This is a genomic window from Chitinophaga sp. CF418, assembly GCF_900142925.1.
Classification (GTDB): Bacteria; Bacteroidota; Bacteroidia; order Chitinophagales; family Chitinophagaceae; genus Chitinophaga.
Genome location: NZ_FRCN01000006.1, coordinates 288,358 through 403,700, shown reverse-complemented (window position 1 = coordinate 403,700; position 115,343 = coordinate 288,358). Strand labels below are relative to the sequence as shown.

General features: G+C 46.6%; 89 protein-coding genes and 2 riboswitches (2 of these 91 only partly in view). Of the genes, 45 read left to right on the top strand and 44 right to left on the bottom strand.

Annotated features, from left to right (window positions below; genetic code table 11):
• The 3 genes from F3I09_RS15715 to F3I09_RS15705 all read left to right on the top strand — a co-directional run.
• Positions 1-1,181 carry the final stretch of a contractile injection system tape measure protein gene (locus F3I09_RS15715; protein ID WP_149695986.1) on the top strand. The gene continues 1,354 nt to the left of window position 1, outside the view, so only the last 1,181 of its 2,535 coding nucleotides appear in the window; its start codon lies off the left edge, out of view; it ends in the stop codon at positions 1,179-1,181.
• Positions 1,166-2,518, top strand: a complete 1,353-nt coding sequence (locus F3I09_RS15710; RefSeq protein ID WP_149695985.1) for an ATP-binding protein — start codon at positions 1,166-1,168, stop codon at positions 2,516-2,518. Before F3I09_RS15715 ends, F3I09_RS15710 begins: the two co-directional genes overlap by 16 nt.
• 529 nt (positions 2,519-3,047) lie before the next feature.
• A complete protein-coding gene (locus F3I09_RS15705) occupies positions 3,048-4,664 on the top strand; it encodes a murein L,D-transpeptidase (RefSeq protein WP_149695984.1) in 1,617 nt (538 codons plus the stop codon).
• A gap of 213 nt (positions 4,665-4,877) precedes the next feature.
• On the opposite strand, the gene F3I09_RS15700 is transcribed toward F3I09_RS15705, so the two are convergent.
• The 4 genes from F3I09_RS15700 to F3I09_RS15685 all read right to left on the bottom strand — a co-directional run bounded on the left by F3I09_RS15700 (position 4,878) and on the right by F3I09_RS15685 (position 10,355).
• The gene (locus F3I09_RS15700; RefSeq protein ID WP_149695983.1) at positions 4,878-5,624 is read right to left on the bottom strand and encodes a murein L,D-transpeptidase catalytic domain family protein; all 747 of its coding nucleotides are present in this window, start codon (positions 5,622-5,624) and stop codon (positions 4,878-4,880) included.
• An 854-nt stretch (positions 5,625-6,478) separates the two neighbouring features.
• Complete coding sequence (locus F3I09_RS15695; RefSeq protein WP_149695982.1) at positions 6,479-7,528, bottom strand: agmatine/peptidylarginine deiminase; 1,050 nt, start codon at positions 7,526-7,528, stop codon at positions 6,479-6,481.
• Positions 7,528-8,403, bottom strand: a complete 876-nt coding sequence (locus F3I09_RS15690) for a carbon-nitrogen hydrolase (protein ID WP_149695981.1) — start codon at positions 8,401-8,403, stop codon at positions 7,528-7,530. Before F3I09_RS15690 ends, F3I09_RS15695 begins: the two co-directional genes overlap by 1 nt.
• Before the next feature lie 56 nt (positions 8,404-8,459).
• Positions 8,460-10,355: an STN and carboxypeptidase regulatory-like domain-containing protein gene (locus tag F3I09_RS15685; RefSeq protein WP_149695980.1), complete on the bottom strand. Its 1,896-nt coding sequence runs from the start codon at positions 10,353-10,355 to the stop codon at positions 8,460-8,462.
• A gap of 70 nt (positions 10,356-10,425) precedes the next feature.
• A riboswitch (cobalamin riboswitch) is annotated at positions 10,426-10,641 on the top strand.
• Positions 10,642-10,814: 173 nt separating this feature from the next.
• Between F3I09_RS15685 and F3I09_RS15680 the strand changes: the two genes are divergently transcribed.
• From F3I09_RS15680 to F3I09_RS15660, 5 genes are all read left to right on the top strand, one after another.
• Entirely contained in the window at positions 10,815-11,873 is a 1,059-nt protein-coding gene (locus F3I09_RS15680) for a DUF5074 domain-containing protein (protein ID WP_149695979.1), read from the top strand.
• 63 nt (positions 11,874-11,936) lie between these two features.
• Positions 11,937-13,907, top strand: coding sequence for a TonB-dependent receptor (locus tag F3I09_RS15675; RefSeq protein ID WP_149695978.1), 1,971 nt, complete (start codon positions 11,937-11,939; stop codon positions 13,905-13,907).
• A 3-nt stretch (positions 13,908-13,910) separates the two neighbouring features.
• Positions 13,911-15,038 (top strand): DUF5074 domain-containing protein, encoded by a 1,128-nt coding sequence (locus F3I09_RS15670; protein WP_149695977.1) that lies wholly within the window; start codon positions 13,911-13,913, stop codon positions 15,036-15,038.
• 19 nt (positions 15,039-15,057) lie between these two features.
• On the top strand, positions 15,058-15,969 hold the full coding sequence (locus F3I09_RS15665) for a PKD domain-containing protein (protein ID WP_149695976.1): 912 nt from the start codon (positions 15,058-15,060) through the stop codon (positions 15,967-15,969).
• A gap of 110 nt (positions 15,970-16,079) precedes the next feature.
• Positions 16,080-17,225, top strand: a complete 1,146-nt coding sequence (locus F3I09_RS15660; RefSeq protein ID WP_149695975.1) for a family 20 glycosylhydrolase — start codon at positions 16,080-16,082, stop codon at positions 17,223-17,225.
• Between the two features lie 98 nt (positions 17,226-17,323).
• Here F3I09_RS15660 and F3I09_RS15655 read toward each other — a convergent pair whose 3' ends face one another.
• Positions 17,324-18,412, bottom strand: coding sequence for an acyl-CoA desaturase (locus tag F3I09_RS15655; RefSeq protein WP_149695974.1), 1,089 nt, complete (start codon positions 18,410-18,412; stop codon positions 17,324-17,326).
• Positions 18,413-18,704: 292 nt separating this feature from the next.
• Here F3I09_RS15655 and F3I09_RS15650 point away from each other — a divergent pair, with 292 nt between their 5' ends.
• The 3 genes from F3I09_RS15650 (at position 18,705) to F3I09_RS15640 (ending at position 21,753) form a co-directional block, all read left to right on the top strand.
• Entirely contained in the window at positions 18,705-18,908 is a 204-nt protein-coding gene (locus F3I09_RS15650) for a cold-shock protein (protein WP_145716217.1), read from the top strand.
• A 797-nt stretch (positions 18,909-19,705) separates the two neighbouring features.
• Positions 19,706-20,782, top strand: a complete 1,077-nt coding sequence (locus tag F3I09_RS15645; RefSeq protein WP_149695973.1) for an NADH:flavin oxidoreductase/NADH oxidase — start codon at positions 19,706-19,708, stop codon at positions 20,780-20,782.
• 164 nt (positions 20,783-20,946) lie between these two features.
• Positions 20,947-21,753 carry a hypothetical protein gene (locus F3I09_RS15640; RefSeq protein WP_149695972.1) on the top strand — a complete coding sequence of 269 codons (807 nt, stop codon included), beginning with the start codon at positions 20,947-20,949 and terminating at the stop codon, positions 21,751-21,753.
• Positions 21,754-22,132: 379 nt separating this feature from the next.
• Here F3I09_RS15640 and F3I09_RS15635 read toward each other — a convergent pair whose 3' ends face one another.
• From F3I09_RS15635 to F3I09_RS15615, 5 genes are all read right to left on the bottom strand, one after another.
• Positions 22,133-22,618, bottom strand: coding sequence for a polymer-forming cytoskeletal protein (locus F3I09_RS15635; protein WP_188133826.1), 486 nt, complete (start codon positions 22,616-22,618; stop codon positions 22,133-22,135).
• Positions 22,581-23,636: a ParM/StbA family protein gene (locus F3I09_RS15630; protein ID WP_149695970.1), complete on the bottom strand. Its 1,056-nt coding sequence runs from the start codon at positions 23,634-23,636 to the stop codon at positions 22,581-22,583. The genes F3I09_RS15635 and F3I09_RS15630 overlap by 38 nt, the downstream gene beginning before the upstream one ends.
• 330 nt (positions 23,637-23,966) lie before the next feature.
• Positions 23,967-24,941, bottom strand: coding sequence for a hypothetical protein (locus F3I09_RS15625; RefSeq protein WP_149695969.1), 975 nt, complete (start codon positions 24,939-24,941; stop codon positions 23,967-23,969).
• A 155-nt stretch (positions 24,942-25,096) separates the two neighbouring features.
• Positions 25,097-26,869: an ATP-binding protein gene (locus F3I09_RS15620; protein ID WP_149695968.1), complete on the bottom strand. Its 1,773-nt coding sequence runs from the start codon at positions 26,867-26,869 to the stop codon at positions 25,097-25,099.
• 216 nt (positions 26,870-27,085) lie between these two features.
• Positions 27,086-29,683 (bottom strand): M1 family metallopeptidase, encoded by a 2,598-nt coding sequence (locus F3I09_RS15615; RefSeq protein ID WP_188133825.1) that lies wholly within the window; start codon positions 29,681-29,683, stop codon positions 27,086-27,088.
• Between the two features lie 152 nt (positions 29,684-29,835).
• Here F3I09_RS15615 and F3I09_RS15610 point away from each other — a divergent pair, with 152 nt between their 5' ends.
• From F3I09_RS15610 to F3I09_RS15600, 3 genes are all read left to right on the top strand, one after another.
• Entirely contained in the window at positions 29,836-31,485 is a 1,650-nt protein-coding gene (locus F3I09_RS15610; RefSeq protein ID WP_149695967.1) for a hypothetical protein, read from the top strand.
• Positions 31,486-31,603: 118 nt separating this feature from the next.
• Entirely contained in the window at positions 31,604-32,224 is a 621-nt protein-coding gene (locus tag F3I09_RS15605; protein WP_149695966.1) for a bifunctional 2-polyprenyl-6-hydroxyphenol methylase/3-demethylubiquinol 3-O-methyltransferase UbiG, read from the top strand.
• A gap of 294 nt (positions 32,225-32,518) precedes the next feature.
• A complete protein-coding gene (locus tag F3I09_RS15600) occupies positions 32,519-33,499 on the top strand; it encodes a hypothetical protein (protein WP_149695965.1) in 981 nt (326 codons plus the stop codon).
• A 35-nt stretch (positions 33,500-33,534) separates the two neighbouring features.
• Here F3I09_RS15600 and F3I09_RS15595 read toward each other — a convergent pair whose 3' ends face one another.
• Together F3I09_RS15595 and F3I09_RS15590 are read right to left on the bottom strand one after the other, a co-directional pair.
• On the bottom strand, positions 33,535-35,328 hold the full coding sequence (locus tag F3I09_RS15595; protein WP_149695964.1) for an ATP-binding protein: 1,794 nt from the start codon (positions 35,326-35,328) through the stop codon (positions 33,535-33,537).
• 245 nt (positions 35,329-35,573) lie between these two features.
• Entirely contained in the window at positions 35,574-36,737 is a 1,164-nt protein-coding gene (locus F3I09_RS15590) for a cytochrome P450 (RefSeq protein WP_149695963.1), read from the bottom strand.
• A 227-nt stretch (positions 36,738-36,964) separates the two neighbouring features.
• Between F3I09_RS15590 and F3I09_RS15585 the strand changes: the two genes are divergently transcribed.
• Positions 36,965-37,327 carry a hypothetical protein gene (locus F3I09_RS15585; protein WP_149695962.1) on the top strand — a complete coding sequence of 121 codons (363 nt, stop codon included), beginning with the start codon at positions 36,965-36,967 and terminating at the stop codon, positions 37,325-37,327.
• Positions 37,328-37,425: 98 nt separating this feature from the next.
• Here F3I09_RS15585 and F3I09_RS15580 read toward each other — a convergent pair whose 3' ends face one another.
• The 3 genes from F3I09_RS15580 to F3I09_RS15570 form a co-directional block, all read right to left on the bottom strand.
• Entirely contained in the window at positions 37,426-38,931 is a 1,506-nt protein-coding gene (locus F3I09_RS15580; protein WP_149695961.1) for a reverse transcriptase family protein, read from the bottom strand.
• Positions 38,932-39,365: 434 nt separating this feature from the next.
• The gene (locus F3I09_RS15575; RefSeq protein WP_149695960.1) at positions 39,366-41,024 is read right to left on the bottom strand and encodes an SWIM zinc finger family protein; all 1,659 of its coding nucleotides are present in this window, start codon (positions 41,022-41,024) and stop codon (positions 39,366-39,368) included.
• 10 nt (positions 41,025-41,034) lie between these two features.
• Positions 41,035-44,241 (bottom strand): HEAT repeat domain-containing protein, encoded by a 3,207-nt coding sequence (locus F3I09_RS15570; RefSeq protein WP_149695959.1) that lies wholly within the window; start codon positions 44,239-44,241, stop codon positions 41,035-41,037.
• A 169-nt stretch (positions 44,242-44,410) separates the two neighbouring features.
• Between F3I09_RS15570 and F3I09_RS15565 the strand changes: the two genes are divergently transcribed.
• Positions 44,411-44,809, top strand: a complete 399-nt coding sequence (locus tag F3I09_RS15565) for a DoxX family membrane protein (RefSeq protein ID WP_149695958.1) — start codon at positions 44,411-44,413, stop codon at positions 44,807-44,809.
• Positions 44,810-44,812: 3 nt separating this feature from the next.
• Positions 44,813-45,751 (top strand): polysaccharide deacetylase family protein, encoded by a 939-nt coding sequence (locus tag F3I09_RS15560; protein WP_149695957.1) that lies wholly within the window; start codon positions 44,813-44,815, stop codon positions 45,749-45,751.
• A gap of 247 nt (positions 45,752-45,998) precedes the next feature.
• Here F3I09_RS15560 and F3I09_RS15555 read toward each other — a convergent pair whose 3' ends face one another.
• Entirely contained in the window at positions 45,999-46,454 is a 456-nt protein-coding gene (locus F3I09_RS15555; protein ID WP_149695956.1) for a YhcH/YjgK/YiaL family protein, read from the bottom strand.
• Positions 46,455-46,559: 105 nt separating this feature from the next.
• Between F3I09_RS15555 and F3I09_RS15550 the strand changes: the two genes are divergently transcribed.
• The 4 genes from F3I09_RS15550 (at position 46,560) to F3I09_RS15535 (ending at position 52,040) form a co-directional block, all read left to right on the top strand.
• Entirely contained in the window at positions 46,560-48,002 is a 1,443-nt protein-coding gene (locus F3I09_RS15550) for a cell wall metabolism sensor histidine kinase WalK (RefSeq protein WP_149695955.1), read from the top strand.
• Positions 47,974-48,675, top strand: coding sequence for a response regulator transcription factor (locus tag F3I09_RS15545; RefSeq protein ID WP_149695954.1), 702 nt, complete (start codon positions 47,974-47,976; stop codon positions 48,673-48,675). Before F3I09_RS15550 ends, F3I09_RS15545 begins: the two co-directional genes overlap by 29 nt.
• Before the next feature lie 102 nt (positions 48,676-48,777).
• A complete protein-coding gene (locus F3I09_RS15540; protein WP_149695953.1) occupies positions 48,778-51,333 on the top strand; it encodes an outer membrane beta-barrel protein in 2,556 nt (851 codons plus the stop codon).
• Between the two features lie 17 nt (positions 51,334-51,350).
• Positions 51,351-52,040 carry a hypothetical protein gene (locus tag F3I09_RS15535; RefSeq protein WP_149695952.1) on the top strand — a complete coding sequence of 230 codons (690 nt, stop codon included), beginning with the start codon at positions 51,351-51,353 and terminating at the stop codon, positions 52,038-52,040.
• A gap of 27 nt (positions 52,041-52,067) precedes the next feature.
• On the opposite strand, the gene F3I09_RS15530 is transcribed toward F3I09_RS15535, so the two are convergent.
• The gene (locus F3I09_RS15530; RefSeq protein ID WP_149695951.1) at positions 52,068-54,530 is read right to left on the bottom strand and encodes a TonB-dependent receptor domain-containing protein; all 2,463 of its coding nucleotides are present in this window, start codon (positions 54,528-54,530) and stop codon (positions 52,068-52,070) included.
• Positions 54,531-54,853: 323 nt separating this feature from the next.
• Between F3I09_RS15530 and F3I09_RS15525 the strand changes: the two genes are divergently transcribed.
• Together F3I09_RS15525 and F3I09_RS15520 are read left to right on the top strand one after the other, a co-directional pair.
• Positions 54,854-55,981 (top strand): sensor histidine kinase, encoded by a 1,128-nt coding sequence (locus tag F3I09_RS15525; RefSeq protein ID WP_149695950.1) that lies wholly within the window; start codon positions 54,854-54,856, stop codon positions 55,979-55,981.
• Positions 55,982-55,998: 17 nt separating this feature from the next.
• Positions 55,999-56,742, top strand: coding sequence for a LytTR family DNA-binding domain-containing protein (locus F3I09_RS15520; protein WP_223233252.1), 744 nt, complete (start codon positions 55,999-56,001; stop codon positions 56,740-56,742).
• A 56-nt stretch (positions 56,743-56,798) separates the two neighbouring features.
• Here the strand turns inward: F3I09_RS15520 and F3I09_RS15515 are convergent, their stop codons facing one another.
• Positions 56,799-59,024, bottom strand: coding sequence for a xanthine dehydrogenase family protein molybdopterin-binding subunit (locus F3I09_RS15515; RefSeq protein WP_149695949.1), 2,226 nt, complete (start codon positions 59,022-59,024; stop codon positions 56,799-56,801).
• 672 nt (positions 59,025-59,696) lie between these two features.
• Here F3I09_RS15515 and F3I09_RS15510 point away from each other — a divergent pair.
• Positions 59,697-60,065, top strand: coding sequence for an NADPH-dependent FMN reductase (locus F3I09_RS15510; RefSeq protein ID WP_370512658.1), 369 nt, complete (start codon positions 59,697-59,699; stop codon positions 60,063-60,065).
• Here the strand turns inward: F3I09_RS15510 and F3I09_RS15505 are convergent.
• From F3I09_RS15505 to F3I09_RS15495, 3 genes are all read right to left on the bottom strand, one after another.
• Positions 60,037-61,038, bottom strand: coding sequence for an outer membrane beta-barrel protein (locus F3I09_RS15505; protein WP_149695947.1), 1,002 nt, complete (start codon positions 61,036-61,038; stop codon positions 60,037-60,039). The two genes, F3I09_RS15510 and F3I09_RS15505, sit on opposite strands and share 29 nt — an antisense overlap.
• Positions 61,039-61,114: 76 nt before the next feature.
• Positions 61,115-62,278 carry a polymerase gene (locus tag F3I09_RS15500; RefSeq protein WP_149695946.1) on the bottom strand — a complete coding sequence of 388 codons (1,164 nt, stop codon included), beginning with the start codon at positions 62,276-62,278 and terminating at the stop codon, positions 61,115-61,117.
• Between the two features lie 33 nt (positions 62,279-62,311).
• Entirely contained in the window at positions 62,312-62,590 is a 279-nt protein-coding gene (locus F3I09_RS15495; RefSeq protein ID WP_149695945.1) for a SelT/SelW/SelH family protein, read from the bottom strand.
• Positions 62,591-62,817: 227 nt separating this feature from the next.
• Between F3I09_RS15495 and F3I09_RS15490 the strand changes: the two genes are divergently transcribed.
• Positions 62,818-64,809, top strand: a complete 1,992-nt coding sequence (locus F3I09_RS15490) for a tetratricopeptide repeat protein (protein ID WP_149695944.1) — start codon at positions 62,818-62,820, stop codon at positions 64,807-64,809.
• A gap of 269 nt (positions 64,810-65,078) precedes the next feature.
• Here F3I09_RS15490 and F3I09_RS15485 read toward each other — a convergent pair whose 3' ends face one another.
• Complete coding sequence (locus F3I09_RS15485) at positions 65,079-65,939, bottom strand: neutral zinc metallopeptidase (protein ID WP_149695943.1); 861 nt, start codon at positions 65,937-65,939, stop codon at positions 65,079-65,081.
• A gap of 171 nt (positions 65,940-66,110) precedes the next feature.
• On the opposite strand from F3I09_RS15485, the gene F3I09_RS15480 reads away from it, so the two are divergent.
• Genes F3I09_RS15480 through F3I09_RS15470 form a run of 3 tightly spaced genes read left to right on the top strand, consistent with a single transcriptional unit; the run spans position 66,111 to position 71,177 of the window.
• On the top strand, positions 66,111-67,967 hold the full coding sequence (locus tag F3I09_RS15480) for a DUF4132 domain-containing protein (protein WP_149695942.1): 1,857 nt from the start codon (positions 66,111-66,113) through the stop codon (positions 67,965-67,967).
• A gap of 41 nt (positions 67,968-68,008) precedes the next feature.
• Entirely contained in the window at positions 68,009-68,854 is an 846-nt protein-coding gene (gene fdhD, locus F3I09_RS15475) for a formate dehydrogenase accessory sulfurtransferase FdhD (RefSeq protein ID WP_149695941.1), read from the top strand.
• 10 nt (positions 68,855-68,864) lie between these two features.
• Positions 68,865-71,177, top strand: coding sequence for an FdhF/YdeP family oxidoreductase (locus tag F3I09_RS15470; RefSeq protein ID WP_149695940.1), 2,313 nt, complete (start codon positions 68,865-68,867; stop codon positions 71,175-71,177).
• On the opposite strand, the gene F3I09_RS15465 is transcribed toward F3I09_RS15470, so the two are convergent.
• Together F3I09_RS15465 and F3I09_RS15460 are read right to left on the bottom strand one after the other, a co-directional pair.
• Positions 71,163-73,235, bottom strand: coding sequence for a hypothetical protein (locus F3I09_RS15465; protein ID WP_149695939.1), 2,073 nt, complete (start codon positions 73,233-73,235; stop codon positions 71,163-71,165). The two genes, F3I09_RS15470 and F3I09_RS15465, sit on opposite strands and share 15 nt — an antisense overlap.
• 80 nt (positions 73,236-73,315) lie before the next feature.
• Entirely contained in the window at positions 73,316-74,077 is a 762-nt protein-coding gene (locus tag F3I09_RS15460) for a DUF695 domain-containing protein (protein WP_188133824.1), read from the bottom strand.
• Positions 74,078-74,249: 172 nt separating this feature from the next.
• On the opposite strand from F3I09_RS15460, the gene F3I09_RS15455 reads away from it, so the two are divergent.
• The gene (locus tag F3I09_RS15455) at positions 74,250-76,697 is read left to right on the top strand and encodes an outer membrane beta-barrel family protein (RefSeq protein ID WP_188133823.1); all 2,448 of its coding nucleotides are present in this window, start codon (positions 74,250-74,252) and stop codon (positions 76,695-76,697) included.
• 25 nt (positions 76,698-76,722) lie between these two features.
• On the top strand, positions 76,723-77,199 hold the full coding sequence (locus F3I09_RS15450; RefSeq protein WP_149695936.1) for an acyl-CoA thioesterase: 477 nt from the start codon (positions 76,723-76,725) through the stop codon (positions 77,197-77,199).
• Between the two features lie 136 nt (positions 77,200-77,335).
• Here the strand turns inward: F3I09_RS15450 and F3I09_RS15445 are convergent, their stop codons facing one another.
• The 3 genes from F3I09_RS15445 to F3I09_RS15435 form a co-directional block, all read right to left on the bottom strand.
• Positions 77,336-79,120: an ABC transporter ATP-binding protein gene (locus tag F3I09_RS15445; protein WP_149695935.1), complete on the bottom strand. Its 1,785-nt coding sequence runs from the start codon at positions 79,118-79,120 to the stop codon at positions 77,336-77,338.
• A gap of 234 nt (positions 79,121-79,354) precedes the next feature.
• Positions 79,355-79,600, bottom strand: coding sequence for a hypothetical protein (locus F3I09_RS15440; protein ID WP_149695934.1), 246 nt, complete (start codon positions 79,598-79,600; stop codon positions 79,355-79,357).
• 110 nt (positions 79,601-79,710) lie between these two features.
• Positions 79,711-79,965, bottom strand: coding sequence for a hypothetical protein (locus F3I09_RS15435; protein WP_149695933.1), 255 nt, complete (start codon positions 79,963-79,965; stop codon positions 79,711-79,713).
• 100 nt (positions 79,966-80,065) lie between these two features.
• Between F3I09_RS15435 and F3I09_RS15430 the strand changes: the two genes are divergently transcribed.
• The 3 genes from F3I09_RS15430 (at position 80,066) to nfi (ending at position 82,916) form a co-directional block, all read left to right on the top strand.
• A complete protein-coding gene (locus tag F3I09_RS15430) occupies positions 80,066-80,737 on the top strand; it encodes an MgtC/SapB family protein (RefSeq protein WP_149695932.1) in 672 nt (223 codons plus the stop codon).
• A gap of 15 nt (positions 80,738-80,752) precedes the next feature.
• Positions 80,753-81,964, top strand: coding sequence for a DUF763 domain-containing protein (locus tag F3I09_RS15425; RefSeq protein WP_149695931.1), 1,212 nt, complete (start codon positions 80,753-80,755; stop codon positions 81,962-81,964).
• 63 nt (positions 81,965-82,027) lie between these two features.
• Positions 82,028-82,125, bottom strand: a riboswitch (TPP riboswitch).
• A 98-nt stretch (positions 82,126-82,223) separates the two neighbouring features.
• Complete coding sequence (gene nfi, locus F3I09_RS15420) at positions 82,224-82,916, top strand: deoxyribonuclease V (RefSeq protein WP_149695930.1); 693 nt, start codon at positions 82,224-82,226, stop codon at positions 82,914-82,916.
• A 179-nt stretch (positions 82,917-83,095) separates the two neighbouring features.
• On the opposite strand, the gene F3I09_RS34760 is transcribed toward nfi, so the two are convergent.
• The 3 genes from F3I09_RS34760 to F3I09_RS15405 all read right to left on the bottom strand — a co-directional run bounded on the left by F3I09_RS34760 (position 83,096) and on the right by F3I09_RS15405 (position 86,472).
• Positions 83,096-83,206, bottom strand: coding sequence for a DUF4130 domain-containing protein (locus F3I09_RS34760; protein ID WP_149696054.1), 111 nt, complete (start codon positions 83,204-83,206; stop codon positions 83,096-83,098).
• A 596-nt stretch (positions 83,207-83,802) separates the two neighbouring features.
• A complete protein-coding gene (locus F3I09_RS15410; RefSeq protein ID WP_149695929.1) occupies positions 83,803-84,717 on the bottom strand; it encodes an EamA family transporter in 915 nt (304 codons plus the stop codon).
• A 57-nt stretch (positions 84,718-84,774) separates the two neighbouring features.
• Positions 84,775-86,472 carry a hypothetical protein gene (locus tag F3I09_RS15405; RefSeq protein ID WP_149695928.1) on the bottom strand — a complete coding sequence of 566 codons (1,698 nt, stop codon included), beginning with the start codon at positions 86,470-86,472 and terminating at the stop codon, positions 84,775-84,777.
• A gap of 145 nt (positions 86,473-86,617) precedes the next feature.
• On the opposite strand from F3I09_RS15405, the gene F3I09_RS15400 reads away from it, so the two are divergent.
• The 4 genes from F3I09_RS15400 to F3I09_RS15385 are packed head-to-tail and all read left to right on the top strand — an operon-like array spanning position 86,618 to position 90,190.
• Positions 86,618-87,505 carry a decaprenyl-phosphate phosphoribosyltransferase gene (locus F3I09_RS15400; protein ID WP_149695927.1) on the top strand — a complete coding sequence of 296 codons (888 nt, stop codon included), beginning with the start codon at positions 86,618-86,620 and terminating at the stop codon, positions 87,503-87,505.
• Complete coding sequence (locus tag F3I09_RS15395) at positions 87,505-88,836, top strand: FAD-binding oxidoreductase (RefSeq protein WP_149695926.1); 1,332 nt, start codon at positions 87,505-87,507, stop codon at positions 88,834-88,836. The genes F3I09_RS15400 and F3I09_RS15395 overlap by 1 nt, the downstream gene beginning before the upstream one ends.
• Before the next feature lie 35 nt (positions 88,837-88,871).
• The gene (locus tag F3I09_RS15390) at positions 88,872-89,603 is read left to right on the top strand and encodes an SDR family oxidoreductase (protein WP_149695925.1); all 732 of its coding nucleotides are present in this window, start codon (positions 88,872-88,874) and stop codon (positions 89,601-89,603) included.
• A complete protein-coding gene (locus F3I09_RS15385; protein ID WP_149695924.1) occupies positions 89,600-90,190 on the top strand; it encodes an HAD family hydrolase in 591 nt (196 codons plus the stop codon). The genes F3I09_RS15390 and F3I09_RS15385 overlap by 4 nt, the downstream gene beginning before the upstream one ends.
• An 88-nt stretch (positions 90,191-90,278) precedes the next feature.
• On the opposite strand, the gene F3I09_RS15380 is transcribed toward F3I09_RS15385, so the two are convergent.
• The 5 genes from F3I09_RS15380 to F3I09_RS15355 all read right to left on the bottom strand — a co-directional run bounded on the left by F3I09_RS15380 (position 90,279) and on the right by F3I09_RS15355 (position 96,616).
• On the bottom strand, positions 90,279-91,049 hold the full coding sequence (locus F3I09_RS15380) for an acyl-CoA desaturase (RefSeq protein ID WP_149695923.1): 771 nt from the start codon (positions 91,047-91,049) through the stop codon (positions 90,279-90,281).
• A gap of 479 nt (positions 91,050-91,528) precedes the next feature.
• On the bottom strand, positions 91,529-92,542 hold the full coding sequence (locus F3I09_RS15370; RefSeq protein ID WP_149695922.1) for a hypothetical protein: 1,014 nt from the start codon (positions 92,540-92,542) through the stop codon (positions 91,529-91,531).
• A 381-nt stretch (positions 92,543-92,923) separates the two neighbouring features.
• A complete protein-coding gene (locus F3I09_RS15365; RefSeq protein ID WP_149695921.1) occupies positions 92,924-93,940 on the bottom strand; it encodes an oxidoreductase in 1,017 nt (338 codons plus the stop codon).
• Between the two features lie 77 nt (positions 93,941-94,017).
• Complete coding sequence (locus F3I09_RS15360) at positions 94,018-94,908, bottom strand: AraC family transcriptional regulator (protein ID WP_149695920.1); 891 nt, start codon at positions 94,906-94,908, stop codon at positions 94,018-94,020.
• Positions 94,909-94,996: 88 nt separating this feature from the next.
• The gene (locus tag F3I09_RS15355) at positions 94,997-96,616 is read right to left on the bottom strand and encodes an ABC transporter substrate-binding protein (protein WP_149695919.1); all 1,620 of its coding nucleotides are present in this window, start codon (positions 96,614-96,616) and stop codon (positions 94,997-94,999) included.
• A 137-nt stretch (positions 96,617-96,753) separates the two neighbouring features.
• Between F3I09_RS15355 and F3I09_RS15350 the strand changes: the two genes are divergently transcribed.
• The gene (locus tag F3I09_RS15350) at positions 96,754-98,394 is read left to right on the top strand and encodes a M1 family metallopeptidase (RefSeq protein ID WP_149695918.1); all 1,641 of its coding nucleotides are present in this window, start codon (positions 96,754-96,756) and stop codon (positions 98,392-98,394) included.
• Between the two features lie 207 nt (positions 98,395-98,601).
• On the opposite strand, the gene F3I09_RS15345 is transcribed toward F3I09_RS15350, so the two are convergent.
• Both F3I09_RS15345 and F3I09_RS15340 read right to left on the bottom strand, forming a co-directional pair.
• A complete protein-coding gene (locus tag F3I09_RS15345) occupies positions 98,602-99,267 on the bottom strand; it encodes an NADPH-dependent F420 reductase (protein ID WP_149695917.1) in 666 nt (221 codons plus the stop codon).
• 184 nt (positions 99,268-99,451) lie between these two features.
• Positions 99,452-100,189, bottom strand: coding sequence for a menaquinone biosynthetic enzyme MqnA/MqnD family protein (locus F3I09_RS15340; RefSeq protein WP_149695916.1), 738 nt, complete (start codon positions 100,187-100,189; stop codon positions 99,452-99,454).
• A gap of 65 nt (positions 100,190-100,254) precedes the next feature.
• Between F3I09_RS15340 and purB the strand changes: the two genes are divergently transcribed.
• Entirely contained in the window at positions 100,255-101,595 is a 1,341-nt protein-coding gene (purB, locus tag F3I09_RS15335) for an adenylosuccinate lyase (protein ID WP_149695915.1), read from the top strand.
• 238 nt (positions 101,596-101,833) lie between these two features.
• Here the strand turns inward: purB and F3I09_RS15330 are convergent, their stop codons facing one another.
• Positions 101,834-102,190, bottom strand: a complete 357-nt coding sequence (locus tag F3I09_RS15330; RefSeq protein WP_149695914.1) for a YraN family protein — start codon at positions 102,188-102,190, stop codon at positions 101,834-101,836.
• A gap of 82 nt (positions 102,191-102,272) precedes the next feature.
• Between F3I09_RS15330 and manA the strand changes: the two genes are divergently transcribed.
• A complete protein-coding gene (manA, locus tag F3I09_RS15325) occupies positions 102,273-103,499 on the top strand; it encodes a mannose-6-phosphate isomerase, class I (protein WP_149695913.1) in 1,227 nt (408 codons plus the stop codon).
• Between the two features lie 32 nt (positions 103,500-103,531).
• Complete coding sequence (locus F3I09_RS15320; RefSeq protein ID WP_149695912.1) at positions 103,532-104,128, top strand: DUF6580 family putative transport protein; 597 nt, start codon at positions 103,532-103,534, stop codon at positions 104,126-104,128.
• 195 nt (positions 104,129-104,323) lie between these two features.
• On the opposite strand, the gene lepA is transcribed toward F3I09_RS15320, so the two are convergent.
• Positions 104,324-106,114 carry a translation elongation factor 4 gene (gene lepA / locus F3I09_RS15315; RefSeq protein WP_149695911.1) on the bottom strand — a complete coding sequence of 597 codons (1,791 nt, stop codon included), beginning with the start codon at positions 106,112-106,114 and terminating at the stop codon, positions 104,324-104,326.
• A 131-nt stretch (positions 106,115-106,245) separates the two neighbouring features.
• Between lepA and F3I09_RS15310 the strand changes: the two genes are divergently transcribed.
• The 3 genes from F3I09_RS15310 (at position 106,246) to F3I09_RS15300 (ending at position 108,594) form a co-directional block, all read left to right on the top strand.
• Positions 106,246-106,503, top strand: a complete 258-nt coding sequence (locus F3I09_RS15310) for an acyl-CoA-binding protein (RefSeq protein ID WP_149695910.1) — start codon at positions 106,246-106,248, stop codon at positions 106,501-106,503.
• Positions 106,504-106,696: 193 nt separating this feature from the next.
• Positions 106,697-107,929 (top strand): ornithine--oxo-acid transaminase, encoded by a 1,233-nt coding sequence (gene rocD / locus F3I09_RS15305; protein ID WP_149695909.1) that lies wholly within the window; start codon positions 106,697-106,699, stop codon positions 107,927-107,929.
• A gap of 20 nt (positions 107,930-107,949) precedes the next feature.
• Complete coding sequence (locus F3I09_RS15300) at positions 107,950-108,594, top strand: VIT1/CCC1 transporter family protein (RefSeq protein WP_149695908.1); 645 nt, start codon at positions 107,950-107,952, stop codon at positions 108,592-108,594.
• Positions 108,595-108,668: 74 nt separating this feature from the next.
• On the opposite strand, the gene F3I09_RS15295 is transcribed toward F3I09_RS15300, so the two are convergent.
• Positions 108,669-109,070 carry a hypothetical protein gene (locus F3I09_RS15295; RefSeq protein ID WP_149695907.1) on the bottom strand — a complete coding sequence of 134 codons (402 nt, stop codon included), beginning with the start codon at positions 109,068-109,070 and terminating at the stop codon, positions 108,669-108,671.
• Between the two features lie 7 nt (positions 109,071-109,077).
• Positions 109,078-111,273: a S9 family peptidase gene (locus F3I09_RS15290; RefSeq protein ID WP_149695906.1), complete on the bottom strand. Its 2,196-nt coding sequence runs from the start codon at positions 111,271-111,273 to the stop codon at positions 109,078-109,080.
• Between the two features lie 251 nt (positions 111,274-111,524).
• Here F3I09_RS15290 and F3I09_RS15285 point away from each other — a divergent pair, with 251 nt between their 5' ends.
• The gene (locus F3I09_RS15285) at positions 111,525-111,767 is read left to right on the top strand and encodes a hypothetical protein (protein WP_149695905.1); all 243 of its coding nucleotides are present in this window, start codon (positions 111,525-111,527) and stop codon (positions 111,765-111,767) included.
• Between the two features lies 1 nt (position 111,768).
• On the opposite strand, the gene F3I09_RS15280 is transcribed toward F3I09_RS15285, so the two are convergent.
• From F3I09_RS15280 to F3I09_RS15270, 3 genes are all read right to left on the bottom strand, one after another.
• A complete protein-coding gene (locus tag F3I09_RS15280) occupies positions 111,769-112,677 on the bottom strand; it encodes a YihY/virulence factor BrkB family protein (protein WP_149695904.1) in 909 nt (302 codons plus the stop codon).
• A 68-nt stretch (positions 112,678-112,745) separates the two neighbouring features.
• Complete coding sequence (locus tag F3I09_RS15275) at positions 112,746-113,171, bottom strand: hypothetical protein (RefSeq protein ID WP_149695903.1); 426 nt, start codon at positions 113,169-113,171, stop codon at positions 112,746-112,748.
• Positions 113,172-113,228: 57 nt separating this feature from the next.
• A protein-coding gene (locus F3I09_RS15270) for an AsmA-like C-terminal region-containing protein (RefSeq protein ID WP_188133822.1) crosses the window boundary here: on the bottom strand, positions 113,229-115,343 show its 3' portion. 345 nt of this gene lie beyond the right edge of the window; only the last 2,115 of its 2,460 coding nucleotides appear in the window; the start codon falls outside the window, past its right edge; its stop codon occupies positions 113,229-113,231.

Below are 115,343 nucleotides of genomic sequence, written 5' to 3'. Positions count from 1 at the left end.
TGCAACAGGCATTGCCGCATACTTTCACACAACACCGGAACAGCTTCAGGGAGATATGGCTGCAATACCAGCAGCGTTCACATACAGAAAGGCTGGCGTTTTACCGGAACGTACTGGCGCCTGTCGCCGTGTTACAACAGGTAGCATTACATACTACAGAGGATGATTTCTGGCATATGATGCGTGATGCACTACCACTGTTGTGGGGCAACCATACCATCACTGCATTGAAGGAGTGGCAGGGACTAATGGAAAGCCTGCTGACGGATAACCTGGAGCGGGAACGTATCCGGTTGTTGTTCCGCAGGTTCAACCTGTTATGGCTATCAGGAAAGATACAGGTGAATAACAGCGACGACTATATCAATAACCTGGCAAGGTTCATCGGCAGTTATGATGAAACAACCATGCATAAACTGCTGAAGGCCATTGTTAGCTTTGATATGGGCGCTGTATCTTCTTTCACACAGATACGTGCGGCAGTACCTGTATTACAGCAGGCCACGGCGGCCATATTGAAAACAAGTACAACGCAGGCAGGCACAGCACCTGAAGAACAACAGACACTGGTACCCGCCAGGCAAAAACAAGAAACATCAGCACCTGTTATGCAGGAAGAAAGACCTTATGAAAGCCTCTTCGGCAGAAAGCAGCCGATAGCAGGAACAGCGGAGCAGGCTGTGACTATACAGAATGCGGGACTGGTGTTACTGCATCCGTTTTTCCATACTTATTTCTCCCGCCTGGAGCTGTTGTCCGGAGGAAAATTTGTTGATGAAATGGCCCGGCAAAGAGCTGTCAGGCTCTTACAGTTGCTGGTGGACGATGGCGAAGAGCAGCAGGAGCATGCATTGGTATTGAATAAGGTACTGTGTAATATGCCCTGGGAGGAGCCGCTGAACCCTGACATCGTAATAACAGACACTGACAAAGCGCTGGCCCGTTCACTGATAGGCGCTGCCATCCAGCAATGGCCGAAGATGCATAACAGCTCCGTAGAGGGGTTCAGGGCATCTTTCCTGAAGCGGGAAGGCCTGCTCTGGCAGACAGAGGAAGCGTGGTTCCTGCAGGTGCATAAACGCAGTTACGATATTATCTTACAGACACTACCCTGGAGTTATGGCATGATGAGATTTGCCTGGCTCCCTAAAATGTTATATACCGAATGGACAATCACCTGATTGCAGCCAATGCAACAGCTTTATACAACGATCTGCAATGGTTCAGCGAGATACTGCAACTAAGAATGAAGCTGTATTTTGAGCAGGCGCATACCTTCGTGGCCGAAGAACCGCCTCCGCCGCCGGGCATAAAGGGAGCGGTGTATTCCCAGATCGTGAGTCATTATAACATGAGCGTACAGGAAAGGCTGGTGCTCTTGCTGGCTTTATGTCCGCATATACAGCCGCAGCTGCTGGATGTTTTTTTTGTCAAGAACAGTACATATGACAGGGGCTTCACTGAATTCGGGGGAATGAAGGGGAACCAGCATGGTGGCTTTCTTCCTACAGGCGAAACAGCTGCATTCCTGCTGGCCGCCAATGATCTGCAACAGCGATTTCAGTTGCTGCAGTTATTCAGTCCGGGGCATTTCTTTGCGAAGCATAACATGCTGAAACTGGTGTCTGCGCATGTAGATGAGCCTTCATTGAGTGGCGCCTTACAGATCTCTTCGGAGTACCTGAGCTTCTTTACACATGGTACGCCCTATCAGCCGCATTATAGTACGCAGTTCCCCGCAAAACAGATCCGGACAGACCTGGACTGGAAAGATCTTGTGCTGGACCAGCACATTATGGCGGAAGTGGAAGAGATCCGCACCTGGATAGAACATGGTCCTACACTGATGAAGGAGTGGCAGATGGAAAACAGGATCAAACCCGGTTACAGGGCTTTGTTCTATGGCCCTCCGGGAACGGGTAAATCATTTACCGCCTGCCTGCTGGGAAAGACATTCCAGCTGGATGTATACCGCATTGACCTCTCGATGGTAGTATCCAAGTATATCGGTGAAACGGAGAAGAACCTGGCAGGTGTATTTGATCAGGCAGCGAATAAGAACTGGATACTCTTTTTTGATGAAGCAGATGCCTTGTTTGGCAAACGTAGCGCTACCAACTCTTCGCATGATCGTTACGCTAACCAGGAAGTGGCGTACCTGCTGCAAAGGATAGAAGATTTCCCGGGGCTGGTCGTGCTTGCTACCAACCTGAAGGCGAATATAGATGAGGCATTCGGAAGAAGGTTCCAGTCGATGATCTATTTCCCTGTACCCGGACCCGCGCAGCGGCAACGCCTCTGGCAGCAGTCATTCCCTGCACAGGTACAGCTGGATGCGGACGTGAGCCTGGAAGACATCGCGAAGAAATATGAACTGGCAGGTGGCGCTATTATCAATGTGGTGCAATACAGTTGCCTGGCAGCACTGAGGAAAAATAGTAAGACTATTTTACTAAAAGATATACTGACAGGCATACGTAAGGAGTTCAATAAAGAAGGGAAGACGCTCAATTTCTAAATTCTTACACTGCCTGGGAAGTTTTTTCTACAGAAGGTATAGGCTCCCCGGGGGGAAACGCCGCGTTACAACACACACGGTACCTACGGAGCCGATTGTAGCGAATGAACCTGTTATGCGGGGCCGGGGTTGAAACCCATACCGGGGGGCGTCCATACGCGGGTTATCGCCCGTACCCGGGGGGTATCACCCGTACGCGGGGTTATCACCCATACGCGGGTTATCGCCCGTACCCGGGGGTTATCACCCGTACCCGGGGTTATCACCCCGGGCTACAAACACGCGGCACCTACGGAGCCGATTGTAGCGAATGAACCCGTTATGCGGGTCCGGGGTTGAAACCTCGCGCTACAAAATATTGGGGCTTCGTTAGAAGTCCTACCTCGATCAGCCTGCCATAGGAATAAGTACAAACCGTTATAGGTCTATAGATGCATTGGGTATAAGATGCATCGGGTATAAGATGCATTGGTATAAGATGCATCGGATATATAAAGGCAGAGGCACGCCTTTTGCATCCTGGTTAAGTATGAGAACAAATAAATCACTGCTGCTGATAGCTTTCGGGCTATGCGTGTCTTCTTATAGTTGTAAGAATAAAAGTACGGACAAGCAACAGGAAGAAACCATTGCTATTACCATTACCCCCAGAAATACGCTGGTTACACCTGCGAATGCCTACAATGATCTTTTTCTTGACACCAGTGATGTAACTAAATTCATCGCAAAGCAAAAGCTGAATGATACGCTTGCCAACCGTTTACGTAGCTTTTACAATGCGCGCAATTATGAGTTTGCCTGGTTTGATAGTCATGGGTTGAATGAACAGGCTTATGGCTTCCGCAGTCTTTATGATTATAGTGTAGATACGAGTGAGAATAATAAGTCGCTGGAATACCGGCTGGACGCTATGATGACGGGAGACAGCGATTCTGCTGCTTCTCGGCGGGATGCCGATATTGTGAAGACAGAGTTACAACTGACGCAGCGCTTTATTGATTATTACCTGAACATTAGTGCTGATAAAACAATAGACGGACTTGAACATGCGGTGCCTGCAATGAAAGAAGAGATCATGAAAAAGGCGGCAGCTGTTCTCGATAATAAGAAAAAAGATGCAGTAAACAATACTTATAACGCGCTGCTGAAGCCCCTGCAGAAGTATATGGACATTGCAAAGAAAGGAGGATGGGATACGATTACAGTAGAGAAGAAAACGCGGTATAAGAAGGGCGATAGTACAGCCCTTATTGCCTGGGTGAAAAAGCGTTTGCTTATCACCGGGGAATTGCCTGAAAAGGATACGTCGATTGTATTTAATGATGGATTAGAAAACGCAGTGCGCTTGTTTGAAGGCACCCATGGTCATACGCCCAAAGGCGTTATCACAGACACCCTGCTACGTGAGATGAATATGTCTGCTATCCAGCTGGTACAGCGTATGCTCATTAACCTGGAAAGGATGCGTTGGGCGCCGCAGATGCCGGAGGGCCGCATTATACTGGTGAATATACCGGAGTTTGCCTTATATGTGTGGAACGGTAAGAACAAGGAGTTTGATATGCCTGTGGTGGTGGGGAAGGAGGGTAAGAGCACGACCATGTTCTCAGGCAACCTGAACCAGATCGTCTTCAGTCCTTACTGGAACCTGCCTAATAGTATTGTGCGGGAGGAGATATTGCCGGCAATGGCGCGTAACCGTAACTATCTCAGTAGAAAGCATATGGAGGTTACGGGAGAACGGAACGGGCTGCCTGTTATCAGGCAATTGCCCGGGAAGGATAACCCGCTCGGAAGGGTGAAGTTCCTGTTCCCTAACAGCTTCAACATTTACTTTCATGATACCAATCAGAAATATTTATTCGAAAAAGATCAACGGGCTTACAGTCACGGCTGTATCCGCTTAGGCGATCCTGTAAGGCTTGCCAATTACCTGTTAGTGGATAATAGTACCTGGACGCCAGAAAAAATTGATAGTGCAATGAACAGTGGGAAGGAAAAATACGTTAAGATAAAGGACCCGGTGCCAGTGCTGATCACTTATTACACTGCCTGGGTCGATGAAGGAGGGTATCTGCAGTTAAGAGAGGATATTTATGACCATGACGCCTATACAGCTTCCAAGCTCTTTACGGATTCAAAATAACCGTCACCTGATCACTACAACACGATATAAAATTCATCCCATCCCCCTGGCCCTTTTCGGTACACGCGTTATCACCACGCAGAGGCCGGTAATGTTATTGCAGCGTGCAAGCAATAGACGCTGTCATGTGAGTATCTGAAGAGGGGCCAGGGTGGATGAAAGGATGAAGTGGATCTGATCTGATTATTGGAAAAAGGATATCAGATGCGCATCTTAAGCAACGGTAGTATCTTTCTCCGCCGCCAACATCTTTGAATTAGCCATATATGATTTGTCAGGACTGTACAGGAACAGGCAGCTGCCATCTTTGATGACTTCGATGATCTGTTTATGTATTTTTTCAGGAATAGCCGGGCAACCCAGGCTGCGTCCTATATACCCCTGCAGTTTAGCGATCTTTTCGCTGACATATGCCGCACTGTGCATCACGATACCTCTGCTCATAGCATTATCGTTAATACCTTCTTCCTCGCCTTCTAAACGTAAGGAATAGCCGTGCTGCCCTTTGTAGGTATCGCCAGTCACATAGAACCCAAGGCTGCTTTTAAAGCTTTCAGGCGCATTGGAAAAAGTGGTGGCAACAGCGGCACCGGAATTACGTCCGTGGGATACGAAGGTGTTAAACAGTACTGCTCCCTTTCTCAGGTCAATCACGAATAAACGCTTTTTGTTGGAAGGCTGACTGAAGTCGGCGATAGTCAGCAGGTCGGGATTTTTCAGTTTACCCTCTTTCTCCAGTTTTTCCAGGCCGGACAGTGCATAGTCGAATGCCTCTCTGGAGAGTCCCAGAGAGTCCAGCTTCAATGCAGCGAACAATGCCTGTTTACTACTGAACCTGCTTTCGGCAAGGGGGATAGTGCTCGTTTTATTCCCAACGGAGGGAGCAATGGTAAAGAGGATCCCGGCAAACAAGCCGACGGTAAGGGAGTGTTTAATAAGTTTCTTAACAGGTCTCTTCATCAACGGAAAATGGATTGAAATTCTAAAAATAAGCCGGGCTTATTTGGAGTCCGGCTGTGTTATGTAAAATGACTAATGCAAATTTAACGCGTGAAATGCTAAAGAATTGTGAAAGAGGTTAATTTAAGCTCTGCAGTAAACTGATGTTTAACAATGTTATGACATTGGGGGTGGGAATGGCCATAGGTTGAGGTGCGGGATATGGTTGGATGGAGGCCTTTCAAATAGTATTCAGTCAGGTACAAGATTCGCTCAAACTTCGTTTCTCCTATGTCTATCTTACGTTCATCTTAGGTCTTTGAACCTAGGATGAACGTAAGATAGACATAGGAGAAACGAAGCTTGTACCTGTTTTAAACGGATGCTGAACGAACATGAACCACTAGAATGTAATATTGGCAGTCCAGTATGTGGGCCAATTTTGGGCCACGATACCATACATTATCCATGCCTTTAACATGCCTTTAACATGCCTTTGCAGATGAGGGGAATTGGGAGGCGATATGTCAGGATGGCAGCTTGTGTTTAAATGAGGCGCTAATCCGGTAGGAGTAAGGTGGAAACGGTGTGGAGATATAGCTATATAGGAGCTCTACTATAGCTTTACAGGCACTGTTCTATAGCGAAGGCTATACAACGGCTGGGGTAAAGACGGTGAAATGAGCCTGTATACCGGGTTTCGGAGCATAGCCGGCTATAGGACGAAAGCTATTTCAACGGGGGAGGTAGGTGTGAAATGCAGACTCGTCCGTAAATAAGGCGCTATAAGCTCATAATTTGGAAAATGAAGGCAAGGGAAAAGCCTGCCAGGAGATTAATCCCCTAACAGGCTTTAAATAGCATTTATAACCATTTTAAACAGCAGGTTCCTGCTGGCTCAGGCAGTGGAAGCTACCCAGGCCCCAGATGATCTCGGTTGAGTCAATTCCCACCACTTCACGGTCTTTAAAACATTCTGCAATAATTTGTAATGCCTTATCGTCGTTTTTACAGTTGTAAACGGGAACGATCACATGCTTATTGCTGATATAAAAATTAGCATATGAGGCCGGGAGGCGCTGGTCGTCATATACTACAGCATCCGGCATAGGCAGTTCCACCACGTTCAGCTGTTTACCGTTCAACAGGCGCATTTGCTGTAACTGGCGTAGGTTACCCTGCAGCAGTTCGTAGTTTTCGTCCTGCTTGTTGCTTTCCACAACTGTGAGGACGGTGTCTTCATTCACGAAACGGATAGTATCGTCAATATGGCCGTCAGTATCGTCTCCTACGATGCCCTCATCTACCCATAATACCTGGTCAACACCATAGAAGTCCTGCAGGTAACCTTCTATCTGCTCCCTGTTCAGGTGCGGATTACGGTTTTCGTTCAGCAGGCAGCAGCCGGAGGTCAGCAAAGTACCTTTCCCGTTAAATTCTACAGAGCCACCTTCCATGATGATACCGGGATTGTATACCGGCAGCTTGAAATGTTCGGCGATACGGGTAGGGACTACATCGTCCTTATCGAAGGGAGGGTATTTACCGCCCCAGGCGTTATAATTCCAGTCTACAATGACCTTTTTCTGTTCAGCAGCCGGGTTGATGAGGAAGGCAGGGCCATGGTCGCGGCACCAGGCATCGTTGGTGGGGTGGAGGAAGAATTCCACCTTATCCATGTTGACACCGGCATTGCGCAGGTGACCGATAGCGAAAGCCTTCATGGCTTCATCATTCACATTGATACGGACCAGTTCACTTTCTGCCAGGTATTTTACAAACTGGCTGTAGTAAGGATAGATCGTTTGGATCTTTCCGGGCCAGCTGGCTTCTTTATGAGGCCAGCTCAACCAGGTAGCGACATGCGGATGGAATTCGGCAGGGAAAAAGTATCCCTGCTGTTTCAAGGTTGGTAGTCCGTTCATTATGCTTCGTCGATAAATCTTTTGGTGATAGGAGCGTAGGAATCAATTCTTCTGTCGCGCAGAAACGGCCAGTGAGTGCGGTACCTGTCGGTCGTATTCAGGTCCAGTTCCTGCACGTACACTTCTTCCTGGTCGTGAGACGCCTGGTAGATAATAGTACCGAAAGGATTGGAAATGAAGGAACCACCCCAGAATTTCATGCGGCCATCCTGTTCGAAGCCTACACGATTCACACTTACCACGTGTATGCCATTGGCAACGGCATGACTGCGCTGGATGGTCTGCCATGCGTTGTACTGTTCTGTGTTGGTAGCTTCGTCCTGGGAGGTAGCCCAGCCGATAGCGGTTGGATAGAACAGTATTTCAGCGCCCATAAGGGCAGTGATCCTGGCAGCTTCCGGATACCACTGGTCCCAGCAGATGAGTACACCCAGGGTGCCGAATTTTGTCTTGAAGACTTTATATCCCAGGTCGCCCGGGGTGAAGTAGAATTTCTCGTAATAAGCCGGATCGTCCGGGATATGCATTTTACGGTATTTACCCAGGTAGGTCCCGTCTGCGTCCAGTACGGCAGTGGTGTTGTGGTAGATACCCTGCGTACGTTTTTCGAAGAGGGAGGCGATGATCACCACGCCCAGTTCTGCCGCTACTTTCTGGAGGGAGTCGGTAGACGGACCGGGAATAGGTTCTGCCAGGGAGAAATTATCATAATCCTCCACATCACAGAAATAAAGGGAAGTAAACAATTCCTGCAAACAAACGATCTGCGCACCTTTAGCGGCGGCGTCGCGGATACCTTTGGTAGCCTTGGCAAGGTTTTCAGCCTTGTCTTTGCTGCAGGACATTTGCACAAAACCTACTTTAACTTTTGACATTACCTGAGTTTAAATTTTACCGTTTAGAAAATGAAGGCGCAAATTTACCAAATAATCTAGAAAAACCCGATGCCGATATGCCAGCCGAACCAACCCAGGAGACCGTCGCCAAAATCGAAGGGGCTATAGTGTCTGGGAACCTTTATTTCATGTTCCGGTTCAGACACATCCAGTTTGTCGCTATGATAAACGGTAAACGTCGGACCGGCAAAGAAGGTGATCTTTTTTGCCAGCCGCCTGTTCCAGGCAGCCTGCAGCCTGATCATCGTATTGGTAGAGTTCCAGTTGCCAACGTAGAGGAATTGAGAGGTAGTTTCCGCAGTAATAAAAGTCACAGGAGATAATTTGAAATCATGCCCGATACCGTAACCGAAGGAGTAGGCCCTCTTGTTGCCCAGGCTCATACCTGCCAGCAGGAGGCTATATAGCTTCCTGTTGCCGGATTTGTAGGCTATGTTCAGGTCAAGGACCTCGTTGGTATAGATCTGTACCTGGTGATAACCTCTCCGCACGATGCTGATCAGGCCTATGCTGTAACCGTCGGAGGAGTCGGCGTAGTTCAATAGTCCGATCTGTACGCCTTTGAGGATGCCCGCATAATTCACCAGACCGGATATCTGGGTACCGCTGGTCGTATCTATGCTGACATTCACCGCGCCGGCAATCTGTGCGCCTTTCAGTCGTTTGGTATAATTAATGGCGCCGGATATCTGTGCGCCGTTGGTGGTATCGATGTTGACATTTACAGCGCCGGCAATCTGTGCACCTCCAATTCCCTGGGCGTAGTTGACGAATCCTGCCAGCTGTGCACCGCTAATGACTCCTCTTGCCACACTAATGGCGCCGGCTGCCTGCACGCCCCTGGTATTACCACCGGCATGGCTGATAGCGCCTGAAAGTTGTGCACCTTTTGAATCGCTGCCCGTCTGGTTATATATGCCGCTCGCCTGTACCCCGTGGAAACCATATTTCAGCACATTGCTTATCCCGGCTGCCTGTACACCTTTCAGTGAATCCATGGTGTGGTTATGTATTCCGGCCAGCTGCACGCCGGTCATACGTCCGCCGACGATATTAAACACACCTGCCATCTGCACCCACTTCACATCCTTCTGATCGATGTTGAACACACTGGCCAGTTCAACCCCACGAAGACCGGCAGTATAACCACCAATCAGGTTCAGGGAAAATTTATTGATCACCTGCGAGCCTATTTTACCATGTGTACCAATAGCGGGTACCAGAGAGTACTGGTAAGGCTGTTTGGTAAAGAACTCACTCAGGTTGAGGCTCTGCATCCGTTGGCGGGAGGACAGGAAGAAGCGGCCGAACATGGTCTGCTCCACATGGGAATACTTATTTATGTCTACTACACTCAGCTGTATAGGTGGGGCTGGCTTAATGCTGGCATCCAGTTCCTGGTCATGCCCGGTGAGTATCAGCATAATGGTATCGCGGTACAGTTCCTTACTGACAGTCAGCATGGCCGCGGTCCTTTCCTTTTCACGCAAACGTATCTTATAATAGCCCAGTTCATTTGTCATGGTGGAGATGAGCTGCATCCTTTCATAGACGCTGGCATTGCTGATGGGAGACCCTGTAACGGCGTCTTTTACATGGCCGCTTACCACGAACCATTTCTCTTTGGAAGAGGTACCGGGTTGTATGATAACCTGGTTACCTATTTCACGGAACTGGAAATTGCCCTGGAACAACATATCCAGGACCTGTTTAACAGACTTGTTATTCACATGTACTGTTACGAGGCTGTCATCATGAATAAATTCCTTTACATAAGAAAAGTGAAATCCGCCCTGCATGCTAATGTTATCTAGTACTACAGCAAGGGGTTGGCGGTCGGCATCAACGGTAACCGTTTTATTGAGCGGGCTTTGGGCATAACTGGCATAGCTTCCGAAGAAGATTGCTACCAGCAGGAATAGATGTTTCAACAGAACAGTTTTGATATTCTGCGGCAAGATACTATCTATTTTTCTTTTTGGATATTAACTACTCATACTGTAGGTTTGTGCCGCATTTGGTTTCACCGGATGGTGAATTAATAGGGAATCCGGTGTAAATCCGGAGCTATCCCCGTAGCTGTAATCCTGCATCGCACACAACGATCGGTTTTTCCGGACACTCAATCTCCCAATTGCCACTGTTCGCCTCCGGCGAACGGGAAGGCCCGGAAAAAGCAGGAGAGCCAGAAGACCTGCCAATAGCAACCGACATTCCGTGCCTTCGGGTGAAAGACACTTGATGCAGTTACAGCCTGTAGAGGCGCTGTTTCTTATTCTATCAATTTATTGGTGCCGGTAAGAAAGTCACTGTAGACAAGATTACCTGAATTTGTCTATTCAGCTGAATGAAGGTCATGGTATTCATCAACCGAGATAAACGTTCGAATTATGCATAAAAATTTACGCAATTGGTTAGTGGCCGGTCTGCTGTTTACAGTGGCCTCTTGTTCAAATGATGATGCGGTAGCGCCTCCCGCGGGTAAGTATGACAATGGGTTTTATATGATCAGTGAAGGGAATTTCGGTTTTGCTGCCGGTGATGTGAACTACTATGATTACGACAAGGATTCTATTTACAAGTATGCTTATTCTGCAGAGAATCCCGGTAAAAAGCTGGGTACTTCTTCCACTACTATGCAGTTTGGTACTGTTTACAATGGTAAGTTATACCTGGTAGGTAAATATGATGGTCCGTTTGTAGCAACTGATGCCGCAACATTGCAAGAGACCGGACGGGTGGACAGTTTGCCGGGACATGACGGACGCGCATTCCTGGGAGTGGATGACAGCAGGGGGGTGCTCAGTACCGGCGTGGGACTGTATCCTGTTACCCTGTCTCCGCTGACATTGGGTACAAAGATCAGCAGTGTGGATGGTGAAGTAAGAGATATGATCAAAAGCGGTAATTATATATTTGTAATGTCGGTGAAAGATGGTATCGTAGCCCTGAATGCCAATGATTACAGTGTGGCGAAGAAGCTGGGAACAGCGGTGTCAGGCTTTGTACAGAGCAAAGATGGTAATGTCTGGGCAGCATCCGCTACACAGCTGAAGAAGATCAATGCTTCTACACTGGCTGTGGATAGTATCACTACCGGGTTCCCCGTTTATTTTAACGAATGGACATATATCAATAGCTCTATAGTGGCATCGACTACAGATAATGCTATTTTTATCATTTCAGGCGCTAACAAGGTATACCGTTATACTGGTGATGCAGCATCTCTTGGCACGCCGTTCATTACCCTGCCTGCAGGACAATACTTCTACGGAAAAGGTATCGGGTATGATAAAAAGAGGAATTACCTGATATTGAACAGTAATACAAATCTCTATGGGTCTGATCCCAACAATACGATCTATATACACAATGCGACTACAGGAGCCTTGCAGCACAGCAAGACTTACGAGGGATTCTATTTCCCTGGTATGGCTGTTTTCCGTTAATTCATTGAGACACGCTTGAACAATCGCCACTACATACGATCTGTATCTCTTTTTATTCTGTGCATGACAGCCGTTGGCAGGCTTCATGCACAGGATAAAGTGGCGCTGCCTGCTAAAGACACAGCAGCTGCCAGGATGTTACAGGGAGTGACGATCTTCTCAGACAGAAGTAATCCCGTATCGCCGGTACAGACACTAAGTGGTATTGCACTGGAAAAGATGAACAGTCTTTCCGTTGCGGATGCCGTACGGTTCTTTTCAGGTGTACAGCTGAAGGATTACGGTGGATTGGGAGGATTGAAGACACTGAATGTACGCAGTATGGGCACCAATCATACCGGTGTATTCTATGACGGCATACAGCTGGGCAATGCCCAGAATGGAACGGTGGACCTGGGACGGTTTTCACTGGATAATATAGAACAGATAGATCTCTACAATGCACAGAAGGGTGTGCTGCTTCAACCGGCGAAGGGATTTGCAGCCGCTTCGGCTATTTATCTGCAGTCCCGTAAGCCAGTGTTCCGGGAGGGAGAAAGGACACATGGAAAGGTGGCTTTTAAAACAGGGTCTTTTGGACTGGTGAACCCATCGGTGAGATTGGAGCAACGCCTGTCTGAGCGTTTATCTGCTGTAGTGAGCAGTGAATGGCTGCACGGTAATGGCAGGTATAAGTTCAGGTATACCAACGGCACCTACGATACTACTGCTGTCAGAGAAAATGCGGCGATAGAAGCTGCCCGTGTAGAAGCAGGGTTGTACGGACAATTCAGGGACAGCAGCAGCTGGCAGGCGAAGGTATATTATTATAATTCCACACGCGGACTGCCGGGTGCTATTGTCAGTAATAAATTCCTCAACGGACAACATCAGTGGGACCGTAACCTGTTCATACAATCATCTTATAAAAAGCAATTCGGAAAGCGGTATACCATGCTGCTGAATGCGAAGTTCATGTATGACTATGTCCGCTACCTGGATACGGCTATTGTTACGGTGGATGGCCCTTTGATGAACCGTTATCAGCAGAAAGAATATTATATCTCTTCTGCCAATCAGTATAAGATCACTTCTTTCTGGGATGTAGCCTTGTCGGCCGACTTCCAGGTGAATGAAATGACGGCTGTCAATCTTGATCATTTCGCGATTCCCACCCGTTACAGCACACTGGGGGCGGCAGCTACACAGCTGCACCTGGGACCAGTAGCGCTGCAGGGAAATCTGCTGGCTACTATCGTGAATGAAACGACTAAAGCCTATACAGCAGGCCGGGATTTTCGTGCGTTAACCCCTACCGTATTAGCCTCCTGGCAACCTTTTCGCGGAGAGGACCTGAAACTAAGGGCATTCTACAAGAATAGTTTTCGTATGCCGACCTTTAATGACATGTACTATAGTACTGTGGGCAATCCTGCATTACGGCCGGAATATGCTAAACAGTATAATGTCGGAACAGGATATACGAGGACTTCAGCCGGCTTTCTGCAATTCTTCTCCCTGCAGGCAGACGTATATTACACGCATGTGAAGGATAAGATTGTAGCTTCTCCGGGACGTAATTTCCAATGGATGATGCAGAACATAGGCTCGGTAGACATTTATGGCATTGACGCCGGTGTGCAGTTATCGCCTGTATTGCTGCAGGCTGTGAAGACGGACTTTGCTGTGAAGTATACTTATCAGAAGGCGATGGACATGAGCAATCCGGCAGAGGTCAACTATAAGGACCAGATTGCCTACATTCCTGTACATAGCGGATCGTTCATGGCGCATGCCTCCTGGAACAAATGGGATGTGAACTACAGTTTTATTTATGTCGGAGAAAGATATTTCCTGAATACCAATATTCCGCTATATTACATGGAGCCCTGGTATACCAGCGATGTGTCTGTCACTACAAGTTTATTGTTCGGTAGCAAGCTGGTAAAACTGACTGGGGAATTAAACAATATATTTAACCAGTATTATGACGTTGTAATTAACTACCCGATGCCGGGGCGTTATTACCGTCTTACTGCCAGTATAAATTTTTAGCCTATGCGTTTTTATAGATCACTGCTGGTTGTGTGCGGATTGCTTACGGGGTTTGTCGCCTGTCGTAAGGGAGCGTCTGTCGTGCCGGGTGATGATACACATGTGGGTGCAGACAGTCTGCGCAATGGGTTTTATCTGCTGAATGAAGGCAATATGGGTATGAACCTGGCTACGCTGGATTATTATAATAGCGGCACAGGTATTTACAGCAGCAATATTTATAGCGCGATTAACCCCGGAACAACGAAAGAGTTGGGAGATGTAGGGAATGACCTGCAAATGTATGGTGGTAAACTGTATGCTGTAATAGCGATGTCTGATAAAGTAGAAGTGATGGATGTGCATACGGCAAAACGTATCGGGCAGATCAATGTGCCATCGTGCCGGTATATTACTTTTTACAAAGGGAAGGCTTATGTCAGCTCCTATGCTACTACGGCTGGTGGAACATCCGGAGTGAACGGATATGTGGCGGAAGTTGATACCGCTACCTTACAGGTGATCCGTACTACAGGCGTAGGGCGGCAGCCGGAGGAAATGGCCTTATCAGGAGATAAGATGTATGTGGCTAATTCCGGGGGATATAGTCCGGGGAACTTTGAGCGGACCCTGTCGGTGATTGATATGAATACATTCAAAGAGACAAAACGTATTAATGTAGCGGTTAACCTGCACCGTGTGAAGGCAGATAAATACGGCGATATTTATGTGACTTCCCGGGGAGATTATTATAATCTGCATTCAAAGCTGTTTGTGATAGATACACAGCTGGATATTGTAAAAGACTCTTTGCCGCTTGCGGTCAGTGATCTCTGGATATCGGGCGACAGCGCCTATGTTTATGGCGTGGAATGGAGTTATGTGACGAATAAGAATACTGTCAGCTATGGTATTGTTGATATTAAAACCGAGCGTATTCTGACAAATAAGTTTATTACTGACGGAACAGATGCGCAGATAACAACACCATCCGGCGTAGCCGTAGACCCTACTACTAAAGAGATCTATGTAACGGATGCGAAGGATAACCTGCTGCCGGGTACATTGTATTGTTTCAGTCCGGCGGGCAAAAAGAAATGGAGTGTGACCACGGGAGATATTCCCGGGCATTTTGCTTTTGTGCGGAATTGACCAGTAAAACTGATTACTTATGAGTGTTAATAGAATCATCATTTTAACGGGGCTGCTTGCAGCGGTATTTGTTTCATGTTCAAAAGATGAAACAAAAGAATCGGGGGATCCCGGTATCCGGCCTGTTACCGATAGTAGCAGTCCGTATATCAGTGTGGTGTTTGACTATCAGCCGGCGCCGGGGCAGTTTGTCAATGAGAGTATCGGTACTCCGGCGGGGGCGCAGAAGATTATCGGAGGTACAACAGAATTGTTGCACCTGGGGGCATTTGGCGGGTATGTAGTATTCGGGTTTGATCATTCCATCCTCAATAAAAATGGTGCCGATCTGGCTATTTATGGTAACCCGGTGAAACCGCCTGTGGAGCTGTCGGAACCCGGTATTGTGATGGTGAGCAAGGATGAGAACAGGAACGGCCGGCCTGATGATACGTGGTATGAGCTGGCGGGTAGTGAATATCGGGCCGCTACGACTATTAAGCATTATAAGGTGACTTATTATAATCCGGGAGGTGTGAAGGATGTACCCTGGAAAGATAACCAGGGCCGTTCCGGTGCGGTGCTGATCAATACTTTCCATGATCATTCGTATTATCCCTTATTTGCGGCTAACCAGGATTCCATCTCGTTTGAAGGTACATTGCTGAAGAGTACTTCCGGCGTGCTGCCAGGGACAACTACCTATGTGAATACAGGGTTTGCCTGGGGCTATGCGGACAACTGGGGCACGGATGCTGCGAAAGATCCTTATGCGACCAATCTGTATAATTCCTTTGATCTATCCTGGGCGGTGAATAGTAATGGGGAGGCCGTTAACCTGTCGGCCATTGATTTTGTGAAGGTTTATACTGGTCAGCAGGATAAGGGCGATGCTGCAGTAGGGGAGACCTCTACAGAGATAAGAGGAGCCGTTGATCTGAATATGAAATAATTTGCTGCTAATTTTTGTTATTTTACAAGGGCTGTTCGCTTAAGGCGGACGGCCCTTTCCATTATTCATGTTCACGTTCTAAATTCAACTCCATGCTTAATGCCACATTTATGAGAAATGTGCTCCTGCTTTGTGTGCTGGCGGCTGTTCTGACTGCATTCAGGTCTGCCGGCAGAACAACCGCGACTCAGGCGCCTGTACCTGACAGTATTATGCCCGTAAGAGGCTTTTGTATCGGAGCGCCGAGGAAACCCGCGCTCGATGATTTTATCAAATTTATCAAGGAAGAACTGGTGACCCGAAAGGTCAACACGTTGATCCTTCGGGTGGACTACAATTACGAGTACGAGAGTTATCCCGAACTGAGAGATCCCGGGGCATTAACGAAGGCTGATGTCAAGAAGCTGGTGCAGGTATGCCGTCAGAACAAGATCAACCTCATTCCGCAACTGAACCTGCTGGGACATCAGTCCTGGGCCGGGCAAACGAATAATCTGCTGACTAAGTTCCCGCAGTTTGACGAGACGCCCTGGGTGAAGATGCCGGAGAAATATGAATGGCCTAATGCTGATGGGCTGTATTGTAAGAGTTATTGTCCGTTGCATCCGGAGGTGCATGACGTGGTATTCAAGCTGATGGATGAGCTGTGCGATGTATTTGAGAGTACAGCTTTCCATGCTGGTATGGACGAAGTATTTTACATAGGCGAAGCTAAATGTCCGCGTTGTGGTGGCCGTGACAAGGCAGAGTTATTCGCAGGGGAAGTAGCTTTGTTGCGTAATCACCTGGCAGAAAAGGGCAGGGGTTTATGGATATGGGGTGATCGTCTTATAGATGGCAAAACGACAGGTATTGGTATGTGGGAAGCCAGTCTAAACAATACCTACCGTGCTATTGACCTGATCCCTAAGGATGTGACGATCTGCGACTGGCATTACGACCGTCCTGATAAGACGCCTGTGTATTTTGCTATGAAGGGCCTAAAAGTGATCACCTGTCCCTGGAGGAAACCCGAATTTGCCACACAGCAGGTGAAGGATATGCTGGAATACCGGGCATCTTCTACGCCGATCATGAAAGACAGGTATCAGGGCATGATGCAGACGGTATGGTCGGGTGCGGAAGACTTCATGGATGAATATTATGGAAGGAAACAGCCGAGGCCACGTGAAGACGGCAAACCTGTAGATACAGTGCATACACAGACGAAGTGTTTCCGTCAGTTGTTTACTGAGATTAATAAGGCAACGATGTAGTTCTGAACGTTTTAATAATAAAGCCCGGCAGTCTTTTGAAGGCTGCCGGGCTTTATTGTCTCTATTGCTTGATATTGTCAAGTAGTTGTTTGACTTTGTCAATTAGCCATTGCCGGAACCGGTTTTCTTCCCAGGTCGCGCATAAAGCGGAAATGGGAGCGTACTGCTGACATCATGGTTGGCAGGCTGTTATACTCTATATTGAACTCAGCGCATTTGGCCTCCACAATCTTACTGATCTGAGGGTAATGTACGTGGCTGATACGTGGGAAGAGGTGATGTTCCACCTGGTAGTTCAATCCGCCTACAAACCAGGAGATGATCTTATTGCCCGGAGCGAAATTGGAGGTGGTATTGATCTGGTGGATCGCCCATTCGTTCTCGATTACTTTCGCTTCATCGCCTACTACTTCAAAACTGGTTTCTTCTACGACGTGGGCCAGCTGGAAAACGATGGCCAGTGTAAAGCCCATAACAATATGCATGGCGGTGAAACCAATTGCCCAGGCCTGCCAGCCTACTGCGGCAACAGGAATAGCGACGTAGAACAGCAGATACAGTACCTTACTGGTCCAGAAGGTGATATGATCTTTCATCTTCATTGGCTGAAGCGGTGTTCTGTATACTTTACGGCTGAGGTATTTGACAAAGTCCATGATAAATACCCATGCAAAGGAAGAGATAGCATAGATCAGTACGACATAAACATGCTGCACACGGTGAGCTGGTGTCCAGGTCTGCGTGCTGCACTGGCGCATTAAGGGGCTCTTCGCGATATCATCGTCCATTCCGTCTACATTTGTATAGGTATGATGGATGACGTTATGTTTCTGTTTCCAGATAAAAGCATTTCCCCCCAGGGCGTTCAATGTCAGTCCCAGGATATCGTTCACCCGTGAATTTTCCGAGTAACTGCCATGGCAGGCATCATGCATGACGTTAAAACCTATACAGGCGAGTACAAAACCCAATATTGCCGAGAACGCAATACCCGCCAGTGCAGGCATTGGAAATATCAGCAGGGAAAGGTAGAGCAGGGTTGCCAGTGGTATCAGCACGATCGTCTTTATATAGAGATGTCTGTTACCTGTCTTTTTGATATTATTCGTCACAAAGTACTCTTCGACGGAAGCCTTCAATGATTGGAAAAAAAGTGCTTTTTTGTTATTGAATGTAACTTTAGCCATAAAAAAATTTAAACAAGATTATTCGCAAATAGTCGTAGGTAGATAAAAATATTGTGCGGCAATTGACGACAGAACAGAAGAAGAAAGAGCAGCATCAAGTTCAAAAAAAGTCACATCCCCGTATTGCGTAGGCACAAATTACATATAAGGTTTGATATATAAAAATGTTATAAATATGTTAATCTTCTAATAGTGAGCAATATGAGAAAATATTGAAATAGAATGAGTTTTATTTGGTGTAGTAGGTTTAAAGAGTTACCTTCACCCTTTACAAATTTTTTAATTAGCACAAATGAACACAAAATTCCAGGGAACTGTAAAGTTCTTTAACGAGACAAAAGGCTTTGGCTTCATTAAACATGATGAATCCAATAAAGAGACTTTTGTACACGTAAACGGTCTTATTCACGAAATCCAGGCAGATGACAGAGTAGAGTTCGAGCTGCAGGAAGGTAGGAAAGGTATGAATGCCGTTAACGTTAGACGTATCGACTAAGCTTGCTTTTTCATACATTTAGCAATGAACCCTCAGGCGTAGCCTGAGGGTTTTTGTTTTAGGATCATTCCGGGGGGATGGGGCCGTACAATCGTGTTTAATATTATTTCCCGGGGTTTGCATAGGGGTGTACAATTGTGTTTATTATCATTTGGGGGTGCATAGGGCATACAATCGTGTTTATTATTATTTCCTGGGGTTTGCATAGGGGTGTACAATCGTGTTTATTATTATTTCCCCGGGTTTGCATAGGGGAATACAATCGTCTTTATTATCATTTGGGGGGTGCATAGGGGAATACAATTGTGTTTATTATCATTTGGGGGTGCATAGGGCATACAATCGTGTTTTTTATTATTTTCTGGGGGGTGCATAGGGGTATACAATCGTGTTTATTATTATTTCTCCAGGTTTTGCATAGGGCATACAATTGTGTTTATTATCATTTGGGGGGTGCATAGGGGAATACAATTGTGTTTATTATTATTTCTCCAGGTTTTGTATAGGGCATACAATCGTGTTTATTATCATTCCTCGGGTTTGCATAGGGCATATAATCGTATTTATTATCATTTCCCCGGGTTTGCATAGGGCATATAATCGTATTTATTATCATTTCCCCGGGTTTGCAACCCGGGGCTACAAACACAGGACTCCTATGGAGTCCATGCGAACAGGGCGGCATTGTTAATGCAAAGCCACTGCTTCAATAGCGTTGAATTCATACCATTTCTGTTGATCCAGTTGTAGTTATTTCTTACCTTTTAGCCCGAAAACGTAAACAAAACGACAGATCGATGGCAGCACTCTTCACTCCTTTACAGATCAGGAATATTACTTTCAGGAACAGGATCACGGTTTCTCCCATGTGTGAATACAGTTCAGAAAATGGCTTTGCGAATGACTGGCACCTGGTGCATCTGGGGAGCCGGGCAGTAGGCGGGGCGGGGCTTGTTATTACAGAGGCAGCCGCTGTTAGTCCGGAGGGAAGGATATCTCCTTCAGATCTTGGCATCTGGGACGACGCGCATATTTCCTTCCTGCAAAGGATCACCAGTTTCCTTTCAGCACATGGCGCTGTGCCTGGCATACAACTGGCGCATGCCGGGAGAAAAGCGAGTACAGACGTTCCCTGGAAGGGCATCAAACTGATACCACCCGCTAATGGGGGCTGGGAAGAGATCTATGCTCCAAGTGCTATTCCTTTTTCAGAAAAATATGGGAATCCGATTGCCTTGACAACACAGGGTATTCATAAAGTGATCGCCGATTTCAAAGCCGCAGCAGAACGCGCATTGAAGGCGGGTTTTAAGGTGATCGAACTGCATGGTGCACACGGTTATCTGCTTCACGAATTCCTTTCTCCGCTTAGTAACCAAAGGACCGATGAATATGGTGGCAGTTTTGAGAACAGGATACGGTTCGTGCTGGAAGTGGTAGCAGCTGTCAGGGAAGTGTGGCCGGAAGATTATCCTTTGTTTGTAAGGCTCTCTGCTACAGATTGGGCCGATGGCGGCTGGGACCTGGAAAGTACAACAGCGCTGGCGCGGATACTGAAAAGCAAGGGTGTAGACCTTATTGATACATCCTCCGGTGGGTTAGTGCATCATCAGAAAATAACTGTCGGTCCGTTATACCAGACGCCGTTTGCGGAGCATATCCGTAAGGAAACAGGTATATTGACTGGTGCAGTTGGGTTGATCACTACAGCGGCAGAAGCGGAGTCTATTGTTGCGGAAGGGAAAGCCGATCTGGTGGTGATGGCGAGGGAGTTTTTGAGAGATCCGTATTTTCCGATGCATGCGGCGCATGAGTTGAAGGATGAGTCGTTTGTATGGCCGGTGCAGTATGAGCGGGCGAAGTTGAGGAGTTAGAGAAATGGAAATTGCTCTGTTAGAGTGATTAACTAATAAAATTATTTTGATGTTGCAATGAATGCGGTCTTATAAACAAGTGAGACCGCTTTCATTGACCCGCCGCGGCGGGCACCAGTTTGTGCCCCGGATTGTTTTAACCCAGGCATCGCGATGGATAAGAATTGGGTGATATACTATTTCGCCAGGTCTTTTCGACTTATATAGAAAGTGGCCTGCCCCTGATTGTGGCGATGGATAATGGTCATCAAATGGGTAACGTTGGTCACGCATTGATAGCCATTGGTCGTACACGAACAACTGACGAGTTAATAGATAATCTCGCGGTTTCTGAGGAGTTGGATACTGATTTAAAGTCTATTATTGGTCAAAAGGATATTCAATTTTTTGATAACGATGACATCCCCGGAAGATTCGTCTTTATAGACGACAATATGCCGCCATATCAGTTGCAGCACTTTGAAACTCCTGCATTACATTATAATAATCCGAATTGGAAGACTTGCAGGATTAGCGAGTTTGTTGCACCGCTACATCCAAGAATGTACCTGGAGGCGGTAGCAGCAAAAGTTTATATAAAAAAACTATTGCTCGGAGGGATGTTTCCTATAGCCAATGGAACTGAGATTTTTGTTCGGTTATTTCTAACTTCCAATCGTTCTTATAAAGATTACCTCGCACGCAATGTAAGTTTTAGTGCTACTGTCAGAGAATTTATTACGAATATGCTTATGCCTGAATTTATATGGGTAGCTGAAATATCAGATAAAGCAAATATTAAAAGAAGACAGGCGTATGGCTTATTTATCCTGGATGCAACCGAGCCTGATCTGAATAGGCACAGTAAACTTATCTTCGGGGGGTATAAAAATATTTTTTATTATTGGAATGAAGAGAAGAGTGAAATCGTAAAAAATTATTTAGCTTCGGGTAGTTTTAGTATTTATGTCAATAATTTAAAAGGTTTTTGAAATGGCAATTACTTTGAATAGAAAAGCAGAAATTATTAGCCGGCTCGAAAAGAGTGGAAATTCCAGGGTATTAAGCTGGGAAGATGCTGAGGAGATGGCCGCGATGTATGGACCCAAGAAGCAAATTAGGAAAGAATTTCCTCCGCAGAAGAAACCCAAATTGCGTCTCTAAATTAACGCGGCAAAAGTGATCCTGAACGCGTAATTGAGCAAATTGAATTCCCCCTAAATTTATTTACTATAAGATGCCCGTATCATCATGATACGGTTTTTTTATGCTTTGATCAGGCTAATAAAAAAATGATCAATTACAATTGAACAAGAAGCACCTTAAAGTTAACCCTCGTCCCAACTTGTAATTGATCATCTACGCAATGTATCAAAACCACGAACTCGCCTGCTCTTCATCTTCAGCCGGCGGTGGTTTCTCAATATCTTCTTCAGCAGGAGGCGGAATGATATCATCTGTTTCTGTCGGATGCTTACGGATGGCGCCTTCAATAACGGCATCCTGTTCTACTTCCAACACAAGCGCGGTCACGTCGCCCTTTACATATGCTTTGTTGCTGATAACAGCTTTATTGCTTACAATAATATCCCCATAGACTTTTCCGTAGGTAACAAGATCTGTTGCATAGATATTGCCGCGGATATTTGCGGTTTTACCTATTACCAGCAGGCCTTCAGTGCGGACATCGCCTCTTATGTTACCATCAATACGTCCGGGAATAGTGGATTCGACAGCGCCCTGCACGGACACCTGGCTTGGGATGAGGAACATGTCCTTTCCAAAAGCCCTTTTAATTAAGTCTTTCAAGGGAAGCACATCACAGATTTGAGCCAGCAGATAAAGTTTCTTCTTCAAAAATAGAAATGATCGAGGATGCATTGCCCAGGTCAAGTCCTACGCTGCGATGATGTTTATCGTCTGATATTCTCAAAGAGTTGTACAGATAGCCTATGCTTACAAGATTTTCAGGATTCGGCGCTACTTCCACAGGAATGAAGTCTTTGAAATCTTCCATAAAAGCATCAGTCAGTTCGCGGTAGTATGCACCTCCACCCATCAGGTAGATCTTGCTGCAGTTTTCAAAGTCCTGGTCAGTAAAGTAGTTTCTCATCAGTGGAGATACTACTTCCTTGTAGTACTGGGTCAATAAAGCCTTGCGGACATCCTTCAGGTCAATACGTTTCCTGTTGGTAAAGATAGAACCTTTCATGAAAGCATCGTCCAGCTGGTGCTCATTTTTCATGTCCAGGTAGTACTGCTTGTTCAGCTCACGGGCCAGGTTGTTAATGGCATATTTAATACCGTGGGAACTAAAGCAGGTACGGTGAATGAGACCATCCGCGGTTGCCATACCGCCCTCAATGGTACCGAAACCAAAGCTGACAGCGATGAAGTTCTCGGTTTTAGGATCACTGATGGTCTTTTTCAGGCCGATAATGCCACCTACGATCTCGGGAATCACTTCATACCGCTCGATGTCCAGCATTCCTTTTTTGATGGCGCCTTTATTGTTAAAAGTATGGGTATCGTATTCTATGAGGAAATGGCGCTTGTTCAGAAAGTTCTCAGCTGCGCTTTTATAGATATTATAAGTGGAAAAAGGAAAACCCATCGTGATGGACAAGGGCTGCTGTACCTTATCCAGTACATTCACCAGTCCCGCTTTGAACAGGATCTCATAATCATCCTCCTGGGGGGCGGCATTGGTGACCCGACCAGGGTTGATCCCGCCACGTCTTGCCAGGTTTCCAACTATATACCAGTTTTCATCTTTTTTGATCTTCAGTCCATTCAATAAATCTTTTGAGGAATTTTCTGTGTTACCATACGCAGTTTCGAAAACACTCGGAAAGCTGATAGGTGTTACTTTCATGATAGCAGGATTATATATATGATTAAAATTCAGGCTTTAGTTTTCAATAAACCAGGTCAATCTGTCACGCTTGGCTACCAGGGCATTAGGTTTTTCCACCGGGAGGGGCATTACTACTCCCGCACTACAACGACATTAAATATATAAAATTATATTAAACATTACCAAGCGGAAACTGAACACTTTTCAAATATATTGATTATCAGTCGTTTGTCAGGTTAACAAATTGCTATGAATGAGTGTCAATGCAATAGGCTGGATAGTTGCAGACGGGTGAATGACAAAGAAGTACCTGGCAGGAAAAGGCTCCTGCCAGGCCAGAGAATGGCTTTATTCGGCCATGTAATTGAATTCATACCTGGCGGTGTCATAAATAGACCAGTCCATGAATCCTCTTACCATCGTACCTAATGCATCCAGGTGGCGCTGGATGGCATAGTCAATGTGTGGGCCGAAGGAAGGCAGCTGAGTTCTCAGTTCATTGAAAAGCGCTATTTCCCGGTTATGGATAGCGGCTGTTTCAGCGATGGCTTCCTCAAGGCTGATCTGCTGTTCATGTTCAATCACCACTACGAGATTGTGATCATCTCCATGGGCCAGTTCTTTAGACAGTGAGAACAGATCATTGGCCCAGCATACCGCCCGTCGTGCAAGGTCAACCAGTTTCTGGAACTGCTCATTCTGCAGCACGAAAATAGGGAGGTAGGTCTGTGCCGCTACTTCCAGCATATCTGTACCCAGGTTGGCGCCGCTAAAGAAAGGACGCATCTGCATGTACTGGAAAACGGAAGGATGTCTCTGCTGTTTCGCATTTTCTGCTTCCCAGACGGCGGCTTCAAAGGTTGCTTTGAGGCTCAGTGTAAACTGGCATTGCCATGATACAGTACTTAGCTGCCGCATGTTATTCCAGAAATCACTGAGGGCTGCCAGCACGGGATTGGTGTCCCGGCCGACAAATTTGTCATACCGCAGCACATTGACAAAGTCTGTAATGACCTGTTGCAGATAACCCTGTTCCCGGTACCCTGCGGTTTCTGGCGTAACATGGTCCAGCAGATCGTCCAGTACGAACAGCCAGGTGTTCAGATCATTGGCCGTGCACAGGAACTCCAGGTCAGCGTCCGGATAGGTACGTGCTGTCATCCAGGCAAATTTGTACTTACGGAAGCGGTCGTACGCCTCGTCGGATTGCAGCAGATCGAATTCCTTTAGCCATGAAGAAGTGTGCCGGTCAATTTCAGACACAAAAGGGCTGATCTTTGCCTCAAACGGGCAATTGAGTAACGGAACGTTAATTGGTTGCATAAAAATTGGGTTTAAAAGTGAGAGGAGAAAAACTAATTCAGACAAAAATGTACTGTGATGACGCGATATAATCGCAGTCAAATGGCGCGAGAGTCAGGAAGATGAGTAGTGATGCGGCCTGTACCAGGGTGGTCAGGAACAAGAGGAAAGAAAGATTATAACAATGCCGGGCTATTCAGGCATTGTTTGAGGGCAACATTCAACAGTTTAAAATCGACCGGTTTGATCAGATAGGCAGCGGCTCCCGCCTCAATAGTGGCGATCCTGTCTTCTTCGAAAACATCGCCTGAAATGACAATCACAGGTACTCTTCTGAGCATAGGGGTGCTTCTTACATAGGCCAGGATCTCTCCGGCTTCCATATCGGGTAAATGCCTGTCTGCCAGGATAATATCAGGCGTGTAATGGTGCAATAATTCTATCGTGTCTGCGCCGGTACTGCAGGATTCCAATTCACATCCCAGCCGGCGCAGGTACTGCGCCAGATAGATCCGGCTCATATCGTCGTCTTCTATGACCAATACCTTCACTCCGGAATAAGGAGACTCGTCCATGCGTACTTCCGGTACCTCTTCCTGAGCAACAGGAACTGCACAAGCCTGCAGAGGGAAAGTGAAACTGAATTCAGTTCCTTTTCCTACCACGCTCTCTACTGTAATATTACCTCCCAGCAGATTAGCCAGGTGCCGGGCAATGTGCAGCCCCAGGCCGGTACCACCGGAAAAGCTGTTCCATCCGGTAATGAAAGGGTCGAAGATAGGGGCTATCTTATCCTGGCTGATGCCCTCTCCCTGATCTTTTACTTTGATACTGCAGGTATCATTTTCCACGAGCGCAGATAAGGTGATGGTACTGTTATCTGCCGTGAATTTTACTGCATTGAACAGCAGGTTGTTGATGATCTGGGTGAGCTTTACTTTATCAGTTACCAGGAGCGTAGGGAGTTTTCGTTTGTTATAGTTCAGTACGATACGGACGCCCTTGGTTTTGGCGATGTATTGACCGGTATCTGCGATATTGTCCAGCAGGCTTCTTATTGCAAAGGCTTCATTGTGTACCTCATGCAACTTACCGGCTTCTATCCTCGACAATTCCAGCACGTTATTGATCACATCCAGCGCATGATGACTGGCGGCGCAGAGGTGCTCGGCCTGTTTTACATAGGCCGTATCATTATTCTTCTTTGCATCCATCAGTAATAACTGGCTGATGGAATAAATGGCATTCAGCGGTACGCGAATCTCATGATTAGTTTCCCGGAGGAAAACGCTTTTATAGTTATTGGCCTTTTCCAGTTCGGCAGTTCTGATCTGCACCTGTTGTTCAAGGTTCTCACTGTGCTCTTTCTGTGCGCTGAGTAATTCATCATTATGTTTTACATAGAACATGATGATGAGAATGTTCAGAAATACAATAACGAGGATAGCGGAATAGTGGATGACGATCCTGCTCAATGGTGTAAAGTCATATGGTGGAATAATGCCCGTCACCCTGTTCATTTCCAGCATAACCAGTGTGATCATTGCTATCACAATACAGGTGGTGCGGAACATTTTGTCTTTTACAATAAGCAGGGATGTGCCTATGAGGAAAATAGCGAGGAGGCTGGCTTCGACGACATCCGATAATAAACAGCCAAAGTAGAATGTGGCAGCATTGTGGATCATCTGCAGATAGAATGCGGCTATGTCGTACTTCCTCTTTTTGTTCAGGAATATAACGTAGAAACAGGCAGATCCTTCCACGAAGGTGCCGAGGAAAAGACCAAGCTTTCCTGAGACAATATAGAAGAATGTCCCAAAGAATAATGCCATTACACCGGTGATTATGGCGAGAATATTTACTTTAATGATCCTGCTCCTTTCATTTAAATCAAGGGTATCTGCACCAATCAGGGTAATTGCTCGAAATATCCCCTTTATCATCATTCGCGTTCGGGTTTACTGGAATTGCTTCCGGGGTTTGTTAGTGTTGTTATAGGTCTGTTATGATATAAAAGTTGTCCTGTTTAGTTATGTTCGAGTAATAATCCACAATATAAATAATTACCGACAAAAAAAGCCAAAGGAGAAGCCCTTCTGCTGATAATAAGTACTTACCAACAGAAGGGCTTCTCCTTCAACAAATAATCTTTTCTGTATACGTTATTTAAAATCAGTATCTGTAAGACCACTGTTTATTTTGATCTCGTCAACCTTAAAATCGATTTGTTGTCCACCGATGTTATTCTTCAGCAGGAAAGGGAATTTTACACCATTTACCTCCCGGTAATCACTGGTTTCAATGGCGCCGGTTTCCTCTTCTCCGCTACGGCTTATTTTCTTCACCAGGAAGCCTGTAGCAACATCATAATAAAGCTCTGTCACCAAATTCTCGTCTTCTTTTACAGTGATGAGATAAGTGTCTTTACCGTTGTCATCGGTTACGATGTTGGGCGACAAGTGTATCTCAACGCCATCCTTCAGATAGTCTACTTCTGGTATCAGCGCCAGGTTAGCTTTGATACGTTCTTTGGATGCAGCGTCCACGGGTGTAGGGGTGCCCATCTGAATGGCGGAAACGCTATCTCCGTTTACGACCAGCTTAGTAGCGTGTACATTCATCATGGGAATGAATACATCCAGCAGGAACTTGTCGGGAGATTTGAATTTCTTTGTCATCTTGATCTCAGTACCCTGAACGGAACCGGTAGCAGTGATTGTCTGATCTTTGATGGCGTTTACCTTGTCGATACCGCCGATAGCCTGCAGGTACTTGTTAAAAACGTCTTTTGCGCTAACATTTGCGGGTACTTTCTTTGAACCACCGGCCCAGGTATTGTTGGAAGGATCAACATCGGGGAAAGCCTTGTCAGGATCTATCACCACTTTTGTGATCCTGGAATCTGAATTATGTTTGAAGGTCCAGGTAGCGCCACGCTGCCAGATCTCAGCAGGTAGTTTAACCGTGTCGGTCTTGCCTTTGCTATCGGTGATGGCAAGAACTACCGGGAGCGCCATCTGTTCGAGATTCTCTACGGTGATCAATGCGCCTTTCGCAGGATCGTTGCTTACGTACTTCACGTCTTTTACTGACTGGTCCAGCTTCCAGCTGTTCAGGAACCAGCCTCTCCAGAACCAGCTCAGATCTTCACCCGATACATTTTCCATAGTACGGAAGAAATCCCATGGAGTAGGATGTTTAAATGCCCAGCGATCTATGTAAGTGCGGAAGGCATATTCAAAACGTTCTTTACCAAGAATATAGTCGCGCAGTATACCCAGTCCCATAGCTGGCTTATAATAAGCGGCAATGCCCAGGTAGCTGCTCTGGATAACATCAGGAGTGGTCATGATAGGATCTCCGCTCATTGCGCGGCCCATTGATTGTCCCTGTTGTTTCTGGTAAAACTCACCATTGTTAAACACTTTACCGGAACCATCGTTGATGAAAGTATTAAAGCCTTCATCCATCCAGGCGTATTTCCTTTCGTTGGAGCCTACGATCATCGGGAACCAGTTGTGACCGAATTCATGATCGGTTACACCCCACAATCCACCGCCGGTGCTTCTGTGGGAGCAGAATACGATACCGGGATATTCCATACCACCCACAATACCTGCCACATTGGTGGCTACGGGATAGGTATATTCAAACCATTGTTTAGAGTAGATCTCTATACAACCTTTTACGAATTCTGTAGATCTTGCCCAGCCGTTAGGAGCCATGATGCTTTCTATTGGATATATAGACTGCGCCAGTGCCTTTTTACCACTTGGGAGGTTAATACGGGCTGCATCCCATACAAATGCAGTAGAAGCTGCCCAGGCAACGTCACGTGCATTTTTACAGATAAAATGCCAGGAGAGCATACCGCTTTTTGGTTGTGCTGATGCAACATCTGCACTGTCCCTGATCATAACTGTCTGATCGCTGTTACGCGCTTTTGCCAGCTGGGCCTGTTGTTTGGCAGTGAGCACCTGAGACTCATTCTGCAGCTGACCGGAACCAGCTACTATCATACCGGCAGGAGCGGTAATGGTATAATCGAAGTCGCCATATTCCAGGTAGAACTCCGAAGCGCCCTGATAAGGAATAGAGTTCCAGCCCAGTACATCGTCGTACACTTCCATACGGGGATACCACTGTGCAACTTCATATATCCAGCCGTAACGGGTATTCAGACGGCCGGTACGGTCAGTGCCGTATTGTGGTACCTCATATGCATAGTCTACATAGATCTTTGCAACGGCGCCATCTGCTTTGAGTGCTTCCGGCAGGATCAGTTGCATACGGGTATCGGTGATGTTATATTTTACCGCTGTTTTTTTACCGTTGATTACTACGTTTACTGCCTTGATGTTATAGCCTTCTGTGAAGGAACGGTTGGCAAAACGGCCGCCTGTTACAACGGTGGTTGCGGCGCCACGGGAATCTTCCCGGTAGATGTTCTGATCGAGCTGCAGCCAGAGGAAAGGCAGTTTATCAGGACTGCTGTTTTTGTATGTGATAGTTACAGCACCACTGATACGATGAGTGGCGGTATCCAGAACAGCGCTGATGGCATAGTCTGCCCTGTTCTGCCAGTATTTGTGACCGGGGGCGCCGGAAGCGCTGCGATACTCATTACCGTTGGTAGGATAAAACAGGGGACTAAAGGCCTCATGCTGGTCATACTTTGAAGTAGCCGTCTGTCCTATTGCCGCATGGACAAAACTTGCCAGCAGAAAACCGGAGCAGAGCAGGATTTTGTTGATTGTCATTAGTGTTTCAGTTTGGAAATAGCCATAAATATAAGAAAAGCCCGTCAAGCAAATAGGGGAAAAAGCACAAAGTATACTGCAATTTGTCTAGCAGTCAGGCACACATTTGAAAAATATTATATCTTTACTATCAGAACGACATACTTTAACCTATGAAATATTTCCGGACGGGCATGGGCCTGTTTTTCCTGCTATTCACCAGCCACTCTTTTGCACAAACACCCACACCCGCACCATCAGTACAGCTTAGTCCCACGTTTCCCGAGCCCGGAGAGGGTTTTGACAAAATCGTGCTACTGCCCGGTGGAAATACCTGTTACCTGCATTTTGACAAGAAACAGGGGATCATAACGAATATTTATAACGAGCAGCATTCAATTACCGCCACAGAAGTGATCAGGGGGAAGCTATGGGATGCCTCCAATCTGAATGATACAGAAATTGACGGTATTTATGCTATCAATAACCAGGTGGTGATCTTCCTGCAGCAGCTTGTAAAGTTCAAGCCGAACCTGTATCGCCTGGTCCTGGATGGCAACAGTGGCAAACTAATGCAGGAAGACAAGCTGGGCGAACTGCCTACTGTATTGCACAGGGATGTAATGGTGCAGGAGAATTTTGCTTCACATGATTTCTATGTTTCCAAAGACCCCAACAGCGGATACTATGCTGTGGCATCTTTTGCGGGAGGAGAATTACAGCGCAAAGAATCAGCTGCAGAAAGGGTACAGATACTTCACTTTACGCCGGAACATCAGCTGATCAGGCGCAGCTTTTATACTGTTTCTGAAAATGACTATCCTTACCTGGGTTATATGGACATGGCCGTACAGGGAGGCGAGAAAATATACCTGGCCACGGTGGAACTTAGCGCCCGCAGAAGCCTGAAAGATACCAGCGCCCTGGTGGTGATATCTGCCATTGGTAAGAATGACAGCAGTTTTACACATACCGTGTTGCCATATACGGCCAACTTTACGGACGTTCATGCTTCTATACAATATGCATCTGCTGTGAACGGCCTGCAGGTATTGCTGACCACCACCAATAATCAATCTGCTAAAACCGCAGTACCCGCCAGTTATATGAACTACCTGGACGCAGGTACGCTGGCATTTAAAACCAGCCAGACGCTGACAACAGATAAAGTCACCGCCTTTGCGCAGCAGAAGATGAAATATACCGGTGCTTATACGGGCCAGCCGCAGGCATTGATCACGCATGAAGATGGCAGTAGCACCGTACTCCTGGAAACCATGGACCAGTTTTCAACTGCCGGCAGTAATTCATGGAATAAGAACCATACCAATATGAACGATATTGGCGTGAGCCGCATAGATGCCGGCGGTCATGAGCAATCCGGTTACGCATTGGTAAAAATGCAGATAGCCAATGGTACTTATGAACCCTTATACTTTCATCGTAAGCAGAAAGGACAGTGGATCTTCCGTAACAGGATACAGGTATTGAATACGACGCCTTATCTGTCATATGAATATCTGCCAGCACCCAAAGCCACTTATATTATCTTCAATGACTATCTCGCATACCTTGATCAGGGTGGTACCTACCAGGATAAAAAGCCGCTGAGATATCTTACAGAAGCCAACACTGTTTGTTACAGATGTACCGATGGCAACCAGGAAAGACTGTTCCTGTTTGGTACGCCTGAAACCTTCAAAGGATACTATTGTATGCTGGGGGCGTCTGATTATGATGAAAAGAAATCTACTTATGCAACAATCATGATCACGCGGAAAGGGGAGGAGAAGAAAGCGTGTATTGCCTGGGTAAAGTTCTAGGAGGACGATTAGTGGAATTGCTGTTGTTCTTAAGTAATGGATGTTTATTTTAAATATGACATTGCGCTTTACCTGTTACTTATCAAATAATGTAACTTTATCGCCTTAAAACAGTGTTATGGAAAATAAACCTGAAGGACCAGAATTTTGGGAATCTGCTTTTGTTGAAAAGCAGGAGATGTGGGGCTTCGAGCCTTCAAAGTCTGCTATACTGACGAAGGATTTCTTTGTTGAAAAGGCAGTCAAAAATGTACTCATTCCCGGCATTGGGTATGGGCGGAATGCGCAGGTTTTCAGAGAAAACGGAATGACTGTAACCGGGATTGAGATCTCAAAAACTGCCATTGAAATGGCAAAAAAACATTACGGTACGGATATGATCATTCATAATGGTTCTGTAACTGATATGCCGTTTGATGATCGTCAATATGATGGGATATTTTGCTATGCATTAATTCATTTATTGGATAGTAGTGAAAGAGAGAAACTAATCCGTGACTGTTATGATCAGTTGTCAGAGAATGGCTACATGGTTTTCACAGTTATTTCAAAAGAGGCTAAGACCTATGGGGAAGGCAAATTTATCAGTAAGGACCGTTATGAGATGTTCGGTGGAGTTAAAATGTTTTTTTACGATAAAGCGTCTATCCATGCGGAGTTTGATCGGGCTGGATTATGTGAGATCACGGATGTAGCCGAAAATTACCCATTCTTTCTCATTAAATGTAAAAAAGGATAGCCTGACAACTTTGTTGCGGGCAAAAAGATAAAACAGGAAGGCTGCAGTATCATACTGCGGCTTTCCTGTTTTATTCCCATAGTTGCCATATAAGCCCCGAAAAATCAATCCGATCAGAGTTATACACAGTATTTGATTAATTCTCCATAAACATGTATATTCCATTACGCTGTATAAATCCTGTCTGCAGTGTGTGCAATAAGCCCTGACTGGCGCTTTTTACTTTGTCATGTGATTCACAAGCCCCCCTGTGTAGTGTTTGTTCATTTTCATTATCAAAACCAATTCCTATTTATGTACACACATCAGTTGCCGGGCTTATACTGCCCTTTTCCGACTACCCTCAATCCTCATGTAGACAAAGCAGACAGACACACTACTCTTTGGGTAAAAAAACACCAGCTCGTCACGAATGAAGAAACGTGGACTTATTATCACAGACAAAAATTCACCTGGATGGTGGCCAGGATGTTCCCTACCGCCGATCTGCATGCGTTGAGCATTGCGGCTGACCTTAATACTTTATTGTTTGTACTTGACGACCAGTTTGATGAACATGGTGAAGGTACTGACGGCATAAAGCAAAGAGCGCAGTTTGAAAGGCTTGTTCATGCGCTGATCGGTATTATGAAACACAACAGGCAGATATCCCTCGAAAAAGGCGGACCTGTACTGAGTGCGGTCAGCGATTTCTGGAGGAGGATCCGTAAGCTTGGTAATCTCGGCTGGCAGGTACGTTTTATTGAAAGCCTGCAACAGGCATTTGCTGCAAATCTTTGGCGTATTGAGCAGGTCAGCCGTGCTCAGTTGCCCACACTGGAAGAGTACATGAAATGGAGACCTTTTTTTAGCGGGGCCAGTTTTTTTGCCTATCTGCTGGAAGCTATTGAAGGATTCTCCTTACCCGACTATGTATTTCTTGACGGCACCGTGCAGCAGCTGATACAACTTTGCAGCAACACGATCTGCTGGGCCAATGACCTGTTCTCATTCAATAAAGAGCTGGAACAGGGAGATGAAATGAACATTGTTATGTTAATCCGCAATAACAGGAACTGTACCATAGATGAAGCTATTACAGCCGCTGTGCAGATACATGATGAACAGGTAAAGGCGTTTGAACGTTTATCCCGCCGCCTGCCCTCATTCGGTACAATAACCGATGCGGAGTTACGCCGTTACATTGATGCACTGGCAGTAATGATGAAAGGTAATATTGACTGGAGCGTAAAAGATACGGAAAGGTATCATTTTACCATGCTGGAAACAGCATGATTTAACAAAACGCCCATCGCTGATGATAGGGGGAATCAGTGGTGGGCGTTAGCTCTCAGATATTTGGACAGTGTACTATGCAATATTTTAAAATCTATCGGCTTTACGAGATATTCGTTTGCTCCTGCCAGTAAAAGCTCTTCACTGTTTTCCTTAAAGGCGTCTCCACTTGCTATAATTACAGGAACATTCTTCAATACGTCGTCTGTACGGATCTGCGCCAGTGTATCTTTACCGCTCATACCTGGAATATGGGAATCCAGGATAATGATATCCGGTCTTGATGCCCTGGCGAGCAGTAATCCTTCCAAACCATCTGCTGCCAGTATGATACGACTGCCCATACCACTGAGGAAGCGGGATAATACCATTTGGCTCATCTTATCATCTTCTATGATGAGGATGCTGGTATCGGTCAGCGCAACAGACCCGCTGTCATCGTCCAGGGCGTTAGTGCATACTGCTGAAGGCGTCTTCAGCGGAAGAATGACGGTGAATGTCGTGCCTTTGCCGATCTTGCTGTAGACCTTGATCTCTCCACCCATGCAGCTCACCAGGTGACGGGTAATGTGTAATCCCAGGCCGGTGCCTTCCAGAAAGATATTCCTTTCTGTCACGAAGGCATCAAAGATGGTCGACTGTCGTTCAGTGCTGATACCCTCGCCTTGGTCAGTTACCTGCAGGCACCATTTGTATTCATTCCTGAAGATGTCGAGTGTTACAGTGCTTTCCTGGCGGGTGAATTTGATGGCGTTGGACAGGAGGTTATTCAACGTTTTGGTCAGCAGGATCTTATCGCCGAGGATCAGCTGGGGAAGCTCCTGGTCGAGCGTGGCTTTAATCTTTACTGCTTTCACACTTGCTACATACTGATGCATGTTGACAATGCCATCCATCCATTCCCTGACATTCAGCGGGCCTGCCTGGGGAGTATCCAGCTTACCTGCTTCTATGCGGGAGAATTCCAGTACATTATTGATGATATCGCGTGTATTGTAACTGGCGGCATACAGATGGTCTGCCAGTTGCTTGATGGGAGCCAGTGAGCGGTCCTGCTCCACTTTTAACTGTAAGAGCTGGCTGATGCCAAAGATAGCGTTCAGTGGAGTGCGGATCTCATGGCTGGTTTCCCGTACGAAGACAGTTTTGGCGTCTGTGGCTTTGGCCAGCTGCGCGGTAAGGACCTCCAGGTCCTTATTGTGTTCTTTTACGGTGTCCAGCATTTCCTGTACATGGAGCATTTCCCGGAGCCTTAATCTTTCGATATTCCTCACGTAATAATAGATCACCAGCAGGTCGAGGATCAGGATACTGGGGATAGTCACCCATCTGATAATGAACTGCGCTTCCGTATGACTTTCAGGTGGTACAACAGGAGTTATGAAACCGTTGTACATGTTGATCTCACCGACAAGGAACGCGAAAATGGTAAGAACTATGCTGAAGGCGCGCCTGGGCTTATCCTTTTCAAATACCAGGAGGGAAAGTCCTACCAGGAAGATGAACAGGAGATGTACCTCTGTAACTCTTCCCATGATCGCGCTGTAATACTGGATGCTGACATTATTGATAATGATCAGCGACAGTCCGGCGGCTGCATTCTGGCCAGCGAAGTTCATGAGAATGATAGCCGATAACAGGCCGCATTCTATCAAGGCCGGTGCGGAAATAGCAACATTACCTGTGGTTATAAAGCAGCCAAGGCCGAACGCACCCGACATGGCGGCAGTAATCAGTGAGATGGTATTCACTATTTTGATAGCGCGTCTTTTGTCTTCATCGGGTACTTTACTGTAGCCAGCCGTAGTTAGTAGTTGTAGTAGCGTCATGCACCAATCATTTACGTTAAAAAGGGGGACATACAATATGGAATAATACAGGTTCCCAATATGTACTTAGGTCCATTCTGTCAGTGTTTTTCAATTCGGATGTTAGTAGCTAGTCGTCTGTAAGCAGTGGGTATAGAATAAAAATTTTGGGGCCAGTTCCACCTGCAATTTACATACATTCAATATTATATTACTTAGTATAATCAGTATACTTTTTACACTGTTTCCTTTAGTACCGTGTCATATTATTTTTGCTCAAATACAAGCGGCAGGTCCAGGAACCCTGCCACTATGGTACTGGGATTCCTTCGTGGAGTCACTCCAGGCTTAAGTTGTATGTTTTTCATCTTTTCAAGGATGATCTCAAAGGCGATCTTTGCTTCCATTCTGGCGAGCATGGCGCCTATACAGTAATGCGGACCATGGCCGAAACTCACCATCCTGATATTGTCCCTGTTGATGTTAAAAGTATCCGGATCGGTAAATACGGATGGATCACGGTTGGCTGCAGTCAGCCATGCATTTATAAAATCTCCCTTTTTTATGAGCTGTCCGCCCAGCTCAACATCCATCTTTGCAATACGACACATACTTTGAACCGGGGGCTCATAGCGTAATACTTCGTTCAAAGCTGCGGGAAGGTCCTGTATGTTCGCCATGAGATGCGACTGTACCGCAGGAAGGGTTGCGAAAGTGTACATGGCATTCGCGAGGAAGCCATTGGTCGTTTCATTACCTGCTATCAGCAGGGCTATACAGAAAGCCAGCGTGTCGGGCATACTGAGTCTTTCGCCGTCTATTTCGGCCTGTAATAAGTGGGATATCAGATCAGTACGTGGTTCCCCGGACCTTTCTTCCAGTAAGGTCATAAATAATTTACCCATTTCCTGCTGGGCCTGGAAATAAGCGTCCATACCGATTACAGCGGGATCACTGGAGATGGCGTTGATCCAGGCATTGACCTGGTCATGATCCTGGTTAGGGACTCCAAGTAGTTGTGCGGTAACTCTGCCGGGAAGCGGAATAGAGAATGCTTTTACGAAGTCCATTTCTCCGTTTTGGAGATATGGTTCCAGCAGGTCATTACATTCCTTCCGGATCCAGCTTTCCATTTTGGAGACAATAGATGGAGAGAATGCCTTAGTTACCAGTGCACGCAACTGACGGTGACGTGGAGGGTCTGTCTGGTTCAGATTGCTGCCAAGCAGATTATCATCAGACTTCGGCATGTACTCGTTGGAAAAAACTTCATAGTCGCTGAGCACCCTTTGTACATCTTTGTGGTGGAATACCTGCCAGGCGCCCTGGGCACCAAAATAAAACCTGAATGCCGGATCAAAATAAACTGGTTGTTCTTCCCGCATCAGCTGATGCCAGGATAAAGGGGATACTAATGTTGATGGAGTCATACAATCTTTGAGTTGTCGTAGAATACTGATTCGGTTATATTGTCCCTGAAATAAATAAACAGATAAGATTAATAGCGTGCTATATTATAGCTATTTAACATACACCTGACTAAAATAGTTTAATGTGCTGAGGAAAAAGTTAACTCGTTGTTAATGACTTAAGATTTCTCTTCCTATGGATGTCATTTTCAGAAAAACTAAATAGATTGCTGCGATAATACCACAATATGAGATACTACTTATCCATTACCATTGCTGCTTTATGCAGCTGCTATGCCTGTAAGCAGTCTGCAAGCCCCGCCGCCAGAGATCCATATGCACTGGCAGATACGGCAGATTATAAACTTACAGAAACATTACAGGGACAGGGAGGGGTTTATTTTAAGACGGAGGTCTATACGCATAAGAAAGATACATCGCTTTCCTATGTGAAGGTCTTTAACTACAACCGGCAGGTAGCCGCGGTGCAATTTTACAAGCGTGATAAGAAAGACGGACCGACGATCACCTATAACGAAAAAGGCCAGCGGCAACTAGGTACTTACTACAGAAATGATACGGTGATCGATATGCATCCATTTAATCAATAAAAATGCTTAATTTTATCATCAGAGATTTACTAATCCTCTATTTATAAAGAAAGCCCCGTATACTTGCTGTATACGGGGCTTTTAGTTGTTATTACCTATTATACGACATCCCACCAGGGTTTATCGCCTTCATTATTGGTATTATTTTCTTTACCGGAAGATGGAGGAGGCACGTTAGATTGTGTTGCAGATGCACGGGCCTGCCCTTTGATATCATCCCGGTTCAGCAATAAGCGCCATTTATCTTTCAGTTGCTTACCGGTTTCAGGTTTTACCATCAGTACATAGTTGATATAACCTTCCACACTGCTGACGATATTGCCCTTGCCCCATTGTTTACCTGCTAATCCGGATACAGATATCTGATGCAGCAGGGCCCTGAACTTACGGAGTGTTTCCCTGTCCAGGCTTAACTTATCATTTACCACAATACCGGTTACTTCTCTTTTATCGCCTTTCCGCATCACTTTTAGCTTATCAGGATGGATAACGAAGCCTTCTTCCTTTACCACTTGTTTTACACTCCATATCAGTTTTCCTGCATCGTCAGCAGCGGCTTCTTTGGCAGAAAAGGTCATATCATCCGCGTAGCGGCTATAAGTGTAATTGAATCTGGCGGCAAGGCCTTCAAAACGACGATCCAGGCGGAAGCAGATAATGTTGGTAATAGCCGGACTGCAGGGAGCGCCCTGAGGCAGATGACGGCTGGTATTGGCTACATAATAGTCCTTTCCGTCAAGCGCTACCTGGTCAACTTCCGGTTCTGTACATAACAGGGCCAGTATAGTGGCCACCTGTTCACTGTAACCCAGTTTGCAGAACATCCCTTTCACGCGTTTGTATTCAATAGTAGGGAAGAAGTCGCGCAGGTCGATATTAATGACGATATCCTGTGCCACGTGATGTACTGCATTGGTTACGATGGATCTTCCCGGCACAAAGCCATGTGCTGCATTGCTGTTTGGTACTTTATACAGGATGTTTTCCAGTATCCAGTATTGCGCCGCTTTCAGCTGTGGCATTGGAGCGGAGATCAGGCGTTTACCGCCGGACTTTTTGGGTATATAGAACCGCTTGTAGTGTGTGATATGACCTACTTTCCTGTTAAAGGCCAGGAAGCGTAATTTGCCGATGCTGACGCCCATTGCGGCAGCCAGCGCAACGCCGTCGTGGTAAACAGGTAAACCTGCTGCTGTGAGACGTGCTGTATCGGAAACAGTTTTATTTAATCCTTCGGATACCTCTTCTCCCAGGTAGACAATGGTCTTCTCTTTCTGTTCAGCCCATTGAGCAGCTTTCTCCTTACGCTTTTCTTCAGCGCGCAGTTTTGTCTCTGCTCTTTTCGCTTTTGCTGCTGCCATACGTTGCTTACGCATTTCGAGCAGCATCTTTTCCCGGTTCTGGTAACGGCGCTTCTCCTCCAGTAACTTGTTGAGTTCTCTGTGTAAGTCGGCCTCCCTGTGGATCAGGGCCTCCGAAGGGGAGGGTTTAATCGTATTTTTTTGCCAGAAACCAAGGCGGGTCATTTCTTCCAGGATGACTTCATCTTTGGTGGATGCTCTGATACGGTCATATAATTGCTGACGCGTCAATCCTTCTGCCATAATCTTTCAGACGGTTTATTGCTGATAAAAGATAATTCGTTGATGTAATAAGCGGAAAAGAAGAAAAGGGGAGATGAGGGTCAACAGAAAAACAATGTAAAGAGGAATGAGGCCTTCGTGCAAGCCATTGACTAAATCAATCAACTCCAGGGAGGGGCGTACCTAGTGGTATTTTAAGCCCCCGGGGCTTGTACCGTGAAATACCACTAGGTACGCCCCTCCCAAAGTAAAGATTGCATTTAGTGAAGCATGAAAATGTCATGTTACCTGAGTGACGAAACATCACTCTTCCTGAAACCAGGCGCAAGTGCAATCAATTCCTCTTTACAAAGATCTTTTTTCTGATGCGAAAGATAGAGACAATTATTGAAAGTACAAATACATATTGCATTTTTTTCTTTCATTTCTTTTATCTCCTCATCTTCCTTTTCTGCTTATGCGTTATTGTTAGTTTTATTCTGTTCATACGCCATACGTAGTGCCAGCATATGTTCACAAGGGCCTTTATATAGCTTGTTCGTGATGTAATCATAACAGTCACAATGCCCTGTGCTCATGCGTTCATCGTTATCTATTACAATAACAGGATGGTACGTGCGCCGCTCTGCAGTGAGCTGTCCCTCCACCTGTAATCCTACTGATGGCACCTGCTGTGCTGAGATGGAGATCTTGCCTTCCTTTATCAGTCGTGTAGCCGATGCTTCTTTAGGATTAGAGAACCTTAGCTGGTCCAGCGGCAAAGGGTCCCTGCTCAGTTCACGTAAACGGTAATAGCCGGTATGCAGGTCATAGATCACTTTTCCCGCCTGGGTATAGATACCCAATGTAGCCAGTACTTCAGGAACAGACACACCCGTTTTTGCAGAGATCTCTTCCGGTTTTCCCATCCACATCTGTTGCAGTTCGCTGAACACGCGGAGTTTAGTGGCATCTTCTACCGCTGCTCTTGGCGCCATCAGATCAAACTGACCGGCGCGTGACCAGTCGTTCGCTGTCCATCCGGAGAGGCCCAGTGTAAACTGCATATCGCCCAGATCGGCTATATAGAAGGATGGCAAACCGCTGCCGGTAAGGTGTACGGTGAATTTCTTCGCTACAGGGATAAGGCGTTCAAGGATGAGCAGTCGCCTGCGGCCCCATATGCGGATCTCCCTGCGCTGTGCACCGGTGTATATAGAACGTGCACAAATGATCTCTTTATTCCAGGGCTCAAATACTGCCTTTACAGGTTTACCGGGATCCAGTACGAAACGGATGGAACGGGGACCTTTTTTCTCTTTGAACCTCCGCAGCCAGCTACAGAAGTTGTAGACATCCATAGGATGGAGATCGAAGCTGGCGGCAGGCAATGTCATGGCAGAACTTACCTGCAGGAACCCGCGTACCCAGCTATCGGGAAGGTCTATCTTTACTTCACGGAACATCTCTTCCTTTGTGGTCTGCACGGAGAAGCCGGCAGGATCAACGGAGAAAGTGGTTTCCTTGTAGTCGCGGATCTTCTGGAATTCATTATATAATGCGGCAGAATAATCAATGTTGGTAGTGCCACACTGGAATTCGTTCACCTCTTTGAATACGTTGTAGCTGGCGCTCAGCTTACCATAGGCCGATTCGTCCTGGCTGAAACATTCGAAGAATATCTCATCCGGATGTACGCTGATAACGGGATCGAGCACAAACCATGCGTCCCTGTCTTTCTGGTACAGATAATCGAAGTAGGACTTACGGGCTTTATAGTAGGGGGCCATCACTTTTTCCTTCTCCAGGTAAATGTTGCGTAGTTCCTGGTTCATGGCATTGATGCGCTCATTGGCCGCATCTACATTGTACTGGCCCATGTATTCGGCCAGCCAGACAGATTCCTGCTGAGCGGCCCATTCTTTATAGGCAGTTTTGTCTTTGGGTTTGAAACGAAGGTCGGATACCACCACATCGTGCAAAGCCGAAATAGCTTCACGGAAGGCGATCTTCTTACGCAGTTTGCCATTAAAAAATGTAGGCTCCCGGCGTGTATCAGGGGCAAATGATATTCCAGCTGATGTTGCATTGCTGTAAACCTCGGTTTGTCCGCTATATCTGTAGTTAAATAACATTTTCCAGGGTTTAAGATTGTTTCACGGGAAAATCGGTAAATCGTACCGGCAATGACAGGTCAGGATATGACTGATGGATATTACGCATCAGCGAAATACAGCGGGCTTTATCGCCGATAGCTACCGTGGCGGATATATCCGTAATGATATCTCCGATATAGGCGGCGGCTTCCCTTGATTGCAGCGCTTCTTTCTCCAGGAAATTAAATATCCTCTCTTTGGCTACACGGGCTTTATTCACTCTTGACAATACAGACCTGAAATAGTGTTCCAGTTCTTTCAGATAAGAAAGGTTGCCTGCGCCATAGGTCTCCAGGTAGTTTGTAGCAAACAACTGCATAGCCACACCGGGATGCTGGCTGAGTTTCATCAGGTAAACGGCGCCATCTTCTTCACGGAAGAAACGGGTAAGCAGTTCCCGCCCGAAGGCTTGTACGGTAGGGTTGACACTATCAGCTATTGCCACCAGCGCTTCCGCTGACCAATCGGCTGCTTCGAATTGCGTACGGAAGTATTCTGCTGCAAAAGTGCGTGTATCTTCCCAGGTGGCGTCCAGCAAAGCAACGGCCGCATCTCTTTCCTCGCGGATGCGTGTTACATGCTGTTGGAAGAAACGGTGGCACCATTCCCTCACTGCCTGTAATTCATGGTTACCAGCAGCAACGACCTGTTTGATGGTGAGGCTTTCTGCAGGGATATATTTTTCCAGCACCAGCACACCGAATGCCTGGGCAGGACGGTAATTGGAATATAATAAACGTAAGGCGGTTGCCTGATCGATATCCTGCAGGTGACCTACCAGCTCATTGCTCAACAATGTGGCAAGATCGGCATGAAGTCCTTCGGATGTTTCTTTACGCATCAGTAATGGCACCAGCTCATTCACCAGCCATACAGCCAGTTCGGAATACTGTTCTGTGAGGCGCTTCAGCAATGGTCTGACCGCGTTCCTCACATCGGTATAAGAAGCGCTGCAACAGAAAAATAAAAGCCCATGCCGTTTCACAAGTTCAGCATCACTGATGGCAGATATAACGTCGATACCTGCAGTTCTCACCGGCTGATAAGGATGTTCCAGTAAACTGTGCAACAGGCTGTCTGTGATATGATCGAGCTTAAATTGTTGTTTTTTCAGCAGTAATAAACGGGCAGCCAATGTCTGAGCTGCCGGCACTTCACTTTTCAGCAGGTCTTCGATGACCTGGAAGTCGAGCTGTATCAAGGCTGCACCGAAATATTGTTCGAGGATGCGGCAACCGTCTGTCAGCGTATCATTGAGCTTATCATCTGCCTCCTTCATTGAAAGCAGGTGAGCGATCATTTTACCTACCAGCAGCCTGGCTTTATCTTCCGCAGGTTTGAACTGCGCCAGCTGTAGCCGTGCAAAGGTACGTACGTCTTCATGCGGACAGAAGATCAGTTCACGGAGGAAGTCGACATCCGCCAGGCAAAGGTCAGGCCTTGCTGCGGTCCATTCAAGACCCTGTTCACGTGCTTCCGTTGAAGTGCTGTATAGTAAGGCCAGTATGATGGGCAGGGAAGGATTATTGATATCGAATTTCTCCCGTGCCAGTTGCAGACCAAATTCCTGCGGCAGGCGGAAAGGATTGCCCAGTAATGCACGGATTACGTGACTATCCATCTTTTCCTTCAGGGACTCATAGTCAGGATGTTGTAATAACTGATGGAGCGCAAAGTCGTGGATCTCGTCCAGTTTTCCTTTTATCAGCAATTGAATAAATGCCTGTGGCAGTTGTTGCCAGAGGTGCAGGAAAGGCACTTCACTGTCGATGGTCTTAACTACCTGTTCAGATGAAATAGATGGTTGTATATCAGTCTGCTTACGGCCGCCGCGGAATAAAGAAGCTACTTTTTTCAGCAGGCTTTCTCCTTTATTCGGCTGAGGGTCAGATTGCTGATTAGATGTACCAGAACGGTCTTGTTTAATATACCACAAAGTACCCTCAGATATCAGCTCCAGCTTCTTATTATTACCCTGCAGGATGTAGTTCAGCAATACTGCCTTTGCATTAGAAGGGTAATAGGCAGTGGCGGGACTGTAGATACTATCATAGGGCGCATTACGCCATGCCTGCGTAAGAGGCCCTTTATGCTTTGCTGCATCGTATTGCAGCAGCATGGCTGTGGAGAACCTTACATAGTGAAGATCATGCTGTTTACCCATCTGCTTCAATCTTCTCAGTATACGGCGACGCAGGTAGGCACGGGTCTTTTTAGGATATGGCCTTTTTCTGCTGGAATAAGTGCCATCGCCCGGATTGTGCTGTTCCCTTTCAAAGCGTTCTGCCAGCATGCCTATCAGCTCATGATCATCCCTTATTTCAGCCTGTTTGAACAGGTGACGGATATGCTGGAAGAAATTGACTTTGAACGGTAATGTAGCCAGGAACTTCAACAATACTTCCCGTACAAAGGGGTTCGTAGTACTTACTATATAAAGTTCTTCGAGTAAAGGATAGGAGGGCTGCGACAGCAGTTTAACCCTTTCTTCCAGCAGCTTACCCAGCTCCTGTTTACTGCCCGATTTTATTGCTTCCTGGAATTCCGGCGGCAATCCCTTTTCGAATTGCTCAATATAACTCTTACGGCCCTCTTCAGGCAGTAACAGTAACATGGCATGGGTAGCCATCTGGCGCAGGTAATAAGGATAGGTGCTGTTTTCCGCATAGGCTTTCAGCGTTGGGATATCGCTTTCGCTGCCACAACGGCCTAAGGCCCACAGTGAGGAATAACGCTGCATGGCATCTTCCCGCTCTATCAGTTTGGCGATAATGGGAGCCGCTTCCCTGATACGGTATTCGCCGGCTTTCCAGATAACCCGGGAAGCTTTCCATGCTGTTTTGAATTTGGAATGTCTTTTCAGGGCATATTCCAGGCGACTGAGAATAGCCAGGTGAGCAGGGTCCTGTACCTGTGTGGTATCTGGAGCAACAAATTCTGCTACCGGTCCCGCATCCTGTTCGGCGGAATATCCCTTGGAGCGTTTTTCCTTTTCAAGTGCATCATAGATGGCGGTGGCTGCCGGCAGGTCTACCGGGGACACTGTTTTACTACCTTCTTTTAATGCAGCCCCCCGCTTACCATAGCGGAAGTTTACTACATATTGTCCGGGGCCAACTTCACATAAATCAATCTCATAGGTCTTGTCCGAATTCCCCTCTCTAAAGAAAAGCCTGGTTTGCTTTATAAATCGCATGAGCTAACAACATTAAACACAGCAGCCAAAATAATATTATTTTTTATATGAATAGATAATTTTTTATCCAGGCATCCCGAAAAAGTACAGAATTATCCCCCGATCATACAAGCAGGAAGATAGTTGCCCGACCGAAATTTGCCCTGTCAAACAGTTAAATACACACAAAATGATCAACAACACAGTTAGCTTTTTAATCCTGCGTTTAGCCATTGGCGCCAGTATGTTCGGACATGGACTGGTAAGATTACCTAAACTTGACAAGTTCAGTGGCTGGATGGTTAAAAGCTTTGAAAACTCTATGCTGCCAACTTCTCTTGTAATGCCTTTCAGTTATGTGCTTCCTATCGCAGAATTTCTCATAGGGCTGCTGCTTATCATAGGATTATTTACCAGGCAGTCCCTGATCGCCGGAAGTATTGTTATGATACTGCTGATATTGGGCACCACCCTGATCGAGAACTGGGAGGCGCTTGTCTCTCAACTGATCCATGCTGCCTTTTTTGCGCTGGCTTTGAGCTATATCACATACAATAGTTACGCACTGGATAATCTCCTTAAGAAATAACATATGACTACCAGAAAAGAATTTCTCAAAACAGCCGGTCTGCTAAGTATGGCCGGTATGGTAGGACCGTCTGCCCTGACGGCTAGTCCTGCCAGACAAACAAAGCCAGTATCTTCCTGGGCTGATGGCTCCCGGCTTGTGGTGAGCGTATCCATGCAATTTGAGGCCGGAGGACAACCGGAAAATGCAGAAAGCCCTTTCCCGCAGAATATGGCCAAAGGTTATAAAGACCTGCCCGCAGAAACATGGTACCAATACGGCTACAAAGAAGGTATTCCCCGTATGCTCGATAACTGGGATAAGCTTGGCATCAAGGTAACTTCACATATGGTCGGTTCTGCCGTATTAAAGCATCCCGCACTGGCCAAAGAGATCGTACAACGTGGACATGAAGCCGCCGCACATGGCAGAGACTGGGCTACACAGTATACCATGTCCTATGAAGAGGAGAAAAAGTTCATTCTCGACGGTGTGAAAGCGGTTGAACAGGTAACAGGCGTTACCCCCAGGGGCTACAACGCCAACTGGCTACGCAGGGGGGAGAACACGCTGAAAATACTACAGGAACTAGGGTTCACGTATCATATCGATGATCTCAGCAGGGATGAGCCTTTTATTATCCAGGTAAATAACAAAGACTTTGTGGTCGTGCCTTATACACTCCGGAATAATGATATCGTACTGATCTCCGGTCAGTGGTACTCTACAGACCAGTTCCTGCAACAGGTGAAGATGGAATTTGACCAGTTATATGAGGAATCAGCCCATAGGAGAAGAATGATGTCTGTCAGTTTCCATGACCGTATCGGGGGATCTCCGCAGATGGTAAGAGCCGCTAGTGAGTTGTTCACTTATATGCAGAAGCATAAAGGTGTGGTGTTTAAGAGGAAGGACGAAATAGCGAGGCTTGCGCTGAGTGATAAGAGTACTATCAGGGAATAGCATAATTTGCCGGAAGGTGATCATGATATAAAAACTGATGCTGCCTCCTTCTTGGGGAGGCAGCATCTGCTAAGGACCCTCAATAGAATGTAGCAAGGGCATATTTTACCTGGTCACTATCAGCTTTTGGCTTACCGGAACGGCAGACAAATCAGATTTGATGGTAACGATATAGACGCCATTCTTTAAATCAGCGATGTTCATCTAGTAGTAAAAAGCGGACAGTTTGTACAGTGTCAATCCGGGTTTATTGTACGCTGATCTTCATCACCACCTTTTTTACCGGAACCGGCTCTTTCACTTTGATGTTCGGCATGTGCAGGTCTGTCGGGAAGAAGATGGCAAACATACCTTGCTCCAGCTTTGAAAAGAATGCAGGCGTTTCTCCGAATAACATAAAATCCGCTGTGTCATCATAGGCTTTTGATGGCGTCTGTTGTTTCAGGAAATCGTGCCCTATCAGTTCCTCTCCACTTACGATATATTGTACGTCGATATATTTCCTGTGAGACTCCATTTGCTCGCCTTCCGTAGGGATGGTATCATATTCGTTTACAATGGCAATGATAGCCGTGCCATCAATTTCATATTTGCCCTTCTCTACTTTGGAAAAGTCTGTCTGCTGCAGATATTCAAAAGCTTTTACGAATTTGGGCCCCAGACCATAATAAAGGTTCGCGTTCTTTAAAGTATCGATAATCATGTAAGTCTATTATGCGCCGGCAAGATACAATCAAATGTGAACAAACGTTAATGATTGTTAAAGAATCCGCAGCCGGAAATATTAGAAAGTTAAATTTGCCGGAATATGGGTAAGGTTAGGAAAAGAATATGGTGGATCGCTATACCGGCATTGCTGGCAGTATTGCTGTTTCAGGCATACTGGCTGTGGCAGACTTACCAGTCGCAGCAGGAGGCCTTTATGGCTACTACCACCGAGGCATTCCATAATGTGTATGACAATGCGATCATTATTACCGCTAAAATAAAGTCAGGAGGTAAGCTTGCAGAAAAGAAATATTCAGTGCAGGCTACGATTGATGTAAACAAGTCTTCAGCAGAAGATACATTGCTGGCAGGCCCGAAGGCATTCATAGTTTATGACTCGACAGAGGAACGGCAGAAAACGTTCATCCCGGAAAACATTCACCTGGATACCTCCATCGCGAACACCAATATGTCATTCGACACCATGTCTCCGCTGGCGCATTTCGTTTCCACTGTCTTTTCATCTTTCACAGATGTAACACCGGATATCGATACACTGCATAAGTACTATCGCAGAGAACTGGACAGGAAGCATATTCCACTGTCTTTCAAGATCTTAATAGGCAAAGAAATCGACACTACTATCAGCCGGCCTACCGTAATGATCTACCCGGGTATAAATAACCCGAAAAAGATGATGGGAGTACAGTTCGGCGGACTTAACACCTATCTCCTGAAGAAAATGGGTAGCGCCATTATCCTTTCCATTTTTATCGCTTTCCTGATCATTGGATGTATCTGGACATTGTGGCGTATCATCCTGCAACAGGAAAAACTTGAAAACATGAAGCGGGAATTCATCAGCCATGTGACGCATGAACTGAAGACACCTGTATCTATCCTGAAGGCCACTAATGAGGCTTTGCTCACCTTCCGGGGGATAGAGGATCCGGATAAAACAGCACGCTACCTCCGTCATTCCAAGGCGGAACTGGACAAATTGCAGGACCTGATCGATAAGATCATGCAGGTGACCCGGGAGGAGCAGGAACAGCAGCCCCTGTCTGTAACACCGGCAGATCTTAAAACGTTGGTGAATGATGCTGTTATCCGCTTTTCCCATCTGCCGGGGGTAAATATCAGGCAGCAGTATGATATACAGGAAGGGCATTTTCAGACCGATATAACCGCTTTTAATACCATCCTGACCAACTTGCTCGATAATGCCGTTAAGTACAACGATAAGTCGCGGACAGAGATACTGGTGAGTGTAAAAGAACTTACAGGGCATTACAGCTTTACGGTAAAAGACAATGGGAACGGCATTGAAAAACAACATTTCCCGTTTCTCTTTGATAAGTTTTACCGGGTCGTGCAGGGAGACCGGCATGATATAAAAGGATACGGACTGGGGCTCAGTCACGTGAAAGCATTACTGCATCAGTTGTATGGCAGTATTAGCGTCAGCAGTATTCCCGGCAATGGTACTACCTTTATTTTCCAATTACCGAAATATGAAAAAGATCAAGCTGCTACTGGTTGAAGATGAAATAGTACTGGCAGGTGTTGTCAAAGAAACGCTGGAGGCAAATGGCTTTCATATCAGTCATGCAGAAAATGGTGCACAGGGCTGGGAGCAATATTTGTCTTTCCGGCCGGAGATCTGTGTAGTAGATATTATGATGCCTAAAAAGGACGGCATTTCGCTTGTAAAGGACATCCGCACTGTGGATGAACAAACCCCCGTTATTTTCCTGACGGCTAAAAGTGAGACACAGGATGTTATCAAAGGGCTGCAGAGTGGTGCGGACGATTATATCAAAAAGCCTTTCAGCCTGGAGGAACTGATCCTGCGTATCAGGACATTACTGAAACGCACCCAACTAGCTAATACACCTGCCGCCCCTACAACCAATAATAGTGGCGTCTATATATTAGGGACCTATACTTTTGATCATAACAGGCAGGAACTGCGGCATGAAAAGGAAGATATCCGCCTTTCCCTGCGGGAGGCTGATATGCTGAGAATGCTGGCAGAACGCCCTAATGCGACCACCCATCGCAGGAACATCCTGCTGGAGTTATGGGGAGACGATAATTTCTTCAATGCCCGTAATATGGACGTTTATATCAGCAAGATCCGTAAATACCTGCAACATGATCCGTCTGTACAGCTGGTCAATGTACGCGGACTTGGTTACAAGCTGGTATATTAACAAACATGCAGGATTAACATTCATTAAGGATATAACAGGACTCTTTAACGTAGTCCGGTGATACTGCCCGCTACTTTTGTATGGTCTGAAAATATAGAGGCCATGCGAATTTTTACCGTTATTATTTCTTTTCTTTTATCACTTACCACTAACCTGTTCGCACAAACAAAAGATACTTTGCGGACAGATACGGGTAAACCCAGGATACGCGATCTGAAAGAAGTGGTCGTGGAAAGCCGTCCTCCCATCCGTATGAAGGGAGATACTGTAGAATACAACGCTGCAAACTATAAAACCAGGGAAAATGCTGTAGTGGAAGACCTGCTAAGAAAGCTACCAGGTGTAAAGGTAGATCAGAGTGGCAATATTACGACGCAGGGAGAGAAAGTCGGTAAGGTGCTGGTAGATGGAAAGGAATTCTTTGGTAATGATCCGGCTATTGCTACCAAGAACCTGCCTGCGGATATGGTAGCCAGGGTACAGGTGCTGGATAAGATGAGTGACCAGGAGGAATTCACTGGTATTGATGATGGAGATAAGGTCAAAACCATCAATATCGTTACAAAGAAGAACAGCAAAAAGGGATACTTCGGCAACATCTCCGCAGGTATTGGGTCCGGCGGTAAGTATGACGGAGGGCTGAATATCAACAGTTTCGCCGGTGAGCAACAACTGTCCCTGTTATTCAAAGCCAATAACGTCAATAAATCAGGCTTCTCTGCCTCCGAGCTGATAAGAATGTTAAGCGCCAATCCGGAGTTATTCAACAATCTGCCCGCTACTGCTATCGCAGAACTGAGCAAAATGAAGGGGGTACGTATCAATAGCGATGATCCTGCAGAAAAAACACAACTGGCACGTCCCACAGGGATCAATAATACGCAGTATGGTGGTTTAAACTACAACAACGATTGGGGCGAGGTCCTCAAATTGCGTAGCAGCTATTTCTTTAACCGCTTTACTTCCCGCAACAGTTTTAATTATGACCGCCATTACCTGCTGGCAGATACTGCCTATAACTATCTGCAAAATGGCATCTCACTGCAGGAGAATATTAATCATCGGGGTAATGCAGCTGTTGATATCAGGCTGGATAAGTATAATTCCTTAAAGATATCACCTGCTGTTAATCACAACACATCACTACTCAAAAGCAACCGGAGATATCGTTCATATTCGGCTGATAATACATTGCTGCTGAACCAGGGAGAACAGGTATTGAACGGCAACAACACTAATACGAATGCTACCGCCGATATACTGTATCGCCACCGCTTTGCCAGGCCTGGTCGCACCTTTTCGATCACTGTCACTCCCGAATATCTCCGGCTGGAGAACAAAGGGCTGAATATTGCCAGGAATGAATACTATAACCTGGGCACCAGGGATAGTATCAATCAGCAGACGACAGGTCACTCAGACAATTATTCCATGAATAATAACCTGATCTATACAGAACAACTCTCAAGGCATACTGCACTGCGGTTGACGGAACAGTTTAACATCAGCCATGGCGACTATGAGCAGCTGGCATACAACATTAACCATGCCGATGGACAGTATAATGAATTGGATAACCGATACAGCGATATCTATAACAGTACGATCACAAGGAATATTGCCGATGTGGCGCTTGCTGGTCGCTATAAGAAGTTCAATTACACTGCGGGATTGAGTGTAGAGAACAGTCATCTGAAAGGGAATTCAGATTATAAAACCTATCGTCTCAGTGGCAGTTATAATACACTACTGCCACATCTCTATGCGCGGTACCGCTTTTCGAAATCAAAACAGCTGACGCTCAACTATAATAGCAACGCCGTCTTGCCGGGGCTCAATCAGTTACGTCCCCTGGAGGATATCAGCGACCCGCTTTATATAAGAAAAGGCAATCCGGATTTGCGGCAGGCCGTTAATCACGATATGACGCTGGCATACCTGAGCAATAATATCTACAGTAATGTTTTCACCAATATTCAGCTGCGCATATCAGCGATCAGGAACCAGTTTACTGATTATTACATTATTGACAGCGCAGGCAGACAGATCATTTCTCCTGTAAACGCCAATGGTTATTTCTCAGGAAGTCTGCATGCAGAAAGATCTATTCCTTTCGCCGGGAATGGTTCCAGTCTGACTTTGGGGACAGAGCTGTCTTACAACAGGTACCCCGGTTACTTCAATACTATTGCCGACAAGATCCGGCAATGGGGTATTACGCCCGATTTCAACTTCAATTATTACCCCATCAGTAGCCTCAGCATGACATTAAGGGGAAATGCCAGCTGGAATGACCGTCACAGTGAGGCGAATCCTGGCACCAATCAGCAATACTGGTTCCTGAACTATGGACTGGACCTCATGGCCAATTTACCATGGAAACTGAATGCAGATGCTGCCATTGAGTGTTATACCACCACCGGTCTGAGTGGCGCATATAACAATACCGTGGCGCTTCTGAGCGGTGGCCTTGCCAGGGATATCAATAAGCAGTTCTCACTCCGGCTGGAAGGACATGACCTGCTGAACCAGAACAAAAGCTTCAACCGGCTGGTCCGTAATGGGTACACAGAAGATAGGCAGAACAATGTACTGGGACGTTATTATATGCTTAGTCTGATCTGTAAGCTGCGTCATTTTGCCAGGAATAATCAGTAACACTTAAATAATCCAACATGCAACACATCTTCCGTACACTTATCCTCGCAGCAGGCATCAGTTGCTTTCAGCAATACAGCTTCGCACAGGACAAAACTCAGGGCGTGATCCATTATGACATCACATATCACATTCATGCCTCTTTAAAGCCTGACCAGATGCAGTATAAAGACCTGGTACCGGAAACGGTTGTTGAGAAAGCCGAACTGAAATATAATGGACAACGCCTGAAATCCTATTTCAACGACGACATACAAAATGAACAGGATGGCGTTAATACAAGTATCAAAGTCTCTTCAGAAGATGGCAACGAAAAATATGCAGACATCGACCAGAAAACACTCTGGTGGGTTGACAAAGCAAAGAACCCTCCGGTGTTGGTAGAAAAATCATTGTTTGAAAAGGATGAAGACCAGGGCAAGGAAACAGAAAGTACTGATACACAGAAAATCCTGGACTATAATTGCAGGAAGCTGATCGTTAAATCCAGGAATGGTCCGCTCACCATATGGTATACCACAGAACTGCCATTGAAAGCCGGTAGCCCGGCAGGCGCATTTATCAATAAGGGCGTCGTGCTTGCGCTCGATAGCAAAAGAATGAGTTTCAAAGCCACCAGCATCGAGTTCGTAGCAGTGGCAGAGAAAGAGATAACTCCCCCTTCTGACCTTAAAACAGTGAAGAATAGCGACCAGAAAGGAATGTAGCCGTTCTAAAGGGCAGGAGGGGAGAGGTTAATCCTTTCTGATCCTGTCCTTTTCATCTTTTGCTCCCCCCTCCTTGCCGGAAGACTTCAAAGTGCCTGTACCAAAGGGTCTTGAGTAGGAAAGCTTGAAGATAGGGGAGAAACCGGACTCCAGATTGATCTTAACATGGTTTTTGATCTGAAATGCTTCTTCGGTAACGGTCCCGTAATACACACTAAAATTCATCGTCGTAAAAATATCGGCGACAGACAGCTGAATACTACCCGCATTATTCTTCAGTTCTTTTTTAATGCCAGCGTTTACTGTGCCCATTCTGCCTACCTTGATGGTGCCGTTGTAAGACGGTGCGTTATACCAGCCTGTCAATTCAGCAGAGAAATGCTGTGGTAGTTTAAACGATTCGGTGAAGTTGAGGGAATATCCCCAATAGCTCTTTGTAACAGGCTGTAAGGTATGGTCAGCTTTGAATTGCCGTAATCCGCCGGTAAAGCTGTAACTCATGTCCCACCAGTCAGTTACTTTCCATGGCAGGGTAGCCTGAAAGGTGATATTGTTCTGATATACCAGGTTTTGCGGGGAAATATACAGGAGATTGGCTGCAGGACTTTCACTTAACTGGTAACGGGCAATGGGATGATCATCCCTGCTGAAAAGCAATGAGAAACTATAAGCGTCATAGTTATATCCCACCTTGATATTATTTGTGATGGTCGGTTTCAGCAAGGGATTGCCCGCATAGATGGCAGTAGGATCACTATAAGCCATGAAAGAGGCCAGATCATTGTAAGAAGGTCTGGTGATCCTTTTAGTATAGGACAATTGCAGCCCTGCGCGGTCACTCAGCTTTTTGCTCAGGAATATGTTAGGGAATAGGGTGGCTAATTTCCTGTCTACCGTGTTTTTCCCTGTCCTTGCATCTTCCATAATGGTACGGGCATATTCAAATCTTGTTCCCGCTGTAAGACTGACAGACGGTGTTATCGCTATATTGGCCGAAACGTAGGCCGCACCAATCCCTTCTTTCATCTTCATTTCATTGATTGTTTCTGTTCTGTTTACCCAGTGGCCGTCAATCCAGCTCTCTATCCTGGATAAAGTATTACTACCGGTATATGTTCCTTTGATACCTGTTTCCAGTTTTATCTTATCGCTTAATTGCCTGCTGTAGTCAGTCCTGATCACGCCCACCTGTATGAGGGTATTCCCAAAACCTCTTTGGAAAGGCGAAAAGAGGCTGTCATTGTTGTCGACCTGTTTACCGCTTTCAGTGAGAAAGGAGCTGTATACCTGAGATGGATTGTAATTCTTAAAGTAGAGGTAATCCAAATCAAAACTGATCTTTGATTTGGGACTGATCTCCCTTTCAAGATATACAGACGACACGAGGTTATACCAGCTGTTCACCCTGTCTATCCGGCCATCAAATGTCAACAATGAATCGGGCAACAGGAGATAACGCGCAGACGGAAGATTGGCGGTTGTTGCCCGGCTGATGTTGTACGTTATGTTGGCGCCAATGGTGGTTTTGGTGTTCGGTTTTGCATCCAGTCCCAGCGTGATATCGTGGTTATATTGCCGCAGCCGGGTAATATCCCCGCCACTTACTTCCATACGACCGCCAAAGACCGGCATATCCTGGTAACTCAGGATATCGATATTACTGTAACTGCGGTTAAAGTTGTAGCTGTAGGAGCCATAAGTGTTGACTTTTGCTGTATTGTGCGAGAGGCTGATACTGGCGGCGGCCTTTTCTCTGTAGCCATAACCGCCTGTTACTGATAGCGTTCCGTTGGTACCTTGCTGTTTGTCTTTTTTCAGCACAATATTGATCATACCTGCGCTTCCTTCTGCATCGTATTTGGAGGAAGGAGTGCTCAACAGTTCTATCTTCTCAATATCATCCGCACTCATGCCGCTCAGCAGGTTCACCAGCTGCTCCATAGGCATGCGAATAAGCTTACCATTCAGCATCACGGTCACGCCACCTTTCCCATTCAGGGCAATACTATTGTTCCTGTAGTCAATCACAACGCCGGGAGATCTTTCCAGTATGGCAAGCGCGGTACTGCCTTTCGTAAGCAGACTGCTCTGCACATTGACCACCATGCCTTCTGCCTGCTGTTGTAACAATGGCTTTTCCGCCTGTATAACCACTTCTCCCAACTGTTGCGCTCCTTCACTGACTACCTGTAACCCAAAGTCCCTTGTTTTCTGTTGGGAGCTCAGCTCAAACACAGGAGAGTTCCAGGTCTGAAAACCCATACTGCTAAAACGAAGGATGTATTTTCCGGAGGGCGTGTTCTCTATCAGATAAGCGCCCTTTTCGTCAGTCAGCGCCGCTTTTACCAGCGTGGTATCTGTTCCGTTCAGCAGTATTACATTCGCAAAGGGTATTGGTTGGCCGGTTGCCGTAGCGAATCTTCCGGATATCTGCCCGGAAGCCGTTTTTAGAACGAGCATGCAGCACAGGAGGAAAGATAGTTTTTTCATATTTCATTGATTTAAAGGGAATCATTCACCCGTCAGCCTGTGTGTAAGCTGTTACAACTGACACATCACTGCAAAGAAAGGAGCTATGGAAAGGGTGGAAAAACGCAAATGACCACCAGCAGGAACGGATTGATCAAGTGCAGGAAAAGGTGCTGAAGACGGAAAAATAGCTAAAAATGGGAGGGGAGGACCTCTCCTGTAGCCGGAGGAACATTTGGTCAATTATTTCCTGCAGTTCAAATAGTATTGCTTCGAAATGGGTGAAAACTAATGTAACTTTCAAAAAGGCCTTTTTTCATTTAGTGCTGATAAATCCAGTTGAGATGAACGCTTTACTAAATTATCCTTCGAAGCAGAATTGGTTGTTGACGTATAAACTTCACCACATTCCTTTCTGGGCCCTGTATCACTTTACCTGGTGGACGGTGGCAATGGGAAATCCTGTAAAGGCCTTCACGGCAATCTTCCTCACTCCTTTTATATTGAAGTTTTTATTCTATCTGATATCTCAGGCGCTGGCAGTTTATTTTAATCTCTATTACCTTATTCCGAAGTATCTTGAACGAGGACGGTTCACACAATACATGATTCTGTTATTGCTGACCGTTATTGGCGCTTCTATTCTCGTTATTCCCGGGTATTACCTGAGCGCTTTTCTTTCCGGACAAACCATGCAGCAGGCTTACGGTGTCAATGGCGATTGTTTCTATGGATATCTTGGTAATACCTTACCGTCCACACTGGCAGCCATGACGTTGGCCATGAGTATTAAGCTGGGAAAGAACTGGTTGCAAACGCAACGGAAGCAACAGTTGCTGGAGAAGGAAAAACTGGAAACAGAGCTGAACTTTCTGAAGCATCAATTCAATCCGCATTTTCTTTTCAATACGATCAATTCTATTTTCTTCCTGATCCATAAGAATCCGGATATGGCGTCTGCTTCGCTGGCGAAATTCTCAGAGCTGCTAAGATATCAGCTGTATGAATGTAACGACAAGCAGATCCTCCTGTCCAGAGAGATTTCTTATATGGAAAACTCCATAGAGCTCGAAAGATTAAGACAAAATGATAATGTGGAAGTTATACTGGATATAGACCTGGAAAACAGCAGTCAATGGGGAATCGCGCCATTTATCCTGATGACGTTCGTGGAAAATGCATTTAAGCATGTTTCAAAACACACGAATCAGCCCAACTGGATCAGGATAGACCTTGAACAGGAAGGAGAGCAGCTGAACTTTGCTGTATCCAACAGCACATCAGACGTGGCCAGTAATGATATTGTCCATTATGGGGGTATAGGTCTGAAGAACGTGCAAAGAAGGCTGGACCTGATCTATCCTGGTCAGTACAGTCTGGATATACAGCACCACAATGACAGATTTGACGTCAGGTTGCAGCTGTATCTGACAGTATTGGAACAGCCACTACCCATGCAAAAAATAGCCTGAACATAATAATACTTTGTATGAAGATGAATTGTGTAATTATTGATGATGAGCCACTTGCCAGGGAAGGCCTTTCAAACTATGTCAGAGAGGTTGATTTTCTTCATCTTGTAGACACCTGTACCAATCCGGTCGAATTGATCCAGCTATTGGACAAACACCCGGTGGACCTGATCTTTCTGGACATCCAGATGCCGAAAATGAACGGACTGGATTTTCTGAAGATAGTACAGAGACCGCCCATGGTCGTCATTACAACAGCATTCCCCAGTTATGCGCTGGAGGGATTTCAGCTGAATGTCATGGATTATTTACTAAAGCCAATCACTTTTGACCGTTTCTTTAAGGCGGCTAATAAAGCGAAGGAATACTATCAGTTGCTTAATAAAACTGCAGCATCTGACATGCGTAAAACAGAGAAGGAGGAAGACTACTTCTTTATCAAATGCGGCAGCAAATATGAAAAGATCTATTTCAACGATATCCTGTATGTGCAGGGGATGCAGAATTATGTGACGATCTATACGAGCAAGGGTAAATACATGACTTTGCTATACCTGAAGAACCTGGAAGAGAACCTGGACAAAAAGGCGTTCATACGGGTACATAAATCCTATATCGTCTCTATTGATAAAATTGAGGGTATTGAAGGAAATGAGATCTTTATCGCGTCAAATAAAATACCTGTCAGCAGGAACTATCATGATATAGTAATTGAACAGGTAGTGAAGAATAAACTGTGGGACAAGATCAAATTCTCGTGATATACTTTGCGGTTATATTAAAAAGGACCAGTTTCATCAGAACTGGTCCTTTTTCTTCAGACACCGGTCTTTTCTATCTGGACTTCCTGCTGATGCTGATCACCATGCATATCCTGTTTCGCTAGTGGCAAAGACCTGATGCGTTTACCGGTAGCAGCAAATATTGCATTTGTAATGGCTGGCATGATCTGGCCAACTGCCGCTTCCCCAATACCGCCGGGCTTTTCATTGCTTGGCACAATGAATGTTTCGATCTCGGGTGTTTCACTGATACGCAGCACTTTATAGTCCAGGAAGCCATTCTGCTGCACTTTACCCGCTTTAAACGTGATCTCACTGTATAGCGCTGTAGAGAGACCATAAAGAATGTTGCTGTCCATCTGTGCAACTACGCCGTCGGGGTTTACGACAGTCCCACAGTCAATCACACAAGTCACCTTATGCACGCTGAGTGGCATGTCTTTCATAACAGAAACCTCCGCAACTACTCCTGCATAACTGCCAACTGCTTCAAATACGGCAATGCCTCTGCCATGACCCGCAGGCAGTGCTTGTCCCCAGCCGCTTTTCTCTGCAAGCATTTCCAGTACCTTCAGTTGCCGGGGGGCATCTTTGTATAACATCCTGCGGTATTCCACAGGATCTTTTTTTGCGGCATAAGCCAGTTCATCCACCAGGCTTTCCATGGCGAAAATGGTATGACTCAATCCTACGGCTCTCCAGTTATCTACCGTGATGGGCCATACGGGTGTATTTAGTTCTATCCGCTGGTCAGGGATGCTCTTCACATATTCTGCCGTATGCATGCCTTCAATGGAAAACTGGTCCACGCCATTGATCACGGCCACTTTTTCGAAAGGTCCACCGGTCATGACGGATTGTCCGACGCTGATCTGTTTCCAGGCAATAGGGGCGCCATTACTGTCCAGCCCTATCTTGAACCGGTGCAGGAATGCAGGCCGGTACATCCCGCCTTGTATATCGTCTTCCCTTGTCCAGACGGTCTTTACAAGTTTCCCGGAAGCCTTGGCCACTTCAACGGCTTCACGAACAAAGTCAGAACGCGTAATATTTCTTCTTCCGAAGGATCCTCCCAGGAATTGCATATGGATAAAGACTTTATCAACAGGCAGTCCTGTGATCTCTGACGCAGCCTTCTGATCATCTGTCACTGTCTGGGTACCTGTCCAGATCTCACATTTGTCGGGCGTTAGTTGCACGGTACAATTCAGCGGCTCCATCGGAGCGTGCGCCAGGAAAGGCTGAAAATATTCGGCTTCCACAACATGCGCAGCTTTGGGAAATACATTTTCAGGATCGCCGGCCTTGGTTGCCACCAGGCCGCCTTCATTGGCGCGTTGCCTGAATTCGGACAGGAGAGTGGCGCTATTAATGCGAACAGCCTGTCCCAGCTCCCAGTCGATTTTGAGTGCATCACGCCCTTTTTTAGCTGCCCAGAAATTATCCGCCAGCACCGCCACACCACCAGGAACGACCACTACCTGGCGAACGCCTGGAACTGCCAGGGTTGCCTTGGCATTGTATGTTTTTACGCTTGCGCCCGGAACCGGACTCCGGGCAACAAGTGCTGTAAGCATGCCAGGGAAATGGATGTCCATGCCAAATATAGCTTCTCCTTTAACCTTAGCAGGTGTGTCGAGGCGTTTGACTGGTTTCCCGATAAACTTCCAGTCGGCCCGGTCTTTCAGCGGAACTTCCGTTGGTACAGGCAGGGTAGCGGCTTCTTCGGCCAGCTCACCATAACTGAGTTTTTTATCGCCTACAATCACATATCCGTTTTCGGTCTTACAATCTTTCACATCAACTTGTAAACGCCTGGCCCCAGCCTGCACTAACATATTACGGGCAGTAGCGCCAACCTGACGGTAACGGTCAAATTCGGAGTAAAGACTGGATGAACCGCCGGTGCGCTGCGTCCCATAAATGGTATGATAATAGACCAGTGCAGCAGGAGCGTCCTCCACCTTTATTTTTTGCCAGTCAGCATCCAGTTCTTCAGCAACCAACATAGCCAGCGCTGTTGAAATGCCTTGTCCCATTTCACAATGGGAGAGCGTGATCGTTACAGTGCCGTCCGGGTCGATCCTCAGAAAGGCATTAGGCGTTGGCATTTTACCAGGATCTGAAATGGGGACTTCATTGCCAGGCAAGCGTCTTTTCCGGGCAATAGCAGGCACCGTAAAAGCAATTACCAGTCCGCCAGTTATCAGTGCGGTGTCTTTAATAAACTGTCTCCGGTTGAACATGTGGGATGTCGTCATGCTGTTTTTTTTAAGAGGGTTAGAGGAGGAATTGTTCGCTTTTAAAGTAGGCAGTCGTAAAAAGCCTGGGATCAGGATTTACGACCAATATAACGATTGTGCAATTGCAAATGTTCGGGCTGGATGCAGCGTCCCGGAATTCTGCATCTTTTAGCCTGATATCTGCAATTGTCAAAAGGCAGTTGGCCGGAGAGTGAAGTACTTGTTAGAGACAGGGAAGGAAAAAACTGGGTCTATTGGAGGATGGAATTCCGGCAGATAAATAGAGTAGTGAGGGTTATTTCAAATAACCATCTATTTAACATAATATAAATTATACGTATTATATGGAAGTAAAGTAATAAGGTGGTGAGTCGTATAGATCAGCCATAGATCTTCATCTTAGGGGTATTGGGCAGCAATTATAAGTTTTAATTCCTGAACAGCCTATGGCCATTTTATTCATTTTATGCTGGCTTTTCGCAAGGTTAATCCCGTACGAATGCTATCACATGCAGATGGCTTTTTGAGCACAAGATTTTATCATTTTTATAAATCAATATTCACCATATTCCGGTTCCAACGCAACGGCTGAAATATTATGTTAATCTGAATATAACGGCTAGATTTGCGCCTTGTCGGAGATCGATGTCCCGTTACAGGTTCGTTATTCGAAATTACTTCGACATAAGGTTGTATAGAAACCAGATACGCGCGGTAGATGCTGTTATTTTCAGCACGCCCGAATACGCTTTTGGCATACCAGGCGTGCTGAAAAATGCCCTGGACTGGCTCGTTTCTTCCGGGGAATTTACCCATAAACCCACTGGTGTGATCAGCGCTTCGCCGCTTGCTACTGGCGGCGATAAAGCACATGCATCACTGGTGCAGACGCTGAAGGTGATGACGGCTGATATTCAGGAAGAATACAAACTCATTGTTCCTGTGGTGCGCACCAAAATGGACCCCAATGGAAATATAACCGATCCGGAGCTGGAAAGATCATTACTGACGCTTATCAAACATCTTGCGGCTAGAATCTCCAACGCAAACCACCATTAGCACCCAGACCACCGATATTGATGTAGGATTTCAGGTCGTTCGCCGGCTGATCGTTATTTTTATAATTCACCGTTGCGCCTTGCTGGCTTACCGGCGTGTTTGAATGTTGATCCAGCGTGGTTACATACACCGTATGCCGCTCAGCGGTGGACAGGTCATTCAGGCCGCGGCGTTGTGTAGAGATCACTGTGCCATTGGCTGGGTTTAACAACGAGATAGCTTCATCATAAGCAGTAACTTCTTTCTTTTTGCTTCTCACAGGGATATTCCTGTATTCCGCTTCAACAAAAATGTCAAGTCTTTTGGCCACCGGGAAAGCAACACCCAGTGCTCCCTGGAAACCAACCGTAACATTAGGTTTCACCGTTTCATTCCGGTGAATGGTAGTTTGTGTCAGCACCGTCTGACCGCCAACAGTTGCAGTGCCGCTCCGGCTGGCATCTGTTTCGATCTTCAGGTTGCCCCACAGTGGTACGACCATACCAAAACGGACATACGGGTTGACTTTTTCGAATCCCGGACTGATCACAACGCCAGGTGCAAAATCAATGGCGTCTACGTAGCCATGAGATTCAATTTTGCCAAGCGTCTGGTTGCTGCCAGCCATTGTGGTTACTTCACGGGTCATCAGGTTTTTCTTGCTGCGGTAGTAATTAAATGTTCCTTCAACAGCAATATAACGGTTAATGTTCCAGCCGAAGGAGAGTCCTCCCCTCCCACCGGCGCCATATGATCCCGTTAATACCTTTTCTGAAACAGATGTGGAGGATTCAGTTACAGCATTGTATTCCAGGTGCTGGTCATGCGGCTGATAACTGCCGACTTTAGGAAACTGTCCGGGAAATACACTGAAATAATAGCCTCCTGCGATCTTTACATAAAACTTAGATGTGGGTTTGATGTTCTGTGCCTGGGTTGCTGGCATAGAAAGGACAGCGCATAGCGCCGCCATTAGGGCTGCTTTTGTTTTCATAATGGAATTTTAGGATAACTAAACTATGATAGATATAAGGTAACAATTTGTATGCCCAACAACGGTAATGGAAGCACTAAAATGCTTCCGCAAGCGACAAATATAATCCCGACTGACGCTGCTCACCGGAACGTTTTTCTCCCCAGGCATAATCGATACGCATAGTCAGCCTGGCGCCTTCATCGTAGAACCAGCGTACGCCGAGGCCATAGCTGGGTTTAAAGTGGGACATCGCGATATTCTTGTTGTTGAATACTGCACCGGAAGCGCCAAAAGCAGCCAGCGCGAATTTAGGCTGCATATGTACAAACCAGATATTGATAGGAATCTTAGGATTCAGGAAATAACGGTATTCCACCTGTCCGGCCAGGTAATTCTGATCTCTGTACCTGCCCGTATAATACCCGCGCATCATAAGATCGTTACCCATTTCCGGTAACAGGTAAAACGGCAGTCTGCTTCCCTGAAGTGAGTTGAACAATCCATTGAAACCAACGGTGCTCTTGGGAGAAATAGGAATAAAATGGCGGAGTTGCCCGTCTATCTTCCACAATTCATGTTTACTCAGAAATCCGGGTGCATAGGAAATATTCAACCGTACCCAGGTGCCGCTGCGTGTATAGTTCTGGTTATCCCTGTTGTCAAATATACCTGTGGCGCCAATGAAGGTAACATGCCCTCCATCTTTGTCTACCAGAGACATATCAGGATATACGCCTTTGCTCTCACGCGCCTTATAATCATCCTGCTGGAACAATAAAGAAAGGCCTGCGTAGAAATGACCGCCTATACGATGTTCGGCTTCCAGTTGTACTTTATATCGTTTATTGTCGAGCAGGGTAGCTCCGGCTTTGCGGGTGGTGTCTCCCAGTCCGTAGAAATTGATAGGGAAGTCGTGATAACGGAGATTACTTTTAAAATGCCAGTTATTAGCGTCTGTCCATATATCCGTTTTCAGATCTATTTTCAGCTGATGCTCTGTTGTAATGGCAGGAATGAGATTAATTGTAGAATTGCGTAAGAGAGGATCTTTTGAAGTATAGAAGGAATACAACATGGCAGCCCCTATTTCCAGTCCTTTCTCAGGCGAGTAACCTAATACGGGCAGCGGGAAAAAGCTGCGTTTATGCGGTACGATAGTATCCGCCGGGGCGCTTTGTAATGTGTCTTTTTGCTGCTGCGCTGTCAGTCCCTGGCTCAATGCCAGTAGTGTTGCTGTAAAAAATATGATCCTTTGCATACTCATCCGGGATGCAAAGAAACAACTTTTATACTACTTTCTGTCACTGTGCCCCAGGCTCTTTTCAGGAGCCACCTTATCCCGGATCAGTTGCTTAACTTCTTTTATTTCAGGGAAATGGCCCAGCTCCTTACGATTAATCAGTGCGACGCCATCTACATAAATGATATAACTGCCATTCACTTCACTTGGCTGTAAGGTAACACTGTATATATCATCTGCAAAGGTGGTCAGCAGTTCCTGCGCCATCCATGCCGCCCGCATTAGCCATCCGCATTTGGGACAATATTCTATCGTTACTGTCGGTTTCATTTTTATCTGATTAACAATTTATGATATACGGCTAATGTAAGTTATTCAGCGCCTGTATTACCTTGAAAAGACATGATACTCCTTACATTAGTACTGTTTCTTCACCCGAAAGATACAACGAATCATAATATTTTAGATTTTGAAAATTTGCATCCGTTTTTTTTATAATTTTAGCGCAGCATTCAGGTAACCCTTAAAGATCGTTTGTGCCGACAACTAGACTATCAATGCGGATTGTCCAATCTAATTTATATGCTTATATATATGTGGTATTGCTATGTACGTTGGTTACCAACGCTTCTGCGCAGATAACTGAAGTAGAAAAGCATCCCCAAAAAGATACAGTACGCATTCGTTTACTGAACCAGTTAAGCCGTAGTTTCTTTCCCAAAGACGCTGCTAAAACAGCACAGTATGCCAACGAAGCTTTAAAGCTGAGTGATAGCCTGCACTTCAAAACCGGTATCATGTGGGCTACCCGCAATCTGGCCCTGGCTGAAAATATCAAAGGGAACCTGGAGAAGCAAATGGACCTTACCGTCAATGCGCTTAAGCTGGCTGATGAATTAAAAGATGATTATGCCGCTGGTGTGTTGAATACAGATTTGGGCAATATTCTCGTAGAACAGGATCAGCCCAGACAAGCCTTACGCTATCAGAAAAAGGCATTGCGTATCAAACAGGCCCTGGGACAACCCGCAGAGATTGCCCGCACATTAAACAGCATCGGTTCAAGTTATATCCGTCTTAATAAACCTGATTCCGCCCTGCATTTTCTGCTGGAATCCGAGAGGATCAAACTATCACTGAATGATCATCCGGGCCTGGCTATCACCTATGAAAACATAGGTCTGGTCTATACAGAGAAACAACGATATGGGATGGCGCTGCCCTATTTTGAGATCTCCGAACAATACCACAAAGAATCGGATAATCTCAATGGTCTGGTGAAAGCCCATTTGAATATAGGATTCGCTAAGACCATGTTACACAGGTTTGAAGAAGCGGAGCAGGAGCTTGCTGAGGCAGCGCAGCTGAACAGCAATCTTAAGAACATGAAGAATACGCTGATCTATCATAAGAACATGGCTACGCTGGATTCCGCCCGTGGTAACTATGCTGGGGCGCTCGCAAATTATAAGCAGTTCAGCAGGATGAACGAAGAAATGTTCAGCCTTGAAAAGACCAAGTTTATCGCCAATACAAAAGAGAAATACGAATCGGAGAAGAAACAACATGAAAATAAACTGCTGCGGAAAGAACAGCAGTTACATCTTGCTACCATCAAACAACAGCGCATCCTGGTGATCTTTTGTACCATGTTACTGCTGGGGCTCTTTGTGATCACGGCTGTGCTGTACCTGATGTACAGACGTCAGCAGGAATTATACACTCAGTTGAACCACCGTAACATACAGGTACAGCAACAGAATAAGATCATCATGGAACAGAATGCCGCGCTGGAAAGCGGTAGCCAGGTAAAGGATAAAATATTCTCTGTTATCTCTCATGACCTCCGTTCACCCCTGGCTATTCTCGAAGGATTACTCTTCCTGTTAAGAGATGATAAGATGTCTGAGGAACAGTTCCGGATCTTTTCCCATGAACTCTGGCGTGATATGAAAAACACCGCCTATATGATGGATAACCTCCTGCAATGGGCCAGCAGCCAGATGAAAGGGATTCATGTGACTCCGGATGATTTTGATATCAGCACCATTCTTAAAAGTGAATTTGAGCTGCTGCAATCTCTTGCCAGACAAAAAGAAATAACGCTGACGCACGAACTGCACCGTCCTATAATGGTATATGCGGACCCTGATATGATCAGGCTCGTGCTTAGGAACCTGATCAGTAATGCTATCAAGTTCACTCCGATGAACGGCTGTGTGAACATTAACTACCTGTTGTTGCCTGATAAGTTAGAACTGATTGTACAGGATAATGGTCTGGGAATCGCAGTAGCAGATCAGGCGAAAGTATTTTCCAATATTTACTACTCTACCATCGGTACCCGTAATGAAAAGGGCTGCGGACTAGGATTACCATTATCGAAGGATTTCATTGAACGTAATAACGGCAGAATATGGTTCCACAGCACTTCCGGAAAGGGAACGAGTTTTCACTTCACCCTGCCGCTGTCCGCCGGAGAAGAGACGCCGGGCAGGGGGTATACTATCATTGTGAAGGAAAACCAGGAAAGTGTTGTAAGCAACTAATAACGACCCTCAATTAATAGAAAAGGCCGTATCTCCCCGGAGGTACGGCCTTTTTTTAAAATATCGTCATTTGTTGGATCCCGGTTCTCATTTCGGTCCCGGGGTTGCACCCCGGGCTACAAACACAGCGCTCCTGACGGAGCTGAATGCAGCGAATGATGCCATTAAATTGTGTCGAAAACAACTACAGGTCTGTCGCATTAAACGTATCTCCCTGTCTGACGGAGCTGAATGCAGCGAATGATGCCATTAAACTGTGTCGAGAACAACTACAGGTCTGTCGCATTAAACGTATCTCCCTGTCTGATATCACCGGTCTCAAACCCTTTTTTAAACCATTTTACCCGCTGAGCCGATGTACCATGTGTAAATGCATCCGGCACCACATGGCCCTGAGCGGCTTTCTGCAATGCATCATCGCCCACGGCGCTTGCTGCATTGAGCGCCTCTTCAATATCGCCCGGTTCCAGTATATTATGCTTCTTCTGCGCATGATGGGCCCATACTCCCGCAAGGAAATCGGCCTGCAGTTCAAGCATCACAGACAGTTTATTGTAGTCGCGCTCACTAAGCTGAGAACGCATAGCCTGTACCTTACGGCTGGTGCCGAGCAGGTTCTGTACATGATGCCCTACTTCGTGTGCGATCACATAAGCCATGGCAAAATCGCCTGCCACTTTAAACCTTTGCTCCATTTCAGTAAAGAAATTCAGGTCAAGATAAACCTTCTCATCTGCAGGGCAATAAAAAGGCCCCATAGCTGATTGTGCAGTACCGCAACCGGATTGATCATAGTCTGTATACAACACCATACCCGGATCTTTATAATTCTTATTCATCTGAGAAAACAGTTCCGACCATACATCTTCGGTATCTGCCAGTACGGTAGACGCAAACCTGGAGATCTCATCACTGTTACTGGTTACAGTACGGGACTCAGTTTGCGCCGCCCCGCCATTGCCCTGTTGTACGGATTGTAATGCCTGCTGCGGGTCCTGGTTGAATAACAGGGCCAGCACGACGATAATAATTCCACCAATACCTCCACCAATACCGATCGTTCGCATACCACCACCGCCACCACGGCGATCCTCTACATTGTCGCTTAATCTTCTGTTTTGCCAGCGCATATTTAGATTTTTTTATATGTCGAAAGTACAGAAATTTTAATACCCTTTTATTATTACAATTTCCCTGCCCGATTCAGCCCTGGTCCCGGCTTCATTTTTTTTAATACCTGTTTTTTACATATATTAGGTGGTGCTGTACCCTCATTATTACACCTCTATATTAATGAAGCTATGCAATTTACAGACTTCTGGATCGGGAAAATACAGGCGGATAAATTACCCGAAGCACTCGACACTGCAGGCTTGATCAAATATCTGCTTGTATATACATCCGATGAGCAATGCTTCCACATCCTCTTCCAATGGCATGAGACAACCTTAAAACGTACAAATGAATGGTGGTTTCCCAGGCAGGAGATCTTAAATGTCATTCAGGAAAAGATCGGCAGAAAAGGGCTGACCAATACCCTGCGTCTCTGCCTGGAACTGTTGGATACCACAGAGAAAAGAATTGTGTCGGTGGCTGCCGACAAGGTAAATATCCAGATAGATATCATCCTGCACGGAGGGCCCGAACTGATTATCAGTCGCCGGGACTCTTTAGGGATCCTCGTCGTGGAATTCCTCTCCAATATCAGAAGCACGCGACAAAGAGAATGCTGGACAGCTTTCATTGATCACTGCCTGAACGCCGGAGATAGCAGTGCTCCCAACCGTAAATGGTGGAAGCGGGCTAAAGAACTGGTAGGCCGTATCAATGCCGATCATTTCGTTCTGAAACTGAAGGACTGGATATCTTTTTGCCAGGGACTGCTGATGAAACAACATGCAGGACGCACCTATAGTTTCATTGATTATTACATTGATTTTCTTAGTGCTATCAATCATAATCTGCTAAAGGCCATCATATGGTGCAGTGCTATACCAAACGATAAAGATCTGCTGGATATGCTGGAACCTTATGCTGTTTGGGCCTATAAGAAAAAAGGTACCGGAGGCCCCCTATCGGTCAAAACCGGTACGGCCTGCATCTACGCGCTCAGCTTTCTGCCCTTCCGGGAAGCCCTCACCAGGATCAGCAGGTTCCGGTCAGTGATCAGGCATTCAGGCGCAGTGAAAAGCATTGATAAGATCTTACATGACCTGGCAGAGCAACATAATATTCCTCCGTACGAACTGGAAGAATATATCGTTCCGGATTTTGGTCTTGATGATAAAGGGACGGTCCGCATGCCGATCGGACCAGATTTTACAGGTGTTTACACCATTAGTAACACCGGTAAGTCCAGCATCTCCTGGGAAAGGGATGGCAAACCAGCCAAAGGGCCGCAATCCTCGTTTGCTCCCGGACAGGAATTCAAACGACTGGCAAAAAATATCGATCAGGCGCTGGTTGATAACAGCGCAAGGATAGAACGTGCATTTATGCGGATGACCCCATGGCCATACAAGCACTGGAAAACATATTACCTGGATCATCCGCTTGTGAAAACACTTGCCACACGGCTGATCTGGAACTTTCTTACAAATGGTGTACAGACTGCCGGTTACTGCCTGAATGGCCATATCATTGATTATAAAGGCAGGCAGGTTACGGTCTCCGAAGAGACGGCTGTAAGTCTTTGGCATCCTATGAATGAGGCGGCTAAAACAGTGAAAGGTTGGCGTGAGTTCCTTACGCAGCGCCATATAGATCAACCTTTTAAACAGGTGAACCGTGAGGTATATACAGTTAATAATGAAGAACTGGCCGATGGTTTTTACTCTTCCCGTTTTGCCTCACAGGTGCTCAATAAACAGAAGTTTAAAAATGTCATCACGCAGAGAGGCTGGACACTGAGACAGAAAGCCGCTCATAACTGGGCTTATATCCCTTACATGGTACTGAGCGACTGGGATATCAGGGTCAACTTCTTTGCAGACAGGAAAGAAGAAGAGACAGTGCTTACGGATATGGTCAATTTTTATAAAGAAGGAGAACCACTTCCGCTCCGGGATGTTCCTGCCCTTATCTTCTCTGAGACCATCAGGGATATCAGCTACTTTATTACCACAGCAGGCAGTACAGAACTACATAACCGTTCCTGAGTAAAGGCCTGCGGGCGCCGTATTTTATGTAACTTTACTTCATGCTAAACCCTGCCATTTCTTATACGCGCATAACAAGAGTACAGGATACAATTGTTACTGCAACAGAAGATGCGCTGGCAGCTGAAGAACCGCTCGAAATACAACTGATCTATGGTCCACTGACCGACAGACAGCAGCAGAGCATTTCAGTTACCATGCGTACTCCTGGCCAGGATCCCGAACTGGCTACAGGTTTTCTCTATACCGAAGGGATCATCCGGTCAGAAAAGGATATCAAAGCTATCTGCTCCGATAGCGACATCACTAATACCATACAGGTAAGCCTGCACGAACATGTTATTCCTGTGCTGAAAACGGCGCAGCGGAATTTCGTTTCCAATTCGGGATGTGGTATGTGTGGCAAAACTGATCTTTCGGCAATCTATACGCCGGTGGAACCATCCGCATCGGCCCAGCCTGTTCCCGCATGGCCTGCAGAATTGATACACCGTCTGCCCGACCTGCTCCGCCATCAGCAACAGTTGTTCGATGATACCGGGGGGATACATGCCGCCGCATTATTCGATCAGTCTTCAACGTTATTACTGATGCGTGAAGATATCGGCCGTCATAATGCAGTGGACAAGCTGATAGGGGCCGCCCTGCAGCAGCAGCTCTTTCCTATGCAGTCCTATCTCCTGTTGCTCAGTGGCAGGGCCGGATTTGAACTGATCCAGAAAGCTGCAATGGCTGGCATTAAGGTGATCGCCGCTGTAGGCGCTCCTTCCGGAATGGCAGTGAAAATGGCGCATGAATGGGATATCACACTGATCGGATTCCTCCGTCAGCAACGGTTTAATATTTATTCGGGTGAACATAGAATAGCACTCACCCATCAGAAATGAAAGTATACCAATGAATCAGCATAACAACACAGATCCGTCCCAGAATCCTGAACATTTTACCGGACATGTCCGTCTGGGCAAACCGAAAACAGTGGCCGCCGGTATCCCCGCGGTGCTTTCCAGCGCTAAACATATCCTGCACGAAATGGATGTGATCCGCGGTATGAAGGCATTACTGCAGCTGAACCAGAAAACTGGTTTCGACTGCCCTGGTTGTGCCTGGCCCGATCCTGATGACGACCGCTCCGCTGTTGCCGAATATTGTGAGAATGGTGTTAAGGCCATTGCCGAAGAGGCTACCAATAAAAAGCTGGAAGCCGCATTTTTTGCGAAGCATAGTGTGGCAGAACTGTCCGCCCTGACAGATTATGAAATAGGTAAAAAGGGGCGTGTGGCGCAGCCGGTGTACCTTGCTCCGGGTGGCACACATTATCAACCCGTTTCCTGGGAAGAGGCCTTTGGCAAAATAGCACAACACCTGAATGCACTGTCATCTCCTGATGAAGCCATTTTTTATACTTCCGGCCGTACCAGCAATGAAGCGGCGTTCCTTTATCAGCTATTCGTCAGGGAATACGGCACCAACAACCTGCCCGACTGTTCCAATATGTGTCACGAATCCAGCGGTGTGGCTCTTTCTGATGCACTTGGCATAGGTAAAGGCTCTGTAACTTTGGATGACTTACATAAGGCGGAGGTCATCATTATCCTGGGGCAGAATCCAGGCACCAACCATCCCCGCATGCTCACTGCGCTGCAAAAGGCGAAAGAGAATGGGGCTACGATCATTTCTGTGAATCCCCTTCCGGAAACAGGGCTGCTGAACTTCCTTAATCCGCAGACTATCAAAGGTGTTCTCAATATCAAGACACACCTCACAGACCTGTTCCTGCAGGTAAAGATCAACGGAGATATGGCGCTGCTGCAGGCTATCGCCCTGCTGTTGCTGGAGGAAGAAGACCGTCATCCGGGTACTGTATTTGACCATGGATTTATTTATAACAATACCAGCGGATATGACGAATATATCCGGCACATCCGGCAGCTACAGCTGGAAACACTTGCCGATGCCTGTGGTATTTCTTTGGAGCAGATCCGCCAGGCCGCATCCATACTGACGCATAAGAAGAAGATCGTGGCCTGCTGGGCCATGGGACTCACACAACATAAAAATGCAGTAGATACTATCAAAGAGGTAGTCAACCTGCTGCTGCTGAAGGGTAGTATAGGAAAGGAAGGTGCTGGCACCTGTCCTGTGCGCGGTCACAGTAATGTGCAGGGCGATCGTACTATGGGTATCTATGAACAGCCTTCAGAAGCGTTGCTCAATAAGATCCAGTCGGTATACGGCTTCAATCCTCCCCGGGAGCATGGCTATGATACCGTGGACGCTATCCGTGCCATGCGTGATGGCAAAGCAAGTGTCTTCTTTGCTATGGGGGGTAATTTCCTCTCCGCAACGCCTGATACAGAAGTGACTGCACAAGCGCTGCGTAATTGTGCTTTAACAGTACATGTCTCTACCAAATTGAACCGCAGCCACCTGGTACATGGCAGGGAAGCGATCATCCTGCCTACCCTTGGCCGCAGCGATATGGACGTTCAGCAGGGACAAAAACAGTTCGTGACCTGCGAAAATTCCATGGGCGTGATACAGATGTCCAAAGGCAATCTACCCCCTGTTTCGTCGCACCTGTTAAGTGAACCTGTGATTGTTTGCAGGCTGGCAATAGCCACCCTGGGCGAACGGTCCAGCGTAAGCTGGCAGCATTATATGCAGCATTACGATTACATCCGGGAGGATATTGAAAAAGTGATCCCCGGATTTAATAATTATAACACCCGCGTAAGACATCCTGGTGGCTTCTACCTGCCGAACAATGCCAGGGACGGACGTTTCAATACGAGTACCGGCAAAGCTAATTTTAACGTTGCCAATGTGACGGTTCAGGACCTGGCGGCAGATGAGTACATGATGATGACCATCCGCAGCCATGATCAGTTCAATACAACTATCTATGGACTGGATGACCGCTATCGGGGTATCTACCAGGAAAGAAGAGTAATACTGATGAACGCCGGTGACATAAGATCTGCTGGTCTCAAGCCTAATGATGTGGTTGACCTGATCAATAACTTTGAAGGTGTGGAAAGGATCGTCCATAAATTCCTGGTAGTGGAATATAGCATTCCTGAGCGGTGCACCGCTACTTATTTCCCGGAAGCAAATGCATTGGTGCCGTTGAACAGTGTGGCCGACAAGAGTAATACACCCACATCCAAACTAGTCATTATTAAAATCAGGAAATCATTTGAACTGTAAGAAGGCCGGAGCCCTCAATGCGAAGATGTTGAAGCGGAAGTCTACAGTAGTGGTAGCCTCCCAGAAAACAGATTTCATGGGCTCCGGTGCATTCGGATAATAGTTGGCCGATAACCTCAGGGTATTAATGGACAGGTTTTCATTGCGTATCCTGAAACCAAGCCCCAGCCCGGTGTAAATAGGGTTTTTAAAAAGGTTACTCCTCTTGTAGGTCAGTTGAGAAGCCTGGATGGAAGAGAAGAAATTGAATTTAAAACCGAATATTTTCAAAGGACTATAATAGGTAGTTTCTGACCTGACATTTAAACGCTGATAACCGCTCAGCGGCACATCTTTATACCCCCATACGCCCAGGTCCCTGTTAATGTTGAGCGGACGATAGAAATAGTTGTTGGGATTACAGATGTAGTCGGCGTAAAGGAACTGACGCAGTTTTCCTCCTGCAAACCTGAACGCCCGGCTATAGTATTCAACTTTGGCATGAATCACAGCATCTTCCGACATGCCATTCTGATAAAAAGTGCTGAGTCCCAGCGTACCCGAAAGTATCCCCTTCCCTCCGGTTACCCAGAACTTTTCGGCCTCGAGCCCCACATAGGCCCGGGTACGTCTCTTCCAGGTTTCCCAGCCCGCCGTTGCCGACGCGGTATACCCCAGGGGAATATCCTCCGTTCGCCCAAAGCCGAAGAAATGGCTTGTTTTGAAGAATTCCTGCCGGAAGGTGACGGCTTGCCACAGATAGAACCGGTGATTATTATAGACCGGGTCCAGTGTATAGATCTCCTGGAAGGGTTTTTTCGTGAACATGAGATTAAAATGGCGGAACAGAAACGCCAGGTTAGGCTTCCGGCTATCCGGATTACGGTTGTCCTGTTTCATGAAGTTGAAACCACCCCATACGTCCAGGATGTTGTACCGGTAGTCGCGGTACAAGGTATCCGGCCGGCCGAACATATTAATGGAATAATTAGAGCTGAAGCTGAAACCGCCCACCCATTTAGCCCCGCTTTTGTACAGCGGCCGGTCCACAGCAAAATAGTAAGTACCCTCGTAGGTGCCCGAATCCAGTGTATTAATATTATTGAGCGTAGTATATCCTCCGGAGAAATCGATAAATGTTCCCAACAGATTCGTCTTGGTATACCTGACCTGTGACCCGAAAGGAGGATTGTCATTCCCGCTCCAGGAGCCCCCGACCCTGATACCCTGACCTGCCCCGAACAGGTTGTCGTTGGAAACGCTGGCCCTTATACCCGAAGTACTTAAGCGGGACAGGTCAAACCCGTACTCGAATACGTCTTTGGTTACGACGAGGAGATCGACAGAATCGTCAGACGCACCGGTATTAATAATATACAGCCGGGCATCCTGTATGAAGGGCCGGTTACGGAGGTAACGCTCGTTGTCAGACATCTCGTAGGGATTGATTGTATCGTTCTGCCTGAAAAAGAGCAATTGCCGTATTACCCATTCCTCCGAATTAAAGTGCAGCCGGTTGGCAAGATGCACCAGTTTCATGGAGGTGGAGAAGGTCGTATCCTTGATATTACTGGGACCAAACACGTTCACCCGGCGGTAGTAGATATCCCGGATCACTTTCCCGGCAAACGGTTTGAAATACTGTTCACTTTTGATGATGCTGCTGTCTGTACCGGGTTCTGGTACATTCTGCCTGGTTACTTTCCTGATGAGGGAGTCCCTGTACTGCTTATTCCGCAGCGAATCCCGGTACGCGCGCATACGGCCCAGCCAGGAGTTGGAATACTTCTTTGATACCGGAATGGTATCCCCGTGCAGGATCACATCTCCCGGTACGACTGTATCGCCGGGAATGGTAGGAACGATCGGTACAGCGGGCGCCCTGGGGATGAGTGGAAAGATGGTATCCTCCGGAATGGGCATCATGGGAACGGCCGGTCTTACCGGCACTACCGTATCACGGATAAAAGGAAACCCTGCCCGTTCCTTCCGGAAAGAATTGCCGTACGCCCCTAAAATCCCAAGGGCCAGGCAACAGCTGATCAGGACATAAGTTGATATTTTCAGCGATTTTCTCACTCGATCTTAGCAGTAATAAGCAAGCATCTTCTTTACTTAACGTAAAGATTATGTAACAGTTGTAATAAGTTAACTAAATATTATTGCGCTACGATAACAGTTTCCCACCCGTCATAACGTGCATTCATTTCCTGGGCAAGTTCCCAGAGCAGCATTACGGCCGCATCTATGCTTTCCTCGTCGGTCCGGTCATTGCGGGAAAGCCTTAATCCATAGGGCTGAGGATCTTTTTCATCAACCGGTCGTGCTTCTATGACGAAACCCAACCGCTGCACCTGCTGTCCATATAGTTCCCTTTCAGCTTCGGCAGAAAAATATATCCAATGGTCTATGAGGCGGGCTCTTTCGGCAATGTCCCCGTGTTGTTTCAGTGTACGCAACACTTTGCGGTTCTGTATACGCTGAAACTCCTGTACGTCCGGAAAGAGGAAATCGAAGTACAACTCCCACGTCTTATCTTCTTTTGCCCCGAAATCATAATGATAATCAGGGAACTGTATCATGGCGTCAGCAATGTATTTGTCATGCAGCAGTGTGCCGGAAGCATAAAAATAAAAATCCCTCACTCCATTTGACATAGTACGGCCAACAAAATGTGCCTGCAAAGTTGTCTCCAGCTGTTGCACCAGGCAGTCCTCAATTTCTCCCAGCACTGTAAACTCATCCCCCTGTGGAAAACCGTCTGCCCGCGGATCTTTCAGGTATACCGATACAAAGATGGCATACGGCTTTTTACTCAAAGGGGCAAAACGCCGCAGGTCCAGGTCCAGGCCTATAATAGCCGGCTTATCTTCGATATGGCAGGTATAGATGTCCCAGTCTGGTTGGTACGCGTCAGGCATAATACATTGATTCGAATGTAACAGTCGGACGTAAAGATACGGAACCCTTACCGCCATTCATCCATTAGTGGATCAATCTTTTTTTAAATCAGACTAATTTTACGTCAGTTACAGGCTTAATATCAGAAAAGTACTTCGGATCATGCAGAAAATTGTCGTTTTATGTTTTGGAATGATACTCTCATCCCTATCAGTTATTTACGCACAGCAACCGGCGCGCAAGTCTGCCGATAATGGCTCCCTATACGGAAAACTCGTCGATGCCAAAACCAATTCTCCCGTAGAATACGCTTCTGTTGCGCTGCTCCGTGCAGCAGATTCCAGTGTGGCAACAGGCATGTTATCAAAACCTAACGGTGATTTCAACTTTCCTGAAGTAGCCTTCGGTAAGTACGTTATCAAAGTAAATTTCATTGGTTATGAAACCGTTTATAAAACAGTTTCACTTACAGGAAAAAATAATAATATAGATATTGGTAATATCAAATTGAGTCCTAATGTAAGATCACTGGCCGGTGTGGAAGTGGTGGGCGATAAACCTACTTTCCAGATGGCGATCGACAAGCGCGTCTTCAATGTTGATAAAAGTCTTGCCAGCGTGGGAGGTACTGCTACAGATGTTTTGAAACAGGTACCCTCTGTGAACGTGGATATCGATGGGAATGTTACCGTACGTAACGGCTCTCCTACCATCTTTGTGGATGGCCGTCCCACTACCCTCACCCTGGACCAGATTCCTGCAGACGCTATTGCCACTGTGGAAGTGGTGACCAACCCTTCTGCGAAATACGACGCGGAAGGTGTGAGCGGTATCCTCAATATCGTGCTGAAAAAGAACCGCAAAGCCGGTATTAACGGCCAGGTAAGCGGTGGTCTTTCTTCTCTCGGTGGAGGAAACGCAGGCGCTGACCTCAATATCCGCAGGGAAAAATTCAATGTCTCTCTCAGTTATAATCTGAGAAGCCGCCAGGGCAAGGCCAGGTCACATCTCTTCCGTAAAAACCTCAGTGCCGATACCACTACCTATCTCGATCAGTACAATGATGGTGAGAATGGCCGCCGTTTCCAGTTTGGCCGTATTGGTTTCGACTGGTTTATGGACAACCGTAATACCTTCAGCATCTCTCAGGGGATCATGGCGGGCGATTTTAAAGATAACAGCGGACTGAGACTGTACGACCTGCAGGAAGATCAGCAACAGGTACGGTATGGTACCGGTATTGATAATCAGAATCATAACTTCCGCAACTATAGTACCCAGGTTGGTTATAAGCACACCTTTGCAAAGCAGGGACATGAGCTGACCGCCGACTTTAACTATAACTACGCTACTTCGAAAGATAACTCCGATTATACGTTACAGTATTACGATATGGGACATCTGCCTATTGATTCTCCGAATGTTCCGCAGGAGCGTTATGGCCGTGGTCATGGTAATACCACTTATATTACTGGTCAGATCGATTATGTAAATCCGCTGACAGAAACTTCCAAGATAGAAGCTGGTTTACGTACTACCACCCGCAGATTCAATAATCTGCTGAATACCAATGGTAAAGATTTCTCCACAGGTGATTTTGTATTAGACTCCTCACTGTCTAACGATTACCACTATTCTGAAACGATCAATGCTGCTTACCTGAGCTACTCGGGAACAGTTGGTAACTTCGGTTACCAGGGAGGTCTTCGTGCAGAACAGTCGTTCTACGATGGTGAAATGAGAAGCCTCAATAAAAGCAGTTATAAAATAGATTATCCTATCAGCCTGTTTCCCAGCCTGTTCCTCTCCCAGAAGTTCAAGGGTGATCATGAGCTGCAGCTGAACTATAGCCGCCGTGTACGTCGTCCATGGTTCCGCGACCTGCTGCCTAACCTGGAATACACCGCCCAGAGTGCTAATCGCGGTAACCCTGCACTGCGTCCTGAGTTTACCAACTCTTTTGAGCTGAGTTATCTGAAAGACTTCAACAGGAAACACAACGTGTTGGTATCCTTATATTTCAGAAATACGGAAAGAGCTATTACCGATTACTATACCGATACTACCCTGACGATTAATGGTGTGTCGCAGAAAGTTGTATTGTCTTATCCGGTGAATGCAGATACACGGAATGCCTACGGCGCAGAATTCACCGTTCGTAACCAGATCCTTAAAGGCTGGGACATCACAACTAACCTGAACCTGGCACAGACAAAGATTAATGCCAGCAACCTGCAGAATAACCTTAGCAATCAGGGATTTATCTGGTTCGGTAAGATCAATAGTAATACCAAACTGCCCTGGAATTCTGCCCTGCAGATCACAGGTAACTATGAATCCAAACAGATTCTGCCACAGGGTGAAAGAGCCGCGCAGTACTCTGCCGATATCGCTGTACGCAAGGAGTTCCTGAAGAAAAAGAACCTGGTGGTATCGCTGGCTTTGAATGACATCTTCAATACCGATCGTAACTTAACATATACCACAACCGCATTTTCTGAACAGGAAAGATACCGTAAACGTGCTACCCGCGAACTGAGAATAAACGTGTCTTATCGTTTTGGTAAAATGGACACGCAATTGTTCAAGCGTAAGAATAATAAGAAGGAAGAACAGCAGGAAACTAAAGAAGAATATTAATTTAGTTCTCCAAAACCAATTACCTATGATCGATATAATCGGCAATACTGTCACGCTTCGCTTTCTTGCAGAACCATCAGATGTGAATTTCGGCGGTAAAGTACATGGAGGCGCTGTAATGAAATGGATCGACCAGGCAGGATATGCCTGTGCAGCCAACTGGAGTGGTCAGTATTGCGTGACGGTATATGTGGGCGGTATCCGCTTCTTCAAACCCATCTCTATCGGAGATATGGTAGAGATCAATGCCACTGTTATTTATACCGGTAATACGAGTATGCACATTGCCATCAATGTACAGGCAGGCAATCCGAGGAATAAAGAAAGGATAAAAACCACCCACTGTGTAATGGTTTTTGCAGCGGTTGATGATAATGGTAAAACTGTTCCGGTCCCTAAATGGACGCCGGAAAGTAAGGAAGGGCTTGAATTGGAGAATTACGCTAAAAAATTAATGGCGCTGCGGCAGAATATTGAAGATGAGATGAAACCGTATATGTGATGTTTAATCAATGATTTAAATAGGAATGCAGGGGATATTTTCTCCTGCATTTTTTTTGGGGCCCGGTTCGTTATTCGCTGCGATCGCCCCCTACGGAGTCGATCACAGCGAATGATTGCGTCCTGAATGCTCCTCGTTAATGCGAAAATTGCATTTCGCTCAGGTTCCTGTATAAGCCGCCTTCCACCAGTATCAATTCCTGATGCGTACCCTCTTCCACTAATCTTCCTTTATCCAATACGATGATCTTATCTGACTGACGTACAGTACTTAGCCTATGTGCAATGACAATAGAGGTACGTCCTTCCATGAGTTTCTCCAACGCGTCCTGCACAAGTCTTTCTGACTCAGAATCCAGTGCGGAAGTTGCCTCATCGAGAATGAGAATACGCGGGTCTTTCAGCACGGCCCGGGCGATCGCGATCCTTTGCCGCTGACCTCCGGACAATTGTATCCCCCGCTCTCCGACAATGGTGTCCAACCCATCGGGGAACCGCTCTATAAATTCCCAGGCATTGGCTTTCCGGGCGGCGGCTTCCACCTCGGCGGCTGTTGCTCCCGGTTTGCCGTAGGCAATATTCTCCCGGATGGTGCCGCCAAAGAGGAATACATCCTGCGGAACGATGGCCATCTGGCTGCGGAGGGCTGACAAGGGGAATCTGGTGGCGTCTTTTCCGTTGAATCGGATCATGCCTTCCGACGGACTATACAATCGCAGCAATAAGGAGACGATCGTACTTTTTCCTGCTCCACTTGGCCCTACCAATGCTATCTGCTGGTCCGGTGCAATATCGAAGGAGATGTCCCTTAACACTTCCTGGTCATCTCTTGTCGGATAACGGAATGAAACGCTCTCAAAGGAGATCTGTCCGCTGAGATGATCTTCAGCTGCTATCGTTGTGGTTTCTTCCACAGGTTCTGCCGGCTCGTCCAGTATTTCCAGGAGGTGTTCTGTCGCACCGATGCTTTTCTGGATGCTGGCATAAACCTCTGCCAGTCCTGCCACTGATCCCCCGATGAAGCTGGAGTACAATACGAAGGACAGTAGCATACCCGGGTCCATCTTCCCCGCAGCAATCAACAATGCGCCTTTCCAGATAACAGCGATCATCGCCCCAAACACACCCAAAATCATACTGGCGGTAAACGCGCCACGGAATTTGCCTGTCTTCATACCAGTGGTGGCCACTTCCCCGATCTTCGTCCGGTAGCGTTTCATCTCAAAGAATTCATTAGCGAAAGCCTTGACATTCAGGATGCCCTGCAATGTTTCTTCAACGATCGTATTGGCCTCTGCTACCTGCTTTTGCGCGAGTTTGGAATAACGTCTTACAAAGCGTCCGAAGAAATAAGCGATCACCATAATAACCGGCAATGATGCCAGCATCAGCAATGTCAGTTGTATGGAGGTGTGTAGCAGGAGTACCAATCCGCCGATGATGATGATCACCTGCCGGATGAATTCTGCTACTGTAGTGGTGAATGTTTCCTGCAGCAATGAGATATCCGAAGAGATCCTGCTACCCAGCTCACCTACCCGTCTGCTCAGGAAGAACCGCATGGGTAGTTTGATGAGATGGTTGTAGATGTGTTGACGTAAAGAGGCCAGTGAGCGTTCTGTAACGTTGACAAACAGCATAATACGCAAATAGCCGAAGATGCCCTGGGCTACCAGTATGCCCACCAGCAACAGTCCTATCTGGTTTATTTTATGAGGATCAGCAATTATTTTATGTGTGTTGGCTGCATCTACCAGCTCGCCCAGCAACTTTGGGAAGGCCAGGTTAGCTATGCTGGATACAAAAAGAAAGAATAATCCCAGGCCAAAGGCTGGCCAGTAAGGCTTTACGTACTTATATAACCTGAACGTGCGTTTTAATGCCGCCGCGCGGAACGGCTTCTTCTGTTGTGTGTCTTGCATCAGTGGATAGAATTACTAATAATATGGAGGATGCTCAATTGGCTTATATCGCCCCGAGTTGTATAGGTTATGACGGATAGGGAAGATAAATATTTTATTCTTACTTAAATAAATAAAGAAAGGAGGCGCCTGGCCTCCTTTCCTGTCAACGAATAAACAATCACGAATAAGATCCTATTGCCTTTTAATGTGTTATAGACCTAAATAGCCAATCTTATTCTTGCTGATATCCGGCTATTTCGGATTCCTGTTTCTGCTGGAGTCTCCTGTACCGGTTCCGTAGCGGGAAGAATCTTCTCCCGGATTAATGGCTCCAGGTGGCATTTCAGCTGAAGCTGTATCTGGCGTTACTGCCGCCGTATCCGGACCGCCAATGGACGTTGAATCAGTATTCGTCCTGCTACCGCCACCGCACGATGCCAGGAACATCCCACCTGCGATGAAAAGACCTGTAAGGAACAGTTTACTATTTTGGGTCATTTTCTTAAAAATATTTTTAGCAGTTAACAAATGCACGTTATTAGATATATGTCCTAGAAATTATTTCTACAAATAGTGGAGGCTGATAAACGCTCCATTACCCACAGATATCATTTTATTGGCATGGAATCCGGTCTCTGTGAAGACTTGTCCATGGCCCTGCTCGTGGTATCTACTACGCTATTGGTAGTATCTGATTGAATAAGATTGGAGGTGTCTGTTGTATTACCACTTTCCCTTGAGCTGCCGCAGGCAAACAGGAAGATGCTCAGGATAATGGCAAAACACGTAGTAATACCAATTTTGCACAGCGCCAGGCGTACGGTGATTGCATTATTTCCGAGGTTCTTCTTTTGCTTTCTCATATAGACTATTTTCCAGGTTGAACAATAAAAATTAAAGAATGATTTCTGCTAATTGCATAAAGAATTATGCCAAGGCTTACATTTGTATTTGAACACGCATATGGAACATTCTATCTTTCAGGTTATTGAAGAGCATCAGTTGTTGAAGGTTCTCCTCGCCCTGTTTGTTGGTGGGGTGTTAGGATTGGAAAGGGAATACCGTCATAAGGCGGCAGGCATGCGCACGCTGGCGCTCATCTGCCTTGGTAGTACGCTTTTTACAATGCTTTCTGTGGAATTGGGATATCCTTCCAGCCCCGACCGTGTAGCGTCTAATATACTTACAGGAGTAGGTTTCATAGGCGCTGGTGTGATTTTCAAAGGAGACTACACCATCGATGGGATCACCACTGCTGCTACCATCTGGATAGCCTCAGCCTTGGGTATTGCAGTAGGTGTGAGCCATTATGTACTGGTAGGAGTCACGCTTGTTATAGTATTATTACTGTTGATTGGCTTAAAAGTGCTGGAGGGTAAGATCGACAAGATCAGAGAAAAACGAACCTACACCATCGGATATCACGTAGATCAACACAGACCTGAAGAAATAGCCGGCATCTTTGAGCGTTTTGATTTAAAACATAAACAGCTGCTGCATGCAAGGAATGATACATTCATTGTAGAAGATAAATACGAAGTAGCGGGAAGGCCGCAGGCAATAGCTGCCGTCAATGCATTCCTTTTATCAGATAAAAGCATCCATCATTTTTCCGTACAGGTAAACCCACTTTAGGAGGAGAAAATACTTATGTCAGGAGGCCATGCCGATCTACCCTTGCATTATGGTCACGTACCACCCTGGCTCGCAAAGAGAATGAGCCTGCTGGGAGGTGCTATTGTTGAAACCATCGTGGCCGATTACGGAAAGGGTGAAGTATTACGCCGCCTTAGTGATCCCTGCTGGTTTCAGGCGCTGGGTTGTGTGTTGGGCATGGACTGGCATTCTTCGGGCATCACTACCAGCGTAATGGGCGCTCTTAAGAAAGCATTGAATCCCAGGGCGCAGGAACTGGGTATTTATATCTGCGGAGGAAAAGGCCGGCATTCCAAGGAGACGCCAGCGGAACTATTGGCTATTGCAGAGCGCACCGGCCTGCCGGGGCAGGAACTGGTACGTTGTAGTAAGCTGGCAGCCAAGGTGGACAACACCGCCGTGCAGGATGGTTTTCAATTGTACCTGCACTCTTTTATAGTATCCAATGAAGGAGAATGGGCTGTCGTACAACAGGGTATGAATGATGCCAATGGAATGGCCCGCCGTTATCACTGGCATTCAGCCGCTTTTAAACAGTTTACTGAAACACCGCATACTTTCATCTATGGCCACAACCAGGGACTGATCCTCAACCTGACAGACAAAGATGCTTCAGTTACGAAATCAGGCATGCTCCAGCTGATCAAAGAAAAGCCCGCCCATCTCCTGCCGGAAATCCGTAACCTGGTAATGCCTTCCCACCATGATGTGAGGGCAAAGGACGTGGATCTTAAGAGACTGGGAAGTGTATTGGCTGTAGCGCATGAACGTCAGTTACTTGATTTCGAATCCCTGTTGCTGCTGGAAGGTGTAGGTCCCCGTACCCTGCAATCTCTGACATTGGTCAGTGAGGTGATCCATGGCACACCCTCCCGTTTCACTGATCCGGCCCGGTTTTCTTTCGCCCACGGCGGAAAAGATGGTCATCCTTTCCCCGTTCCTGTAAATGTATACGACGAAACGATCAGCGTACTGAAGGACGCTGTGAATAAGGCGAAAATCGGGCAATCTGACAAACAGGAAGCTATCCGTAAATTGTCTGTACTATCTCAACAGGTGGAAAAGGATTTTATTCCCAATGCCAGGTTGGAAGAGTTGATCCAGGAAGAAAGGGATAATTCCTGGCAATATGGTGGCCGTACCGTGATGGGCAAAGCCCAGCCTCCGGGAAAGAAAAAAGGCGGTTCGCAGTTAAGTCTGTTCTGAAACTGCAGTCCCATTTAATAGCTTAGCTAAAAAAGAAATCCCGGCTTAACAGCCGGGACTCCAGATAATTTCTCTGTCCTATTTTCTACGCTGGCATTACCCAGTTCAGATATTTAGGGTTTCATCTCAGACTACAATTGTAGCCACCCCTAGGCTAGAATAGAGAAATTGTTCTGATAAATATAGCGCGAAGTTCGTGCCAGAATCGCTGTTTTTCCGGAGTAAATTCTGAACCCTAAGAGGCATTTAAATATTCGGTATGGGTGCATTAACTTATGATACGCTGACTGTTACTGCAGCAACACAGCTACAGAATGAGTTGAGAGATGAGATCATTATACAGGCCAGAGATTTTCCTGTGAATACCATTGCAGGTGCAGATATTTCCTTCAACAAATTTAGCCCAACCATTTATGCGGGCATCATTCTTTTACGATTTCCCGAACTGATCCCGATAGGTTATTCACTCGTAAAAAAAGAGGTACGTTTCCCCTATGTGCCCGGATATCTGGCCTTTCGGGAGGTACCTGCGTTGATGACCGCCTGGGAAAATCTTCCACAGAAACCTGATCTGCTGGTTGTTGATGGTCACGGTATCGCACATCCGCGCCGGATGGGTATAGCCGCCCATTTCGGTGTAGTAGCCAAGACGCCCGTAGTTGGCTGCGCCAAGAAAGTGCTTTGCGGTAGGTATGAAGAAATCCCTCCTGAGCAGGGAAGTAATACCCCACTTATCTTTAAGAATGATGTAGTGGGTGCTGTACTACGGACGAAGTACGCTGTCAGACCTGTATTTGTTTCCCCCGGTTATCGGATGGATGTACCGGGTAGTGTGGAAATTATCACACAGTGTGTAGGGCGTTACCGTATACCGGAACCCACAAGATTGGCACATAATATCGTGAACAAATTCCGGCTGGGGGAAGTGCCGGAGGGGTATACTGAGGTGTGAAATGCCAAGCCGATCATTCGCTGTGTAGCGCGGTCGCGTGTTTGTATTTAACAATTGTTCGTTATAATCGGCTTCGCCAGGTCCGCGTGTCCGTAACCAGCAATCATTCGCTGCATTCAGCTCCGCCAGGAGCGCTGTGTTTGTAGCCCGGGGTGTAACCCCGGGGACAGGTAAGCACCTCACCCCTTCATTTCCGTCAGGTATTTCCAATACCGTTTCGGCATATGTTGCAGCTGCAACCTCGGATCTGTTCTGGGGCCAGTTCCTTCTTTCCAGGGACTTAGGCACAGGTAATTGTTCCATAACCATCAACCGAACGCTAAATTACTAATAAATTTAGTAAATACTAATTTTATTGGAAGTGGCATTTATCAGCGTTTAAAGCAGAGGCGACTTTTGAAAAGGATTTATTGCAGGAAGTTTTATGCTGTTAACTATTTGTTTATGAGTTGTTGGTGTCAATGATATAAACCCGTTTCCTGGTCCTTCGGATTCCCACATGATGCGGGTATGCTAATACTCCCCTTGACCCTGCGGTCCGGATCGTCTCTTTCCTGCCAAAATTGGACATCATGTATGGAAATTCCCAGGATATAAGTTGCATGTAACTTGCATATGACTAGCATTATCCTTCGTTAATCTTTCGTTCGGAACGAAGGATTAACGAAGGATAATGCTGATCATATGCTGGTTGTATCCTAGTCAAATGCAGGTCAAATGGAGATACAGCCTTTGCCCATAGCTGGGACGAAACGCCTTTATAACGTGATTAAAGGCTCCTATAACGATATAAAGGGCTTTCGTATACATAGTTTAAAACCGCTTCAGCATCTTTCCTAATATTGCATCGTGAACGGCGAAAAGGCTGATAATGAGCGTCCTTACATCAGGCCTTTCTTTTCCCGAGCGTCATCAGCACTACTCCACCGATGACAATCACACAGGCGAGCAAGGCCTGGGAAGACAGGTTTTCATGGCCGATCGCCCAGCCGAGGAAAAGGGCTACAACCGGGTTCACGTAAGCATAGGTCGACAGCAGTCGGGGCGGCGCATTGCGGGTCAGCCAGCTATACGAAGTAAACCCTACCAGAGAACCGATCAGTACCAGGTAGGCGTAGGCCGACAGTGTACGGGTGGAAATATGTTCCAGGGTATTCCAGGCGCCCGGTTCAGCCACAGCACTTACAAGGAAACAGAATACAGCGCCGGTCAGCATCTGGATAGCGGCAGATTGCATCGGCGCAGGCATAAGGAGCTTGGATACCGACAATGATCCCAATGCCCAGCAGGCACAGCCTCCGGCCAGTATCGCGATGGGCCATAAAGGATAACTGAGGCCGGTGGAGGCAGCGAAGGGATTGAATAACAGGAACAAACCAGCCAGTCCGACAACGATACCGGTCACTGTCATCACCGTAGGCCGTTGTTTACTGAAGAAAGCCCAGTCAAACCCAATAAACCATACGGGGATGGCTGCCACGATCAGGGCTACCCGGCCGGAAGGCATATAGTGTACCGCCAGGGCTGTACAGGAGTTGCCGATACCGATCAGCATCAGGCCCACAAAAGCAGCAGATAATGTCTGTTTCCGGGAAGGTAATTGTTTTTCACTGCTTCGGCTGATGAGGGCCATCAAAGTACCGGCTGTCAGGAAACGGAATGCAGAAAGCAGAAATGGAGGTACTATTTCCGTGGCGATCTTCATCCCCAGGTAAGTAGATCCCCAGATAATATATACGGCGAAGAGAAATCCCCAGAGCTTTGTGTTATCCGGTTTAGAAGACACATTTTCAGTTGTCACAGGCTATTAGATAAAAGTTAAGCAAATAACTGCAAAGCATTGGATATTATAATCCCTTCATTCCTTTATGTACACCTCGATCGTCGCATTGGTAGGACGGCGGGGCGCCAGGAATTCATCTACCTTCCGGTAGTGATGCTGCAGTTGATATCTCAGTGCAAACGGGAAAAAGTTATTGTTTCCCGGTGCATATTCGTACAAAACCACATCATAATAGTGATGCTGTACCTTTTTAACAAACGCGTCCAGCTGTCTGTTGAACATGCCGACACCCAAATGGTACCATAAAGGGTAGTCGCTCCCGGTTTCCAGCCTATAAGGCAAGGCTTGCGCAAGAGGGGTTAACTCGGTCATATTCAGTAATTTAAGCGCTTCCTTCTTTTCTTTTACAATAGGCAGTTGCTGCAAACGGGTCATGCCATGCACAGTGGAAGGCGGCATATAGATCTTATGAAAAGCCCAGAGGTCAGAGAATATCCATTGGTCTACCGGGACATCGGTGGTATCCACATTGATCATAAAATTATTGCGGGACACGACATTCTCTCCCGTAGGACTGATCTGCGGATTGTAGATCGCGTAGGAGGAACTGTCGCCCGTTGGTGCACTACTCTTACCTGCTACGACCTTTTCAGGCGGAACAAGACGCGCTACGATCCTGTCCAGGTATTTCCAGAAGGAACCTGACCACCAGAGCAACACCAGCAACGTTGCTGCACCGAAAGAAGGCCAGCGGCCCAGATCCAGTTTCAGCTGCTCCTGTAAACGGCTGGCAATGAAGGCAAAAGCGAAGCTGTGAAAGAAGATATTGTTGTCCGGAGGCGTGTAACTGGTCACCTGGAAAATGGCCGCCTCCATCAGTATACCCAAAGTCAGCAGGGTGAAAAGCACGGCCGGCCTGTCATTCCAAAAGCTGCGCCACTGGCGGAAGGCGGGCACCAGGCATAGCATTACCAGTAATAAATATAACTTGATCCATTGCGAGAATCCCATGATCTCTGACAGGATATCGTAAACGGATAATCTCGAATTGTGTGGCGCCTGTCCGTGGTTGAACCAGTAGCCGAAACCGTAAGGCAGCAGGGGAACAATGATCATCGCCGCTACGATACCGTAAAAGGCCAGGTAGGCAACAAAGTCCAGCCATTTCTTTCCCTGTAAAGTATTGTATGCCATCAACGCCAGTGAGAGCAGCAAGGCCAGTCCGCCGCCATCCTGTTTCGTAAAGAAAGACAGGAAAGTGAAAAAGGCAGACAGGAAAAGGAATAAGAAGCGCCACTTGCCCTGTGGGCCCATCAGGTAACGGAACAAAAACGCCAGCCCGATCAGCTCATATACGATCACCGTCTGGTTGTACCAGGGCCAGAAATTGAAGAACGAATACGACAGTACGAACAGCAATACGGAAATAACCCGGATAGCAGTTTGTACATTGAGGCTCTTCAGGATGGAACGGAAAGACAGTCCCGCCAGTATATTCATGAAAACCTGGGCTTTCACAAGGGATATCAGCTGAGGGCCGAATAATTTAAAGAACAATGCAGGCATCAGCCAGAAACCATAACCCAGCGGCAGACCAAAATCTTTGTAAGGAACCTGGCCCTGGGACAATCTGTAGGCGCCTTCCCAGGAAAGAAAAATGTTGACCCTGTAAGGGAATGTCACAAACAAAGGAACCAGCGCAAAACCAATGATGATCAGCAGTTCCGCGATAAACGCACCTTTACGGCTGAACGGAGCATGAGTTGACGGCATAAACGGGGATAATAAATTGATGAAAACGAGTATAAAGTAACATGAATGGGCTCAAAAATAGTAGATTTTACGCGAAAATAGCATTCTGTGGTGTAGTTGTTCGGTAATCAGTCGTATCTTGGCGCCAACATTAAGTTCAATCCCCGTGCAATATTTAAAACTGTTAAGACCCTCCCATTGGGCAAAAAACCTTTTTTTATACATTCCCCTTTTCTTCGCGGGAGAAATATTCAACCTGCAAAAGGTACTGGAATTACTTATTGGATTTTTTGCATTTAGCCTCATTGCCAGCAGTATTTATATCATCAATGACTATAGAGATGTAGAAGCAGACAGGATACATCCTGTAAAACGTAAACGGCCCATCGCTTCAGGTGCTGTATCAAAACCTGCCGCCCTGGTTTTCTTTGTATTATGTCTGGCCATAGGTGGTTTTTTGGCATGGTATGTTAGACCCAAATTTGCATTTGTTGTAGGCATTTACTTCATTATCAATTTATTATATTCCTTCGGATTAAAGAACATTTCTATCCTGGATATACTGATCCTGTCAGTCGGATTTGTATTGAGGGTAAAAGCAGGCGGCGTAGCCGCTAATATAGCCGTATCCGAATGGCTGATGATCATGGTGTTCCTGCTGGCATTGTTCATGGCTATCGCCAAACGCCGTGATGATGTGCTGATTAAAACCCAGTCCGGCCAGGATATGCGGAAGGCCGTGAAAGGTTATAACATGGACTTTATGAACGTGATGCTGGCGCTCGTATCTGCCGTGATCATTGTGGCGTATTTGATGTATACGATGGCGGCGGAGACGATGTCACGCTTTGGCACTTACCGCCTTTATTATACATGTCTTTTTGTAATTGGTGGATTATTACGATATTTGCAAATAACTTATGTGGAGAATAATACAGGTTCTCCTACCAAAATCCTATACAAAGACCGTTTCATTCAATTAACCATACTCCTGTGGGTGCTGAGTTTTTATGTGATTATTTATTTACCCACTAACAAAAGTTTTTTTGAGTAATGGAAAAACGGTTAGCAAACTGGGGGAATTACCCCGCCATCTCCTGCGACGAAACAACATTTTCGCAGGAGGACCAGGTGCAGGATTTTATATCCACACATTCATCTATTATTGCCCGCGGAAACGGGCGCTGTTACGGCGATGCTTCACTGGCTCAACACAGTGTTTCCACCCTTAAATACGACAAGGTACTTGCGTTTGATGTCACAAAAGGCATCTTCGAATGTCAATCCGGTATCACACTCGATCAGATCCTCGATATTATCGTTCCCCAGGGATGGTTTCTGCCGGTTACCCCGGGTACCAAATTCATTACCGTCGGCGGCGCTGTAGCCTCAGATGTACATGGTAAGAACCATCACGTAGACGGCTCATTTTCAGGTCATATCATCGATATGGACGTGATCACGGGCAATAAGGATACCATCACCTGCTCTGCAGATAATCATTCCGACCTTTTCTGGGCTACCTGTGGAGGTATGGGTCTCACCGGTATCATTACCCGCGTAAAGTTCCGTCTGAAGAAGATCAGTACTGCATACATCCGTCAGAAGCAGATCAAAGCCCGGAACCTGGAAGACCTGATCCGCCTCTTTGAAGAATATAAGGATTACACTTATTCCATGGCCTGGATCGACTGCCTGCAGAAGGGCGATACCTTCGGCCGTGGTATACTCATTGTTGGCGAACACGCCACTCCTGAAGAGCTGAATGAACAGCAGCGTAAAGCGCCCCTGCTACTGGCTGCCAAACGTAAACTGTCAGTGCCTTTCAACCTTCCCTCTTTTGTGCTAAACACGCTGACTGTCAAAGCATTCAACTGGTTATATTATCTGAAGAATACCAAACGGGAGATCAATAACGTCATCCCTTACGAACCGTTCTTTTACCCCCTGGACGCCATCCTGCACTGGAACCGTGGTTACGGAAAGGCCGGATTTGTGCAGTATCAGTTTGTACTTCCCCTGGAAAAGAAAGAAGGACTGGTAGCCATCCTGCAGCGGATCAGCGACGCAGGCCTGGGATCTTTCCTGGCCGTGCTGAAGGTGTTCGGTAAACAGGACAGCCTGATATCCTTCCCGATGGAAGGATATACGCTGGCGCTGGACTTCCCCGTTCGTAAAGGTCTCTTTGAATTTCTTGACAAGCTGGACGAAATCGTATTGCAATATGGAGGCCGTCTCTACTTGTCGAAGGACGCCCGTATGAAGCAGGAGGTTTTCTGGCAGAGTTACCCCAATGCGCAAAAATTTGCTGATATCATCAAAACATACAATGGTGCTAAGCTGTTCCGTTCAGTACAGTCAGACCGCCTGCTGCTGACGGAATAGACTTATTCTACCTTAAAATACCGACAATCAATTATATGCCTACTGTTCTTATTCTGGGAGCCGGGTCAGACATGGCTGTTGCCATTGCCCGTGAGTTTGCCAGGAACAAATACGATATTCAACTCGCCGCCCGTAATGTAGCTGCTATCTCTGCCCTGGAACAGGACCTTAGCATCCGCTACCAGGTGACGGCCAGTTCCCATGCCTTTGACGCAACTGATTTTACTAATCACGCTGCCTTTTATATGGCCTTGCCCAAGGCGCCGGATGTTACTATTTCCGTATTCGGATACCTGGGTTCACAGGAAAAGGGTCAGTCCGACTGGAATGAAGCTGCCCGTATCCTGCACACCAACTATACCGGTGCGGTTTCTATCCTCAATATTGTGGCAGATGAATACGCTGCCCGTGGTAATGGCACCATTGTGGGCATCAGTTCCGTAGCCGGAGAACGTGGCAGGCAGAGTAACTACCTTTACGGTAGCGCCAAGGCTGGTTTTACTGCTTACCTCAGCGGACTCCGGAACCGTCTTTTCCATAAAGGGGTGCACGTACTGAGTGTCCAGCCCGGATTTGTATATACCCGTATGACAGAAAACCTGAAATTGCCTGCTCCCCTGACGGCTCAGCCTCAGGATGTTGCAAAAGATGTCTATAAAGCAGTGATTGCCAGGAAAAATGTTATTTATACGAAGTGGTTTTGGCGGTATATTATGCTCATTATCAAGTCAATACCTGAAGGTATCTTCAAAAAACTCAAATTATGAAGCCAGCCATTGCTTTCTTCGATTTTGATGGTACCATCACCCGGAAGGATACCCTGTTCGAGATCATACGCTTTCAGAAAGGCGAAGGTGCACTGTATGCTGGCCTGGCCTTGTTGGCGCCCGCTTTGGTCATGATGAAACTGGGATTGATCTCTAAACAGAAAGGAAAGAATCTGGTACTGCAATATTTTTTCGGTAACACACCTATAGAAGAGTTCCGCGACAAATGCGCCGCTTTCTGTCGTGACCGGCTTCCCGGCCTGATCCGGGAAAACGCCTTAAAGGAGATCAATGAGCACCTTTCCAAAGGACATCGTGTGGTGGTGGTAACAGCTTCCGCCCAGGAATGGGTGAAGCCCTGGTGCGACTGTGTGGGTATTGAATGTATCGGTACCCAGCTGGAGATCCGGAATGCCAGGGTTACCGGTCGCATTCTTGGTGTGAACTGCAATGGTGAAGAGAAAGTTCGCCGTATCCGGCAGCAGTACGATCTGCCCGTTTTTGGAGATATCTATGCCTATGGCGATACCAATGGAGACAGACCCATGTTACAATTAGCCACATTTGGCTTCTTCAGGAAGTTCTGAAAACACTCAGGCCATCAATCACAGTCGGTCCGACGGTAATTGATGGCCTGAAATGCATCTATCTATTTCTACTTACTATTCGTACTACTTAAGCTGCCGCCTTCAGTTTCACCACTTTAACCTTAGCGGTCTTCAGTTTGATGATGCCTACAGCGTTGAGGAGTTTCATCACCGGATAAGTTGGGTCCAGTTCAAACCATTTCTTAGCGAAGTTTGGGCTGTCTTTATACTTGTGGTGATTGTTCTGGAACAGTTCTCCCAGCAACAGGATACCCCATGGAGATGTATTCTTTGATTTGTCACCATTGTCAAAGCTCTTGTAACCATATTTATGACCACACCAGTTCACAACAGCACCCTGTACAGGCCCGATCAGGAAATGGATAGGCAATAAAAGGAACCAGTACCAGGCTGGAGCGAAAGCAATATAGAAAGCTATATATATTCCTGCCCATGCCAGACGGGTAACAGTATGATCACCAAAGCGGTCCATGGCATTCCATACCGGCAGTGGAGGATTAGTCGTAAATTTCTCGTCCAGTACTTTTGCACCAGTGTAGATGTCATTGTACAGCTTACGGGTCTGCCACATCATGCTCCATACATCTTTAAAGAAGTGAGGAGAATGTGGATCGTCCTCAGTATCGCTGAATTCGTGGTGCATACGGTGCATTGCGCCATAGGCCCGCGGAACTAAATAAGATGTTCCCTGGAAGAACCATGTACAGAAGTAAAATACCCTTTCCCAACCTTTACTGGTAGTATACATCTGGTGGGATGCATATCTGTGCAGGAAAAATGTGTGGAAGAATAAGGATAAGAACCAATGTGAAAAAAAGAATATTAAAATCGCAGTCATTTTCTCTCTTTAAACGTAATGTAATTAGTTGTCAAAGGTAGCTCAAAATGGGCGGGAACCCCCATAAATAATTACGTATCAATCATAGGTACCGCTTATATGAGTAGTAAGACCGCCACAGAGGCGTGTTTAGGAAATGTTAAAATTGTTTTAAAGATTCATTTCAAACACAATAATGACATTGAAAATGATATTAGCGCCGGTTTTTAGTCCTTCGCATACCGGATCACCAGCTCCGTCACCTGGAAACTACTGCGGGCTGGTTTCTTCTCTCCTGGTACGACTAGCCTGAAAGGTCCTTTACCATCGGGAAGCGGGCTGTTCTCGAGATAGTGCTAAGATCTGTCCGGGAGGGCTGTTATTATAGGAAAGCAAAAGGCCGGCCTTAAAAGACCAGCCTGAAAGTACTTTTCAAAATTGTTATTCTTCAGGGTTTGTCTTCCAACATAGAAGACGTCCCCTCTTTTTGAATGATCTGTTTAAACGGTCTCTACTAAAGGCTTCTTTGCCAGAGACACTGGCAGCTTTACGCCGAGGTACTTCGCATAGTTGGTAATTTGATGCTGGGAGCCTGCCTGCCCGAACCAGGCACTGACAGTGTTGCTTTCAAATTTCGGATCCAGCTCGTTGTTAAAGACGGTATAGTTATTTACCGGTTGTTGATAACCCTGCGTGAGTAGTACGCCTGCAAGCAGGAGAAACGCCTCCCGCAGACTCATATCATGTCCTTTATAGCTCAGGTTAATGTCGGCCGCCTCAGGTTGGGGGAGGTACATCAGACTTGTAAGAACGATCCCGCCAAAAACAGGAAATTTGGGAACAAGATCATTTACATTCTCGTAATGCCATGCTGTAGGCAGCTTGGCATCCAGGTCTGTGGCAAAATCGGCGTTCCCGGCAGCAGGCGCTGCAAAGGTGTAAAGCGAAATGTTGTTTGTGGACTGCCCCTTCTTTTTAAGGATCTCTACGTAGTAAGAAGTGAATACACTGGCTATATTGCCGCCCAGGCTATGCCCTGTAATGATCAGCTGTTTGCCGTTACCTACAGTGTTGGCTAACAAAAAATCGGTGATAAACTGGTTCGAGCCCAGCGTGTCCGTCATAAACAGCAAATTTGCGAAAGCAATACTGGCACCCGTGCTGATAAGGGGTTTAGGGGTACTGGCAAAAGACCATTGTGACATTGTTAATACATCGAGGTCTTCCAGGACCCAGTTTGCAAAAACATCCCAGTCGTTATAACTGCCGAAGGGCGGAACTGAGCCGCGGATAGCCAGCGCATAATCTCCGTTTGAGTTTTGAGCAACAAATGCGTAGTTGCAGTCGATAGTCTGCTTGCCGTTCCAGACTATTTTCCAGCCCGGCATAAGCGTGCCAAATTCATTGATAGGATTGCTTGTAGAAGTAGCAGAAGCTGCAGCACAAAGCTGTACGGCAGCTTGTGCATTTGCGAGTTGATCGCTGTTACTGGTGTTGGGGGTGATTGTTCCCATAGTTATGGTTTTTTGAAGATGAAAAATGACAGGATTGAACTGGTAGCTTATATGGTTTGATGGTTACTGGCGCTGGGAATGATTAGTCCCAGCGCAATGGTATTTGAAGATGAAAAATAACGGGATTAAAGTGGTTATCTATATGGTTACTGATGCTGGGATTTGACGGGTCCCATAGTTATGGTTTTTGAAAATGAAAAAATAACAGATTAAAGTGGTTATCTATATGGTTACTGATGCTGAGATTTAACGGGTCCCATAGTTATGTTTTTGAAAATGAAAAAATAACGGGATTAAACTATCGGTCGAAGTGGTTAATGGTTACTTTGGGTACTTAAGTTAGTAAATTTATTTGGATTGCAAATAAATTTACTGGCGACATTAATTATTCAGCAACAGCTCACTCAGCTCCCACAATCTTTTTGCAGCCACCGGATCGATCGCATAAGGAAATACGCCAAATGCTTTAGATGGAGCACGCTTGCTAATATCGTTACCGCCCTGGGTTTTATCTTCAGTGGTTACCGGCGATATATCACAATTCTCGCAATACACACCTCCCATGCCGTTTAGCTGCGGACTTACAGCACACCAGACACTGGTGGCAGCTCCCTGCTCAATAGTCTTCAGCTGTTTCGACGGATCAAGTATCGGTTTACCGTCCTGATCGAATACGCCCGCCTTTTGAAGTTCCTCTTCTGACATGTATCGTTTCAGATCAGTGTCAACAATACTCCCGGGATGCACGGCAAATGCGCGGATACCTTCTTCCCTGCCGCGCCTGTCCAGTTCCACTGCGAAGAGCGCATTAGCGGTTTTTGATTGTCCGTAGGCCAGCCAACGGTCATATTCCCGTTGCTGAAAGTGCAGATCCTCAAATACGACCGGCGAAAAACGGTGTCCCCAGGAAGACAATGCCACTACCCTTGCACCGTTGGCCCGGCGTAATGCAGGCCAGAGGCGGACAACCAGTTGAAAATGCCCCAGGTGATTTGTCGCAAACTGTGATTCATATCCACGTTTGTCAAGAGTGAATGGATTGGCCATAACCCCTGCATTATTCACCATGATATGTAAAGGTTGTTCGCTGGCCAGGAATTTGTCTGCAAACGCGTCAATGGAGGCCGGATCTGCCAGGTCGAGGGGAGCAATCTGTACCCGCTCAATTCCTTTTAAGGCCCTTGTCGCTTTCTCAATATCCCGGGCAGGAACGATCACCGTAGCTCCTGCTCCACTGAGCACGCTTGTAGTCTCCAGACCAATACCTGCATAACCGCCAGTGACAATAGCCACTTTGCCAGACAGGTCAATGCCTTCTATTACGTCTGCCGCTGTAGACGCGCCGTCAAATCCTGCGTCAATTGGTTCCTGTAACGTCACTGTTTTATTCTTTTCCATAGATTAAATTTTGTGATTCAAAGGTAGAACCATCACCTATGGGAACTTTGTGAGCCTCAAACCAATATTTGTAAAAATCAAACCTGACGGAAAAGAGAGGGAGCAACCTTTACCCGTTTTTTGAAGAAGTTATTAAAGTGCGCCTGGTCCTCAAATCCCAGCGCGAAACTGATTTCTGCTATGTTCAGATTGCTATGCTTCAGCATAGCCTTTGCCTCCCCTATCAGCCTGTCGAAAATATGATCTGTGGTCGTTTTGCCAGTCTCGGTCTTTACCGCCCGGTTGAGGTAGTTAACATGAATAGAGAGCCTGTCGGCGAAATCCCTAGGTGTGCGGAGTACAATACGCCCCGAGAATGCTTCCAGCGGGAACTGTCTCTCCAGGAGTTCTAAAAAAGCCGCGGTAACACGTGCTGTGGCATTGGATTCTTTCAAGGTATCCCTGGAAGGCGCCAGCTTCATGGCATAGTAGATCAACTCACTGATATAACTGCTGATCAGCTCATATTTATAAACATAGGCGCTACCGAGCTCCCTGATGATCTTTTCAAACAGATCGGTCACTTCTTTTAATGCTTCCCCATCAAGGACAAATACGGGCCGGGCATCCGGCATAAAAAGAGGAATTTCTTCGAGTTTCAGCCGCAAACCTTCCCGGAAGAACTCATCCTTGAACACGCAGGAATATCCTAATACCTCTTCTTCCAAAAGTTCAAATGTATAGGGCACCCTTGAATTAAAGAACAATAATGTGTTGTTGCCTATCGTAATGCTCTGATCCCCAAAGTGTAAGATAGCGCTACCACGAAACAACATGATCTTGTAATAATCCCTGCGGCTGTAAGCGGAAGCCGGAACGCCAGTCTGCATGCGTTCCTCCAGCTTGTATGCATTAAAATAAGGGCCGGGATATCGACTGGTTGCCGGATCAGCTGAGTGAGCATCCCACGATTGAATTACCTTGCCCATGACACTGCTTTTTTGCAAATATCAAACTTTTATCTTCACTCCCGAACAATACAGAAAAGAATACAGCAGCGTGACCGGTTGCCTGGTATCAGATCTTAATCCTCACTCTCCGCAACTCCAACAGATTGAGGGCATTACTGGTAAATCCTTGCACATTGGGCTGTACAAGGTGAATGACCTGGTCGTAGAACAAGGGTACTACCGGGGCATCCGCCACAATCATCCTGTCCATTTCCTGGTAAAGCTGGTAACGAAGGGAGTCATTATTCTCTTTGAGTGCCTGTTCATACAGCCGGTCGAACGCTGGATTAGCATATCTTGTATAGTTAGGCGGAGCACCATTCTTACTGTAGAATACAGCCAGGTAGTTCTCGGCATCCGCATAATCTCCGATCCAGCTGGCACGGAAGAAGAGAGCCTGCGATTTAGCAGTTTGCTCCAGCAATAAACCCTTCTGCATTACCTCTACCTGTATCGGGATGCCTACCTGCTGTAACTGGTTCGCCACGTAATTGGCGTAGTCCTCATAAATAGGGATCGACAACAGATGCATCACCGGCAGGCCTCTCCCTTCGGGAAAACCGGCTTCCTGCAGCAATTGCCTTGCCTTTGCCGGATTATAGGTATAGCCTTTTACCTTCGCCGTATCAAAGGATGGTAAGCCCATAGGTACAAAACCTGCAACGGCCGGATATCCTATTCCATTCCTGAGGTAAGTGATCATCCTCCCTCTGTCAATACTATAGTTGATGGCCAGCCTGATTTTCTGTAAGCGGGACGGTGAGAGCTTGACAGCCGACTTCGTACTATCCAGCAGGAATCCCAGGTATTCAATGTTAAGAAAAGGGCTTTTATCGAGCACCAGCTTCCCCTCCCACTCTTTTTTAAGCAGTCCCTTTTTCGTGAGCACCTCATCTTTAAATGATGCGTCAATATCATTCATAAAGTCCAGTTGCCCCTGACGGAATAACAGGAACTCGGTAGCCTTATTTTCCTGGAATGAGACCTTTACAGCATCAAGATATGGCAGTGCATGCCCGGTACTGTCTTTCTCAAAATAATGTGGATTACGGTGCAGGACCAACGCCTGTCCTTCTTCCCAGAGGAAGAAGTTGAAAGGGCCAGTGCCACAGGGATACTTCCGGAAATCCTTCCCGTATTTCTCTACAACTTCATGTGGTACGACGGAGCAGTATTGCATGCTGAGAATGCCCAATACAGGGTGAAAGGGTTGCACGAGGGTCAGCTGAAACGTGGAGTCATTCAATGCCTGGAAACCTGTATCCGGGTCTACCTTGCCATTAAAGATCCAGGCGCCCGGAGAGGCCGTAGCCGGATCTATGATACGTTTCAGGCTGTACACAACATCTGCAGCAGTCATCCTGCGTCCTTTGCCGTTGGCAAATACCGGGTTGTCGTGAAAATAGACATCTGTGCGCAGGTGAAAAGTATAAGTCTTATAATCGGGGGCCACTTCCCAGCGGGTAGCCAGAGAAGGACGGATATTCAGCTGCTCATCAGGTTCTACGAGGGTGTTATATAATTGCTTTACCGCCCAGTTAACTGCCTGGTTTTTCGCAAACGCAGGGTCGAGGGAGGCAATGCCTTCCTGCATATTATAACGGAATACCTGCTTTCCTGAAGTGGGTGGATGCCCACAGGCGGCAAACAGTAGAATGAGTGGTATGAATACGAATCTCAGGTGCATGTGGACGTCTTACAGCCATTAACCGGGACCAGCTTACCGTTCATGTATATCTGCATAAACCGCTAAGTATTGGCCATTCTGCGCGTAGGCTTATTAGACGAAAATTAATACCTTTCCGGGATAAAATAAGATTTTCTATGCGAGGCATACTTATGCTCTTCCTGGTTTTGCTTACGGCGCTTACCGCCGGTGCCCAACATCAACAGACATTTACACGCGCTGATACCTTACGAGGTACGGTTGGCAGAGAACGCGCATGGTGGGATGTAAAATCCTACGACCTGCACGTAAAACCGAACATCAGCGATAGTACCCTTGAAGGCTACAACGTGATCACCTATAGGGTGCTGAAAGTAGACAGTATTATGCAGATAGATCTGCAGGAGCCATTGGAGATTGACAGTATTGCACAAGACAAACAATCACTCACCTATCAGCGGGAAGGTAGTGCTATCTTCGTCAATATGGTTGCCAAAAAGCAACTAAAAGGCAAAGACAAGAAGATCACCATCTTCTATCATGGAAAACCGAGAGTAGCTGTAAATCCGCCATGGGACGGTGGATTGATCTGGCGAAAAGATAACCAGGGCAGACCCTGGGTGGCTACTGCCTGTCAGGGCCTCGGCGCCAGCGTATGGTGGCCTAATAAAGATCATCAGAGTGATGAGCCTAACAACATGACTATCAGCATCACTACTCCTCCCGACCTGGTAGACGTTTCTAACGGACGCCTGAAAAAGAAGGCCATGGACCGCGACGGGAATATGGTATGGACCTGGTATGTCAGTAATCCGATCAATAACTATGATGTGGCTATGAACATCGGCCACTATTCAGAATTCAAAGATACCTACTCCGGTGAAGGAGGGAAACTGGACCTGGACTACTGGGTACTTGATTACAATGTGGACACTGCCCAAACCCACTTTGCTGTTGTAAAGAACATGCTGAAATGTTTCGAAGCCTGGTTCGGTAAATATCCGTTCTATAAAGACAGTTATAAACTGGTGGAATCCCCTCATCTGGGCATGGAGCACCAGAGCGCCGTAGCCTATGGTAACAAATTTAAAATGGGCTACAAAGGAACAGACCTTTCCGGCAGCGGCTGGGGATTGAAATGGGACTTCATCATCGTACATGAAAGCGGGCATGAATGGTTTGGTAATAATATCACCACGAAAGACATCGCTGATATGTGGGTGCATGAGAGTTTCACCAATTATTCAGAGACCCTCTTTACAGAATGCGAGTATGGTCCTGAGGCAGCGTTTGAATATATTACCGGTGTCAGAAAGAACATCAAAAATGATGTTCCTATCATCGGGCAATATGGTGTAAATAACGAGGGCAGCGGTGACATGTACTATAAAGGTGGCAACATGATCCACACCATCCGCCAGATCGTGAACAACGACTATGTATTCAGGGAGATCCTTCGCGGACTGAACAAGACCTTCTGGCATCAGACGGTAACTACCCGCCAGATAGAAGAATACTTCAATGAAAAAACAAAGATGAACTTCAATAAGGTGTTCGAACAATACCTGACCCATACTTCCATTCCTACACTGGAATATCATATAGAAGGGTCACAGCTGAAGTTCCGTTGGGTAACAGACGTAGAGAACTTTAATATGCCCGTAAAGGTAACACTGAATGATGGCGGATACCGCTTCATTTATCCTGGAAGAAACTGGCAGTCAACAGGTATTACCCTGTCTGACCCGAAGAAGTTCAAAGTAGATCCGAACTTTTATGTGAACGTAAAAGAGATCTAAAACTCGTTTAGTGTCATTTGCACGATGCTCACTTGAGGAGCCGTGTATATATAGCCCCGGGCCGATTGGTCCGGGGCTATATGTTTTATATTCGTGCTTCGATTAGCTGCCATATATGTCGGATTGACCATCCGGTATGTAGTGCGGGCATTTATTTTTATAGCCAGCGGCTTCGTTCTATCGCTAAGCGCTTACATCAACTCCGACTCACTTCACCAGCTTAAACGCATGGCTCCAGGTCCCCGTCCTGAACCCATATGCATACCAGAGTATACTCAGGGGCTCTATATTCCGACTCATTTCAATCGTCCCCATATCCACAATATCCTTCCAGCCCATCTCATTCAGGAGAGTTGTTACCGTCATTTTTGCCGCGCGTTTATTCCCACAGATGAACATGGTAGGTGTTTCCTTTTCCGGCTCCTGTTGGGTACGGAACATGGATTCATGGCCTATGCAACTTAGTGCTTTTACCACATGAGCATCTGGTGGCAGCCATGCTTGTAGCTGCTCGCCTGCCGAATTGGTATGCCCTATGGAGAAGGTTAGTCGTCCCTGCTGATCGGGACCTTTGCCATCCAGGGGATTGGTGACATCCACCACCACTTTATTCTTGAAATTCCAAAGCCCGGCGGCCTCAATGGCTCTCTGTGTTCCTGCCCAGCTGGTACAGATGACCAGCAACTCCCCCTGAGCGGCTGCATCCCGGAAGGGGGCGGCAGTTACTTTCGGGCCTCCTTTTTTCTTAATCCATTGCTGAAGAGATTCTTTCGCAGGATTGCGGGTACCGAGTATCACGTCATGACCAGCCGTGATCAATCCTTCCGTTAACGTGAGTCCGACAGGGCCACTACCCAGGATGCCAATTTTCATGTTGCAGGAGTTTGTGTGAACAGATGGGGTAACTAATATAAAGAAAAAAGCTGAATGAGTTGTCTAATTGCTTCAGTCTGACGACATTGATATGAGTAGATATAGAATAAATGGGGAGTATATGACAATATAATAATGGCGGACAGCTAATGCAGGCCCGCCATTATGGATTTATTATCGTTTTTTACATCAGGTAGCTCAGGAACCGTTGCATGCCCTGCCGCTTGGCAGGCGTAAGCGGATAACTGATATTCTGGGTATAATAAGTTGTCAGATCATAAAGCGGATAGGCATTCTCCGCCACGACAGCAGGGATATTATGTATCCCGATACTATTGGCGTTGCTGAATTCCTGGATAAACTCGATAGGCAGCGCTTTATTACTGATCCAGGCAGCAAACACGAACGGCAGGCTGGTAAACCGCATCCAATGTTCTGCCAGGTCGTAGATAAAGGGAGATACATGGCGTTGTGCCAGTGCACGGTCGCCGATTACAAGACCAGCATCCGTACCTTTGATCTTGTCCTGGTAGTCGCCGGTAGTCTCGATCAGCTCTGCATCCAGTTTCCAGTACTCACGCACCAGTACCTTCAGCAAAGCGACGGAAGTGCGGCTCTGGTAGTCGAGGTAAATGCGTTTGATCTCATTTAGCGGCACATCACTGAAAAGGCAGACAGAAGCAACAGGACCTTCTGCACCGATACAATAATCAGAAATGATATGATATTCCTTCAGTTTCGGGATGATAGCCACGGGTACGAGGGCTACATCTACTTCACCATCAATCAGCTGCTGGGCTATTTTAGCAGGGTAATCAACACTCAGTTCCAGCATCTTCATCACCGGGTGTTCCCTGAATCCGTATAATAATGGCCTGGTATTCAAATAACTTACTGCCGCTACTTTTACTTTCCGTTCCAATTTCAGTAATTTTGCCGGCTAAATTAGGCAAAAAGTGATAAACGCTCACTTAATCAAATAACATTATGCAATTACAAGCTTTAACCGCCATTTCTCCGCTGGATGGACGCTACCGGAGGCAACTGGAAGAACTGGCTCCTTACTTTTCAGAATTTGCACTGATCCGTTACCGTGTGCAGGTAGAGATCGAATACTTCATTGCCCTGTCAGAGCAGAAGCTGTTCACGCTCTCAAAAGCCCAGGTACCGGCATTACGCAAGATCTATCAGGATTTTACCATAGAGAATGCACAGCTGATCAAAGAAACTGAAAAGGTGACCAACCACGATGTAAAAGCTGTAGAGTATTTTGTTAAGAATGAGCTGAAAACGCTCGGACTGGAGGACAAGCTGGAATGGGTGCATTTCGGTCTGACTTCCCAGGATGTTAACAACACCGCTACCCCCTTATTCTGGAAAGAAGCGGTAGAGCATGTATATATGCCAGCTATCGCCAACCTGATACTGGACCTGAAAAAGATGGGCAAGTCCTGGATGAAGATCCCGATGCTGGCCCGTACCCATGGTCAGCCGGCCTCACCTACCATTCTGGGAAAGGAGATCCTGGTATTCGTTGAAAGACTGGAAGGCCAGGTAAAACTGCTGGGAGATATTCCTTTCGCAGCCAAATTCGGTGGCGCTACCGGCAACTTCAACGCTCACCACGTAGCTTTCCCGAAGATCAACTGGGAGAAGTTCGGCGATAAATTCGTGAACAACACCCTCGGACTGCAACGTATGAAATATACTACCCAGATCGAGCATTACGATAATATCTCCGCTCAATTTGATACCCTGAAGCGTATCAATACGATCCTGGTAGACTTCTGCCGCGATGTGTGGACTTACATCTCCATGGATTATTTCAAGCAGAAGATCAAAGCCGGCGAGGTGGGCTCTTCCGCAATGCCGCATAAAGTAAATCCGATCGATTTCGAGAACGCCGAAGGCAACCTCGGACTGGCCAACGCCATCTTCGAACACCTGAGCGCTAAGCTACCTATCTCCCGCTTACAGCGTGACCTGACCGACTCCACCGTGCTGAGGAACGTAGGCGTACCATTCGGTCATACTGTACTGGCGCTGAAATCCCTCCAGAAAGGCTTAGGTAAGCTGATCCTGAATGAAAACAAGCTGCAGGAAGACCTGGAGAACAACTGGGCAGTCGTAGCAGAAGCTATTCAGACCGTATTACGCAGAGAGAACTTCCCTAAACCATACGAGGCCCTGAAAGACCTCACCCGTGGCGGCGAACAGATCACACAGAAGACCATGCATAAATTCATTGATGGTTTGAAGATCAGTGCCACGCTGAAAAAGGAACTGAAAGCGATCACGCCACAGAATTATACAGGGGTTTGGAATTGAGGTTTTAATCCGGAATACGTTGAATAAATAATAGAAAGTAGCATAATATAAAGACGGATTGCAGGTAGTGCCACATAACGTGCGCATTATCTGCAATCCGTCTTTAGTTTCAGCCCCACGCTATAAGCATTTTACGCCTAACTCTCCCCTACGCCTCCTAAAGGAAATGCTGAATAGCAAGGTCCTCGAAAAGGGATACAGCCCGTGGTCCCATCTGAAACCACAGCAACTTTCCCCCTCAAAACGCATCCTCAAAATGCACTAATTCATAAGTCCCATCCGCCTGAAATGTAATCGCAATCACATCAAACCGGATCGCCGGCGGCAATCGCGGTAACTTATCCATATACACATTCGCCGCCGCCTGAATATGCCTTCGCTTCGCCGCATCCACATGCTGCTCGGGCCAGCCGAAAAGATCACTCGACAGTGTTTTAACCTCGAAAAATACCAGGCAATCCGGCTTAGCCGCGATAATATCGATCTCACGTCGTCTATGCCGCCAGTTCACAGCTAAGATCTTATACTCCTGCTGAAGGAGGAATTCCTTCGCAATCAGTTCCCCTTTTTTGCCCAAAGCTATATGGGATGCCATTGTTTTGACTATTTTTGTCCCTCCTTATTAGAATAGGAAGACAACAGGTTAACAATTCTAGGAAAATACAAACATATTACGCATGAGCGAGAAGAAATTATTCAGACTGGAAGGAAAGGTTCAAAACTATGCATGGGGTGGATACCATTATATTCCTGCCTTATTGGGTATTCCTGAAAACGGAAAACCAAGTGCAGAATACTGGATGGGTGCACACCAGAGCGCACCTGCTGTTATAGCTACAGGTACGCAACCTTCCGCGCTGGACCAGCTGGTAAAAGCCGACCCTGAACATGTGCTGGGGCCTGAAGTATGGAAACGCTTCGGCGAATTACCTTACCTGCTCAAGATCCTGGATGTAAAAGACATGTTGTCTATCCAGGTGCATCCAACTAAAGCAGAAGCAGAAAAAGGTTTTGCCAGGGAAAATGAAGCGGGCATCCCGCTGAATGCTCCTCACCGTAACTATAAGGACGCCAACCACAAACCTGAGATCATGGTAGCCCTCAGTGAATTCTGGTTGCTGCACGGATTCCTGCCGGAAGACAAACTGAGAAAGGTATTACAAAGCGTGAAAGAGTTTGCGTCACTCGCTCCCATCTTTGAAAAAGAAGGTTACTACGGTCTGTATAAAGCGGTAATGGAAATGCCGCAATCCGAAGTGAATGCGATGTTACGTCCGCTGGCAGAAGCTGTATCAGCAGCATACAAAAACGGCCGCCTGGCGAAATCCGACCCTGCATTCTGGGCAGGAAGAGCGATCGTGAATGATCCACAGGGACTGGAAAATCTGGATAGAGGCATCTTCTCTATTTACTTCTTCAATATCGTAGAGGTACACCCCGGACAGGCCGTATTCCAGGATGCCGGTATTCCTCATGCTTACCTGGAAGGCCAGAACGTAGAGCTGATGGCCAATTCTGATAATGTATTACGTGGCGGACTAACACCTAAACATATCGATGTACCTGAATTGCTGAAACATACCCGTTTCGAACCTGTACATCCGAAGATCCTCAGTGGCGAAAGTGTGAGTGGCGGACTGGAGACGATCTACCACTCCCCTGCACCTGATTTCGTGGTAAGCCGCATTGCTATGCAAAACGGTCAGCGTTATGAGCATACCAGCGAGGCAACCGAGATCATGCTGGTAATGGAAGGCGCCGCTGAAATCACCGAAGCCGGTGGAGAAGCGATCACTCTTCAGAAGGGTCAGGCTGTGGTTGCTTATTACAATACTTCATACAGTATTGTGAGCAAGGCAGGCGTTGTGATCTTTAAAGCAAGTGTGCCTGTTGAATCTATTTAAAATCATATCTTTGGTTAAATAATCGACCCATTATGAAAAAGGATTCCATCCGGGAAATACTGATCGTTGCCATGCTGATCTTCCTGTCTGCATTGTGCCGCATTTTCACGAACCAGATCGGTCTGTGGAACTTCAATGCCATCGGAGCAGCAGCGTTATTTGGCGGTATTGTACTGAAAGATAAACGCCTGGCGTATGTCGTTCCGTTACTATCTTTATTTCTATCTGACGTTTTCCTGCAATGCTTCACCAGCATACATGCACTGGACCGCAACTACCTGGGGCAATTGCTCTTTGTATATGGCGCATTCCTCCTGATCACCTGGATAGGTACACTGATAAAGAAAGTGAACGTACTCACGTTACTGTTATCTTCTATCGGTACAGGCGTACTGTTCTTCCTGATCTCCAACCTGGGTACTTTCATTACCACTGATCTGTATCCTAAAACTGGTGCTGGTCTGTTAGCCTGTTACGCAGCTGGTATTCCTTTTTACCAGTCAGACAATATGTTCAGCAGCTTTGCATTGAATGGCCTGATGGGTAATGTGTTCTTTACCGCGGTATTGTTTGGTGCATGGGCAGCAATTAAACAAGTAGCAATCACTCCGAAGAGCCAACTGGCCTGATAGGTAGGAAATAATATTAAAAAGGCCGGCTGAGAATATTCTCAGCCGGCCTTTTTTTGTGCAACGATCAATCAAATAATGTGGATCAGCTCCGTCAGGAACTGCGTGTTTGTAGCCGGGATGCCAAACCCCGGAAATAAAAAAGCGGCCAGTCTCCCGGCCGCTTTAATTTCCCAAATTTGATATAAACTGCGCCTAGTCATCCAACTTGAGTACAGCGAGGAATGCTTCCTGCGGTACTTCCACATTACCAATCTGGCGCATACGCTTTTTACCTTCTTTCTGTTTTTCCAGCAGCTTACGTTTACGGGAGATGTCACCACCATAACATTTGGCGGTTACGTCCTTACGCATGGCACTGATGGTTTCGCGGGCCAGGATCTTGGCGCCGATAGCCGCCTGGATAGCGATCATGAATTGCTGGCGTGGCAGCAGTTCTTTCAGCTTCTCACACAGCTTACGACCGAAGTCCTGCGCACGGCCACGGTGGATCAGGGCGCTCAGCGCATCCACCTTATCGCCATTCAGGAGGATGTCCATCTTTACGATATCGCTGTCACGACGACCGATCGGCGCATAATCGAAAGAGGCATAACCACGGGTCTGGCTCTTCAATTTATCATAGAAATCGAACACGATTTCTGTCAGAGGCATTTCAAATATCAATTCAACCCTGGAAGGGGTCAGATAACTCTGGTTCAGCAGGATGCCCCTCTTACCGAGACACAGGGTCATAATGTTACCGATATAATCTGGTTTAGTGATGATCTGTGCTTTGATGAACGGCTCCTCAATGCGTTCCAGTTTGCTGGGATCCGGCATTTCGGAAGGGTTGTTCACGATAATGGTTTCCTGCCTGGTGGTGTGAGCAATGAAGCTTACGTTCGGTACAGTGGTGATCACCGTCTGGTTGAACTCTCTTTCGAGACGTTCCTGGATGATCTCCATGTGCAGCATGCCCAGGAATCCGCATCGGAAGCCGAAACCAAGGGCCTGGGAGGTTTCCAGTTCGAAGGTCAGGGAAGCGTCGTTCAGCTGGAGTTTCTCCATACAATCACGCAGCTCCTCGAAGTCTTCTGTATTTACCGGGAAGATCCCTGCGAATACCATTGGCTTTACCTCTTCAAAACCATTGATGGCTTCTACGCTTGGGTTAGCGCTCAGGGTGATAGTATCGCCTACTTTTACCTCTTTGGCATTTTTAATACCGGTGATGATATATCCTACATCCCCGGTCTTAACGGTTTGCGTAGGCTGCAGGCCCAGTTTGAGAATACCTACTTCATCAGCATAGTATTCCTGACCTGTATTGAAGAATTTAACTTTATCGCCTTTTTTGATGGAACCGCTGTATATCCTGTAGTACGCAATGATACCGCGGAAAGAGTTGAATACGCTGTCGAATATCAGCGCCTGCAGTGGCGCATCAGGATCTCCCTTGGGAGCGGGAATACGTTTTACGATCGCTTCCAGGATCTCCTCAATGCCGATACCGGTTTTACCCGAAGCCAGTAGGATCTCGTCTTCTTTACAGCCGATGAGCTCTATGATCTGGTCCTTTACTTCAGGGATCATCGCTCCTTCCATATCGATCTTGTTGATCACGGGGATGATCTCCAGGTCATTTTCCAGGGCCAGGTAAAGGTTGGAAATGGTCTGAGCCTGAATACCCTGGGCAGCATCTACAAGCAACAATGCACCTTCGCAGGCAGCCAGTGCACGGGATACTTCATAGGAGAAGTCCACGTGACCGGGAGTATCGATCAGGTTAAATACATACTGCTGTCCCTCATGAATATAGTTCATCTGGATAGCGTGACTCTTGATAGTGATCCCTTTTTCTCTTTCGAGGTCCATATCATCCAGTACCTGTGCCTGCATGTCCCTGTCGGAAATGGTTTTGGTATGTTCTAACAGCCTGTCAGCCAATGTACTTTTACCGTGGTCGATGTGTGCAATGATGCAAAAATTCCTGATATTCTTCATATATGCTTTTAAAACCAGGCGTTTAACGCCCCGCGTCAAGCCGCAAAGGTATTTAAATTTTGCCATTCCCGGATAGGACAACCTGTCGTATTTGGTACTATTTTGTCTACATTTAATGTTAAAAAAATACCATGGATCTACAACAACAGTTCGAAGCTGCCGCTGCAACCAGTAAAACCCTGTCCCAAAAACCTGACAATGAAACACTTCTGCAACTATATTCCCTCTATAAACAAGGAACTGAAGGCGACGTGAATATGGATCCTCCCTCCAATCTTTTTGATTTTGTGGCCAAGGCAAAATATGAGGCCTGGCAGAAGCTGAAAGGCAAGTCAAAAGAGGATGCCCAGCAGGAATATGTGGCGCTGGTCGCCAGACTGAAGGGGTAAGAAAAGGCCCTGAAGCGAGTCAAAAGAGGATGCCCAGCAGGAATATGTAGCACTGGTCGCCAGACTAATGGGGTAAGAAAATGTCCCAAAGCGTGTAAAAAAGGTAATAAAAGGATGATATTGTTAGCATTCCGGAGTTGTTTTCCGCTCCTGATTCTAATACATGAGCTCTATTGCGTACCTTTGAAGGGTTATGTTACACGCATCTAAGATTACCGAAAGAACACAGCATTTCCTTGACCTGGAAGAACAGTATGGCGCCCATAACTACCATCCGCTGCCGGTGGTCCTGAGCCGGGGGGAAGGAGTATTCCTCTGGGATGTGGACGGGAAACGTTATTATGATTTCCTCTCAGGGTATTCCGCTGTTAACCAGGGCCATTGTCACCCCACGATCATCAGTGCCCTTATTGAACAGGCACAGAAACTGACACTGACCTCCCGCGCATTCCACAGTGACCTTCTCGGCGAATATACTGCCTTCATTACAGCATACTTCGGCTACGACAAGGTACTTCCCATGAATACCGGTGTGGAAGCCGTAGAAACAGCCCTGAAGCTCTGCCGTCGCTGGGGCTACGCGGTAAAAGGCATCCCGGAGAACCAGGCAAAGATCATCGTCTGCGCCAACAACTTCCACGGGCGAACCCTGAATGTTATTTCCTTTAGTACAGATCCTTCTTCCCGGACAGACTTTGGCCCCTTCATGCCCGGTTATGAGATCATTCCCTATAATAACCTGCCAGCTCTTGAAAAGGCGCTGCAGGACAAGAACGTTGCAGGCTTCCTGGTAGAACCAATCCAGGGAGAAGCGGGTGTAATGGTGCCCGACGACGGCTACCTGTCCAAAGCCCGTCAGTATTGTGAAGATGCCAACGTACTCTTCATCGCTGACGAGATCCAGACGGGGCTGGCCAGAACAGGTAAAATGCTCTGCTGTGATCATGAAAATGTGCGTCCGGATATCCTGATACTGGGTAAAGCCCTTTCCGGAGGAACATTACCTGTGGCCGCAGTCCTGGCTGATGACGAGATCATGCTCACCATTAAACCGGGTGAACATGGCAGCACCTACGGTGGTAATCCGCTGGCCTGTAAAGTGGCTATTGCAGCACTGACAGTTCTGAAGGAAGAAAACATGACAGAAAATGCTGCCGCCATGGGAGAACTCCTGCGACAGGAGCTCAAGGCCCTCAATTCTCCTTATATCAGCACCATTCGGGGTAAAGGACTGCTGAACGCGATCGTCATTCAGCACGATCATCCGGAAGCTGCCTGGGACCTCTGCCTGGCGCTCAAAGAAAACGGGCTGCTGGCGAAGCCTACTCACGGCGACAAGATCCGGTTCGCACCTCCCCTGCTGATCACAGCTGCCCAGGTCAGGGAATCCGTGCAGATCATTGCAAAAAGTCTCGAAACATTATAGCTGAAATACTTTAGCCGCGCATGTCTAAACAACAGAAAGCCATCCGCAGCAGCGGTTGGAAAACAGACTTCCTGATAGGATTTCCGGAGGGACTATTACTCTTATTTTTCACCACCTTCCTGTTGCATGGCTTGCCTGTGAGCGTACAGCAATTTTACACCCTGAATAGCTGTATCTGGCTGGCGGGAAGTATACTGGTGATGATTAGCGCTTATCAGGCCAACCGGGGAGATCTGCAACATGATGAAAGCACCTTATCCCCCGAAGAAAGACAGAAACTGGAACGTCTCAACATCAGTGAGCCTATTATAGAAAATATCGCCGCAGAAATGCAAAAGGACGCTGCGCAATGGGAAGAAACCCTGGCGTCGCAACAGGTGCAGGAAAAACAGTTTAGCCTTGCAGCTGCCATCCGCAGCGGATTGCTGACAGGCCTCTTCTTCCTCCTTGGTGGTATCCTCCCCTTTCTGCCTTATCTGCGTAATGAACATTTCAACCAGGCAGCAAATACGAGCGTGTTGTACGTCTTCATTGCCATCACCGTATTTAGCTTCATCAAATCAAGAATGACCAGTCAATCAACCATTCCTATCATCCTGCGGAATCTTGCCTATGGAGCAGCGGTATGGTTTGGGGCATATATTATATTGCTGGTGTTTAGATAGAATATGTGAGTCATACAAACAAAAAAGCCCCGCGAAACTCAATCCGCGAGGCTTCATTAAAGACGATATTATCATCACTCTACCGGCGCCTTCTCACCATTCCCACCATTACTCAAAATCACACACACAAACGCGCCAATTGCCGCAATCATTGATAAATACAACCCGATCTGGCGCTCAGGACACACCCCCATCTCACACCTTGAAAACAACATAAAATTCCTAAACGTCCATGCCGACAAAAACGCCGCCACAAAAAGATTCACCCTTGCCGACCATTTCCCCGGCACCAGGAACAATATTCCCGTAATTACCGCAACAATGATGTTCAGCTTACCGGGTTCACCAAAAGAAGAACCGGCAGTATTCATACCGGTAAAGGCCAAATGTTTGCTTTCAATAGTCAGCCAGGGCAGAAATGCACTGATGATCACAACAGCAACCGAAATTAATCCGAAGATAGTAGGTTTGTTCATAATAAAATTATCTCGCTCCCGGAGGACAATGTTCTTTCAAATAGTTAGTATACAAAGTGGACAGGTGTTTGGAGGTACCTGCACCTTCATTGATGCTGTGCGTACGGTTAGGATACGACATGAACTGGAACTGCTTGCCATTACGGATCAGTTCATTCTGAAGTAATTCAGCATTCTGGAAATGCACGTTATCGTCACCAGTACCATGAATGTACAGCAGATTGCCCACTAAGCCTTTGGTATAGGTCACAGGCGAACCTTTGACATAGTCCTCATGTGTCTCCTGTGGCAGACCCATATACCGCTCCTGGTAGATGTTGTCATAGGTAAACAGACTACCCACAGCGGCAATAGCAATACCGGTTTTATAGATCTGCGGATAGCGGAACAGCAGGTTCAGTGTCATACCACCGCCACCGCTCCAGCCCCATACCGCTACACGGGAAGTATCGAGATAACGGTAACGCTTAAACAGTTCCTGCGCACCGGCAGCCTGGTCGCGTACGTTCACCTGACCAACATTGCGGTATATGCTCTTGCGCCATTGGCGGCCTTTAGGCAAAGGAGTGCCGCGGTTATCCATGGAGATATAAATGTACCCGTCAGCCGCCATATCACCGTTATAGATGAAGTTACGTCCAGCACCATACTGGTCTTTGGCAGTAGCAGCCGCAGGTTCGCCATATACATAAAATACAACAGGATATTTCTTCGTAGAGTCGAAGTTCATCGGACGAGCCATCCAGCCATCCATGGTAACACCTTCAGGTGTAGTTACCCGGAAGAACTCCTGGCGTGGAGCAAACTTTGATGTTTGCAGGTCCATCGCAATATTGCTTTTCAGATCATCTTTATGTGTTGGCAAAAATGCCAGCTCACTATGAGGCTGATAAAAATGGTTGGAGAAACTATGCACCGCCCACTGAGCATCCGGAGAGATCTCATAATCATGTGTACCTTCTTCTATTATGGGAGATACTCTTTCAGGAGCACCCTTACCATCCAGGGACACTTTATAAAGATACTGCTGGGTAGGATTTTCAGGAGATGCCAGTACATATGCCTGGTTGTTTTTCTCATCTATCCTTAGCAGGTTGATGATGTCATAATTACCAGGCGTAATAAGGGTCTCTTTACCGCTCATATCCACGCTATACAGATGTCTCCAGCCGTCTTTTTCACTCACCCATATGAAAGATTTACCGCCATTGGTCCAGTCCCATCCTGTCAGTTCATCATTCCAACGTGAACGGATATCGATCCAGGCAGAATCGCTCTCTTTATAGATCTGCTTTGCTTTACCTGTAGCCGGATCAGCAACGTACAACACGCTCTCATTCTGTTTTCTGTTCAGCTGTTGTAATATCAGCCCTGTACGCGCAGGATTCCATTCCACACGGGTGATGTAATGTTGTTGTGGATCGCCGGGCACCTGTAACCAGGTAGTTTTAGCAGTATTAATGTCCACAACGCCTACACGGCAGGAAGAAGGACTTTCCCCTGCTTTCGGATATTCTACAGGCACAGTATAAGAGTAAAGCGAATCTGTATTGTCCATCATGAGGAAGTCCCTGATCTTACGGGCATCGATCTGCCAATAGGCAATGGAGCGGCTATCAGGGCTCCAGCGGAAACCATCACGGCAATCAAACTCCTCTTCATAAGCCCAGTCAAAAGTACCGTTTATCAGACGGCGGTTACCATCTTTAGTAAGGGCTTTGATCTTACCGGTGAGGATATCTTCCACGTACAAGTTATGTTCACTAACATAAGCCACCTGTTTTCCATCGGGAGAAATTTTCGCAAACATGAGGGACGAGGCGGGTAATCCTTTACCCAGTTGTTGCAGTTTTCCACTGGGAACATCCAGCAACCAGTAGTCGCCCCTGGTTTTATAACGCCATACCTTCTGCGATTTTGTATAGATCAGCCATTTATTTTCATCAGGCGTATAGAAGAAATCTTCCACCTGTATGGCAGACTGTCCTTTCGGTGTAAGCAGACTACCGGAGATCTTTACGCTTTGCTGTCCATTCTTTGCATTGTAACTCGTGATACTGGCGCCATTGGCCTCATAAATAGACTGTCCGTCTTTGCCCCATTTGGTCTGCTTCCAGGGCTGGGCGCTGGCATTTACTGCCAGCAGGCAGACTAAAAAAGTAAGTGCCCTGCTGCCGGGACAACTGAAATAACGTAAACGCATTGTGTCGGGTAAATTTGAAACGGCAAGATAAATCATTGGGGCCAAATCACCTTTTCCGCTTGTGGAAAACTTATTGTGGAAAAGTTTTATACAAGTGAGATACAACAAGTTATTAGTTAAATTTATATATTTATACCGTTAAATTCTGCATGAAAATTGCTAAGTTTACACAGTGAATGATTGTCCTATATATATAGACTAATTTAACCAATATATTTATTTTATAATATCCTCTGAAAAACATCTTTATCATGATTCAGGTGACATATACCTACAAGAACCGGGAATTCCTGCAACTGGAAGACAATTTTATGAATCAATTGGCCCAGTTGGGAGTTCGTCAGATGCATGCATTATTGGAACCAATATCAGATTCTCTGGTGAATGAAACAGGCAAGATCCGTATCAATCTTGATCAGCATCCGAAAATAGAGCTGGAAGGCTTCAGCAATCCTGTAAAGGACCAGATAGAGATGGTATTACGCGGGGAGTAGATCAGCGTATTTCCACATCCGCCAGTTTATAAAAGGTGGCATGACGGAGGGGCTGCATCGGACGATGTTTAAATTCGCTCCATACTTTAGTAAATGCAGCTCCATAATAGAAGATAATAGCGCTATAGAAGATAAACAGCATGAGCAGCACTGCGGAGGCAGAAGCCCCATAAAGGATCCCAATGTTGCCCCCATACAACAACCGGCGTAATACCAGTTTCCCTACACTGAATAGAACTCCTGTGAGCAAAGCTCCGGAGAATGCAACTTTCCACGTAGGCCGTGCATCAGGCAGATATCGGAACAACACCGCAAACCAGGAAGTTACTATCAGTAATGATACCACTTGCGTAAATACCCCGCTGAAAACAAATGCAGCGCGGGAAAATATCTCATGCACATAACTGCCAAGAAAAGCCTGCACACTTTCTGCCATCAGGCTGGCCAGAAAAAGGATACCCGCGGCCCCTATCACGACCAGGGAACGCACGCGGTCCATTAATGACTGCAGAAAGCCGGCCTTCTCCGTTATCCGGATCATCCATAACTGATTCAGGGAACTTTTGATCACCTTTAAAAGGGTGGTGACAACAAACAGCAGGAAAATAAACACTATAATAGCCACTGGCCCGTTCTGCGCCAATCCGCGGAATCCTCTTAACGTAACAACCACTTGTTTTGCACTATCATCACCTACCAGTTCTCCCAGCCGCATGATCAGCTGTCTGCCAATCGACCGGCGATTGAACAATAATCCCAATACCTGCACAAGGATCAATAGAATAGGCGGAAGCGCGAAACTGGCAAAAAATGCAGTTGCCCCGGCCAGGCGTAAGGGGTCATTTTTTTGTAATACCTGGAAAGCTACGCGTAGCGTATGTAAAAGGCTCTTGATATACTCTCTGGACATTATTGCGAAAATATGGTCCGCCCTTTAAACAGTAAAAACCATGCCTTTTTATCGGGCATCCCGCCCGCTTACCGGCTAAGAACAAAAAAGTGTTGTGTTACCTGTACTCTGTCAGGAATCGTTGTATTGTCGAATATAATCGTATTAAATTGAAACGTGCTGTCAGTGATATGCGTGACCTCGCACAAAGTAGTGTCCAGGCGGAAATAAACACGCGATACAGCTTCGTACGACATGGAATCCAGTTGGCTATCCAGGTACATCAGAGCATCCCCCTTTCCCAGGTTGATCCTGAAGTCAATATAGTTAGCCGTTCCCGGATAATCATTGACATCATAACGGGTGTAGGCCGTATCCCCGTTCTCCAGTGTATATACTTTATCGACAGTCTGATGGATGTACCATTTTCCGTCGTAGTCAGGTTGGCGGACTGTTGCGTCTTCTTTCTTACAGGCAGCCAGTGTCAGCAGGGCTGGAACCAGTAGTTTTTTCATGGAACGATTGATTGTCAGGCATTAAATTACTATAAAACGGTCGTTCTCTTTAAAAAGTTACAGATCCGGATCTTCCGGTTGGTCTTTTTTACCTCCCAATTTGATCTTCACTTTGCCATCCTCCCCGTCCCTCGCATGCAGATGCAAGACAATACCTCTGCTACGTCTGTTCTTCTTTTCTTCCTTATCAACGATGTCTTCATCCCTTTTTGGATTGCGGAGCGGTACGGTAATGTACATATCTGTACCTTTCGTTATGGCGTATACTCCTGATACATCCATATACAGTGCGCTTGAATTGATTTGCATCGGAGGAACGATGATCCTGTTACCCTGCAGGGTCAAAGTATTCTTCAGGTTTTCAAAGGTAATATTGCCCATGTTCCGTCTGCGGAATATCAGACTACCAATATCTTCCAGCGGAGCAAAATGGATCAGGGCTCCATTCCTCAGATCAAAGGCCAGTGTACCGAATATGGACTGAGGCGCCATCTTTCCGTTATCTTTCACATTGCCACTTACAGCTGCGGTGGCGGAAAAGATCCCTTTCAGATTTTTCGCCTGTAATGATTGCATACCGAAATTGTCAAATGCATGGAAAAGCTGATCGATCTGCACATCCCTGATATCTGCATTGACCTTAAAACGATTATTAACCCCATCCTGCGTCATTGTACCTTTCATATTGATACTGCCCCCGGCATGGGATAATGACATCTGTTGCAGGTAAATATCCGACTCCTTCAATGATAGCACTGCCCTCACCTGCTGTGCCATAAAATTGCCATAAGTCAGCTTATCAAGTAATACTTCTATGTTGATATTACAACTGTTTAGCATGACATCCAGCTGACTGGCAATCCTGCTCATATTCCGTCGATTGGCAACAGCCCGGGCACGTTTTCCCTGTTTCCGCTTTCCCAGGAAAGACCGGAATTCATCCAGGTCTATACTTGTACTGCGTACCTTCCAGTCCAGTTGCAGCTTATCAGGCGCGGAAAAGTATAGTCGTGTGATGTTTTTTACACTCCCCTCCATCTGCAGATTGCTTTTCCGCGTGCGGATAGTTATATCCTGTAACGAAAGATCCTGCCCGTTGAAGGCTAATAAAGCATTACAGCCGCTGAACTGCAGATTGCGTGGGGTATACTCCATCACTCCCTCTTTCAGGGCTACCGTGCCTTTCAGATAAGGCACAATAGTATCCCCGGCAGTGATCCCTCCCTTGTAATATAAAGCTGCTACTGCCGTTCCACCCGTAAACCGGAATACGCCATCCCCGCCCTGCGCCCCGTTCAGATCTGTAAGCGGGAAATCCGACCTGAAATAACCCATCAGGGTGGGATGTTTCAGGTTCGTGATCCTGATGGTATCAGCAGACACCGGGATGCTATAAAGCTTCGCTTTCAGGCCATAAATGCTCACCACTGAATTTTCATCTGTTCTTGGCTCACCCGGCACCCATTCATTGGAAAGACTGCCTGCAAAACTGCACTGCTGCAATTCCATACCTTTGGTGGTAACAAGATTGTCTGCCGTTTTCCAGGTAACATACACCGCAGGTTTATCTCCGGGCTGCATATATCCATTTATCCGGGCTTCTGCATCTAATGGTTTTTCCATGTTGATGCTATCCAGTCTGGAGGATATTTTGGGTGTCAGCAGGGACGCTGCCAGGCGCAGAGGGATCTGGTTGGCCACTATGTGCAATATAAAGGGCCGTGGCTGTTCTCCGAAAGAAAAAGAAGCGCCCGCAGCAATGCTTTGCCCGGCTATGCGCAAAGCCTGCTGCGGAATATCCAGTGTTTTCCTGACCCGGTTGTAATGGAGCTCCAGGTCAGTCTGCACGGACTTGTCTTTCAGAAAACTGCCCTTTTCTGTATTAAATGCCAGGCTAAGCACCCTGAGGGAAGTGTTCAGATTACAAACCCAGCCGGAATCATTATTCCGCAAGCTTCCTTTCAGGCTGGCAATATCGAAACTGAACAATTTATGTTTCTGCTGGTTCTCTACTATAAAACGGATGTCTGACAATTGGAGGCGGGTAATATCTGCCCCATTTCCGCTCTCCTTCCCTTCGGCTTTTACCTGGGTATCCCGCTTCAGGATGCCGGTATTACTGTAACCAGTGCTGTCGGTGAACAGGTAAATGCTGCCTTTTTCAAGGGAGAC

Bases quoted from the DNA above. Each gene is read 5' to 3' on its own strand.
- F3I09_RS15395 (WP_149695926.1), top strand. From the start codon at position 87,505: ATGGAAAAACGGTTAGCAAACTGGGGGAATTACCCCGCCATCTCCTGC.
- F3I09_RS15585 (WP_149695962.1), top strand. From the start codon at position 36,965: ATGAGATACTACTTATCCATTACCATTGCTGCTTTATGCAGCTGCTAT.
- F3I09_RS15620 (WP_149695968.1), bottom strand. From the start codon at position 26,869: ATGATGATAAAGGGGATATTTCGAGCAATTACCCTGATTGGTGCAGAT.
- F3I09_RS15430 (WP_149695932.1), top strand. From the start codon at position 80,066: ATGGAACATTCTATCTTTCAGGTTATTGAAGAGCATCAGTTGTTGAAG.
- F3I09_RS15595 (WP_149695964.1), bottom strand. From the start codon at position 35,328: ATGACGCTACTACAACTACTAACTACGGCTGGCTACAGTAAAGTACCC.
- F3I09_RS15520 (WP_223233252.1), top strand. From the start codon at position 55,999: ATGAAGATGAATTGTGTAATTATTGATGATGAGCCACTTGCCAGGGAA.
- F3I09_RS15495 (WP_149695945.1), bottom strand. From the start codon at position 62,590: ATGAAACCGACAGTAACGATAGAATATTGTCCCAAATGCGGATGGCTA.
- F3I09_RS15570 (WP_149695959.1), bottom strand. From the start codon at position 44,241: ATGCGATTTATAAAGCAAACCAGGCTTTTCTTTAGAGAGGGGAATTCG.
- F3I09_RS15630 (WP_149695970.1), bottom strand. From the start codon at position 23,636: ATGAAAGTAACACCTATCAGCTTTCCGAGTGTTTTCGAAACTGCGTAT.
- F3I09_RS15550 (WP_149695955.1), top strand. From the start codon at position 46,560: ATGGGTAAGGTTAGGAAAAGAATATGGTGGATCGCTATACCGGCATTG.
- F3I09_RS15330 (WP_149695914.1), bottom strand. From the start codon at position 102,190: ATGGCATCCCATATAGCTTTGGGCAAAAAAGGGGAACTGATTGCGAAG.
- F3I09_RS15565 (WP_149695958.1), top strand. From the start codon at position 44,411: ATGATCAACAACACAGTTAGCTTTTTAATCCTGCGTTTAGCCATTGGC.
- F3I09_RS15600 (WP_149695965.1), top strand. From the start codon at position 32,519: ATGTACACACATCAGTTGCCGGGCTTATACTGCCCTTTTCCGACTACC.
- F3I09_RS15365 (WP_149695921.1), bottom strand. From the start codon at position 93,940: ATGGAAAAGAATAAAACAGTGACGTTACAGGAACCAATTGACGCAGGA.
- F3I09_RS15370 (WP_149695922.1), bottom strand. From the start codon at position 92,542: ATGGGAACAATCACCCCCAACACCAGTAACAGCGATCAACTCGCAAAT.
- F3I09_RS15650 (WP_145716217.1), top strand. From the start codon at position 18,705: ATGAACACAAAATTCCAGGGAACTGTAAAGTTCTTTAACGAGACAAAA.
- F3I09_RS15490 (WP_149695944.1), top strand. From the start codon at position 62,818: ATGCGGATTGTCCAATCTAATTTATATGCTTATATATATGTGGTATTG.
- F3I09_RS15275 (WP_149695903.1), bottom strand. From the start codon at position 113,171: ATGAAAAAACTACTGGTTCCAGCCCTGCTGACACTGGCTGCCTGTAAG.
- F3I09_RS15445 (WP_149695935.1), bottom strand. From the start codon at position 79,120: ATGCAAGACACACAACAGAAGAAGCCGTTCCGCGCGGCGGCATTAAAA.
- F3I09_RS15425 (WP_149695931.1), top strand. From the start codon at position 80,753: ATGTCAGGAGGCCATGCCGATCTACCCTTGCATTATGGTCACGTACCA.
- F3I09_RS15350 (WP_149695918.1), top strand. From the start codon at position 96,754: ATGCGAGGCATACTTATGCTCTTCCTGGTTTTGCTTACGGCGCTTACC.
- F3I09_RS15485 (WP_149695943.1), bottom strand. From the start codon at position 65,939: ATGCGCTGGCAAAACAGAAGATTAAGCGACAATGTAGAGGATCGCCGT.
- F3I09_RS15695 (WP_149695982.1), bottom strand. From the start codon at position 7,528: ATGAACGGACTACCAACCTTGAAACAGCAGGGATACTTTTTCCCTGCC.
- F3I09_RS15435 (WP_149695933.1), bottom strand. From the start codon at position 79,965: ATGAGAAAGCAAAAGAAGAACCTCGGAAATAATGCAATCACCGTACGC.
- F3I09_RS15530 (WP_149695951.1), bottom strand. From the start codon at position 54,530: ATGAAAAAACTATCTTTCCTCCTGTGCTGCATGCTCGTTCTAAAAACG.
- F3I09_RS15300 (WP_149695908.1), top strand. From the start codon at position 107,950: ATGTCTAAACAACAGAAAGCCATCCGCAGCAGCGGTTGGAAAACAGAC.
- F3I09_RS15665 (WP_149695976.1), top strand. From the start codon at position 15,058: ATGAGTGTTAATAGAATCATCATTTTAACGGGGCTGCTTGCAGCGGTA.
- F3I09_RS15440 (WP_149695934.1), bottom strand. From the start codon at position 79,600: ATGACCCAAAATAGTAAACTGTTCCTTACAGGTCTTTTCATCGCAGGT.
- F3I09_RS15480 (WP_149695942.1), top strand. From the start codon at position 66,111: ATGCAATTTACAGACTTCTGGATCGGGAAAATACAGGCGGATAAATTA.
- F3I09_RS15455 (WP_188133823.1), top strand. From the start codon at position 74,250: ATGATACTCTCATCCCTATCAGTTATTTACGCACAGCAACCGGCGCGC.
- F3I09_RS15505 (WP_149695947.1), bottom strand. From the start codon at position 61,038: ATGAAAACAAAAGCAGCCCTAATGGCGGCGCTATGCGCTGTCCTTTCT.
- F3I09_RS15645 (WP_149695973.1), top strand. From the start codon at position 19,706: ATGGCAGCACTCTTCACTCCTTTACAGATCAGGAATATTACTTTCAGG.
- F3I09_RS15280 (WP_149695904.1), bottom strand. From the start codon at position 112,677: ATGTCCAGAGAGTATATCAAGAGCCTTTTACATACGCTACGCGTAGCT.
- F3I09_RS15605 (WP_149695966.1), top strand. From the start codon at position 31,604: ATGGAAAATAAACCTGAAGGACCAGAATTTTGGGAATCTGCTTTTGTT.
- F3I09_RS15345 (WP_149695917.1), bottom strand. From the start codon at position 99,267: ATGAAAATTGGCATCCTGGGTAGTGGCCCTGTCGGACTCACGTTAACG.
- F3I09_RS15470 (WP_149695940.1), top strand. From the start codon at position 68,865: ATGAATCAGCATAACAACACAGATCCGTCCCAGAATCCTGAACATTTT.
- F3I09_RS15670 (WP_149695977.1), top strand. From the start codon at position 13,911: ATGCGTTTTTATAGATCACTGCTGGTTGTGTGCGGATTGCTTACGGGG.
- F3I09_RS15555 (WP_149695956.1), bottom strand. From the start codon at position 46,454: ATGATTATCGATACTTTAAAGAACGCGAACCTTTATTATGGTCTGGGG.
- nfi (WP_149695930.1), top strand. From the start codon at position 82,224: ATGGGTGCATTAACTTATGATACGCTGACTGTTACTGCAGCAACACAG.
- F3I09_RS15690 (WP_149695981.1), bottom strand. From the start codon at position 8,403: ATGTCAAAAGTTAAAGTAGGTTTTGTGCAAATGTCCTGCAGCAAAGAC.
- F3I09_RS15545 (WP_149695954.1), top strand. From the start codon at position 47,974: ATGAAAAAGATCAAGCTGCTACTGGTTGAAGATGAAATAGTACTGGCA.
- F3I09_RS15660 (WP_149695975.1), top strand. From the start codon at position 16,080: ATGAGAAATGTGCTCCTGCTTTGTGTGCTGGCGGCTGTTCTGACTGCA.
- F3I09_RS15700 (WP_149695983.1), bottom strand. From the start codon at position 5,624: ATGAAGAGACCTGTTAAGAAACTTATTAAACACTCCCTTACCGTCGGC.
- F3I09_RS15310 (WP_149695910.1), top strand. From the start codon at position 106,246: ATGGATCTACAACAACAGTTCGAAGCTGCCGCTGCAACCAGTAAAACC.
- F3I09_RS15295 (WP_149695907.1), bottom strand. From the start codon at position 109,070: ATGAACAAACCTACTATCTTCGGATTAATTTCGGTTGCTGTTGTGATC.
- F3I09_RS15560 (WP_149695957.1), top strand. From the start codon at position 44,813: ATGACTACCAGAAAAGAATTTCTCAAAACAGCCGGTCTGCTAAGTATG.
- F3I09_RS15710 (WP_149695985.1), top strand. From the start codon at position 1,166: ATGGACAATCACCTGATTGCAGCCAATGCAACAGCTTTATACAACGAT.
- F3I09_RS15500 (WP_149695946.1), bottom strand. From the start codon at position 62,278: ATGCAAAGGATCATATTTTTTACAGCAACACTACTGGCATTGAGCCAG.
- F3I09_RS15360 (WP_149695920.1), bottom strand. From the start codon at position 94,908: ATGGGCAAGGTAATTCAATCGTGGGATGCTCACTCAGCTGATCCGGCA.
- lepA (WP_149695911.1), bottom strand. From the start codon at position 106,114: ATGAAGAATATCAGGAATTTTTGCATCATTGCACACATCGACCACGGT.
- F3I09_RS15655 (WP_149695974.1), bottom strand. From the start codon at position 18,412: ATGGCTAAAGTTACATTCAATAACAAAAAAGCACTTTTTTTCCAATCA.
- F3I09_RS15615 (WP_188133825.1), bottom strand. From the start codon at position 29,683: ATGACAATCAACAAAATCCTGCTCTGCTCCGGTTTTCTGCTGGCAAGT.
- F3I09_RS15380 (WP_149695923.1), bottom strand. From the start codon at position 91,049: ATGACTGCGATTTTAATATTCTTTTTTTCACATTGGTTCTTATCCTTA.
- F3I09_RS15285 (WP_149695905.1), top strand. From the start codon at position 111,525: ATGATTCAGGTGACATATACCTACAAGAACCGGGAATTCCTGCAACTG.
- F3I09_RS15355 (WP_149695919.1), bottom strand. From the start codon at position 96,616: ATGCACCTGAGATTCGTATTCATACCACTCATTCTACTGTTTGCCGCC.
- manA (WP_149695913.1), top strand. From the start codon at position 102,273: ATGAGCGAGAAGAAATTATTCAGACTGGAAGGAAAGGTTCAAAACTAT.
- F3I09_RS15610 (WP_149695967.1), top strand. From the start codon at position 29,836: ATGAAATATTTCCGGACGGGCATGGGCCTGTTTTTCCTGCTATTCACC.
- F3I09_RS15460 (WP_188133824.1), bottom strand. From the start codon at position 74,077: ATGCCTGACGCGTACCAACCAGACTGGGACATCTATACCTGCCATATC.
- F3I09_RS15680 (WP_149695979.1), top strand. From the start codon at position 10,815: ATGCATAAAAATTTACGCAATTGGTTAGTGGCCGGTCTGCTGTTTACA.
- F3I09_RS15540 (WP_149695953.1), top strand. From the start codon at position 48,778: ATGCGAATTTTTACCGTTATTATTTCTTTTCTTTTATCACTTACCACT.
- F3I09_RS15405 (WP_149695928.1), bottom strand. From the start codon at position 86,472: ATGCCGTCAACTCATGCTCCGTTCAGCCGTAAAGGTGCGTTTATCGCG.
- F3I09_RS15450 (WP_149695936.1), top strand. From the start codon at position 76,723: ATGATCGATATAATCGGCAATACTGTCACGCTTCGCTTTCTTGCAGAA.
- F3I09_RS15385 (WP_149695924.1), top strand. From the start codon at position 89,600: ATGAAGCCAGCCATTGCTTTCTTCGATTTTGATGGTACCATCACCCGG.
- F3I09_RS15625 (WP_149695969.1), bottom strand. From the start codon at position 24,941: ATGCAACCAATTAACGTTCCGTTACTCAATTGCCCGTTTGAGGCAAAG.
- F3I09_RS15515 (WP_149695949.1), bottom strand. From the start codon at position 59,024: ATGACGACATCCCACATGTTCAACCGGAGACAGTTTATTAAAGACACC.
- F3I09_RS15580 (WP_149695961.1), bottom strand. From the start codon at position 38,931: ATGGCAGAAGGATTGACGCGTCAGCAATTATATGACCGTATCAGAGCA.
- fdhD (WP_149695941.1), top strand. From the start codon at position 68,009: ATGCTAAACCCTGCCATTTCTTATACGCGCATAACAAGAGTACAGGAT.
- F3I09_RS15535 (WP_149695952.1), top strand. From the start codon at position 51,351: ATGCAACACATCTTCCGTACACTTATCCTCGCAGCAGGCATCAGTTGC.
- F3I09_RS15390 (WP_149695925.1), top strand. From the start codon at position 88,872: ATGCCTACTGTTCTTATTCTGGGAGCCGGGTCAGACATGGCTGTTGCC.
- purB (WP_149695915.1), top strand. From the start codon at position 100,255: ATGCAATTACAAGCTTTAACCGCCATTTCTCCGCTGGATGGACGCTAC.
- F3I09_RS15675 (WP_149695978.1), top strand. From the start codon at position 11,937: ATGACAGCCGTTGGCAGGCTTCATGCACAGGATAAAGTGGCGCTGCCT.
- rocD (WP_149695909.1), top strand. From the start codon at position 106,697: ATGTTACACGCATCTAAGATTACCGAAAGAACACAGCATTTCCTTGAC.
- F3I09_RS15590 (WP_149695963.1), bottom strand. From the start codon at position 36,737: ATGACTCCATCAACATTAGTATCCCCTTTATCCTGGCATCAGCTGATG.
- F3I09_RS15320 (WP_149695912.1), top strand. From the start codon at position 103,532: ATGAAAAAGGATTCCATCCGGGAAATACTGATCGTTGCCATGCTGATC.
- F3I09_RS15525 (WP_149695950.1), top strand. From the start codon at position 54,854: ATGAACGCTTTACTAAATTATCCTTCGAAGCAGAATTGGTTGTTGACG.
- F3I09_RS15705 (WP_149695984.1), top strand. From the start codon at position 3,048: ATGAGAACAAATAAATCACTGCTGCTGATAGCTTTCGGGCTATGCGTG.
- F3I09_RS15575 (WP_149695960.1), bottom strand. From the start codon at position 41,024: ATGTTATTTAACTACAGATATAGCGGACAAACCGAGGTTTACAGCAAT.
- F3I09_RS15290 (WP_149695906.1), bottom strand. From the start codon at position 111,273: ATGCGTTTACGTTATTTCAGTTGTCCCGGCAGCAGGGCACTTACTTTT.